This window comes from Achromobacter sp. K91 (assembly GCF_003576205.1).
GTDB lineage: Bacteria > Pseudomonadota > Gammaproteobacteria > Burkholderiales > Burkholderiaceae_B > Achromobacter > Achromobacter aegrifaciens.
In genome coordinates this window covers 225,780-340,485 of sequence record NZ_QWFB01000027.1, presented here as the reverse complement: position 1 = coordinate 340,485, position 114,706 = coordinate 225,780, and the positions used below count along the sequence as shown (strand labels likewise).

The window sequence follows — 114,706 nt, the reverse complement described above, 5'->3', positions numbered from 1 at the left end:
CTGGCCGCCACCGAAAACGATTTTGAAGCGGGCCGGGGCGTGCTGGGGCTGTACGACGCCTCGCCCGGGGGCGCATACCGCCGTATCGGCGAATTCGACAGCGGCGGCATCGGTCCGCATGAAGTCGTGCTGATGCCCGACGGCAAGACGCTGTGCGTCGCCAACGGCGGCATCCTGACGCATCCAGACTATGGCAAGCTGGAACTCAACCTGGACACGATGCGGCCCTCGCTGGCCTACATCGATGCGGCCAGCGGCGAGCTGCTGGAAAAAGTGGAGCTTGAGCCCGCCTTGCACCGCCTGTCCATCCGCCACCTGGCGCTGGCCGCCGACGGCTGCGTCTGGTTTGGCTGCCAGTACATGGGTCCGGCCTCCGACCGGCCGGCGCTGGTGGGACGGCACAGGCGCGGCGCGCAGCTGGAACTGTTCGAAGGACCCACGCAGGCACTGCGCCAGATGCGCAATTATGTCGGTTCGGTGGCGGTGGATGCCGCGGGCGCCGTGGTCGCGACGTCCAGCCCGGTGGGCGGGCAGGTGATCTACTGGGACGCGGCCAGCGGCGGTTGCCTGGGCACGACCGAACTGGCCGATGGCTGCGGCGTGGCGCCGGCCGCCGGAGACGGCTTCCTGCTGAGCAGCGGCCTGGGAGCGATGCTGCGCACCGACGCGTCCGGCAAGGAGCAGCCCGTGCTGGCGCCGTCGCGCGAGGTGTCCTGGGACAACCATTTCCGCAAAGTTCCGGCGCGGGCCTGAACCCGCGTGCTTACAAAGCTTGACACAACGGGGCCGCGATGCGGCCCTTATCGCAAGCGCCATCTGATAAAGTTTTCGGCTGCTTTTTTTCAGGCCGCCAGGCGTCCGTTGCCGGGACGCTGCGCGGCCTCAACTTTTCCGCAGGAGTATCCATGGAAGAAGCCTTGAAAGAATTTAACGCCTGGGCTCCCAAGCTGGTCGACCTGGGCCTCAATCTGGCGGTTGCGCTGCTGATCCTCATCATCGGCTGGTGGGTGTCGTCGCTGCTGGGCAGTTGGGTCCGCCGCGCCGCGACGCGCTCCAAGAAGATCGATCCGACCATCGTGCCCATGTTCTACAGCACGGTGGTCTGGACGGTGCGCATCTTCACCGTGATTGCGGTGCTGGCGCGTTTCGGGGTGCAGACGGCCAGCCTGATCGCCGTGCTGGGCGCAGCCGGCCTGGCCGTGGGCCTGGCCTTGCAAGGCACGCTGCAGAACATCGCCGCCGGCATCATGCTGTTGATCCTGCGCCCGATACGCGCGGGCGAATACGTGGCGCTCAGCACCGGCGTGGACGGCACGGTGGAAGAGGTCGGCCTCTTCCTGACGCGCCTGATCCAGGTCGACGGCATCCATCTGACCTTGCCCAACAGCACGGTGTGGAACGCCACGATCACCAACTACAGCCGCAACAAGACGCGCCGCCTGGATATCCCGGTGCCGGTGCGCTATGGCGACAACCTGGAAGTGGTGGTGGCCAAGCTGCGCGCCATCGTCGACGCACGCCCGGAAACGCTGAAGGATCCCGAGCCGCTGGTGAAGGTGGTCGACTACAAGGAGAACGGCGTGGTCGTGAACGTGCGGGTATGGACCGAGTCGGCCAAGTACTGGGACCTGCGCTGGGGCTTGTACCAGGACATCCGCAAGTCGCTGGAAGACGCGGGCTTCCAGCCGCCGATCCCCATGCGCGAGATCCAGAACGCCAAGCCGGGAGCCGCGGCCTGAAGCAGGTGGCCTTCCCTGGAATGACAATGGGCGCCCCGCTGGGCGCCCCTTTTTTTTGCCGGCGGCAAGCAGGTCTCAGGCCTGCATGGACAGGCGCGCCAGTTCGTTCTTGATCCAACCGGCGATTTCGCGCTGGCGCTGGGCCGGCATGCGGTCGATGATGGCCGTGACGCTGACCGCCAGGATAGGCGCGCCCTGCGCGTCCAGCAGCGCGCAGCCCACGCCCAGCGCGCCGCGCACCGCGTGGTTGCCCACCACGGAATAGCCGCGGGCGCGGGTGTTTTCGATCAGGCGGAACATTTCCTGCGGCGTCATGCCGCCGTATTCGTCCAGTCGGCCCGAGTTGCGCTCGACGATGCCGCGCGCAACGTCGTCGGGCAGGGCGGCCAGCAAGGCCATGCCGCCCGATCCCACCCCCAGCGGCTGGCGCTTGCCGGCGTAGGTGGCCAGGATCTGCACCGGATAGCTGCCGATCTCGCGATGCAGGCTGATGGAGTCGTCCTCTTCGCGCACTACCAGGAATACCGCGTCGCCGGTGCGATCGGCCAGGCGCCGCAGCACGGGCAGCAGCTGGCGCACGCGCGGGTCGCGCGAGCGCGTGTCCGGGTCCACCGCCAACTGGGCGCGGTACTTCTTGGTGCCGGTCACGGCCAGCACCAGCCCGGCATCCAGCAGGGCGGCCAGCAGGCGGTAGATGGTGGGACGCTGTATGCCCGTGAGGCGGGCGATATCGGTCACGCTCAGGCCGTCAGGGCCCTGGTCCCGCAGGGCGGCCAGGACGGCCAATCCGCGCCGCAATGTGCGTGGGCCCGCGGCCGCGGCGTCGCTATCTTGCATGAAAATCTCTGAAAACTCGGGTTATTACGGAATATTCAAGGGAAAACCACTGTCCGTGCTGTGGACTCTACCTTGATGCAGTGCATGTGTATAGCTCAGAATGCTGCATCGAACAATTCAAATCGTCCATTCAATGGACAGTACCTGCACGGAGACTCTATGACTACAGGTCAAAAGCCTGGACTGCGGCGCATTGCCGCCACCCTTCTGGCTACCGCCGCAAGCGCATTCGCAATGGGTTCGGCCCATGCCGCCTATCCCGACAAGCCCGTCCGCATCGTGGTCGGTTTTTCCGCCGGCGGCACCACTGACGTGATCGCCCGCATCATGGCCAAGGAGCTGACCGAAAGCCTCGGCCAGTCCTTCGTGGTCGAGAACAAGCCGGGCGCCGGCAGCAATATCGCCACCGACCAGGTAAAGCGCGCAGACCCCGACGGCTACACGCTGCTGTTCGTGGCCGTGACCAGCGCCATCAACCAGACGCTGTACAAGAACGTCAATTTCGACCTGACCAAGGATTTCACGCCGGTGGCGCTGGGCGCCAAGGTGCCGAACATCCTGGTGGTGAACCCGACAGTGCCCGTGAAATCGGTGCAGGAACTGGTGGACTACGCCAAGAAGAATCCCGGCAAGCTGGCGTTCGCCTCGTCCGGCAGCGGCACGTCCATCCACATGGCGGGCGAGCTCTTCAAGATGCAGACCGGCATCGACGTGCTGCACGTGCCCTACAAGGGCAGCGCGCCGGCCGTGACCGACCTGATCGGCGGCCAGGTGCAGTTCATGTTCGACAACATGCCGTCGGCCTGGCCCCACGTGCAGTCGGGCAAGCTGCGCGCCCTGGCCGTGACCACGACCGAACGCTCCAAGAGCGCGCCTGACGTGCCGACCATGAAGGAATCCGGTTTCGCCAACTTCGACGTGTCTTCGTGGTTCGGCCTGATCGCGCCCGCCGGCACGCCGCCGGAAGTCGTGAACAAGCTCAACGCCGCCATGGTCAAGGCCCTGGACAAGCCCGAAGTGCAGCTCAGCTTCGAGAAGCTGGGCGCCGTGGGCGTGAAGACGACGCCGGCCGAATTCGGCCAGTTCATCAAGTCGGAAGTGGAAGGCTGGGCCCCCGTGGTCAAGGCCTCGGGCGCCAAGGTGGACTGATGTTCGATTTCCGGGCGGCAAGCCGCCCGGCAAACCTTGCTGGGGGACAGGCGTAAGCCTGCGCCCCTATTTTTTTGCCCCGCCGTTGCGGCGCGCCGTGGCCAGCATGGCGGTGCAGACACCGCGCATCATGTCCACCTCGTCGCGGCTCAGCGCAAGGCGGGAGTACAGGTGCCGCATGCGCGGCATCAGCTTCTTGGGGTGGGCAGGATCCAGGAACTGCACGCCGACCAGCGCTTCTTCCCAGTGCGCCAGGAAGGCCTGCACTGCCTCGCCCGAAGCCGGCGCCGCGCCGCGCGGCGCCTCTTGCGCGGTGGAGGCCGGCAGCAGCGCCGCGCCCTGGTCCACCAGCAGCGCGTAGCGCAGCTCCCAGGCGGCCAGCTGCAGGGCCTGGGCCACGTTCAACGAGCTGTACTCAGGATTGGCAGGGATATGGCAGATGCGGTGGCACAGCGCGATCTGGGCGTTGGTGAGCCCGGCGCGTTCGGTGCCCAGCACCACGGCGGCCACGCCTTCGGCCGTTTCGCCCAGGTGGGCGCGGGCCAGTTCGGCCGCCTGGCGGATGTCGCAGGGCGGGGGGCCCAGGTCGCGTACCCGCGCGGTCAGCGCGAATGCCATGGTGACCGGCGCCAGCGCTTCTTCCAGGGACCCGTAGATGCGGGCATTTTCCAGCACGTCCAGCGCGCCGCTGGCGAGCGCCACGGCCTCCGGCTGGCTTGTTACATCTGGGAATTTAGGCTCGACCAGGACCAGTTCGGAGAAGCCCATCGTCTTGATGGCGCGGGCCGCCGAACCCACGTTTCCGGGGTGGCTGGGGTTCACCATAACGAAGCGAACACGTGAAAATGCTTGAGTCATTTAAAATGGCACGTTTGGCTTAGTGCCTTCCTGGTTTTTTGGGTCGATTTCCCCCTGTCGGGGAACGGCGGACCGGGGGGCGGCAAGCGGCCTATCATCAAGCCAACTCATCGCATTCGTACGGAATTTTATGCACCCGATGCTCAACATCGCCATCAAGGCGGCCCGGCGTGCCGGCACCATTATCAACCGTGCCAGCATGGATTTGGAACGACTCAGCGTGGCTCGCAAGGGGCCGCGGGATTATGTCACGGAAGTCGATCGCGCCGCCGAGGAGTCGATCGTCGAGACGCTGCGCGCGGCTTACCCGGACCACGCCGTGCTGGGCGAGGAATTCGGCCTGCAAGGCCCCGACCAGGCGGAATTCCAGTGGATCATCGATCCCCTGGATGGCACCACCAACTTCATCCACGGCCTGCCCAACTACGCCGTGTCGATCGCGCTGACGCAGCGCGGCCAGGTCACGCAGGCGGTCATCTATGACCCGACCCGCAATGAACTATTCACGGCCAGCCGTGGCAGCGGCACCTTCCTGAACGACCGCCGCGTGCGCGTCTCGGGCCGTACCCGCTACCACGAGGCCCTGCTGGGTGCGCACTGGCCCAACTCCGGCGATCCGGAACAAGGCTCCGCGCGTTTCCGCCAGATGGCCGAAGGCAGCACCGGCGTGCGCCGCCTGGGCTCCACCGTGCTGGACCTGGCCTACGTGGCCTGCGGCCGCCTGGACGGCTTCTGCGGCGTGGGCCTGAAGGCCTGGGACCTGGCTGCAGGCAGCCTGATGGTGCTGGAAGCCGGCGGCCTGGTGGCCGACTTCGACGGCGAGCAAGGCTGGATGGACAGCGGCAACGTGCTGGCCGCCAGCCCCAAGATCTTCACGCAGATGCTGTCCTCGCTGAATCCGCCTTCGGCGGCTTGAAGCGGAACGCTTCCGCCAGAATGAAATAAACCGGCCCATGGCCGGTTTTTTCATGCGCGGGCGCAGGCTCAGCCGGCCTGACCCTGCAATACCAACTGCCCATCCTCCGCCACAAACCACGCGCGCAGCCCCAGCTCCCGCACCACCGCCTGCGTCGTTTCCAGCGGCATGTTCGAGAAAGCCGTCGATAGGGCATCGGCCATGGTCGCGGACGGCGCCATGACGGACACGCTCAGGTATCGCGGCCGCGCGCGGCCGGTGCGGGGATCGAACAGATGCGTGTACCGGCCCCCGGGGTCGATGGCGGTGCCATAGCCCCCGGAAGTCGCCAGGGCCTGGTTCGTCATGCTGGCGCTTGCGAGCAGGCGCGCCGGGTCGCGCGGGTCGGCGATGCCGACCTTCCAGGGCTGCGGCGTAGCGCTGCCGTCCAGCCCCTGTATTTCACCCATGTCTACCAGCGCCCGTTCCAGCCCGCCGCGCCTGAGCAGATCGGTGACGCGGTCGGTGATGTAGCCCTGGGCAATGCCGTTGAGCGTGATGCCCATGCCGGGCCGCAGCAGTTCGATGCGGCTGTCGTCCAGCATCACGTCGGCATGCGACACGCGCGATAGCGCCTGCGCGATGGCCTGGGCCGGCGGACCGTCGGCGGCGGCGCCGGGCTGCGAGAAGTGTTCGGCATACAGCTGCCACAGCGGCTGCACGGTGGGATCGAACATGCCTGAGGTCAATTCGCTGTAGCGCCGGCTTTCGCTCAAGAGCCGCAGCAAGTCGGCCGGCGGATTGTCCAGGAAGCCCTGGCGGTTCAAACGCGAAAGCGCGCTGTCGTCGCGATAGAGGCTGAAGATGGCTTCCAGCCGCCGCAGTTCCTGCAAGGACTGCGCGATCAGGCGCTGGGCCGCTGCGGCGTCGGGATGGTAGAGACGCAGCTCGGCATCGGCCCCCAGCGCCGTGCCTTGCCAGGTGACGGGTGCAATCGAGGCGGCGGCGCGGCGCGCGGCGACGGGGGCCAGTGCCAGCGCGCTGGCTGCGGCGGCGATGCCGATGAAACGGCGGCGGGTAGGGTTCATGGCGATAGGCCTGTAGAGGCGCGGGCTATTGGGCGAAGACATAGCTTTCCGGCACGTCGGCAAAGGTGACGACGCGGCCGCCGTGGGTATCGGCGAAAGCCTGCGCATGGTCGCGGCGGGAGAAGGGGATGGCATCTTCGGCGCCCATGCCGCCGATGTAGCGGCCTTCGATGACGTAGTACGCCTGCCGCGCGTCGATCCAGGCCGCCGGGTCCGGCGCGCCGCCCGCGCCCGCGGTGGACATGTCGTTGACGTAGATGGCGCTGATGCCCTTGGGTTCTTCGGGCAGCAGGGTGTAGGCGAAGACCTGCTTGATCGAGGAGAACCACACGGGCGCGGCCTGCCCCTTGACGAATATCTGTCCCTTGGGACCGTTGTGTTCGCTCAGCGCCATGCCGCAGTAATGGCCGACGGACTCCGTCGTCACGGCCTGCGGCGGAGGCGCGGTTTCGGGCGCGGCGCCGCTGCCGCAGCCCGCGGCCAGCAGCACGATGGAGGTGGCCAGCATGAGTCGCAGGGATTTCATAGCGGTTTGTTCCTGAAAGCGGCGGTCGCCAGCAGGAACGGCACGGCGATCCACAGCAGCAGCGCCGCGACCAGCGCGGCGAGCGGCAGGCTGGCCTGGTCGCTCACGCCCGCCATGCCGGCATACAGCGAAATGTTCTCGAAGCCCGTCAGGTTGAGCAGGCGGTATACGTCGGACGGGTTGAGCAGCAGCAGCGCGTTGAGCAGGCCGGGGCTGACGTGGCGGCCCTGGTCGGCCGCCAGCACGCCCAGCAGCGCCATGTCGTAGATCACCACGAAGAACAGCCAGACGCCGACGGCGATGCCGGCGGCCGTGGCGCGCTCGCGCACCAGCGAACTGATCAGGTAGCCCATGGCGAGAAAGCTCGCGCCCAGCAGCACGCTGGCGCCGATCAATAGGGCGAACGGCTGCCAGGCGCTGGGGTCCAGGCCGCCGTAGGCCCATTGCAGCGCCAGCCCGGCGGAACCGTAGCCCGCGCCCGTGGCCAGCGCCAGGATGGCCAGGTGGCCGATGAATTTGCCGATCAATACCTGGCCGCGCGAAACCGGGTAGCTGAGCAGCAGCGCCATCGTGCCCCGGTCGACCTCGCCGACCACGGCGTCATAGGCCAGCAGCATGGCAATGAGCGGCACCAGGAAGATCGACAGGCTGGACAGGCTGACCACCGTGACGGTCAGCGGCTCGGCCTTGACGGTGCCCGTGGGCGAGCTGCCCAAAAGGCCCAGCGCCAGCGCCAGCGCGGCCAGCAGCAGGGCGGTCGCCAGCACCCAGCGATTGCGCAGGCCGTCGCGGATTTCCTTGCCGATGATGGTGCATACCGCGTTCATACGTCTTCCCGTTCAAGCAGATGTGCATAGATGTCGTCCAGGCCCGGGACCTGGATGTCGAGGTCGGCGATGGCCGACGACAGCGCGCCGATGCCGCGGATCGCTTCGACCTTGCCGCTCTCGGGGCAGGCCAGTTCAAAGCGCCCGGCATCGATGCGGCGCCAATCGCTGCCGGGCGGCGGCGCGCTGGCATCGGCAAAGGTCAGGCGGATGCGGATGGGCAGCCCGGTGGAGCGCCGCAGCGCCGACATCGCGCCGTCGGCGATCTTTTTTCCGGCCTTCATCACGACGATGCGGTCCGCATGGCCGGCCAGTTCGGACAGGGCGTGCGTGCTCAGCAGTATCGTGGCGCCGGCCGCGCGCAGTTCGTGGACGATGTCGTAGAACATCAGGCGCGAGGCGGGGTCCAGGCCGGTGGTGGGCTCGTCGAACAGCAGCACGCGGGGCTGGCCCAGCAGCGCCTGCGCCAGCGCCAGGCGCTGCCGCATGCCCTTGGAGTAGCCGCCCACGCGGCGGCGCGCGGCGCCGGCGATGCCGACCTTCTCCAGCAGCGCGGCGTTGCCCGACAGCGGCTGGCGCTTGAGCCTGGCGTAGAACGCCAGGGTTTCCTCGCCGGTCATCGAGGGATGCAGCGCCACGGTCTCGGGCAGGTAGCCGATCCGGCCGCGCAGGCGCGCCGCGGCGGGGCTGTGCGCGTCCTGGCCGAAGATCGCGACGCGGCCGCGGGTGGGACGTATCAGGCCCAGGATGAGCTTGATCATCGTGCTCTTGCCGGCGCCATTGTGTCCGGCGAGCGCAACGCATTCGCCTTCGCGCAGCTGCAGGTCCAGGCCGTCGATGGCCTGATGCGCGCCATAGTGCTTGCTGACGCCGGTAAGCGCCACCAGGTCGGTGCTCATGGGGATTCCTTGGTGCTTGCGGTGGGCGGAGGCTGCATCAGCGGGGCGCTGTCGATCACGCCGCCTGGCAGGATGGCGGGAAACTGCGACTGGGCCCAGCGCACGATGGAAATCGACGGGCTGTTCAGCAGGATGCGGGCCGCCGGCGCGCGCCACAGCAACTGGTCGACCACGTCGTTCGGCCGGTAGGCGGTGTCGGCGATGCCGTCGCCGTCCAGGTCGAACGCGGTGTTGTCGCTCCAGTAATTGCCGCGCCCGTCCACCGACCAGTCCAGTGTGCGCGTGCCCACGTACTTCACCTGGTTGCGGTTGTTGATGAAGGCGTTGCCCGAGATCCGGTTGCCTTCGGACCCGGCCGTGAAATGCACGCCGATGTCGCAGTTGGAGAAATGGTTGTCCAGGAAGGTGTTGCGGTTGGCGTTGTAGATGAACACGCATTTCCCGGCGCGGTCCACCGTGTTGTTGGCGATCGTGGAATGGTTGGCGTAGTTCAACATCAGGCCCTGCTCCTGGCTGTCCAGCGCGACGTTGTCGCGCACCACCAGCCGGTGCGAATACATGATGGCGTAGGCGATGTCGGTGCCAGTGGATACGTTGCCGCTGATCTCGCTATCGTTGGTGTACATGTAGTGCACCGCGTAGCGCAGGTCGTGGAAGCGGTTGCCGCTGAACGTGTTGAGCTTGCTGGTGTTGACGAAGATGCCATCGCGGCCGGCGGATATGTCGTTGTCCAGCACGCGCGTGCCTGGCGTGTTCCACAGCGTCACGCCGTTGCCTCTCTCGGCCACGCGCAGCTCCTTGTTGCCCACGATGCGGTTGCCGCGGACGGTAGCGTCGGCTGGCCCCCAGACGTGCACGCCGACCAGGTTGTCCAGGACGTCGTTGCGCTCCACCAGCGCGCGGTGCGCCTCGCGGTCCAGGAAGATGCCGGCGTCCATGTCGGACAGGCTCAGGCCGGAACGCGTGACGGTCAGGTTGCGCAGCGACACGTCCGCGGCCGTGACCCAGACGGTGCGCCCCTGGCGCGTGCCGGCGATGACGGCCGAACGGTCCTGGGGGCCTTCCAGCGTCAGGGGCTTGTCGATGACGATGCCGCCGGCGTAGGAGCCGGGCGCCAGCCGCAGCACGTCGCCGGCCGCGGCAGAGGCGATCGCCGCCGTCAGGTCGGCGCCCGCGGCGATCTCCACGGTCGCCGCGGCCGCCGCGCCCGACAGCGCCAGCCCGGCGGCCGCCAGCAGCGCGGCGCCGGCGGTCCTGCTTGCGCTCATCCCAAGGATTGCGGCGAGCTTCATTTGCGCTACGCGGTCTTCTTGGGATGGACGACCATCTGGCCGGACATCTCCATGTGCAGGGCGTGGCAAAACCACTGGCAGTAGTACCAATACACGCCCGGCCGGTCCGCCGTGAAGGTGACCGAGGATGTGGCCTGCGGCCCGATCTCCATGGCGATGCCATGGCCTTCGAGCGTGAAGCCGTGCGTCAGGTCCTCGATCACTTCCATGTTCGTGACCACCACGGTGACCTCGTCGCCCTGGTTGACCTCGAACTTCTTGATGCTGAACATGGGCGCGACCGCCATCATGTACACGCGCACCTTGTTGCCGTCGCGCACGACCTTGGCCGCATCGTCCAGCGAAACGCCGTCCTTCTTGGCCATCTGGCGGGCGTCTTCCCACATCGGGTCGTCGCGCTTCCAGACGCTTACCGGATGGACCTTGGAGCGGTGCACCAAGCACATGTCATGCGGCTCGGCGAAGCTGGGGCCGTCATGCACCAGTTTCATCTCGTCGCCGGAAATGTCGATGAGCTGGTCGTTCTCGGGCTTGAGCGGGCCGACGTTAAGGAAACGGTCCTTCGAGAACTTGTTCAGCGACACCAGCCATTTGCCGTCGGCCTCGCGGGTCTCGCCCATGGTCGAATGGTTGTGACCGGGCTGATAGTGCACGTCCAGCTTCTGGATGATCGGGTCGACCTTTTCGCCTTTGTAGGCGCGCTTTGCCTTGTCGATGTTCCACTTGACCATCTGGCTGTCGATGAACAGCGTGGTGTAGGCGTTGCCGCGGCCGTCGAACGCCGTGTGCAGCGGCCCCAGGCCCAACTGCGGCTCCGCCACCACGCAGTCGCGCGGCTTGATCTTGTCGTCGAACAGATCGTCCAGCGTGCGCACGTCCAGCACCGTGACGGTGGGCGAGAGCTTGCCGTTGAGCACCAGGTGGATGCCGTCGGGCGCGGCGTTGCAGCCGTGCGGCGAGTTCGGCACGGGGATGTAGCGGGTGTACTTGGAACCGTGGCGTCCGTCGACGACCGGCACGCCGCCCATCATCTTGAAGTCGCCATTCTTGACGGCTTCCTCGATGCGCTTGATGTTGAACACCACGACCCAGTCCTGCTCGTTGGCCGAGGCTTCTTCCACCGTGACGCCCTTCTCCGAGTTGTAGCAGGTGGAGAACGAGTACTTGCCCTGGTAGTCGGCGTCGCCGTTGTCCAGGTTGCCGTCGACCAGCACCTGCCAGGCGACCTTCATGGTGTCGCCGTCCAGGGCGGTGTAGATGGCGAAGAAGTTCTTCTTGGGATCGTCCGTCACCTTGCCGTCGTTGGGCAGCGGGATGATGTGCTCGCCGTTGGCGAAAACGTAGCCCGTGCGCGGGTAGCGCTGCGGCCGCAGGCCATGCACGCCGGAGACGTTGGGTAGCTCGGTGATCTTGTCCGTCTTCATTACATCCAGGCGGATGCGCGCGACGCGGTTGTTGGCCTTGTCGTTGATGAACAGATAGCGGCCGTCGTAGGTGCGGTCGGTGAAGGACAGGTGCGGGTGGTGCGCGTCGCCGTTGATGAAGACGCCGCCCTTGTCCTTCAGGTACTCGCGGGTTTCGGGCGTGAGGCCTTCGGTCAGGATCTTGCGGCTTTCATTGGTGCGGCCCCAGCCGGTGGCGCTGCAATGGTTGAAGACCGGGATGCGCACCAGTTCGCGCATGGAGGGCAGCCCCAGCACGCGCACCTCGCCCGACTGGCCGCTGGAATTGAAGGCATAGTATTCGTCCAGCTCGCCGGGCGCGACGTGGCCCAGCACGCCGTTCGCGCCGCCCTTTGCATCCTTGCCGTGGGCGGTGGAGATCTGCGCCCCGGCCACCAGGCCGGCGGCGCCCGTGATGGCTGCGGTGCCGAGGAAGCTGCGGCGGGTGAGGCCGGCCTTGTCGGGATTCTTGTCTGACATGGATAACTCCTTGGTAGGGACGGCGCCCCGGGCGCCGCGGTGCGGAAAGCGGGATCAGGCGCCAGGTTCGCTATTCGGATTCGGCGCGCGGTGCATGACGATGACCTGCTCGGCGGGTTCGGCGGCGGGCGCGCGGCGGCGCTCCCGCTTGGCCTTCTTCTGGATCAGGTGTGGGCACTTCTGTTCGTGGTGGTAGAGCATCTGGCAGTGCAGGCATTGGATGCACTCGTTCGGATTGATCTCGCCGGTGGGGTCGATCGCCTGTACCGGACATTCGAGATTGCAGCGTTGACAGGGATTGCCGCAGTCGCGGTAGCGGCGCAGCCAGTTGAAGATGCGCAGCCGCGCAGGGATTGCCAGCGCGGCCCCCAGCGGACAGAGATAGCGGCAGAAGAAGCGCTCCACGAACAGGCCGGCGGCCAGCAGCGCCACGGCGAATGCGACGAACGGCCAGTAGCGCATGAAGCGCAGGATGATCGCGGTCTTGAAGGGTTCGACCTCGGACAACTGTTCGGCCAGCGCCAGGTCGTACAAGGAGAAGCCGAACAGCAGCAGGAAGATCACGTACTTCAAGGTCGACAGGCGCTGGTTCACGCCGTGGCTGATCTTGGGCTGGCGCACACCCAGGCGGCGGGCGATGCGGTTGCTGAGTTCCTGCAGCGCGCCGAAGGGGCATAACCAGCCGCAGAAGGCGCCGCGGTTCCAGAAGACCATGGAGATGGCCGTGGCGCACCACAGGATGAACACCAGCGGGTCCATCAGGAAGTATTCCCAGCGGAAGTCGCTGCGCATGGCCGAAAAGAAAGTCAGCACGTTGACCACGGAAAGCTGGGCCTGGCCGTACCAGCCGATCCAGAACAAAGCGAACGCCAGGAACGCCAGCCGCAGGCGGTCGTGCAGCAGCGGACGGCTGGCGAGCTGGTCCTGGAAGAAGAAGACGCCCACCAGCACCAGCAGCGCCACCGTCAGCACGGCGACCTGGCCGGCCTTGCCGCGCCAGATCTGTTTCCATAGCGCGGGCGCGGCGTCTTCTTCCTGCGCAGTCTGGGCAGGGGCGGCTTGATCGGCAGTCGGCGGGGGCGCGGTGGATGCCTGCGCGCCCGCCACCGGCCGGGTATAGGCCGCCGGCAGTTCATAGCTCAGGTCGAAGGTGACGAAGGCCTTGTCGCTGACGCTGAGCACGCGTTGCACCATCAGCTGCAGGCGCCAGGGCGCGACCGGATCCAGCGCGGCGTCCTCGGGCACGACGAACAGGGCTACTTCGCGGAACGCGGGCGCGCCCTGCGCGGCCACGTCGGCCAGGCGCTGGTGATTGCGGTCGCGGAAGCGGAAGCTGCTTTCGTCCTGGATGATCTCGATGCGGTCGAAGATGCCGCCGCGCACGTAGCCCGAGCCCTTGAACGAGTAGGCGCCGTTGCCGGCCACCAGCACGGCCTGCTGGCCGGGCTTGAGCCTTTCCTTCAGGCGCTGCCATTCCGTGTCGCCCAGCAGGCTGCGGCCGATCGCGGGTACGCTGACCAGCGCGGCGTACAGGTCGATGAAGCCGTCCGCGTCCGTGCTGCCTTCTGTATTGGCTGCGGCGTCGTTCCTGCCCGACGCGCGGAAGGCCTGGTTCACGTCCTCGGGGTTCAGCCGCAGATTGCGCACCGCTCCGGCATCCAGCAGGTCCTGCCAGGACTGGACGGCATCGCGCGCATCGTCCACGACGCGGGCGGCAACGGGCGCGGCCGACGGCGCCACCGTGGCGGTCTTGTCGATGCCATGGGCGCGCGCCACGGCGATGGCCGAGCGCGTGATGCTGTCGCCGATCACCATCAGCGTGACGGTCGCGCCGCTGATGATGTCCACGGGCGGCGGGGCGCCATGGCGGGGAGGGGAGTCCACGAAGTTCAGCCCGACGTAGCCGCTGATGAAATGATCGACCTTGGACTGCGGAATGCCGATGAGCACGATGGGCTCGTGGTGCTCCACGAGGCGCGCGCCGACGATGCGTCCGTCATTGGCCAGGCCGACCAGCACGTCGATGGGCTTGCTGGAGTAGCCGCGGGTGTTGACGACGTCGGACGTCAGATAGACCACGCCCAATTGGCGCGTGCCCGCATACACCTTGGCAACCATGGGCTTGCCGGCGGGCGGGTCGGCGCGGTCCGCGCCGGGGAAGATCTGTCCGATGGGGATGCTGCCCAGGAAATCCGGCAGGCGTTGGGCCTGAGCGGCGCTGAAGACCTGCGAGGACAGCAGCAGCAAGAAAAGAAAGACTGCATGCACGAACCACTTGTACCGACTGAACCCGCGCCCCGCCGCTGTGCTGCCTTGCATTTTCGTACTCTGCTGATTGTGTTTGTTTGCAGGCATCCTAAGAATGCTTGGCATCGGTCGTATTGCGGTTTGTCAATCGGCGTACGCGCGCGGACCGTGCGGAGGCAATGCCCCTGCGTTTTGTAGGGGATATCCCCGTTTTGGAGAGGTTGAACGAGGCGCTATTGATGCCGGTCAATAGCGCGCTTTGCGCTGCGCCATAGACTTGTGCGTGGCGGCAGCGACGCTAGGCATGTGCCTCGCGCGTGTCGGAAGAGCCGCCAACGTTTACGGAGAATCTCCATGCTGGCAAAAGCCACCCTCGCCATCGCCCTGTCCGCAGCCAGCCTGCCCGCGTTGGCCGCTCAGTGCGAAGCAACCATAGAAAGCAACGACGCCATGCAGTACAACCTGAAGGAAATGGTTGTCGACAAAAGCTGCAAGCAATTCACCGTGCATCTCAAGCACGTCGGCAAAATGGCCAAGGTCGCCATGGGCCACAACTGGGTGCTGACCAAGGAAGCCGACAAGACGGCCGTGGCCACCGACGGCATGAACGCCGGCCTGCCGCAGGATTACGTCAAGGCGGGAGACACCCGCGTCATTGCCCACACCAAGGTCATCGGCGGCGGCGAGTCGGATTCGGTTACGTTCGACGTTTCCAAGCTCACCCCGGCCGAGGCCTATGCCTACTTCTGCTCGTTCCCGGGCCACTGGGCCATGATGAAGGGCACGCTCAAGCTCAGCGACTGATTGGCTGTCCTGGACCTGAAAGCCGGCTGCAAGCCGGTTTTTTTTGTCCGCTCCGGCAATGGCGCCAGACCCCGGATGTTCTGGTTCTACAGGCCTAAACCGCGTGCGCCTCAGGCATAAGGACGGGGTTCGTCACCGGCGTGTCACGGATTTTCCATGTACGATTACCGGTCGTGTAACTTCTGGAGCTCCTGATGGAGTGGCTGCTGGACCCTACTGCGTGGGTCGGCTTGCTTACCCTGGTCGTCCTTGAGATCGTCCTGGGGATCGATAACCTGATTTTCATCGCCATCCTGGCGGACAAGCTGCCCCCTGCGCAACGCGACCGCGCGCGCATCATGGGCCTGAGCCTGGCGCTCATCATGCGTCTAGGCCTCTTGTCGGTCATGTCATGGCTGGTCACGCTGACCACCCCCCTGTTTTCCATCGGCCCGCTGTCGTTCTCGGGCCGCGACCTGATCCTGATGATCGGCGGCCTGTTCCTGCTGTTCAAGGGCACGATGGAACTGCATGAGCGCCTGGAGGGCTCCCAGCACGGCGGCTCATCGGGGCCGCGCGTGTACGCGAGCTTCTGGGTGATCGTCACGCAGATCGTGGTGCTGGACGCGGTGTTCTCGCTGGACTCGGTCATCACCGCGGTCGGCATGGTGGACCACCTGGCCATCATGATGATTGCCGTGATCATCGCCATCGGCATCATGCTGCTGGCGTCCAAGCCGCTGACGCGCTTCGTCAACGCCCACCCCACGGTGGTGGTGCTGTGCCTGGGCTTCCTGCTCATGATCGGCTTTTCGCTGCTGGCTGAAGCCTTCGGCTTCAAGGTGCCCAAGGGCTACCTGTACGCGGCTATCGGCTTCTCGGTCGCCATCGAGGCGCTCAACCAGGTGGCGCGCCGCAACCTGCTCAAGCTGGATGCGCGCCGGCCGATGCGCGAACGTACCGCTTCCGCCGTGCTGCGCATGCTGGGCAAGCGTCCGCCTGCCGACGAACCCGACCTGCCCAGCGCGAACGGCCCGGCCATCCCGGCTTTCGGGGTCGAGGAGCGCAATATGGTCAGCGGCGTGTTGACCCTGGCCGAGCGGTCGATCCGTTCGATCATGACGCCGCGCACGGACGTGTCGTGGATCAACATCGACGACGACCCGGAAACCATCCGCCGCCAGTTGACCGAGGCGCCGCACAGCTTTTTCCCCGTTTGCCGGGGTTCCCTGGACGAGGTGCTGGGCATCGGCCGCGCCAAGGATCTGGTGGCCGACCTGATCACCGAGGGCAGGGTGCGCCGCAACCGTCTGCGCGACCCCATCATCGTGCACGAGTCCATCGGCATCCTGCGCCTGATGGACACGCTCAAGCGTTCGCGCGGCCAGCTGGTGCTGGTGGCCGACGAGTTCGGCGCCATCGAGGGCCTGGTGACGCCGATCGACGTGTTCGAGGCGATCGCCGGCGAGTTCCCCGACGAAGATGAACTTCCCGACATCGTCGCCGACGGCGAGAACACCTGGAAAATCGACGGCGCGGCTGATTTGCACCATGTCGAGCAGGTGCTGGAAACCGAGGGCCTGGTCGATGACGCCCAGGATTTTTCAACCCTGGCGGGGTATCTGCTGTCGCGCTTCGGGCACCTGCCCAAGCCGGGCGACGTCTGCGAGTACGAGATCCACCATGAGCATTTCCGCTTTGAAGTCCTGGAAATGGACGGCCGCCGCATCGCGCTGGTGCGCGTCGAGAAGCGGCCGCAGGAAATGCTTGCGGACGACGAATCCCTAGCCAACGACTAACTGGACCGACCTGCCATCGTGACCGAAAACACCCTATATCTGATCAAAGCTTTCGTCCTGGGCATCATCGAGGGCCTGACGGAATTCATTCCCGTGTCCAGCACCGGCCACCTTATCCTGGTGGGCGACTGGATCAATTTCGAATCCAGCCAGGGCAAGGTATTCGAGGTGGTGATCCAGCTGGGCTCCATCCTGGCGGTGATGTGGGTGTTCCGCGCGCGCCTGCTGACGCTGATCCGCGGCACGCTGACCGGGGTGCCCACCGAGGTCGCTTTCACCCGCAACCTGATCATCGCCTTCCTGCCGGCCGCCGTCGTCGGCGCCATCTTCATCAAGTCCATCAAGAGCATCTTCTATCACCCGGCCGTGGTGGTCGTGACCCTGGTGCTCGGCGGCCTGATCATGCTGTACGTGGAGCGCAAGACGCACCATACGCCGGGCGACATGCCGGGCGCGGCCGACGATACCGCCTCGGATGAGCGCGCCACGGCCCGCACGCTGGAGCAGATCACCTGGAAGCAGGCCCTCGGCGTGGGCGTGGCGCAATGCCTGGCCATGATCCCGGGCACCTCGCGCTCGGGCGCCACCATCATCGGTGGCATGATCGCCGGCATCCAGCGCAAGACGGCCACCGAGTTCTCGTTCTTCCTGGCCATGCCCACGATGCTGGGGGCGGCCGTGTACGACATGTACAAGAACTTCGGCGTGCTCACCCAGCACGACCTGTCGGGCATCGCGGTGGGCTTCATCGCCGCGTTCCTGAGCGCGATGGTGGTGGTGCGCGCGGTGCTGCGCTTTGTGGCCAACCATACCTACCGCGTATTCGCCTGGTACCGGATCATCTTCGGCGGCGTCGTCGCGGCCTGGATCTTCACGCGCTGATGGCGTGGCCGGCGGTTCGCCGGCAGCAGCAATGACAAGGGCCGCTTGCGCGGCCCTTGCTGTTTTCCGTCACGGTGCGCCCGAGGGCTACGCTTCCGTTTCCAGGTCGTAGAACTGCAGGCCGTCCTGGTCGATGACCAGCCAGCCGCCGCGGGCGGGCGACACGTGGTCGCAGTCCCAGTCGGGCAGGACCCAGCGCTCGCGCTTCTTGCCGTCCACTTCCAGCACGTGGCGGGCGGGGCGATGGGTATGGCCATGCACCAGCACGCGCACGCCCGTCTCGCGGAAGACGGATTCAATGGCGGCGGCGTTGACGTCCATGATCTCCATGGACTTCATCTGGTTGGCGGCCTGGCTTTCGCCGCGGGCCTGCTGCGCCATCGCCAGGCGTTCGGGGATCGTCTTGGCCAGGAATTCGGCCTGCCAGCGCGGATCGCGGACCATCTTGCGGAACTGCTGGTAGGCGGCATCGTCCGTACAGAACTCGTCGCCATGGGTCAGCAGGATTTGCCCGTAATCCGTTTCCAGCAGCGCCGGTTCGGGCAGCAGCTGGGCGCCCAGGGCCTGGGCCAGTTCTTTCCCGATGAGGAAGTCGCGGTTGCCGCGGCCCAGCCAGACCGGAATCCGGCTGGCGGTGTCGCGCAGCGCCGTCAGCGCCGTGGCGAGCCACGGCGGCGCGGCGCGGATCACGTCGTCGCCGATCCAGGCGTCGAAGATGTCGCCCGGCAGCAGCAGGGCGCCGGCTTCCTCCCGCGCGGCCTCCAGGAAGGCCAGAAAGGCCTCCGAGGTGGCCGGCGTGGCCGGTCCCAGATGCAGGTCGGATGCCAGCCAGATGGGGCCGGACAGCGCGATCTTATTCAAGAACTTCGGCCTTCTCGATGATCACGTCTTCGTTCGGGACGTTCTGGTGGAAGCCCTTGTTGCCGGTCTTCACGCCCTTGATCTTGTCGACCACGTCCGTGCCTTCGGTCACGGTGCCGAACACGGCATAGCCCCAGCCGTTGGGCGTGGGCGCGGTGAAGTTCAGGAAGTCGTTGTTGGACACGTTGATGAAGAACTGCGCCGTGGCCGAGTGCGGATCGCTGGTGCGGGCCATGGCCAGGGTGTACTTGTCGTTCTTCAGGCCGTTGTTGGCCTCGTTTTCGATGGGGGCATGGGTCTGCTTCTGCTTCATGCCGGGCTCAAAGCCGCCGCCCTGGATCATGAAGCCATCGATCACGCGATGGAACACCGTGCCGTTGTAGAAACCTTCCTTGACGTAGGTCAGGAAGTTTTCGACGGTCTTGGGCGCCTTGGCGGCATCCAGGGTGATGACCATGTCGCCTTGGTTCGTTTGGAGCTTGACGCGGGGGTTGGTGCTCATGGCTTTTGTGCCTTCAGAGGTGGAGGTGGAGGTGGAGGAATTGGCCGCGGGGGCGGCGCTGACGAGCGCTGGGGCGAATGCAGCCAGCGCGAACGAGCACGCCGTCAGGCGCAGCAGGTGTAGGGGGGAGTAGCGGGACATCATTTGCCGTGTTTATCCTTCAGCATGGTTTCGACTTCGCGGACCTTTTCCTGCATGCCGGGCACGCCATCGCGGGCGGCCTTCTTGTAGGTGTTCAAGGCCTGCAGAAGCTGCAGATCGCCCATATTGGCGCGGGCGGCGGCATAGTTGGGATCGGCGCGCAGGGCCATCGACAGGGCGTCCTGCGCGCGGTCGAGTTCGCCGCGCCCTGCATATAGAGCCCCCAGGTTGTTCCAAGGTTCCGGCAGCTCCGGAAAGCGGTTGGTCATCTCGGTGTAGACGTCGATGGCTTCGTTGGTGCGGTTCAGGGCCGCCAGCGCGCGGGCGTGCTGGAACATCAGTTGCACGTCGGTGCCGCGCTGGTCCTTGATCTGTTCCTGGCGCTTTTCGATCATGGCAAGCGCTTCTTCGTTGTCGCCGTGGTTCAGCAGGCGCTCGATGTAAGTCGTGATCTGCGAGGCCGAGGGAGTCAGGCGGGTGTCGACGCTGGGCTTGGCGGCTTCCAGCAGCTTGGCCAGACTGTCCCAGCCACCCTCGGGCGGGATGGGATCCAGGGTAGTGCGGCTGGCGTTGGGGTTGGTTCCCCCGCCGCCGGCCATCGACTGGGCCAGAGAGGCTCCAACCGGCGCGCCCGCAAGGGCCAGGGCGAGCAGGGCGACGCGAAAGCGCGGCTTGATAGTCACTTGGGCATCCGTTAAAAGTCTTGGCAGGCCGACGCTTACGCGCGCGACCGGGCCGCTTGCTATACTTGACGACCGCCATTTTAGCCCCGGTTGAGTTTTGGCTCGACATCGGGGACGAAGCCCCGGGATATCGTTGATGGAATGCGGGCTCGGAATGCGGGTTCGGGGCGGTCGGCGCCAGTGGGATTATGGCCCGAGGCCGAGATCGGGATCGAAACCGCGGGACCGAAATCGCAGTACCGAAATCGGCGGGATTGGAATCCGACCCGGCGGCACGCGCCGAAGGTATTTTCCTTCGGCAGCAACTTTCCGCAACCGCCACGGAAAACTTAGATAAAGCCTATAAGCGCCATGCTGCAAATCTACAACACGTTGTCGCGTACCAAAGAACCGTTCAAGCCGGCCCAGGCTGGTCAGGTGCGCATGTACGTGTGTGGCATGACCGTCTATGACTTCTGCCATCTGGGCCACGCCCGCATGCTGGTGTCGTTCGACGTCGTGCAGCGCTGGCTGCGCGCCAGCGGACTGGCGGTCGACTATGTGCGCAATATCACGGACATCGACGACAAGATCATCCGCCGCGCCGTCGAGACCGGCCGCCGCATCGGCGAAGTCACCGACTTCTACATCGACGCCATGCACGCCGACGAGCGTGCGCTGGGCGTCCAGACGCCGGACCGCGAACCGCGCGCGACCGAGTACGTCGGCGAGATGCTGGACATCATCGGCAAGCTCGAGCAGAACGGCCTGGCCTACCAGGCCGACGACGGCGACGTGAACTACGCCGTGCGCGGCTTTCCCGGCTACGGCAAGCTGTCCGGCAAGACGCTGGATGACCTGCGCGCCGGCGAGCGCGTGGCCGTGGGTTCGGCCAAGCGCGATCCGCTGGATTTCGTGCTGTGGAAGTCCGCCAAGGCCGACGAGCCTGCCGACACCAAGTGGGAATCGCCGTATGGCATGGGCCGTCCGGGCTGGCACATCGAGTGCTCGGCCATGAGCAAGTCGCTGCTGGGCCTGCCGCTGGACATTCACGGCGGCGGTCCGGACCTGAAATTTCCGCACCATGAAAACGAGATCGCCCAGACCGAGGGCGCTTTCGGCGGCGCGCTGGCCAACATCTGGATGCACTGCGGCCCGCTCATGGTCGATTCGGACAAGATGTCCAAGTCCCTGGGCAATTTCCGCACCATCCGCCAGACCATCGCACAGGAAGAACCGGCGGCCGATCAGGCCGTCTACCGCGTCAACCCGCGCGAAGCGGAGATGGTGCGTTTCTTCATCGTGCGCAACCATTACCGCAGCTCGCAGAACTACACGCCGGACAACCTGATCGACGCGCAGAACGCGCTCGACCGCCTGTACCAGGCGCTGCAGAATGTGCCCGCCGACACGCAGGGCATCGACTGGAACGAGCCGCAGGCCCAGGCCTTCAAGGCGGCCATGGACGACGACTTCAACAGCTCGGGCGCGGTCGCAGCCTTGTTCGAACTGGCCTCCGACGCCAACCGCAACAAGAGCGCGCGCAGCGCCGGCCAGTTGAAGGCGCTGGCGTCCCTGCTGGGCCTGCTGCAGCAGGATCCCGCGGCCTATTTCCAGTCGCCCACGCGCTATTCGGCGGCCGCCATGGAGCAGGGCGAGCGCCGTGCGCTGGACGCCGAGGCCATCCAGTCCCTGATCGACGCGCGCGCGGCCGCCAAGGCCTCCCGCAACTTCGCCGAAGCCGACCGCATCCGTGCGGAACTGCGCGAAGCCGGTATTGAACTCGACGACAAGCCGGGCGGCGTGACGCAATGGCGTCGCGCTTGAACCCGCAGGACCCGCCCGCCATGTCCACCGTCGACCTCGAGATTCCCAAGCCCGAGTACTGGGAAGCCGCCGTAGCCCACCTGATGCGGCGCGACCGCATCCTGAAAAAGATCATTCCCCAGCATCCCGAAGTCTGGCTGACTTCGCGCGGCACGCCTTTCGTGACGCTGGCGCGGGCGATCATCGGGCAGCAGGTGTCCAGCAAGGCGGCCGACACCGTCTGGACCCAGTTCATCGAGGCCGTGGGCAAGCGCCCGACGCCCGTCGCCGTGCTGCGCGTCGGCCTGGAGGGCCTGCGCGCGGCGGGGCTGTCGCAGCGCAAGGCCGAGTACGTGCTGGACCTGGCCGTGCATTTCGGCGAACGCCGGGTCCATCCCGAGAAATGGGCGGCAATGGACGACGAAGCCGTCATTTCCGAATTGACCGCCATCCGCGGCATAGGCCGCTGGACGGCGGAGATGTTTTTGATTTTCAATCTGCAGCGGCCTGATGTCCTGCCGCTGGATGATCCTGGGTTGCTCAAGGCAATCTCGCTACACTATTTCAGCGGCGAGCCTGTCTCTCGCTTCGAGGCTCGCGAAGTCTCGTTGGCGTGGCAACCCTGGCGTACCGTGGCGACCTGGTATCTGTGGCGCAGTCTGGATCCGACTCCGGTCCAATACTGACGCAAGCCAGGCAGCCCATCTACGGAACCACACTACATGCGCAATACATTTCTGGAATTCGAACAACCGCTCGCCGAGCTTGAAAACAAGATCGAGCAGCTGCGCTACGTGCAGGCCGATTCGGCCGTAGACATCTCCGACGAGATCGGACGTCTGCAGCAGAAGAGCCAGACCTTGGCCAAGGAAATCTACGCCAAGCTCACGCCCTGGCAGACGGCCCTGGTCGCCCGCCATCCCCAGCGTCCCTACACGCTGGACTACGTGCGCGAAATGTTCACCGACTTCCATGAGCTGCACGGCGACCGCATGTACGCCGACGACCAGTCCATCGTGGGCGGCCTGGCGCGCTTCAACGGCACGCCCTGCATGATCATCGGCCACCAGAAGGGACGCGACACCAAGGAACGCGCCGCGCGCAATTTCGGCATGCCGCGTCCGGAAGGCTATCGCAAGGCCCTGCGGCTGATGCGCCTGGCCGAGAAATTCGGCATCCCCGTGTTCACGTTCGTGGACACCCCGGGCGCCTATCCCGGCATCGGCGCCGAAGAGCGCGGCCAGTCCGAAGCCATCGGCCACAACCTCTATGCCATGGCCGAGCTCAAGGTCCCCGTGATCTGCACCATCATCGGCGAAGGCGGCTCGGGCGGCGCCCTGGCCATCGCCGTGGGCAATGCCGTGCTGATGCTGCAGTACGCGACCTACGCCGTGATTTCTCCGGAAGGCTGCGCCTCGATCCTGTGGCGCAGCGCCGACAAGGCGCCCGAAGCCGCCGAGGCCCTGGCCATCATCGCGCCGCGCCTGAAGGACCTGGGCCTGGTGGACCGCGTGGTCAACGAACCGGTGGGCGGCGCCCATCGCGACCCGCGCGTCATGGCCCGCCTGTTGCGCCGCGCGCTGGGCGATGCCCTGCGCCAGCTCCAGGGCATGACGCCCGAGCAGCTCGTGGAGCAGCGCGTCCAGCGCCTGCTGTCCTACGGCGCCTACCAGGAAGTGCGCGCCTGAAGCAGGCAGCGCGCCGGCATCCCCGCCGGCGCCGCGGCCTAGCGCCACGCGCCATCCCGCCATGAACGCCCGCCCAGCGTCCGATCCTCCGCATCGGGCCTCGGCGGGCGTAGTTCATTCCCTTCCCGTGTCGGCCGAGCTTGCCGCGGCCTTGCGCCGCGCCTTGCTGGCCTTGCCCGAGCGTCCGGCGCGCATCGCCGTGGCGTTGAGCGGCGGCGCCGATTCGGCCATGCTGGCCGTGCACGCGGCCCCTGTGGCGCGAGAAGTCGGCATGGATCTGGCGTTGTTCCATGTGCACCACGGCTTGCAGGACGCCGCCGACGCATGGACGCAGCATGCGCGCACGCTGGCGGACATGCTCGCGCTGCCGCTGTCGGTGGCGCGCGTGGAGGTGGCGCAGGCCGCGGGCAAGGGCATCGAGGCGGCCGCGCGCGACGCCCGCTACGCCGCACTGGCGCAATTGGCGCGAGAGCAGGGCGTGACGCATATCCTGTTGGCCCATCATCGCAACGACCAGGCCGAAACCGTCCTGCTGCGTCTGCTGCGCGGCACCGGGCTGGTCGGCATGGCAGCCATGGCGCCGCGGTCCCGGCGCGATGGGCTGGTCTACCTGCGACCCTGGCTGGAAATCGGCCGCGAGGCGATCCTGCATGCGGCGGACGAGGTGGCGCAAGCCAGCGGCTGGAGTCCGGTGCAGGACCCCACCAATACCGATCCGCACTACACCCGGGCTGCCCTGCGCGAGCTGCTGGCGCCGGCGCTCGATGCCCGCTGGCCCGGATGGCGCGCCATCGTCGCGCGCCACGCGCGCCACATGGGCGAGGCGGCGGAGATCTTGGACGAGGTGGCGCGGGAGGATTTCGCCGCGCTCGATCCTTCTGATGACGGCGCCAGCTTTTCGCTGCAGGCGTGGCGCGGGCTGTCCGAGGCGCGGCAGGCGCACGTGTTGCGCCATTGGCTGGAACGCAATGGCGCCCGCATGCCGACCGACGCCAGGATGCGCGATCTGCTGCGTCAGCTGCGCGGGTTGCACAGCCTGGGCCATGACCGCCAGTTGCGGGTGGAACAGGCCGGCCACGTCATCCGCTGCCACCGGGGCAGGGTCTGGGTCGAACCCCGGGAATAAGCGGATCAGCGCCGCCAATGTCCCCAAATAATCGCGCTGTGGACAGAATTTTGCACAAGCTGCGCAAATTTTTACCGCCGCGCTAGAATATACGGCTTTGCCCGTCAACCTTTTGCGGCGGGTTCCCAGCCAGAGTACGAGATGTCCCTGATCGTTCACAAATATGGCGGTACTTCGATGGGCTCGGTCGAGCGCATCAAGAACGTGGCGCGTCGCGTCGCGAAGTGGCACGCTGCCGGCCACCAGGTTGTCGTTGTTCCGTCGGCGATGGCGGGCGAGACCAATCGCCTGCTCGGCTTGGCGCGCGAGATTACGCCGCAGCCCGACAGCCGCGAGCTCGACATGATCGCCGCCACCGGCGAACAGGCCAGCAGCGGCCTGCTGGCCATCGCGCTGCAGGCCGAAGGCGTGCCGGCGCGCAGCTATGCCGGTTGGCAAGTGCCCGTGCGCACCGATTCGTCGTTCACCAAGGCGCGCATCTCGTCGATCGACGACGAGCGCATCCGCGCCGATCTGGACGCCGGCCGCGTGGTCATCGTCACGGGCTTCCAGGGCGTTGACCCGGAAGGCCACATCACCACGCTGGGCCGCGGCGGTTCCGACACCTCGGCCGTGGCCGTGGCGGCCGCCATCAAGGCCGACGAATGCCTGATCTACACCGACGTGGACGGCGTCTACACGACCGATCCGCGCGTGGTGCCCGAAGCGCGCCGCATGGCCGTCGTTTCCTTCGAGGAAATGCTGGAAATGGCATCGCTGGGCTCCAAGGTCCTGCAAATCCGTTCGGTTGAATTCGCCGGCAAATACCGTGTGCCGGTCCGGGTCCTGTCCTCGCTGACCGACCCGCTTATCCCGCTCGCAGAAGAAATGGTCTCGGGCACGCTGATTACTTTTGAGGAAGACGAAAAAATGGAAGCCGCCGTTGTCTCCGGCATCGCCTTCAGCCGCGACGAAGCCAAAATCACCTTGCTGGCCGTTCCGGACAAGCCCGGCATCGCCTTCTCGATCCTGGGCCCGGTCGCCGCCGCCAACATCGACGTCGACATGATCGTGCAGAACCAGTCCGTGGCTGGCACGACCGACTTCTCGTTCACGGTCAACCGCAACGAATTCGCCCGCGCCGTTGATCTGCTCAAGCGCGAAGTCATCCCCGCCGTGGGCGCGCGTGAACTGTCCACCGACGAGAAGGTCGCCAAGGTCTCCATCGTCGGCATCGGCATGCGCTCGCACGTGGGCGTGGCCAGCCTGATGTTCCAGACGCTTTCGCAAGAAGGCATCAACATCCAGATGATCAGCACCAGCGAGATCAAGACCTCGGTGATCATCGACGACAAGTACATGGAATTGGGCGTGCGCGCGCTGCACAAGGCCTTCGGCCTGGACCAGGCGCCTGCCGAAAAGGCCTGATTCAAGACTCCGGCACGATTTTTTTTGCAATGAGTGCCCGATAGCGGGCAAGAGTGAAAAAAGTCGTGCTAGAATCTCGTTCTCTTCGGAGATGTGCCCGAGAGGCTGAAGGGGCTCCCCTGCTAAGGGAGTATGTGGCTAAAAACTGCATCGTGGGTTCGAATCCCACCATCTCCGCCAAAGACACTTGCACCAGTGACACAAGGTTGCCTTAAGACCCGCATAGCTAATTGCTCTGCGGGTTTTTTGTTTGTGCGTTTGGACCGTTGTTGTCCCGTGCTAACCGACCTACATTGCGGGTATTTCTGCGGGCACCCTGAAGCAAAACGGATATCCGGCTACGTAGTACCTGCTTCTCAGGGGGGGGGGGAATGGACACACGCGCGGAGCTTTCGAGCATACGAATCCGCTAGGCTGATCGGGCAGGGTGCGCGGAAGCCGTTAGGTTGAGGGGGATCGTTGGGCTCTCCACTCGGGCTCTTTTTTTGGTGGGGGGCAGGCGCCAGATGGCGGTTGCGCGAAGGTCCGCCGGCAGTCTTACACGTTATCGATCTTCGCCGGGACTGTGCGGCGAAACTCGCCGATTCGGGTGACTAAACGGAGATCGCGTCGGGAATGGCAGTCTGACACCTTAGTTATAGCATCTGCGCACCCCGCCGTCGTTCGGGTTGCACAGGCTCGCGCGGGTTCGGGAAGGTCAGGAAAAACCTAAACTAGCGACTCATTGTGGCCGTAAGTAATAATGTTGCCTCTTTGTAAATGTGTCAGCGACGGAAATATGAGCCTTCTTTCACCGGATCTGTTAAGCAAACATGCGCGCCTTACCGAAACTATTGAACCGCTCGTGAGGGCCTTGTTGCACGACGCAGGAATCCCCTTCCTGGCTGTCACCGGGCGCACCAAAACTTTGGAAAGTGCCGAGCAAAAAATTCAGGACAAGAAGTACAGTAATCCTGAGTTGCAGCTAATGGACCTGACCGGCATTCGCATCATTCTGTACGTTGAGTCGGACGTTACCAGAGCCGTGGAGTTGATGCGCACTGCCTTCCGAGTGGATGACGAAAACTCCGTTGACAAGGACAAATCGTTATCTGTTAAGGAGGCGGGCTACCGTTCCGTACACTTGATTTGCGATATCGGTAGGGCTCGTGCGAGGCTCAAAGAATACGCGAGCTTTGGTCAGTTGAAGTTTGAGATACAAGTGCGCACTGTGTTGCAGCATGCATGGGCGGAATTGGAACATGACAAAAATTACAAATTCCAAGGTGGTCTGCCTGAAGACATGCAGCGTCAACTGTATCTGTATGCTGGGTCGTTGGAACTTGCCGATCGTGGCTTAGATCGGTTGGCACGAGAGATCGATGAGTATGTGGATAGGCTTCGGAAGAAGTCGGAGGCGGGTGACCTGAGTTCCAGCATAGACGCGGTAAGTCTCCATGAGTTCATTGATAGATGGACGCAAGATAACGGAATTCAGTTGGAAGAAGCACGCCCTTCCAATAGAGCGATGCCCCATCTGCTCAAAGAATTGGAGGCTTTAGGAATTCGGACGCTCAACGATCTAAGTGATGCGATTCCCGTAGACTATGTGAAGAAGTTCAAAGCGGATTCGGATCATCGCGAGACCAACATTTACGGTTTGGTGCGAGACTGGCTCATAATCAAGGATCCTTACACCTTGAGCAGGATTGTAGATTGGAGTATCAGTGCCTCCGACGTGGCATGGCTTTCGCAATTCATGTCCGAGGACGATGAGATATTTGTATATCGAAATTTTGATGTCCAGCCCCCCTACGACCCTCGCGATCATGAGTGAGGCTCGCGGGGTGGTTCGCTAAAATTTTTCGTGTTTTGGGGGCGGAGGAAAGCCTGGCGCTTGGTTGCCACATCGCGTCCGCGGCCACTGATTCCCAGGCAACTCCAGCTCTCTGCGGCCCTGAAGATTGCGGGTATTTCAGCGGGTGCGAAATTTTTCGTACCAACCACGGGGAGCAGGTCAGTTGCTGGCGGCCCCCCCGGAAGGCGAGCAGGGCGCTTGTGGCGCTGTGGCGCGCTGCGCTATCGCCTGCGACAAGCGCGGCACACGGCCACGGAGAACCTGGGGCGCAGCCCTGTGGCGTCTGCGGTGCTGGCTGAGCGTCGGAGCCCACCGGGAGATGGTCTTACTCCTTGGCGTGCAATGCTGCCCCTCCGCGCTTGTGCGCTAAATCTGCGAGAAATGACTTAGCCGTGCGTCACCCACTGCCGCCCGCGTTGGCGCGCCTCTGCGGGCCATTGATCTCGGTTCGGGATGACGCGGAGCGACACAGACGAACCTGCGCGGTCAGGTAGTAGGCCGATCTGGACAACGTCCTTTCAGCCACGCACATGAATTGCCAGGCCGGGGTACATTTGGGGCATTTACATCTGGATGCAGAGGGGCTGATGGCGGATCTGGCAAATAGCATATTCGGGTATGTCATAACCGGAATTTTGGGCCTTGTAGGGGGGTCGGTCCTTATGCGTTTACGCGGGCGAATTAGGACGCTTCCTTACACTGTTTGGCACAACCAAATTGGCGCATCGACAGACGGCACCTTGGGGACTATTGAAGTGAGATGGGCTGGTGTGGTGCTGGATCGGCTGTTCACGTCAAAGGTTGAGCTGATCAATGAATCTCACCACGACTTCACAAATCTAAAGGTACGGATTAGTGCCGGGCCTAATACCCGACTACATACGCAGCATTGCGAACTTAGCAATTCATCGTTGGCGGTCACTTACTCTCCCGAACTGCTGGCTCTTCTACCGCACGATCCGGACACCAGATTAACCACTGAGCAATATCAACATCTTCTCGTTTCCCGCGAGTATGTGTTGCCTATTTTTAACCGAGGCCAAAGGGCTACCTTTCTCTTTCTGTCCACGGTGGTCAATGAAGCGCCGGGTCCAATAGTTCTCTTGGAGATAGTTGAGGCCGGAGTGGCAGCGATTTTTCGGCAAGGTGGGAAGCGCATCTTTGGGGTGGCCGAAAAGCCGGCCACGATTACGGGCTTGGTCGCCGCTGTCGCCATTTATGCCGGGGTGGTCTGGATAGCGCCACCAGTTTGGGCCGCGGCACTGTGTGCGTTGCTCGCTGGCCTCGCATGTCGGCCTGTGGGAGCCATCGTCTACCGGTTGCCGTTTGAGTTCATGCGACTGATCGGCCGTTGAATTGACCATTGTGCTTTGGTATCCCAGTTTCCGTGCGGGTTTGAGGAATGGGCACTGGACGGGTGCTAGAGTCGATGAAAAAGGACGCGGAACCTCCGCATTTATGGCCGGCTTTGCTTGTCCGGTGGGGTAGGCATATCAGTAGGAGGCTGCGTTCCCCGGGGCGCTGCTGCTGTTTCTCTCATTTCGTCAAGGATGGATTTCCCTGTCCCGGTTTCAATGACGGACATGGTGGCCTTCCATGATTCCCGCCCTCGTTTCAGCCGGAGGTCGATTGGATTCAATTCGGGCGGCTGCTTGAAGTAGCGGATCAAGGCGTCCAAGGTGCTGCGACGGCGAGCTATAAGCTCCTGCGCCTTCAGCTCTTCCTGCCGCATGCGGATTTCGCTTTCGTACTCGCTCTTTGAGACAACCCGGTCGCCTATCAGGTACTTCGCGTCAGGTTCCGGGCCGAACTGGGCCAGCGCACCTTCCGCGACTTGCTTTTCAAGTCTGACCACCATCAGAATCGCGTCGCGAAGAGGCTTGTCCATTACAAACTTGTCGATCGCTCGCCATAACAATTTGTCGCGGAGAATCAGCAGCGTTGGCGAGAGAAAGTAGACGCCCAGCCAGGCGAGCGCCGCTTTGAATATCAAGCTCCAGGAAATGTCGATGTCCATACGTAGTGGCAACCATTTGTAGCTGACGATGACGGCAATCTAGCATGCATGACTGGCGCTCAGTTCGCGGCGCCGCTAGTGCCAGAAGCGGGTACTTTTGCGGGTACTTTAATTTTCGTACTTTGTAGATCGCGATTTGATGCGGATTTTCAGGAGGGGTGGCGGTGTCATCATCTCCGCCAGATTCTCTCCGATCTGGCTTCGGTCAGCACCGGAGATAAAAAACCCGCAATCGCGCAAGTGATTGCGGGTTTTTTTCATGGGCTCGCGGCGAGTTTGCGCCGCATGAGAAAATCGCTGATTCCCTTCCAGGCGCAGATCCCTTGAAACACCTGCTTGCCACGCTAGACCGGCTGAACGATTTCGATGAAGTCATCGATGTACGCACGCCGCTCGAATACGCCGATGACCATATTCCCGGCGCGATCAACGCGCCGGTGCTGAGCAATGAAGAGCGCGTGGTGGTGGGCACGCTGTACAAGCAGGTCTCGCCCTTCGAGGCCTCGCGCGTCGGCGCGGCGCTGGTGGCGCGCAATATCGCCGCGCATCTGGACACGACCTTCGCCGACCGGCGCCAGGGTTGGCGGCCGTTGATCTATTGCTGGCGCGGCGGCACGCGCTCCGGCTCCATGACGACGATGTTCAACATGATAGGGTGGCGCGCGCGGCAGCTCGACGGTGGCTACAAGACCTATCGGCAGGCCACGCTGGACGCGCTGGATAGCCTGCCGGCGAACTTGAGCTACATCGTGCTGGCCGGGCCCACGGGCAGCGGCAAGACGCGCTTGTTGAACGCGTTGGGGGAGGCCGGCGCGCAGACGCTGGACCTGGAGCGGCTGGCCGCGCATCGCGGCTCGCTGCTGGGCGCATGGGCCGGTGTCGCGCAGCCCTCGCAAAAGGGCTTCGACACGCGGCTGGCGCAGAGCCTGCGCGCGTTCGATGCGTCGCGGCCGGTGTTCGTCGAAGCGGAGAGCCGCAAGATCGGCGCGGTCGCGCTGCCTGCCGCGCTATTGAAGGCGGTGCACGCGAGTCCCTGCATTGAGGTCCGCTCCAGCCGCGAGGATCGCGCGGCCTTTCTGCAGCAGGATTACGCCCATCTGTTCGACGACCCTGCAACCTTCAAGGCGCAGCTTCAGCGCATGGTCGGCTTGCACAGCCGCGAGCGCGTGAACGGCTGGCTGGCCTTGGTCGACAGCGGCGCGCGCGCCGAGCTGGCGCAGGAGCTCATAGACCGGCACTACGATCCGGCCTATGCGCGCAGCTGCCATGCGCACTTTACGCAATTGCCGCAGGCGCTGCGCTTGGAATTCAGGCCCAATGACGGCGATGTCGTGGAGCAGGCGAGGGCGCTGCTGGCAAGAATGGAAACAACTGGCGGCGCTTGCTGATCCGCATTCGGTCATCCGCGCCGGGCGGGCGCGGTGTATCGCTTTTTCCCTCGGATTACAGGAAAATTGGCCACGCAAGCGACCAAGCCGGACTGCGTGAATCTACCTGGAGGGGCGGGGGATGCATCACACTCTACGGATCAAACTCTCGTTCGTGCTGGCAGCCGGCGCGGCCATCGCTGCTCCGGTCCATGCCTTTGATGCCGAAAGACACCCCGAGTACACATTGCGCGCGGTGGAGCTGTACCGTCAATGTGAGGGAGTATCCCTTTCGGGTGAACTGGCCGAAGCGTTTGCCGAAGGGACCAGGAATGAGGACGCCAGCATCCTCACGCTAGGTCAGCGCATAGCCAATTGGCACTTCTACAACCGGGACGGAAAACTGCGCGACAGCTGGTTCGCCAACCGCAGTCTGGATGTTATTTTCGCCAAGCGCAATGCTGAGCTTGAAACCCTGCTTGCCGCCAAGACGCGAGACAGCGAACAAATCTACGAGCGGGCGGGGCGGGTGCTGCACTACATCCAGGACATGAGCGTGCCGGCTCATGTGGTTCCCGTCTACCATGCGAAGCTGCCGCTATTGGGTGGAGGCGACCCGTTCGACGCATACCAACCAAACGCGTTGACCAAACCGTCCTGGTCGCCTGCGGGCTGCCAGGAATTGCGCCTTATGGTTGCGGTGGATCCAGGCTTCCCGAAGGCGCTGCTGGATGCCACCGCTCAATCGACGCTGCAACGCATAGGCCAGCTTGGTGGCATCGAAGGCGGGGATGGCTGGGAAAGATATTGGATCTATCCATCATCGAACCGGTCCGAGGCGGACAAGGGGTGGGGCAGCTATCCCGAAAATGGCTGCGAGTTCGTGGCGGATGAGACCGCGCCTGGATGCAAGAGCCGGGAGCGGCTGGATGCCTTGTTCGCCTTGCAGTACCGGGATGTGCTGTGGAATTCCGTGCGCATGCTGATCTATCTGGAGCGCCGCCTGGCGCAAGAAAAATAGTCCTTCCGGCGGCAAGGCCGGGATGTGTGGTGGCGTTCGGGGAGAGCGACGTGCTGCATATACAGTCCAAGGATGGCGCCGCACGGCGGCATGAACGGTTGCTGCGTTGGAGGCCAATGGCTTTGCTGGCGGCAGCCTGCGCAGCGGTGGCTATTCTGCTGGCGGCCGGTTGCAGCGGGATCGTGGGCGGCGCCGCCAACACGATCTATCCCAGCCTGGCGCAACCAGAAGAGATTGAGGCCCCTCCAACGTTCGCGACTTATCTGCCGTCTGCGGCGACCCAGGCGATCCTGGGCGGACGAGGGCAGGGGCTCAATTGCTCCATTCCCCCATTGCTGGCGCGACTGGCCTTCGAGTCCGGGCGCGATGAATCGGACGTCAGTCTGCGCTTTCGCCAAGCCTGCGTCATGCATGACATGTGCTACCGGCACGGGTATGCAACCTACCGCTACACGCAGTCTGATTGCGACACGATGCTGCAGCAGTATGCGTTCAGGTTGTGCCGGCAGATCAATCGGCCGCCGTCCATTGGCGCAGCCGGCGGGGGCTCGCAGCGCCCGAGGCAAGATGACGTTCAGAACGCGCAGGCTGTCTACGACGCCTGCGAGACGGAGGCGAAAAAGGTGCTGCTTGGCGTCACGCTTGGCGGCGGCGGATCCTATTTGGCTGCCGATCGTTCCACCTATTTCGAGTATGACCCCATGCCGGCTGGCGCGGACGACTATGTGGTCGCGCGCGCGGTCCCGGCGATGGACGTGCAGAACGATAAAGGCGATATCGGCATACGTACCTTCTACTTTCAGCGCAACACGGTGGAGATGGCGATGTTGATGAAGCCGGCGCCGGGAAAAGCGGGCCTCGCCAGGGTCCAAGCCACGCCTGTGTTGTTTCCGCAGCGCTTGATCGCGACGCCGCCCGTTCTCTGGGTGCCCGGGGCGCCGGCGGATCCATTCGTGGCGCTTGCGCGTGAATCCTTCGGCAATACTGACTTGACCGTAGTGCGCTTTCAAACCCGGGGCGTCACCGTGGCAGGCGATCTCAGCTTGGCGCTTTCACCGTGTCCTCAGCGTATTGGTAGCCTGTGCGTGAGTAACGCCGATGCGTCTATCCGCAAGCTGGCCTCGGTGGACGGCAGGCCTGTGCTGCTGTCGTTGACACATAGAGGCACGCTGGAGGCTTCCTCCTCGGCCAGCGGGGATGATGGGCGCACTGTGAAGATTGTGCAGAAAGACCTGTCCAGCTTGAACTTGAGCCCGGTCGAGCAGGAGGCGGTCGCCTCAGGCGGCGTTGAATGCAGGGCGGGTACTTCCCGGGTCAAGGGCGCCGACGGCAAGTTCAGATGCGTGATGGACGACTATTCCCTGAATGGCTCGAGGCTGATCAGGGATAAGTACCGATTTTTGCAGCATGATCTTTTGCTTGAGCAGGACGCGGCGGGAAATGCAACCCATGCCTGGGTGCTGGCTCGCGGCGCTGCGCTAGGCGTGGTGGCGGGTGAATCCGTGGTGGCCGAGAGCTCAGGCAAGGACTACAGGTCCAGGCTGGTGGTTGTGCGCCAGGCGCTAGGCGATGGGAAGCACGGCCAGACGCAACGATTCGGATTGGAGGTGCTGGAGGCGGACGAGCCGCTTTCGTTGGTGCGGATGGGCAGAGCTACGGGAACGGCGCTGATAGGGGTGTCGTGGAGCAAGGACGATCTGGAGCGTGTCGAGAGTGGTCGGCAGCCGTTTGCCGCCCCTGTCCTTAAGCTATGGAAGATGCAGGGTGCAGGGCAGGCGCCGCAGCCACAGCCGGAGGAGATCGCCTTGCCCGCGGCGTTGGGGGAGGGATTCTTAAGCGTTCCTCCCTCGATCGTGCGGCTGGCTGGAATCGATCAGCCATTGCTTGTCTTCGTGCGTGTCGATGATCCGGTGGCGCAAGATGGGCGGATCATTCCGGAGAAGGCCAAGGTTGTCCGCATTAGATTTCAGGTGGTGCCCTTGGATGATGCGAGTCTAGCGGCGGGGTCGTTGAAAGCGGGAGGGGAATACAGTTGTGTCATCGATTTGGACAGGCAGGGGCGGCTACCTGCTGCCTCGCGGCTGAGGGCGCGGGCATTTCATGCGCTGGCAATGGACGGCGAGACGACCGAGCGCTCCGCGATTTCGCTGCCTCGCGAGGTGCGGGACCGGATGTTCAGGGATTTGTCGTATCGCTGGAGGATGAGCCAGTTCATCGCATCGGAGCGGCGTGCGGATGATGGCGGCGGCCTGCTGGCGTTGACGATGGTCTTCAATGGATTCCCGGCGCTTTCTACGCAGATGTTGTTGCGCCCGTCTCCTGACGGCCTGTCGTTTGTTCAGGACGGCGGCTGTATCGGTGAGGTATGAATCCTACTGTGTCGCTTGCGCAGTCTGAGAAATAACGCTATTATTCAAGGCTTGCTTTTAAACGCAAATGCGCCCGTAGCTCAGCTGGATAGAGTACCTGGCTACGAACCAGGGGGTCGTAGGTTCGAATCCTGCCGGGCGCGCCAAGTTTGAAGTAAGTGCAGTAGAAAACGCAGTAAAAACGGCAAGATTTTCTGATATAATTTTGCCTCTTTGCCGGAGCGCCCGTAGCTCAGCTGGATAGAGTACCTGGCTACGAACCAGGGGGTCGTAGGTTCGAATCCTGCCGGGCGCGCCAAGTTCACTTGGCCAATACAGCAAAGAAAATGGAAAGGCCTTTGATCTCGTATCGAAGGCCTTTTTGTTTTGCGCCGCCATCTAGAAGCGGATCGTCAGGCCCGCCATCGGCCCTTGCAGCACGGCGTCGAACTTGAAGCCGCCGCTGCTGTAGTCCACGCCCACTGCGCGATAGCCTATCGCCGCCGAGACATTCTTGCTGAAGTTGTAGCCGAGACCCAGGCCGACATCCCAATCCGCTTCTGCGCCGCCCGCGCCGATCAGGCCCCAGCCGGTGATGTAGTACTTCGAGCTCAGCATGTAGTTTCCGCGCACGCCCACCAGGCCGTCGACCCAGGTGGCTCCGTCGCTGCGCGTTCTGCCGTTCAGGTGCGAGCCCTTGAGCGTGATGTCGGTGTCGACCGACCAGACGCGCAGGCCTGCGACGACGTCCAGCTGATGCGGTGAATTTTCCAGCAAGGAATAGCCGACGCCGAGCAGTCCCGCGAACGTGGAAGCCTTTACGTCCGCACTGGAGGCCAGGATGCCGCGCGGCGTATCTCCCTGTGTGCCGATCTTGGTGTAGATCAGGTCGCCGAATACGCTGTAGCGTCCTTTGCGCGCCTCGCCGATGAGCATCGCGCCGAAGTCGAGGTTATCGAACAGCTCGTCGAAGTCCGAGTGGATGTCGATGACGGGCGAGCGCGAATGGGATACCTTGCCGGAGAGGCCGGCAGCCCAGAAGTAGGGCGTGACCGAGAATTGCCATTCGTTCGAAGGCACGGTACCCGCTGCGGAAGCGGGCTCCGCTTCGGCGCCCAGCGCAGTCCCGGCTTGCAGCAGCCCGCAGATCAGGCAGCCCATGATTTTCTTTTTCATTGCAAACCCTCCCCAAACGGCAGGCGTGATGAATCGCATCCATCACGCCTGCGGTGAGCGCAAAACCGGCCAGGGGCCGGTGCGGCGTAACCCAGGTATCAGGTGACCCGTCTTACGGGAGGGATGGTCCAGGAGCCGTCGATGATCGACGGGTTGCTTTCGTTGGGCCAGTAAAGACGCATCATCAGGATGAATGGGCCCTTGGGCGCAGGCAGCCAGTTCGACTCCATGTCCGGTCCGGGCGATTCATGCTGTATGAACAGGTCGATCGAGCCGTCGGGCTTGGCCTTCAGGGGCTGGCGCGCGCTGATCGAGTAGCGGTTCAGCGGGTTGTCGACGAAAAAGTAGCGCGCGTCATACATCGTCAGCGACCAGAAGCCCGACACTGGCGGCGTAAGCCCCTTCTTGAAGGTCAGCACGTACTTTTCCGACCCGTTGTAGGTGCGCTTGATGGCGCCGGTGTCTGACTTCAGGGACGTGGGATAAACGGCGTCCTGGGGGCGGTTGGCGCCCAGGCCGATCGCGGTGACCAGCGCCCGTTGGAGGTAGTTGGTGCCGTATATGCCCGTCTTGGTCGTGAAGCCCCAGCCATCCACGTCCTGGATGTCGCCGCCGCTGGACTTGAAGTGCGTCATGATGCGTCCGAAGCCCACCTGCGGAACGCGCTTCGCAATGTCGGGGTCGAGCTTGCTCTTGTCGAAGTCCTGTCCTGGCACGATGCCTATCGAAGCCATCTTCGCGACGATGGGCGCGTCGGCGGCACTGGGCGGATTGCGCTTGAGCAGCTGCGCAAACAAGCTGAAGTACTCGACCGCGTCCATGTTGTTGACCTGTTCGCGCACCGAGGTCTTCATGTCTATCGCAGGGTCGACCTTGCCCGCGGGCGGAGTCCAGTCCTTGCCCCATGCGCTCAAGGGACAGAGCTTCACTTCGTCCTGCAGCTTGTGCACTTGCGCATAGTCTTCCGGCGTGCCGGTGCAGTAGATGCGGCCCAGCAGCCACACGATGCTGGTGGGAGATTTGTACTGGACCATGCCTTGCGGAATCGAGCCCTCCCATCCGGGGCCGCTGACCACGAAGGTTTGCGCACCCGTGCCCGTGGTGCGCTTGCCAGGCACATCGAACACCGTCGTCCAACCGTCCAGCATCGGAAACAGGGCATAGCGTCCATTCATGTCGGGAAGGCTGACGACCCAGGGTTCGTCGCCGACGTCAAAGAAGGAAGTGGTGTACAGCGTGTCGGCGTTCGGCGCGGTCACGTCGCGGAACTTGGCGTCGGGATACTGGCGCAGCTTGATGAGATTCCCCATCGGCGCTCGCGTGCCCTTGGGCTCCGCAACGTTGGTGATGACTCTTCTGGTCATCTCCATGGTCACCAGGGGATAGGCGTAGATGTAGACATCGGTCGCCAGTCCGAACTGCTCGTCGCCTTCGGGCAGATCCGCGATCAGGCCATCGGCGGCCCGGGCGGCGGCGCCCAGGGCGCTGGTTGCGAGCAGAGCAAGACCACCTGCATTCAATGTGCGGCGCGTTAGCTTCATAGGATCACTCCAACGGACTCATGGGTTGAAAATCACGAAGTGCCGCGGCACAGGCCAAGCTGTGCCGCGAGATGCCTTGCTCTAGCGTTGTCGTACGTACTTGCCTATTTCCCGGGCCGCGCCCGAGGTCCATTCATCGATCAGCGGCTGCAGTTTGGACAGGCGGACGCCGCCCGCGCCCTGGGTGGCGTTGGCGACCTTTTCGCCCGTGCCACCCCGCACGGACGCATACAGCAATTCATCCGACATACTGTCCGTGACCCGCGACTCGATGGCGACGCTGGCGTTGCGCGCCATGCCTCCTTCCATGGCGGCGCGGGCCTCGGTCATTACCAACGCGACGGGAATGTATTGATAGGCTCGCAGCGCCTGCTCCGAGGTTCCCACCGCGGTGATGGCGATGCGGATACGGGCGACGCCGGGCCCGGCGCGATCGACCAGCCTCACCTGTTCGCCGACCTTGCGCCGCAGCGTCTCGTTGACCGCCACGCGTATCTCCGTGAGGGTTTCCATGGAAACGTCCGCGGATGGCTGAGGCTCCGGGTAGTACTCGATCGGATCAAGCCACACCGCGGCATAGCGAGACGCGTTGAAATCAGGATTCAGGTAGACCAGGCGGGTTCCGCCGTCGGGGGCGGGCATCTGGTGCAGAAGCGAGTAATCCGACAGGAAGCCGGACTCCGTTGTTTTTGGAGCGGTGGAACAGCCTGTGGCCAGGATCGCGGCAGCGAGGCCCAGAACGAACGCGCCCGAGGAATTCTTGGTGTCCATGCAAGTTCCTTCTGACAGATGGGGGGCAGGAGAGCCCCGACTGCAGGCGTCGGCGAGAGGTCCTGTGCAAAAGCTACTTCTCCGCTCGTGGGCGCATTTTTTGTCCTATATGCACAGGAAACCAATTATTTTTCCAAGCGTGAAATTTCGCAACGCGGACGAGTGAACCGGGCTTTCTGAACTATTCCCTTTGTGCGGGTTTTGTGGAAGGAATCGCGCGGCCGAGGCGGGCCACGAATCGCGGGCGCGTGATTCGGACGCGGCGCGGACACAGGCTTCGGCCTGTCCGATTTGCGCACCCTTAATTTTTCATGGTATAAACACGCCTCTTTCGGAGCGCCCGTAGCTCAGCTGGATAGAGTACCTGGCTACGAACCAGGGGGTCGTAGGTTCGAATCCTGCCGGGCGCGCCAAGCTTCTTGCTTGGATGAAATGGAAAGAAAACGGAAAGGCCTTTGATCTTCGATCGAAGGCCTTTTTGTTTTGCGGCGCGGATTGCGCTTCAGTGCGTGGAGGCTGGTTCCGCGGCCCGGACCTGGTCTCGGGCCTTGTCGTCTTCGTCGTCGAATCCCCAGTCTCCAACCGTGTACCAATCGTCTCCCAGGGTCTCTGCGGGATGCATGGTGCGGCCGGACCCGTTGCCGCAGGCCATCGAGTCGGTGGCGCAATAGCGGTCGCAGCCCCAGCATATGCGTTCGGGGTGCTTCGGGTGCAAGGGAAACTTCTTGGCCATGCGAAATGCCTGTTGACGGAGGGCGCCGCGATGGCGGCGCCGATCTTTCCGGATATATGTCCAGCGTACTGCCGGGCGCGCCCGAAATTCCTTGATCTGGCTCAAGCGCAGAGCCTGCGGCCCGATGCGCGCAGTATTGCGCGTCGGGCCGCGGTTCTGGGGAATTGGGGTGGAGAAAGCGCCGCCCGGTGAGGCGCGGCGCCGGTCTCATGCGCCTAATGGCGTCGTCGGTCCACCGCCGTCAAGGATGTGCCGCTCTTGAGCAGCTGGTAGGTCTGTCCGCCCAGCCACGCGACTTTTTCGCCCGTGCTGGTGCGGCATACGCAATGCGTCTTCGGATCGAAGCGCGAGGTGCCCAGCGCGGAATACGCGTCGGGGTCTGAGACGAATCGTTCAATGCGGTAGAGCGTGCCGTCCGGCGCGGTGGCGAGGACGTCGGTCAATCGTCTTGCGGTGCCGAGCATATGCGATACCTCCATGCGCGGGCCATTGGATATACGGCGCCAAAGTCGTTCAGGCACTTCAGTATGCCAGGGCGGGAAGCTTGATGTTCCCGCATCAGGCGCTAATGAAGGTGCCCTCCAAACAATGAATCGTCGAGCTGGTCGGGAGTGACGCCCAGGGCTTCGGATACGCGGTCCAGGATAACCTGCCTGGGCCGCGGGCGCGGCCGTTCCAGTTCGATATAGATGGAGTGGTCCACCCCCAGTCGTGCAGCCATATCAGCGGTGCTGATTTTGAGATGCTCACGCCAGGCGCGTATCAGGCTCCAGTCGTTGCCGGTTTTTAGATTGACGACAGCTAATGGTAAATGACTCTGCCCCTGCGCGGGTGTTTTGCGCGGGGCGGATTTTCTGCGGGCGTCGCGCAGGCTGCTCTTGGCGGCAGCGCTCTTGCGGGAATCGCCGCGAGGCGTGGTGGTAGCGATTTCGGCGGTGAAAATGGCCCCGCCGTTCAATTGGCGATACTGGTTGTCGCCGATCCAATGCAGGGCTTCACCGTTGTCGAGCATGCACTCGCAGTCCAGGTGATAGTTGCTGGGCATGCTCTCGAGTTGGGCGATGGTTTCCGCGGTCGTGGCGTGGCGCACCACGCGGTGCAAGACACCGTCTGGCGAGCGCACGAATACGTCGGGAAGTCTCCAGGAAAACGGAATGATAATCTCCACGGCCAAACCTATCCCGCCACTGTATCCCGGGGTGCGGGTGGTGGGATTTGGGGTTTCCCCTCGCCTGACTTGAGCGGATGATTGTGCGCCACATCAGCCCTCAACATCTTCACAAATCTTCACGCCGCGCGAGGCTATCATCGCCGCGTTGCCTGGGGTTTTGGGCGTACTGTCCGAGTGTTGCCGATGTCTCTGGCCGCGGCTGGAATCGTGGATGCGCGACCGCGCGCGAGCAGGGCGGCGTGGTGGGCCGTGCTGGCGTCGTGCGCGCTGCATGCGATGGTGGCGGGGCTGTGGTGGCGCGACCGGATAGAGCCCGCAGCGCGCGCGCCGGAATTGCCGTTCTACGTGGATCTGTTGCCCGCCCGGTCGCCGCCCCTGCCACAGGAACAGCCGGCGAAGGACGAGCCTGCGTCCGGATCGGCGCCTGCTCAGCCTGCCCGCGTCGACACGCCGTCGCCGGCCGTGGCTGCAGGGCAACGATCCGGCGCGCGCAGGACACCCGCGCCATCCGCGCCGAGGCTGGACAGGACACCCGTGCCACCGTCGGGCGCTGCGGATCTTTCGCGCGATTTCGGTTGGCGCCCCGAAGATGCGCAAGCGGCGGGCATGCCGCGCGCACGTGGCGAGCCCGTCGTGCGACTCGGACCCAAAGCGCCGGTCGAACAATCCGAGATCGCGCGCGGCATCGCCAAGAGCGCGCGGCCGCCATGCAAGAACGCCCATGCGGACATGGGCTTGCTGGCCTTGCCGCTTCTGTTGGCGGATACCGTTACGGATCGGGGCTGCAAGTGGTGACGCCGAAGCCCTCGCTGCCTGCACGCGCGCCGCGGCGGCGCTGGAGGAATATCGAGATGCGTGCTTTTCATTTTCAATCTTGCCGCCAGTCCGATACGCTGCTCGCGCGGCCCGGGGCCTGTCAAGAATAGCCAAGCGCGATTACCTGGGTAGCGGCAGGGGCAAGCATGCGCGTCTGTCCTGAATCGTGGATACTATTTTTTCAATCTGGGATTTCCAGAATTCATGGAGAGACGCAATGCCCGAATCTCAAGGCGGCCTGGACAGGCTGCGCCGCTTCATCGCCGCGGCGACCCGGCTGGCCACGCCCACAGGCCTGGCGCAGACGCCGGAGTTGCAGGCTGCATTCGCCGACCTGGTGCGCCATGACGATTGGCTGCCCGAGGCCTGTACCGCGCCCCATCCGCAGTACTACCAGCAGTATCTGCTGCACTGCGATCCCCTGGAGCGCTTTTCGCTGGTGAGTTTCGTGTGGGGGCCGGGCCAGTTCACGCCGGTGCATGATCACGAGGTCTGGGGCTATGTGGGCATGCTGCGCGGGGCCGAGGTCAATCAACGCTATGTCCGCGGCAAGGACGGCAGCGTCGCGCCCGCGGGCGCCGCGACCACTTTGCAGCCGGGCGACATAGAACGCCTGTCGCCCGCCGAAGGCGACATCCACCGGGTCTCCAATGCCCACGCGGACCGCGTATCGATCAGCGTGCATCTCTACGGCGGCAACATCGGCGCCGTTTCGCGCCATGTGTATGACCCCGCGACCGGGCAGGCCAAGCCTTTCGTGTCGGGGTATTCGTCGGCCAGCTTGCCGAACCTGTGGGACCGCTCGGAAGCCGTGCGGGCCGCCATTGCCGGGGGCGCACGCTAGGGTCTGTTCGCGCGCGGCGTCCCATGCTATTTTCTTGTCCTAAATATTAGGAAAACAAAAAATGGACAAGACGCTGCTCAAAGGTCTGATGGTGCTGGAGGCGGTGACCGACGTGGACAATCCGCCGCGCACCATCGATGCGCTGGCCGCCCGGGTCGGACTGACTCGCAGCAACACGCACCGCACCTTGCAGACGCTGATACATGCGGGCTATGTGACCAAGGACGATGACGGCGGCGGCTATCGCGGCGCGGTCCGGCTGTTCGAGCTGGCGGCGCGTCAGCTTGCCCAACTGGACGTGCGCAAGCTGGCCGCGCCCTACATGCGCACGCTGGCCGACCAGACCGGCGAAACCGTGCACCTTTCCGTGCTCGACGGTTTCGACGTGGTCTACGTCGACAAGATCGACAGCCCCCAGCCGATACGCGCCTATTCGATGGTGGGCGGACGCGCGCCCGCCTATGCCGTCGCCACGGGCAAGGCGTTGCTGGCCTACCAGCCGGAAGGCTATGTCGAGCGCTACGCCGACAAGCTCGTGCGTCATACGCCGTCGACCATCGTGTCCATGCCGCTCTTGAAGGACGAACTGCGCAAGATCGCCCGCACCGGCTATGCGGTCAATCGCGGCGAATGGCGCGAAGGCGTGGGCGGGCTGGCCGTGACCTTGTTCAACAGCCTGGACCAGCCCGTGGCCGCCATCGGTATCTCCGGTCCGCTGGACCGCCTGAGCGCCGCTAGGATGAAGCAGCTGGCGCCGGACGTGGCTGCCTGTGCCCAGTCCATCTCGCAGGGGATGGGCTATCGCCGGGGCTATCTGGACCAGTAGCGGGCCGCGCCAGCGCCGCGCTGATGCGCTGCGCCTGATCGCGGGCCAGCCGCGCATTGACATCCATGGACGTAGTCCAGAAGTACGTGCCGCCCGCGAGGCTACCCAGCACCGAGATATCCGGCTCGATCCCGCCTGCGGCGTTCTTGAGGCATCCCGTGGCATAGTCCAGCGCCAGGCCGCCATGGGGATCGGGCTGCGCATGGCCCTCGCGCAATAGCGCGGACACCAGCGGGTCCTGCGTGCGCGGCGTGTCCACCGAGAAGCTGGTGGCATTGATCAGATAGCGGCTGGCATGAGTGCAGACGGCGCCCGTCGCGTCGCGCAAGCGCGTGTGGAACAGGCCGCTGACGCTATCGTGGCGGCTGTCCAGATAACCGCCACAGACCTGCAGCTGGCCGTTCTGGAACAAGGCTTGCAGCTTCAATGCGTTGCGCATCGGAAAGGTGGCGCGCCGCGCCATCCACAGCGAACGCCATTGCGACTGGAAGCGGCTGCGCTCGGCTTGCGGCAGGAGATGCCAGATCAGGTCGACGGCGGCATTGGTGGCGGCCGCCACCGCCTGCCACGGGCGCGGGGCCTGGCCGGACCGACGTATCTCCTCGTCCAGTGCGACGTGGGCCTCGCCCTCCATGCCGAACACGTCCGCGGTTTCCAGGCTGCCGCCCAGCGCCAGGACTTCTTCCTGGAGCGCGGTGACGATGATGTCCAGCGACAGTGCGCCTCCATGCCTGGCGGCCAGGCGCGGAACGCCCTCCGGGCTCAGTTGTTGCAGCGTGTCTGGCGCGCGGTTGTTGGGGCTGCGCACGGAAGGCAGGCGGCCATTGCGCGATACGCACAGGATGGGGCCGCGATGGGCCGTCTGTTGCAAGGCGGCGATGGCGTCCACGGCGCTCAGGCTGGTGCCGATGATGCAGACCGGCGCGTCGGCGGCGATGCCGCGGGTCAGCGCCTGGACCGGGTAGGGGCTGTTGAAGTAGCCGGGCGCATCGCGTAATTCCGGAAACGCCTGCGAAGGCAGGTTGCCGTTGCACAGCACGGCGTAACGCGCCAGGAAGGGCGAACCCGGTTCCGCTTCGACCCCCACGCCTCCGCCAGGCAGCGGCGCCACGCGGCGGACCCGGCCGCGCACGTGCGTGAGCGTGATGCCCAGCGCGCGGGCTAGCCCGCAAGCCCGTCCGTAGACTGCGCGCATGTAGGCGCCGAACAGCGGGCGCGGCAGGAAGTCCGCCGGCGCTATCGAGTCCGCGCCCTGCGCGCGCAGCCAGGCGGGATCCTGGGCGCGCAGCCAGTCCACGAAATCCATCCTGTGATCGGCCCGCGCCGACATGTTGCCGGCGGGGATGTTGAGCAGGTTGCTGGGCAGATCCTCCTGGTAGGCCTCGCCCGCGCCCGGTTCGGCCTGCGGCTCGAACAGCGCGATCGTCAGCGCTCGTCCAGCGGCAGGTTCCAGCGAGAGCAGGAATTGATAGAGGAAGCTGACGGCCACCGAGCCGCCGCCGACGATGGCCAGGTCCGCCGCTTGCGGTGTCGTGTCGGGCGCCGTCATTTGGCCGCCGACAAGCGCACCACGTCGGCCCAGCGGGCGACTTCCTGCTTGAGCACGCGGCTGGTATCGGCGGGCGTGGTGGCCACGGCGTCGGCGCCCAGCTTCTGTGCGGCCTGCTGCACGGAAGCCATGGCCGCCGCCTTCTGCATGCCGGCCGAGAGCTTCTCCACCACGGCGGGCGGCGTGCCCGCGGGAGCCAGCAGCGCGTAGGTGGTCGCGACCGAGTAGTCCTTTACGCCCTGCTCGGCGAGCGTGGGCAGGTCCGGCAGCGCCGTGGCGCGCGTGGCGGTGGTGACGCCCAGCAGGCGGATCTTGCCGGTCGCGACCTGGGGCAGCAGCGCCGGCAGCGTTTCGATCACCATGTCGATCTGCCCGCCCAGCAGGTCGGTGATGGCGGGGCCGCTGCCGCGATACGGCACGTGCATGAGCCGGGTGCCGGTGACGACCTGGAAGAGTTCGCCTGCCATGTGCTGTGACGTGCCGGGGCCGGCCGAACCAAAGGTGATGGTGCCGGGCTTGCTCTTGGCCAGGGCGATCAGCTCCTGCACGTTCTTCGCGGAAATCTTGCTGCTGTTCACCGCCACGGCCATGGGCATGCTGGTGGCCATCGACACGCCGACGAAGGCGGTGCCGAAGTCGTAGCCGGGCTTGTCGGGCATGGCGGCATGGATTGCGTGGCTGCCCACGGCGCCCATCAGCAGGGTGTAGCCGTCGGCGGGCGATTTGGCCACGTACTCGGCGCCGATCTCTCCGCCCGCGCCCGCCTTGTTTTCCACCACCACGCTCTGTCCCAGGTAGTCGCCCAGGTGCTGCGCATAGATGCGCGCGGCCGCGTCCGTCGCGCCGCCGGGCGGGAAAGGGACCACCATGCGCACGGGTTTCGTCGGCCAGCTGTCGGCCGCGGCCGCGCCGCCTGCCAAAGCCAGCACCATGCCCGTCAGGGCAATGCGCCACATTTTCTTCATGGGAGTCTCCTTGGTGTCGGTGCGGGCCGTTCTATGCAGCGTCTCGGCCCTTTTTTTAAAATCCTAAAATATAGGATTCAAGTATCAATAAATGATTTACTTAGAATTCCACACGGTGCTATGCTGGTCAACAATTAAGCACATCACCTAGGGAATGCACTAGGATTGACGCCAAAATACACAAGCATGCGCCAGAGATGGGCTGGATGATGCCAGTCTTGAAGGTCAGCTCTTATAATGTTTTCTTTGTCCCAAATATTGAATTTTCATAACGAGAGGTCAGACATGACACCCAGTTCGGCGCTGGCCGGCATCACGGTGCTGGAGATTTGCAATGTCGCGGCGGGGCCTTTTTGCGGCATGTTGTTGGCGGACATGGGCGCCGACGTGATCAAGATCGAAAACCCCGAAGGCGGCGACACGCTGCGCAGCTGGCCGCCCATTTCCGACGGCTACAGCGAAAACTTCGCGTCCCTCAATCGCAACAAGCGTTCGGTGACCTTGAACCTGAAGGATCCCGGCGACCTGGCCTTGGCGCGCGATCTGGCGCTGGCCGCCGACGTGCTGATCGAGAACAACCGGCCGGGCGTGATGGACCGCCTGGGCCTGGGCTATGCGCAGCTGCGCGAGGCCAATCCCAAACTGGTCTATTGCTCGATCTCGGCCTACGGCCAGTCGGGGCCCCGTTCGCAGGAAGGCGGCTTCGACCTGACCATCCAGGCCATGAGCGGCATCATGAGCGTGACCGGCGAAGCGGGCGGCGATCCCGTGAAGTGCGGCGTGCCCGTGGCGGACTTTTCGGCCGGCCTGTACGGCGCCTTCGCCATCGCGTCGGCCTTGCGCGCGGCCCAGGCCAGCGGGCAGGGCACGCATATCGACGTGCCCATGCTGGGTGCCACCTTGGGCATCGCGGCCTTGCAGACCTCGGAGTTCTTCGGCAGCGGCAAGGATCCGGTCAAGCTGGGGTCGGCCCATCCGCGCAACGCGCCGTATCAGGCATTCCGCTGCAAGGGCGGCTACTTCGGCATGGCGGCGGGCAACCAGGCCTTGTGGAAGGGCGTCTGCGCAACGGTAGGCCGCGAGGACCTGCTGGCCGATCCGCGCTTTACGGACACCAGCGCCCGTGCGCGCAACCAGACGGCGTTGCGCGAGATCCTCGAGGCGATCTTCGAAGCCGAGGACGCGCAGACCTGGCTGGCGCGTTTCCGTGCGGCGGGCGTGCCTTGTGCGCCCATCAACACCTATTCCGAGGTGCTGGCGGATCCGCAGGTCGAGCACATGGGTTGGGTGCAGCCCGTGGACCTGCCCAACGGCGTGCGCACGCGCACCTTCGGCCTGCCGGTGCGCTTTGACGGCCAGACCACGGCCTTGCGCCGCCGGCCGCCGGCCTTGGGCGAACACAACGATGAAGTGCTGGGCGCGCTGCGCGCCGCCAGAAAGGAGACGGCGGCATGAGCGAGGTCCTGCGCATCGACAAACAGGGCGCGGCGCATGTGTTGACGCTGGCGCGGCCCGACAAGATGAATGCGCTGTCAGCGCCGCTGGTGGAGGCGCTGATCGCCGCATTGGACGAGGCCGAGGCAGGCGGCGCCCAGCTCATCGTCTTGAAGGGCGAGGGCAGGAATTTCAGCGCGGGCTTCGACTTCGGAGGTTGGCAGGAGCAGAGCGAAGGCGACCTGCTGCTGCGCTTCGTGCGCATCGAGATGCTGCTGCAGCGGCTGGCGGCTTCGCCGTGCCTGACGCTGGGGTTGGCGCATGGCCGCAACTTCGGCGCGGGCGTGGACTTGTTCGGCGCTTGCAAGTGGCGCGTCAGCGCGCCCGACGCCACGTTCCGCATGCCTGGGCTGAAGTTCGGCCTGGTGCTGGGCACGCGCCGTTACGCGGCCCTGGTCGGCGCCGAGCGGGCGCGCGCGGTGCTGGAGCAGGCGGCCACGTTCAGCGCGGAAGAAGCCTTGCGCGACGGCTTCGCCAGCCGACTTTCCGACGCTCAGGATTGGCATGCCGTCGAACGCGAGGCGCTGGACGCGGCGTCAGCGCTGAGCTGCGCCAGCCGTGTCCAGCTGTATGCGGCGCTGTCCTCTGAAACGCCGGATACCGATCTCGCCCGCCTGGTGCGCTCAGCCGCCCTGCCGGGATTGAAGGAGCGGGTGGCGGCTTATCTGCAGGCGCGTTGACCTAAGAAGAACACGCAGGGAAGGAGACATCATGGCATCGGGTTTCAATCAGAAGAACAAGCAGTGCACGCTGGCGGAGCTGGCGGCGTTGGTGCCCAACGGCGCGTCGATCGCCTTGGGCGGCAGCTTCCTGCACCGCGGACCGTTCGCCTTCGCGCGCGAACTGATCCGGCAGGGCCGGCGCGACCTGGAACTGGTCAAGCAGTCGCCAGGCTACGACGTGGACATCCTGTGCCGCGCGGGCGCGCTGCGCCGCGTGCGCGCCGGCATCGTCGCCATGGAAGGGAACTTCGGCCTGGCGCCCTGGTACCGCAAGGCGGTGGAGCGGCGCGAAATCGAACTTGAGGAACACGCGTGCGCCAGCCTCACGGCCGGCCTGCGTGCGGCGGCCTTCGGCGTGCCGTTCCAGCCTTGCGGCGGCCTGCATGGCAGCGGCCTGCCCGAACTCAATGGCTGGAAATGCCTGGACGATCCCTACGGCAGCGGTCAGAAGACCTGGGTGGTGCCGGCGATCCGGCCGGACTTCGCCGTGATCCATGCGTCCGAGGTGGACGCGCTGGGCAATGTGCGGGTGCATGGCACGGCGCATTGGGATCGCATCATGTCGCGCGCCGCGGGCAGCGTGCTGGTGGTGGCCGAGAAGGTCGTCGACAGCGCGGTGTTCGAGGCCAATCCGGAATCCACGCTGGTGCCGTTCTTCATGGTGCAGGCCTATGCCGTGGCGCCGCAGGGCGCATGGCCGGGATCCTGCTGGCCTGACTACGCCATCGACTATCCGGCAGTGGAGGCATACATGGACAAACACAGCGATCTGCAGGCGCACATGGCTGCGGCGCCCGAAGCGCGGGAGGTGCAGCATGGCTGAGCAATGGTCGGGTTTTTCCTACATCGTCACCAATCTGGCGCGTTTCATCCGGCCGGACGAGATCACCTTCAGCGGCGTGAATTCCACCATGCCCATGCTGGCCTGCCTGCTGGCCAAGCGCGCCTACGATTGGGACTTCGTCTACATCAACGTGGCCGGCGGCGTGAACCCGCGGCCCTCGCATGTGCCGATCTCCAGTTCCGACCCGGTGCTGGCCGAGCACACCGCGTCGATCTTCTCCAACGAAGACTTCTACGACCTGTGCACGCGCGGCCGTATGGATCTGACCTTTCTGGGCGCGGCGCAGATCGACGGCGCGGGCTGCGCCAACAACTCCTGCATCGGCGACTGGCATGAGCCCAAGGTGCGCCTGCCGGGCGGCGGTGGCGGCGCGGTGATGCTGCCCACGGCCAGGCGCGCCTGCACCTGGCGCACCGAGCACTCGCGGCGCACCTTCGTGCCGAAGCTGGACTTCATGACTTCCTGGGGCGGCTTCCACGGCGTGGTCACGCCGATCGCCGTGTTCGTCAAGCGCGACGGCCGGCTGGCCTTGCAGTCCTGGCACCCGGAATCCAGCCTGTCTGAAGTGCGCGAGCGCACGGGGTTCGAATTCGATGCGACGGGCGCCGAGCCGTCCGCGCTGCCCAGCGCAGCCGAGGCGCGCGCCTTGCGCGAGCTGGATCCCGACGGGCAGTTTGAACGCGACGCGGCCGTCGCGCTGCGCTAGGAGACTGCCATGACGATCGCCGATGCCACGCTGGTGGCCGCGTTCGCGCGCCTGTGGAGCCAGCCGCAATGGGCCGGGCGGCCAGCCATCGTGACCGCGGACGGCGTCTTGACGTATGCGGGCCTGCAGCGCGAGGTCGGGCGCATCGCGGGCGGCTTGCGCGCCGCCGGCGTGGCGCGCGGCAGCCAGGTGGCGATCGCGATGGAGCGGTCGCAGGCGCAGGTGCTGGCGATCCTGGGCGTGATGGCGGCGGGCGCCTGCCCGTGTCCCCTGGAGCCGCGCCTGTCGGACGCCGAGACCGCCAGGCGCGTGGCGGCGGTGGGTCTGGGCTGGATGCTGCACGACGCGGCCAACGCGGCCACGGCCCGGGCCAGCGGCCTGGCGCCGCAACACCTGCTGGACGCCGCCGCCGTGGCGCAAGGCCCGCTGGATTGGACGGGCAGCGGCGAGGCCGAGCCCGGCGACGCGGGCCTGCTGCTTTTCACTTCCGGCAGCACCGGCAATCCCAAGGGCGTGCTGTTGAGCCACCGCGGGCTGGCGAACAACGCGCGCGGGGTGCTGGCGCACACGGGCTTGACGCCGGCAGACCGGCTCCTGCACGTGATGCCGCTGCATCACACCAACGCGCTCAACAACCAGATCTTCGCGCCGTTGCTGGCGGGCGCCAGCGTGGCGCTGGCGGGGCGCTTCCGGGCCGAAGACATGCCGGGCTTGCTGCGCGCGTTCCGGCCCACCCTCATCACCGGCGTGCCCACCATGTATGCGCGCATGCTGGAACTGGAGTTCGACCCCGCAAGCCTGGCCGCGTTGCGCTTCGCGCGCTGCGGTTCGGCGCCCATCACCGAAGCGCTGCACCGGCGCATCGAAGCCTTCCTGGGCTGCCCGCTGGTGGTGTCCTACGGCCTCTCGGAGGCCACCTGCACCTCGACCATGAACCCGCCCGCCGCGCGCCGCGTGGGGTCGGTGGGCACGGTGCTGGCCGGCCAGAGCGTGACCTTGCGCCTGCCGGATGGCAGCGAGGCCGCGCCGGGCGGCGAAGGCGAGATCTGCATCGCGGGCGACAGCCTGATGCTGGGCTATGTGGGCGTGGACAGCGCCGACGCGGGCGCGCCGCAGCTGTTGCGCACTGGAGACTTGGGGCGTTTCGACGAGCAGGGCTACCTGAGCATCACCGGCCGCATCAAGGACGTGATCATCCGCGGCGGCGAGAACATATCGCCGGCGCTGATCGAGGGGGTAGTGACGGGCCTGCCGGGCGTGGCCGCCTGCTGCGTGGTGGGCGCGCCCGACGAGGACCTGGGCGAAGTGCCCGTGATCTTCGTGCAGCGCGCGGGCGAGGCCGCGCCGGATGCGCCCGGCATACAGGCCGAGGTGCTGGCGCGCCTGGGCCGCATCTACGTGCCGCGCGAGGTGTTGTGGATCGAGCGCCTGCCCGAGAACGCGGTGGGCAAGGTCGACCGCAAGGCGCTGGCGCGGCAGCTCGCGCCCGCCAGCCTGCGTCCATGAAGCGTAGGGACGCCTCGGGCGTCCCGTTACGCTATTCGACCTTGCCGATCCGGTTGACCGCTGTCTCCAGCGAGGCCGTGTCCTGCTTCCAGTATGCGTCGAACGCGGGCGCGTCCAGGTACTGCACGGGGCTCCCAGTGCCGGCGATGCGCGCCTGGACTTCGGGATTGCTGGCGACGTCCTTGACGGCTTGGCGCAGCTTGTCGACGACGGCCGGCGGCGTGCCGGCCAGGGCGAATACGCCTGACCACTGCACGAAGCTGATGTCGTAGCCCTGCGATTTGAAGGACGGTACGTCCGGCAGGCTGTCGAGCTTGCCGTCGCCCCAATGCGCCAGCGCCTTGACGCGCCCCGCCTGGATCAGCTGCATGACGCTGGACGGCCCGGTGGCCAGGGCATCGACCTGGCCGCCTACCAGCGCCTGCACTGCGGGGCCGGCGCCGGTGAAGGGCACATGCATCATCTTGATGCCGGCCGCGTTCTGCAGCATTTCCATCGGCACGTGCATGGTGCCGTAGATGCCGGAAGAGCCGTAGCTGAACTTGCCGGACTGCTTCTTCGCCGCGTCGACGAATTCCTGCAGCGTCTTGTACGGCGCGTCCGCGCGCACCACCAGCACGGTGGGATCGGCGGTGATGCGCGCAATCGGCACGAACTGGTCCAGCTGATAGGCCGGCTTGCGTTCCAGCAGGCGGTCGGCTGCGGGCAGGATGGAAATCGACGACAGGCTCATCAGCAGCGTATAGCCGTCGGGCTTGGCGCGCCCGGCCTGGCCGATGCCGATGGCGCCGCCCGCGCCGCCCTTGTTTTCGATGACCACGGCCTGGCCCAGCTTGTCGCCCATGGCCTGGGCCAGCGGCCGCGCGATCGTGTCGGCGACGCCGCCGGGCGGGAAGGGCACCACCATGGTCACGGGGCGTTCAGGGTAGCCGGCAGCCAGCGCATTCGCGGCTCCCAGCCATAGCAAGGCGGCCGCGGCCGCCCGGTAGCAACGCAGATTCATGTCTCACTCCTTGTGCTTCCTGCTGCCGAGCCGCCCCGTGTTCATTCCGGGGCTTGTACTCAGACGAAGCGGTTTTCGATATGTCCGATGCCGTCGATTTCCACGCGCACCACGTCGCCGTGCTTGAGGAACCGAGGCGGGTTCAGGCCCTGGCCCACGCCGGCCGGCGTGCCGGTGGCGATGACGTCGCCCGGATACAGCGTGATGCCGCGCGAGCAGGTTTCGATCAGCGTGGGGATGTCGAAGATCAGGTCCTCGGTATTGCCGTCCTGGCGCAGTTCGCCGTTGACCCAGCAGCGCACGCGGGTCTTCTGGCCGTCCAGCTCATCGGCCGTCACCAGCCAGGGGCCCATGGGGCAGAAGGTGTCGAAGGACTTGCCCAGATCCCATTGCTGGTGGCGCATCTGCACGTCGCGCGCGGTGACGTCGTTGACCACCGTGTAGCCGATCACGTGGCTCATGGCCTCGGCGCGGGAAATGTTGCGACCGCCCTTGCCGATGACCACCGCCAGTTCGGCTTCGTAGTCGATCTTGTCGGACACGCCCACGGGCAGTTGCACGTCGGCCCAGGGGCCGACCACGGTCTGCGGCACCTTGGTGAACACGATGGGCCAGGATTCGGGATTGGCGTCGTTGTCCTTGAAGACCGAGTCGCGCAGTTCCTTGGCGTGGGCGTGGTAGTTGCGGCCTACGCAGAACAGGTTGCGCCGCTGCGCCGGCAGCGGCGCTTCATGTTCCACCTGGTCCCAACCGTAGGATGAGCCGATCTTGCCCGGCAGGGCGCGGCCTTCGGCCAGCCACTCCACGGCGGTCAGCGCGCCGGCCGCTGCGAGTTCGCGCGGGAAGTCCAGGGCGGTCACGCTGCCGCCGTCGTCGGAAACCACGCCGATGCGGCGTTCACCGTTGATCCGGAATACTGCAATCTTCATGCTTGCTCCCTGGGCGGTCCGGCCGCCCGTGCTTAATGCCAAAAAGTACCAATTGAGTGAATAATCAGGCCCAATTGCGGAGAAGGATATACCAAGTAAACCAATTTTCCTAACAGGATTAATAGTTTTTTAGGCGTGTATTGGTCTGTTTTGGTATCATCTGGCCGCTAGCCATTCTGGGACGGTCCATGGACAAAGCTTCCGCCTTGCGCGCGGTCATCATTGAAAATCTGCAATCCGGCGCCTGGCCCGCCGGCCATCGCCTGCCCACGGAACGCGCCCTGAGCGAACAATTCGGCATCAGCCGTTCAACGGTGCGCCGCACCCTGGCCGACTTGAAGGTCGAAGGCTTGATTTCGCAGCGCGTGGGTAGCGGCACCTATGCCAATCCGCCCTCGGTCCTGGCGCAGGCCGAAGGGCTGCTGCGCACCGAAGTGCTGTCCACCAGCCCGGCCGAACTGATGGCGGCGCGCTTGGTGCTGGAACCGGCGATTGCGGCCTTGGTGGTGCAGCACGGCAGCCCGGCCGATTTCGCCGCCATGCAGGACGCCTGCGCGCGGGCCGAGGCCGCCGACAGCTTCGAAGCGTTCGAGATCTGGGACGCCAAATTGCACGAATTGATGGCCACGGCCACGCACAATCTCTTCATCGAAAAAGTGTTCGCCCTGATGACGGCGGCGCGCTCGCAGGCGACCTGGGGCGCCTTGAAGCGCAGGAGCCTGACGCCCGAGCGGCGCCAGGCCTATCAGGTCGAGCATCGCGAGATCGTCGATGCGCTGCATGACCGGGACGCCGAACGGGCCATGGAGGCCGTGCGGCGGCATCTGCTGCACGTAAGGGACAACCTGCTGGGCTAGGGGTCGCAGCGTCCGCAGGGCGCAGGGGACTGCGGCGCGGCCGGGTCTTGGCCGCAGCAAGAGCGGCCGGCGCGGGATGCGCGCCTCAGGGCTGCGCGCGCAGCCTGGCCAGTTCGGCGGAAAGCTCGGCCACCAGGGCCTGGGCGCGCGCCAGCGGATCGTGGCCCTCGGGCGAGGGCTCCGCGGGCGTGTCGGGCGTCTGCAGCCGGGGCTGCACGCTTTCATGACCCATGCTGACGTCCACGTCGAACACCAGTTGTTCGGCGCGGTGCCAGGTGGTGAACCATTCCAGGGGGCGGCCATGCTGGTCCATGCCCTGGCCTTGCAGCATCAGCAACGGCGTGCCGGCTTGCGTGCCCAGCAGTGCGGCCAGCGTCTGGTCGGCGGCAACCGCCCGGATCTGATTGCGCCCGGCGCCTGGACGCAGGCCGAAGCGGCGCGTGAGCACGCCATGCAGGGACGCGTCGGCGAGATCTTCGGCGCGCAGGCCCGGTACCGCGTCGGCGGGCAGCCAGGTGCGCACGTAGGCCAGCGGCGCGTCGGCCACATGGCGCAGACGCTCCAGCATCAGCAATTGCGTGGTGCCGAAGAAGGCGGCTACGTCCGCGGGCGGCTCGGCGCGCGCGAACGCGAGCACGCGGGTCTGCAGGGCCACGCCGGACTGCGCGAACTGCTCGTACAGGCCGGTGGAGCGCTGTACCAGCCGGCGGTGCTCCTGGGGCGCGGCCACGCTGGCGGGACGCCCGGTTTCGCGCTGGATCAGGCCTTCGGTGGCCAGGGCCGCCAGCGCCTGGCGCACCACGCTGCGCGCCACGCCGAAGCGTTCGCACAGCGCCGCCTCGCTGGGCAGCACGGCGCCGGCCGCGAGCTTGTTCGTGCGGATGTATCCGCGCAGCAGGGTCGCCACCTGGGCGTGCAGCGGGATATCGCCGGAGCGATCAAGTACGGGCAATGCGTCGTGCGTGGCGGGCGCCATGGGAATCAACCTCCGGTTTGTGCCCGCGCAGTTTCCCACACATGCGTCCAGCCCGGGGCCAGATGCGCGGCGCGCTCGGCGGCCAGGATCAGGCTGTCCTCGCGGGCGATGCCGCGGCCGGCAATGTCGAAGGCGGTGCCGTGGTCGACGGACACGCGCACGACGGGCAGGCCCACCGTGATGTTGACGCCGTCGTCGCCGTAGACCGCCTTGAAGGGCGCGTGGCCCTGGTCGTGGTAACAGGCGATCACGAACTTCCACTTGCCGCGCACGGCTTGCGGGAACAGCGCGTCGGCCGGAATCGGGCCTGCGGCCAGGATGCCGGCGGCATTGGCTTCGGCCACCGCGGGCGCCAGGATGTCGGCGTCTTCGGTGCCGAAGATGCCGTTTTCGCCGGCATGCGGATTCAGGCCCGAGACTGCCACCGGCTGGTCGCCGCGGCCCAGCGCCTTGGCGAACGAGCCGGCCAGGCGCAGCACTGCGCGCATGCGCGCCGGGGTCAGGTCTTCGATGGCCTGGCGCAGCGACACGTGAGTGGTGGCATGGAAAATGTAGAGGTCGCCGGCTGACAGCACCAGCGAGAAGGTCTTGACGCCGAACTCGTGCGCCAGCAGTTCGGTGTGGCCGGGCCACTTGTGGCCGGCGGCGTGCATGGCGGCCTTGTTCAGCGGGGCGGTGACGATGCCGTCGACCTCGCCGGCGCGCGCCAGGGCGCAGGCCGTAGTGACAAAGCGCACCGAGCCGTCGCCCGCGTCCGCGCTGATCTCGCCCAGCTTTACATGGGCCAGCGACGGGCCGGCCTGCAGCACTTCGATCGTGCCGGGCGTGTTGGCGCAGTCGGCCGCGCGGTCCAGCTTGCGCACGATGGCGGGGTCGCCGCCCAGGCCGCGCACGGCGTTGGCCATCACGTCGACGTCGCCGACCACGAGCAGGCGGGCCTTCTGGCGCAGTTCGTCATGGCCCATCAGCATCTTGGCCGTGATTTCCGGCCCGATGCCCGCCACGTCGCCCAGGGTTACGGCCAGCAGGGGCAGTTTGCCCGGTTGGGGTTGTGTCATCGCTTGAATCTCCTGTCGCGGATCGCGCGCACCGCGCGAACCAGTACATCTTCGGTGCCAAAGCCGCCGGCCTTGGTCACCACGGGCAGGCCGGCGGCCGTGCCTCCGGTCAGCGTGCCCAAAGGCACGCCGCCCATCACTTCATCCACCAGCGCGATGCCGCGGGCGCCCAGCGCCACCAGCACGCTGCGCGCGCCGTCGCCGCCGGTGGCGACCACGCCGGCCGCGTTCGCGCTGGCGATCAATTGTGCGGCCAGGCCGCCCAGGCGTTCGGCGACGGTCTCGGAATCCAGGCCGTCCAACTGGCCTTCGGGCGCCAGCAGCAGCACCGTGCCGGCTTGCGCGGGCGACTGGGCATGCGCCTGCAGCAGCGGCTGGCTCCAGGCCTGCCATGCTGCGTCGTCGGCCAATTGGGCCAGCGAGGGCGTCCAGGTGTCGGCGCCCGAGGCTTGCAGAGCCGCGGCTTGCGCGCGTGCCGCGCTGTGCTGCGAGGTCACCACCACCACGACCGGCGCGGTCTGGTCGGCGCCGGCCCAAACGCGGGCCAGCGGTACGGCAAGGCCGCCCGCGCCCACGGGCAGGGCGTGCACGCCCAGCAAGCCGATGGCGCGCGCCAGGCGTTCCAGGTCGGCTTCGGTGGCGGCGTCAACCACCACGGTGTTGCCGGCCGCGCGGATGCGCGCCGCCAGCGTTTGCGGCGTGTCGCCTGCCTGCGCCGCCACATGGGCGCAGCCCAGAAGGGTGGGGATATGGCTTTCGGTCACGGGGGTGACCGGATCGGTGGCCGCCGAGGTCTCGGTGACCGGCTTGCCATTGACGTAGAGCACGCCTTGTTCGACGGTGCGGCCGGTGGCCGGGAAAGCCGGGCATATCACCGCAATGGTGTCCGGACCCCAGGCCTCGCGCGCCGCATCGATCTCGGCCTTGAAGGCGCCACGCAAGGTGGAATCCACCTTCTTGTACAGGCGTGTGACGCCGGCCGCGCGCAGGCGGCGCACGTTGTGCCAGACGACTTCGGCCGCGTCGGCGGTCGACAGGGGGCGGCTGTTGGTGGTGACCGCCAGCACTTCCACGCCGGCGGCGCCAGGACCGGACAGCGCCTCGTCGGCGCCGCCGATGGACAGATGGGTGTTCCAGCCGGCGCGCACGAACTGCACCGCCGTGTCGCCGGACCCGGTCAGGTCATCGGCGACGATGGCGATGGCGGGATTCAAAGCGCCTCTCCGCGCGCTTCACGCAGGGCGGGCGCGACCGTGGGGTCGGCGTCCTCGGATTTGAGTTCGCCGGCGCGCTTGAGGAAGTACGAGGCCAGCATCGGCGCCAGGATCGAACTGATCAGCACGCAGGCGGCGACCTGCGCGGTGGCGGTCGACACGTACTGCTGGAAGTTGGGGTCTGCGGCCGCCACCACGGCCGGGGTCGCGATGGCGTTGCCGGCGGTGGTGCCGGCTGCGAAGCCCAGGCCGCTCTTGCCGCCGCGGCGCAGGATGTAGCGATAGCCCAGGTAGACCAGGCCGCCGGTGATGGGGCTGATGATCAGGCCCAGGATCAGGCCGCTGACGCCGCCGGAAACCACGGCGCCCAGGTTGATGCCGGTGCCCAGCGCGAAGGCGAAGAACGGGATGACGATGTTGGGCACGGGCTTGAGCACGTCGCGCCACTTGGGGTCCAGGTTGCCGACCACCACGCCCAGCAGGAACGGCACCAGCGCCGCCACCAGGGCGATCATGGGGATGTCGGCCAGGCCCGAGGCGCCCAGGAACAGCAGGCTGAAGAAGGGGCCGTCGTTGACCGCGCTGGCCACATAGGCGCCGCGGTCGCGGGCATCTCCGTACTGGCCGGTATAGGCCAGCCACAAGCCGCCGTTGCTGTTGTCGAAGGCGGCCAGCAGCGCCAGGATGGAGACGCCCAGCACGCCGTCCAGGCCGACGTAGCTGCCCAGGATGATGATGAGGGTGGCGGGCACCAGCGTCTTCATCAGCAGGATGGTGCCGGCGGTGGCCAGGATGGGGCCGCCGGTGCGCGCATTGACCTGGGTGCCGGTGGCGAAGATCAGCAGCGCGATCAGGGGCAGGGCGCTGTTCTTGAACAGTGCCGTGGTGAACCCGCCGATCGCCAGGGCGTCGGGAGCGAAGGTGCCGATCAGGGAACCCAGGATCAGCGGCACCAGCATCAATCCACCGGGGATTTTCTGCATCGTGCCAAAAAAGGGCGAGCGGGAAGTTTCGGTCGACACTATCGGAGTCTCCAGGACGGTTTTTCTGGGTTGCAGACGTTCGAGCGCGCGTCTGTCAGACGGTTGAACAGGGATGAAAAACCGTAGTGTACACCTGTACGTACAGCATGTACGTACAGGTTCCCAGGCCCGGAGGCAGTTCCGATTTTAGAAGCGGTAGGCGCCGCTCAGCATGACGGTGCGGCGCGCGCCGTAGAAGCAGTCGCCGCGATCCAGGCAGACCACCTCATAAGTGCGGTCCGCGATGTTGTTCACGTTCAGCGCATAGCGCCAGGGACCATTGTCGTAGCTGAGCATGGCGTCGAACAGCGTGACCGCCGGGGTTTCCGGGGCACCACCGTCGCGGAACGCCGACAGGTAGCGCACGCCCGCGCCCACCGCGAAGCCGGGCTGGCCGGCCAGCGCGAAGCGGTACTTGCCCCACATGGAGGCGATGTGCTTGGGCTGGGCCTCAAGCTGCGGGTCCAGGTCGGTGTAGATATAGTTGGCGATCACGTCCAGTTCCTTGGTGACGCGGCCGCGCAGTTCCAGTTCCACGCCGCGGGTACGGGTCTTGCCGGCCTGGATCTGGTTGTTGGGATTGTCCGGGTCGTTGGTCTGGCGATTCTTCTCGCGCAGGTCATAGGCGGCCGCGGTGAATTCGATGTCGGCGTCCTTCGGCATGTACTTGATGCCAGCCTCCACCTGTTTGCCGCGCATGGGCTTCCAGCGCTGGTTGTAGAAGTCGGCGCCGGCGATGGGCGTGAACGATTCGCTGTAGCTGAGGTAGGGCGACCAGCCGTTGTCAGCGGCATACATGAGGCCGAAACGCTTGGTGGTGGCCATGTCGGTTTCCCGGTCCTGGCCTTCGGTGGTGCTGTCGGCGCGGTCGCGGCGGATGCCGGCCAGGAAAATCCAGTTCTTGTCGAATTTGATCTGGTCCTGCGCGTAGAAGCCGATCTGCTGCTGATTGATCTTGGGGTTGTCCGACAGTTCGTACTCGGGCACGTTGCCGTACACGGGGTGGTACAGGTTCAGCGGCGAGCCCGCGCCGCTGGCCGTCTGGCTGGTCTCGCGGTAGCGCGAATAATCCATGCCGAAGATCACCGTGTGCTCCGTGCGGCCCCAATTCAGCTTGCCTTCCACGTTCTGGTCCGCCAGCAACGTGCGCATGCGCGGCTTGTTGACATAGAAAATGCGGTCGACGGTGGTTTGTTCCGGATCGATGTAGGAATCGCCGCGGCGCGCGCCGTAGACGTTGGGATAGAGCGTCTTGTAGTCGACGCTGCTGACCGTATTGCGGAAGTTCTGCCGCACCTTCCAGGTGTCGTTGAACTGATGCTCGAACAGCCAGCCGACGCTGAACTGCTCCGTGTCGTAGGCGTCGAAGCCCGGTTCGCTGGCGAAGCGACGGGTCGGGATGCGGCCGTTGGGATTTTCCTGCACCGAGCCGCTCCACGGCAGGAAGGATTGCGTGGTGCCGGCGCGATCCTTCTGCCAGGTGGCCTGCAATGTCAGCGAGGTGGCTGCGCTGGGGCGCCAGGTCAGGGACGGCGCCAGCATCAGGCGGTCGTCCGGCGCGTATTGGACCTGGGTATCGCTGTCGCGTCCCACGGCGATCACGCGGTATAGCCACTGGCCGTCCTCGCTGGCCGAGCCCGTGAGGTCGGCCTGGATTTCGCGGCGGTTGTGATTGCCCAGCACCACGCCGATTTCGCGCTGCGTTTCCTCCTGCGGGCGTTTGCTGACCAAGTTGACGATGCCGCCCGTGCTGCCCTGTCCGTACAGCATGGAGGCGGGGCCGCGCAGCACTTCCACGCGCTCCATCGCATAGACCTCGGTGCGCGGGTTGTTGAAACTGAAGTACTGGCGCAGGCCGTCCAGGTACTGCACCGGCTCCACGCCCCGGACGCGCACGTAGTCGGCGCGGTTGTCCACGCCATACGCGTTGGGGCGCACGCCGGCCGCGTAGTTCATGGTGTCCTGGATGTTCTGCGCGCCCTGGTCCACGATCTGTTCACGCGGGATCACGGTGATGGCCTGCGGCGTTTCGGACAAGGGCGTGTCGGTCTTGGTCGCGGTGGCGCTGCGCGTGGCGACGTAGCCTTCTACCGGACTGGTCGCGGTTTCGCCGGTGCCGGTGACCTGCACGGCGGGCAGGATGGTGGCGGGTTCGCCGGATGCGGCGGGCTGGGCCTGCGCTGCGGCGCCCATGCAGGCGGCAAGCGCGGCGGCAGCAGGCAACAGGACCAGCGGCCGCGCGCGCCGGGCGGCGGGATCAGGGTGGCGTTTCAATGGATTTTCCCTTCGGCCTGAGTTCGGCCGATTTTGGATGCAAATGACAACGATAACTATTATTAATTTAATAGATCAAGGATGTCAGAAAATCCGCGGTCCGCAGATGTAAAAAAGCCGTGCAAAGCTTGCCGGGCGGTAAGGTGGACGACGAAAAACGCCGTCCTATCAGTAGCTTGGCGAGGTCTGGGAAAGGCGCGAGGGAGCCGCTCGCCTGTTGGCGAGGCGCGACAGAACGGCTCAGGCGTGGCGCGGCCGGCGGGTGCCGCCGTCGCGCCGGCTGGCTTTTTCCGAGACGATATTGCCCTCGGCCATGCTGCGGCCGCGCTGTTCGATGCGGCCCAGAAGGTCGCGCAGCAAGGCGACCTCGTCGGCGCTCAGGTCCTGCACCAGCAGGTCGTTCAGGTGCGAGACTTCGGGCAGCAAGGCGTCGTACAGGGTGCTGCCTTCGGCCGTGGCTTCCACACGCACCACGCGGCGGTCGGCGCTGTCGTGCAGGCGGCGCAGCCAGCCTTTTTCGCATAGCGCGCCCAGGGTGCGCGAGGTGCGCGCCAGATCCAGTTTTGCAGCGGCTGCCAGTTCAGCCGAACTCATGATGCCGCCCTCGACGGCACAGGCCAGCACCCGCCATTCGCGCCGCGTGATGCCGAAGCGTCCTTCGCACAGGCGCAGGAATACGGGATTCGATTGCGACCATGCCTGGTATAGCCGGTACATCAGCATGTCCGAAAGCTGGCGCTGCCCGGACGCGGAATCGGTCGGCATGGCGTCTCCTCCTGGTGGTGTTGCAGTTCGCGCTGCATATCGTTATGGGAAGTCCTGGATTAGATCAACAAATACGGGCGTTGCTAAAGTCAATTTTCCTATTTGAGTATCGGCCAGGCAGTGACAACCATAATCGACAGCGGGCCGCTGTCTCCAGGAGTTGACCATGCGTAAATGGATATCGGGCGCTGCCGCGGCGGCAATACTTGCGGGGGCCGCACCGTTGGCCGGCGCGCAGCAGGCCCCGCTGGACGGGACGCTGACGGTGGTGGTGGGTTATCCGCCAGGCGGCAGTTCGGACCGCATTGCGCGGCTGGTCGCGGACCGGCTCAAGGATCGGGTAGGCGTGCCCGTGGTGGTCGAGAACAAGACGGGGGCGGGCGGCCGCATCGCGGCGCAGGCGCTGCACACGGCGCCGGCCGGCCAGAACGTGCTGATGCTCGCGAACCCGGCCGTGATGGTGGTGGCGCCGCTGGTCTATGCCCAACCGGGCTACGACGCGCAGCGCGACTTCAAGCCCGTGTCGCTGGTCAGCAGCTATAAATTTGCGATGGCGGTGGCGGCGAATTCGCCGATCCAGGACCTGGCTGGCCTGCGGCAGTGGCTGAAGGCGAACCCCAAGCAGTTCGCCGTCGGCGTGCCGGCCACCGGCAGCCTGCCGCACTTCTTTGCGCTGATGCTGGGACGCGAACTGGGCCAGGAGCCGGAAGTGGTCGGATACCGCGGATCGGCGCCGCTGATTTCCGAATTGATAGGCGGCATCCTGCCGCAGGGCATAGACACGCTGGACACCTTGCTGCCGCAGCACCGCGCCGGCAAGATCCGCATCCTCGCCGTGTCCGGCGAGGCGCGCGATGCCGAACTCAAGGACGTGCCCACCTTCAAGGAAAGCGGGGTGAACCTTGCGGCAAACGGCTGGAATGCCTTCTTCGCACCGGCAGCGATGCCGCAGGCCAAGGCGGACAGGCTGGGCGCGGACATCGCGGCGGTGTTGCGTGAGCCCGCCATGCAGGAGGCCGTGCGCGCAGCCTACCTGGAGCCGGTATCGCTGGATGCGCGCGGCACAGCCGACGCCTTGACTGCGTACCGCGAGCAGTGGGAGCCCGTGGTGCGTGCATCCGGCTTCACGGCCACGCAATAGGAGGACGACGATGAGCGATGTGCAGAACGTGCTGTTCATCATGGCCGACCAACTGCGGGCCGACCACCTGAGCTGTTATGGCCATCCTTATCTGCAGACGCCCAGCCTGGATGCGCTGGCCGCGCGCGGGGTGCGCTTTGACCGCGCCTTCGTGAACTCGGGCGTGTGCGGGCCTTCGCGCATGAGCTACTACACCGGCCGCTATCCCTCGCGCCACGGTGCCACCTGGAACCGCGTGCCGTTGTCGGTCAACGAGATCACGCTGGGCGAATACCTGGCGGGGCAGGGCCGCGAACTGGCTCTGGCCGGCAAGACTCACATCATCCCCGACAAGGCCGGCATGGAGCGGCTGTCGATCGATGGTTCCTCGGAGCTGGGCGCGCTGCTTGGCCGCGGCGGTTTCACCGAACTGGACCGCTACGACGGCCACCACACGCCGGGCGACGAAAGCGGCTATCCCGCCTTTCTGCGGCGCCACGGCTACGACAGCGCGGACCCCTGGACCGATTACGTGATCGCCGCGGTCGACGCCGCGGGGCAGGTGGTCAGCGGGTGGAACATGCGCAATGCGCACCTGCCGGCGCGCGTGGCCGAGCGGCATTCCGAGACCGCCTACATGACGGACCAGGCGCTGGACTTCATGAAACGGCGCGGCAGCCAGCCCTGGGTGCTGCACCTGAGCTACGTGAAACCGCATTGGCCCTACATGGCGCCGGATCCCTACCACAAGCGCTACACCCCGGACCAATGCCTGCCAGTGCGGCGCAACCATGAAGAACTGGAGAACGCGCATCCGGTGGTCGCGGCCTACCGGCAGCAGGAAGAGAGCGTCAGCTTTTCGACCGACGAATGCGTGCGCGTGGTGCGTCCCGCCTACCAGGGCCTGATCCGGCAGCTGGACGACCATCTGGGCCGGCTGTTCGACTACATGGAAGGCGCGGGCCTGATGAAGAACACGCTCATCGTGTTCACCGCGGACCATGGCGATTTTCTCGGCGACCATTGGCTGGGCGAAAAGGAGTTGTTCTACGACACCGTGCAGCGCGTGCCCTTCATTGTCATGGACCCCTCGGCTGCGGCCGACGCCACGCGCGGCCGCGCGTTGGACGACATGGTGGAAAGCGTGGACCTGGTGCCCACGGTGCTGCGCGCGCTGGGCAAGCCCGGACCCGGCCATCGGCTGGAAGGCCGCGAATTGCAGACCTTGCTGCACGGCCGCGATGGCGCGACTCCTTGGCGCGATTGCGTGTATTCGGAGCTGGACTACAGCTTCCGCCAGGCCCGCCTGTTGTGCGGCAAGACGCCGCAGAACGCCCGCGCCTGGTCGGTGCGCACGGACCGCTGGCGCTACGTGTACTGGCTGGACGAGCGTGAACAACTTTTCGACCTGCATGCCGATCCGGACGAGTTCCAGGACCTGGGCGCGAGCAGCGCGCATGCGCAAACGCGCCTGGAGCTGCGCCAGCGGCTGCTGGAATGGATGCTGCGCGGCAAGCGCCGTACCACCATCAGCGACGAGGCCGTGGAAAAGGCGACCAACGCCCACAAGCGGGCCGGAGTGTTTTTCGGGCAGTGGTAGGCCGGGCTGGCCCCCGCCGCCGGCCCGCGTTCGGCGCGAGCCGGCGGCTGTCCAGGCCTAACCCGGCTGCCGGACTTGCGCCTGCACGGCTTCCTGCGCCGCCGGTTTCAGTTCGCGGCGCAGGATCTTGCCGACGTTGGTGCGGGGCAGGTCATCGCGGAACTCGATGTAGCGGGGCACCTTGTAGCCCGTCAGCTGCTTGCGGCAATGCGCGATCAGGGTCTCGGCGTCCAACGCCGGATCCTTGCGGATCACATACAGCTTCACGGCTTCGCCTGAGCGCTCGTCGGGCACGCCCACCGCCGCCACTTCGCGCACGCCGGGATGCAGCGCGGCCACGTCCTCGACCTCGTTGGGATAGACGTTGAAGCCGGACACCAGGATCATGTCCTTCTTGCGGTCCACCAGGAACACATAGCCCTTTTCGTCCACGTAACCCACGTCGCCGGTACGCAGGAACCCGTCGGCATACAGGACCAGCGCGGTTTCGTCGGGCCGTTGCCAGTAGCCCTGTGTGACCTGGGGTCCGCGCACGCAGATTTCGCCGGTCTCGCCCACGCCCAGTTCTTGGCCCGCATCGTCGCGGATGGAAATGTCGGTGGATGGCACGGGCAGGCCGATGGAACCGGTGAACTCCTGCACGTCCAGCGGATTGATCGTGACCGCGGGCGAGGTCTCGGTCAGGCCATAGGCCTGCGCCAGCGAGCGGCCGGTGACGGCGCGCCAGCGGTCGGCCACCGAGCGCTGCACCGCCATGCCGCCGCCCATCGTCAGGCGCAGCCGCGAGAAATCCAGGCGCGCGAAGTCCGGGTTGTTGAGCAGGGCGTTGAACAGCGTGTTCACGCCCGTGAAGGCCGAGAACGGCACCTTGCGCATTTCCTTGACCAGCCCGGGAATGTCGCGCGGGTTGATGATGAGCAAGTTGCTGGCGCCCATCTTCATGAAGGTCAGGCAGTTCGCGGTCAGCGCGAAGATGTGATACAGCGGCAAGGCGGTCACGATGCACTCCTCGCCTTCGGTCACCAGCGGCCGGACCCAGGCATAGGCCTGGCTCAGATTGGCCACCAGATTGCCGTGGGTGAGCATGGCCGCCTTGGCCACGCCGGTGGTGCCGCCGGTGTATTGCAGGCAGGCCAGGTCGCGCTGGTCCAGTTCCACTTCCGTGAAGGGCGCGGCGGCGCCGGCGCGCAGCGCATCGCCCAGCCGGATGGCGCCGGGCAGCGACCACGCGGGCACCATGCGCTTGACGCGGCGGACCACGAAGTCCACCAGGCGTCCCTTGAGCGGTCCCAGCAGCTCGCCGATGGACGTCACCACCACGCGTTCTATCGCGGTGCCGTCCAGGGCCTTCTGCACGGTAGCGGCAAAGTTGTCTGCGACCACGATGACGCGGGCGCCCGAATCGGCCAATTGGTGCTGCAGCTCATGCGGGGTATAGAGCGGGTTGCAGTTGACCACCACGCAGCCGGCGCGCAATGCGCCGAACAGGCATACGGGGTATTGCAGCAGGTTGGGCATCATGAGCGCGACACGGTCGCCGCGGCCCAGGCCGTTGGCGTGCAGCCAGGCCGCGAAGTCGCGCGTCAGCCGGTCGAGCTCGGCGTAGCTGAGGGACTTGCCCATGCTGATGTACGAGGTCTTGTCGGCGTAGCGCCGGCAACTTTCGCGCACGACCGACACCAGCGTCGTCACGCCGTCCATTTCGATGTCCGCAGGCACGCCCGCGGGGTAGCTTTTCTGCCAGATTCGTTCCATATGCCGGATTTCCGTGTGTGGCCTGTACAGCAAGAGAGCCTTTGGGCCCTAGCCGCCCAGCAGGGCTTTTTTCAGGGAGGCTTGCGCGGGCTTGTCGCCCAGCCAGACCCTCAGCAGGGCGCGCGCGAACGCGGGGCTGTCGATGCGGCCTTGCGGCTTGCCGTTATCGGAGACCGCGACGCCGCGGGCGTCGAAATCCAGGTCGACCACGTCGCCTTCGCGCACCGCGCCGATTTCCGCCATCAGGGCGGACAGGCGGGCGGCCGGCGCCTTCAGCTCGGCCAGCTCTTGCGCTGATGTATTGTCGCGCAATCCGTCCTGCAGGGCTTCGTCCAGGCTTTTGCTGTCGACGTCGCGCAGCAGCAAGAGGCGCATGCGGCGCGGCTCGTCGCTGTTGACCAGCGCAGCCGCATCGCCGCTTTTCGCGGTGGCGTACAGCGCCGCCACGTAGACCTTGACGACGAACTTGGTGCGCACGCCGGCGCCGTTCAGCACCAGCGCGCGGCCGCCTTCCGACAGGCTGTCCGGAACGCGCAGGCCGGCGACTTCGACGTCGGCGGCCTGTGCGGGGGCGCCGGCCAGGCAGGCGGCAAGCATGAGGCTCAGGGCGGCGATTCGCCCTCCGGGGATGCGACGCATGATTCTCCTCCAGTGTTCTTCTGCTTGTAGAACTTCTTGTCTGCGATATAGATCGTGCGTTCCACGACGGCGTAGACCACGCCGTCTCGGTCCTTGAGTTCCACCGTATAGGTCCGGGTGGTTTCATGGTCGCGCGCGAGGATTGCGCGGATTTCCGCGATTTCGTCGGGCGGGAGCCGGAAGTCCACATACAGCGTGGCGTACGCCGGCTTGCGGAAGCGTATGGTGGCCGCCTTGTCCCACACGATGTGGTCTGCGCCCAGCGCGGACATCAGCATCGTGGGGTGGGCGCCGTCGGTCACCGCGAACAGCGAGCCGCCGTACATCGAGCCGACGATATTGCGGGTGCGCCGCAGCAGCGGCAGCTTGATGCGGATGTGATGGAAATCCGCGGATACATGCACCACTTTGCCGCCGGTGGCGCGGAACGCGGGATGCAGGTTGAAGCCCACCCGCATCAGGCGCGCCCGCCAGGTCGGCGACAGGTTCTTGAACCAATAGGGCTTCATGTTCCGCGCCGCTCCGCCTACATCGCCTCGAACAGGCCGGCCGCGCCCATGCCGGTGCCGATGCACATGGTCACCAGGCCGTACTTGCCGCCGGTGCGGCGCAGGCCGTGGGTCAGGGTGGCCGTTCGGATCGCGCCCGTGGCGCCCAACGGGTGGCCTAGCGCGATTGCCCCGCCCAGCGGATTCACCTTGGCCGGATCCAGCTTCAGCTCGCGGATCACCGCCAGCGATTGGGCGGCGAAGGCCTCGTTCAGTTCGATCCAGTCCAGCGCGTCCTGGCCGATGCCGGCGCGTTGCAGCACCTTGGGGATCGCGGCGACCGGGCCGATGCCCATGACTTCGGGCGGTACGCCGGCCACGGCGAAGCCGGCAAAGCGCGCCAGCGGGCTCAGATTGAATTCGCGCAGGATGCGGTCGGACACCAGGATCACGGCGGCGGCGCCGTCGGACATCTGCGAGCTGTTGCCGGCGGTGACGCTGCCGCGCGCGGCGAACACCGGCTTCAAGCGGGCCAGCGCCTCGGCGCTGCTGTCCGGGCGGGGACCTTCGTCCGTCTCGACCAGGCGGCGCGCGACGCGCACCGTGCCGCTGGCGTCGCCGGGCTGGCGCGACACCGTTTCATAAGGCGTGATCTCGGCGCGGAAGTGGCCGGCGGTGATGGCCGCGCAGGCCTTCTGGTGCGAGGCCAGGGCGAAGGCGTCCTGGTCCTCGCGCGAGACCTTCCAGCGTTCGGCGACCTTCTCGCCGGTCAGGCCCATGCCGAAGGCCATGCCGATGTTTTCCTGGTGTTCGAAGATGGCGGGGTTCATCGACACCTTGTTGCCCATGATCTGCGGCATGGCGCTCATGGATTCGGTGCCTGCGCCGATCATGATGTCGGCCTCGCCGGTGCGGATGCGCGCCGCGGCATCGGCCACCGCCTGCAGGCCTGATGCGCAGAAGCGGTTCACGGTGACGCCGGCCACGCTTTGCGGCAGGCCGGCGAGCAACAGGCCGATGCGGGCCACGTTCATGCCTTGTTCGGCTTCCGGCATGGCGCAGCCGGCAATGACGTCATCGATGCGCGCGGCATCCAGGCCCGGGACCTGCGCCAGCGCGCCATTGAGCGCGGCGGCCAGCATGTCGTCGGGACGGGTGGTGATGTAGGCGCCGTTGCGCTTGCCCACCGGCAGGCGCGTGGCGGCGACGATGTAGGCGTCTTGAATCTGCTTGCTCATGTCAGTTCCTCAGGGGCTTGCCGGTGTCGAGAGTGTGGCGGATGCGGGCCTGGGTTTCAGGCGTGCGCAGCAGCGCCACGAATTCCTTGCGCTCCACGGCCAGCAGCCATTCCTCGTCCACCTTGGCGCCGGTGTCGACCTCGCCGCCGCACAGGGCCACGGCGGCGCTGCGCGCCACGCGGTAGTCGTGCGCGCTGATCATGCCGCCTTCGCGCATGTTGACCAGCACCATTTCAAAGTTGGCGATGCCATTGCGGCCCGCGACCGGAATGTCGCGCAAGCGGGGCGGCGGCGTGTAGCCGGCCTCGGCCGCGGCGCGGGCCTGGCCGATGGCGACGTACAGCAGCTCGTCCGGATGGAACACGACGATGTCATGCTCGCGGGCGAAGCCCGTGGCGATGGCTTCCAGCGCGCTCTTGGCGACCTGCGCCGTGGCGATGGTCTGGAACACCGGTTGCAGATAGGGGAAGACCTCGCCCGGCGTGGCTGTCTTGGCGGCCAGCGCCGCGGCGCGGCCGGCGAATTCCTTGCTGCCGCCGCCCGCCGGAATCAGCCCGACGCCGGCCTCGACCAGCCCGATATAGCTTTCCAGCGCCAGCACGCGGTGCGAGGCGTGCATCAGGAATTCGCAGCCGCCGCCCAACGCCATGCCCTGCACGGCCGCCACGGTGGGAATCTGCGCGTACTTGAACGACTGCGAGGCGCGCTGGAACTTTTCAACCGTGGCCTCCAGCATGTCCCATAGCCCGGCGGCGCAGGCCTCGGAGACCTGCTGCAGGTTGGCGCCCACGGCGAAGGGCGCGTCATGCCAGATGACCAGCCCGTCGTATTCGCGTTCGGCGCGCGCCACCGCCTGCAGGATGCCGTCGAGCACTTCCGCGCCCAGGGTGTGGTTCTTGGAGGTGACCGAGAGGATGGCCACGCCGGCGTCGACCTGCGGCAGGTTCCACAGGCGCACGCCTTCGTTTTCCCAGATCGTGACGCCGCGCTCGCTGGCGCCTTCGCCGTACACACGCTCGGGGAACAACTGGCGGCGGTACACCGGCAGCGTCGAACGCGGGCTCAGCTGGCCGGTACGCGCGGAGTAGGAGCCTTCGGGCGCATGCACGCCATTGCGGCCGGGTTCCAGCGCCCAGGCCGGCAGCGGCGCGTCGCTCATGGCCTGGCCGGCGGCGATGTCCTCGGCCACCGCGGCGGCGATGGCCTGCCAGCCGGCGGCCTGCCAGGTTTCGAACGGACCTTGGGCCCAGCCGAAGCCCCAGCGCATGGCCAGGTCCAGGTCGCGCGCATTGTCGGCCACGTGTTCGAGTTGCACGGCGCTGTAGTGGAAGATGTCGCGGAACAGGCTCCAGAGGAACTGGGCCTGGGGATGGCTGCTCGCGCGCAGCGCGGCGAAGCGCTTGCCCGGGTCGCGTTCCTTGAGCAGGGCGGCGACTTCGTCGGCCAGCTTGCCGGCGCTGGGCACATAGTCCTGCGCCTTCAGGTCCAGCACCTGGATTTCGCGGCCCTGCTTGCGGTAGACGCCGGCGCCGGTCTTTTGCCCCAGTGCGCCCTTGGCGATCAGCGCGGAGAGCCACTCGGGCAGCTTGAAATAGCGGTGCCAGGGGTCGTCCGGCAGATTCTTTTCCATGGTGCCGACCACGTGGGCCAGCGTGTCCAGGCCGACCACGTCGGCCGTGCGGTAGGTGGCGCTCTTGGGGCGGCCGATCTTCGGGCCGGTCAGGGCGTCGACCTCATCGAACGCCAGGCCCAGGCGGGCCGTGTGGTGCATGGCTGCCAGGATCGAGAACACGCCGATGCGGTTGGCAACGAAGTTGGGTGTGTCCAGCGCGCGGATCACGCCCTTGCCCAGGGTCGAGGTCAGCCAGGTTTCGAGCTGATCCAGCACGGCGGGCTGGGTGTGCGAAGTGGCGATGATTTCCACCAGCCGCATGTAGCGGGGCGGATTGAAGAAGTGGATGCCGCAGAAGCGGTCGCGCAGGCCCGCGGGCAGGGCGTTGGCCAGCGCGTCGATCGACAGGCCCGATGTATTGGAGGCGATGATGGCGCCCGGGGCCACGTGCGGCGCGATGCGCTCGTACAGCGCGGTCTTCCAGTCCATGCGCTCGGCGATGGCCTCGATGACCAGGTCGCAGCCGCGCAGGCGTTCGAGGTCGTCGTCGTAGTTGGCGGGCGTGATGTACGCCAGGCGCGCCGCGCCGGCCAGGGGCGCGGGCTCCAGCTTCTTCAAGCCGGCGATCGCTTTCTTGACCGTGCCGTTGCGGTCGCCTTCGGGGGCGGCCAGGTCGAACAGCGTGACGGGCACGCCGGCATTGGCCAGATGGGCGGCGATCTGCGCACCCATGACGCCGGCCCCCAGGACGGCGACGTGTTTGACGACGAACTTGCTCAAGGCAGTCTCCTGAAAAAAACGAATGGCGGGCCGGACCGGGCCGGACCGCCATCCGGGGCGGGTTAGAAGCGGGACGACAGCTGTATGCCCAGGATGTGGGCATTGCTGTCATAGGTGCCCGCCACGCGGCCCTTGGTCAGCTGGTTGCCGGACGTGGTGTCGATGTCCGTCTTGCGCAGGTAGAGATAGGTATAGCCCACGTCCAGCGTGGTGTCCTTGGTGGCCTGCCACTGAATACCGGTCGAAAGCCAGTAGCGGTCGTTGTCCGGCAGCGAGGTCGGACGGTCGGCTTCCTTGTACACGGGCGATTGGTCGAAGGCGACGCCGACCTTCCACTTCCAGTTGGGCGCGAACTTGTAGTTGGCGCCCAGCGCGACGCGCCAGCTGTCGCGGAAGTTCAGCGGCAGGTCGTCGTCGCGCGCACCCGGCCCCGAGTTGCGGATCTTCAGATTCGGAATGCTGCTCCAGCCGGTCCACGAGACGTCGCCCAGCAGTTCCCAGCGTTCGTTCAGCTGGTGCGCCGCGCTCAGGATCAGGGTGTCGGGCAGGGACACGGTGGCCTTGGCGTCGAACGACACCGAGTTGCCGCGCGGATAGATGCTGGTAATGTCGGTGTCGCCCTTCGCGGTGTGCTTGATCTTCGAGCGGTAGGACAGGCCGATGCGGGTGTCTTCGGTGGGTTGCAGCATGAAGCCCACGTTCCAGCCCCAGGCATCGCCCTTGAGATTCAGGTCGGCGTCGCCGGTCGTGCCCAGCGGCATGCCGGGAACCGGCAGCACGGTCTTCTTCTTGTAATTGGCGTCGATGTGCTGCCAGTTCACGCCAAAGCCCATGGAGAACTTTTCGTTGACCTTGTAGGCGATCGAGGGGTTGACGTTGATCGTCTTGATCTCGAACTTGTTGGAGTGGTACTGGCCCACCCAGCCGTCGTCGTACTCGGTCATGAGCCCGAACGGGGCGCCCACGCCCAGGCCGATGAACCATTGCTCGTTCAACTGCCAGGAGGCGTACATATTGGGCACCACGCCGAGGTTGCCCGCGTCGCCGCCGTTGCCGCCGGTCGGGCGCGATCCGCCCAGGCCGGTGCCCGGCAGGCCGGGAATGCTGGGGTTGCGGCTGTCGCCGTTGTCTGAAAACTTGAATGACGGCTTGATCAGGTTGACGCCGCCGGACACATTGAAGCCGGGCAGGTAGGTCATGCCGGCCGGGTTGTAATAGATGATGCTGGCGTTCTCCGGATTCGCCGCAGAGCCTGCATAGGCGTTGCCCAGGCCGCTGGCGTTCTGCTCCAGGAGCTGAAAGCCGGCCGAGTGCGTTGCCGTGGATGCGCCCAGGCCGACCACGAGGGCCGACAAGGTGCTCAGGGACAATGAACGTCTGCTCATGGTACTGCCTCCTCGTGATGGATGATGTCTCTATGGCACTGCCGGTCTTGTCGTTCCGGTTTAGGTTGTACAGGTCCTAATCGGCCTCAGCCGGTCTTATACTCCGCACCGCGTTGCTGCTTTGGTAATGCAAGGGACCGCCCGTGAATGGCGCGAACCCCGTTCCGAAAATCACGCCCGCGTCGGCCAGGTCGGCGTCGGCGACGATGCCCGCATCCACGCGCTGGCGCGTGGCGTCGATCAGCGGTTGTATCAGGCGCTGCGCCAATCCGGCGGGCGCGCCGGACTGGCTGGCGCCCTTGACCGGTTTGCCGTCGCGCCAGGCGTAGAAGCCGCGGCCGCTTTTCTTGCCCAGGTCGCCGCGCGCCAGGCGCTCGGCCAGGCAGCGCGGCGGCTCGGCGCCGCCAGCAAGTTCCGCGCCCGCCGCACGGGCAATATCCAACCCCACGGTATCGGCCAGCTCCAGCGGCCCCATCGGCATGCCGAATGCGACCATGGCCGCGTCCACGGCTTCGGGCGCCAGGCCCTCGTCCACGCTGCGCATGGCCTGCAGCATGTAGGGCGCCAGCACGGCGTTGACCAGGAAGCCCGGCGCGCTCTTGACCGGCAGCGCCAGCTTGTCGATCTGACCGACGAAGGCGCAGGCGCGGGCTTGCGCCTCGTCCGAGTCGCCGTCGGCGTGCACGACCTCTACCAGCGGCATCTTGGCCACGGGATTGAAGAAGTGGATGCCAACCAGCCGTTGGGGCTGCGCCAGATCCGCGCGCAAGGTCTCCAGCGACAGGCTGGAGGTGTTGGTGGCGAGCAGCGCATCGGCCTTCATGCGCGGCTCCAGGGCGCGGTAGAGCGCGCGCTTGGCTTCGGGCTGTTCGCTGATGGCTTCGATGACGATGTCGGCCAGCGGCACGCCGCCGCCTGCGGGATCCGGCACCAGGCGGTCGAACGCCGCGCGCGCGAGTCGCGGATCCTTCAGTCGGCGCGAGAACAGCTGGGCGGCGCGCTTGATGGCGGGCGCGATGCGCGCCATGTCCTGGTCCTGCAAGGTGACCGTCATGCCCTTGAGCGCGCACCAGGCCGCGATGTCGCCGCCCATCACGCCGGCGCCGACCACGTGCACGTGGCGCGCGGGCGCAATGCCGGCCTGCTTGCCGTTGGCCTTCAGCCGTTCCTGCAGGCGGAACACCCGCAGCAGGTTGCGGGCGGTGTCGGAGGAAATGATGCGCTCGATCAGCGCAGGCGCCTGCAAGGCGTTGCCGCCATGCTTTTCCCAGATCTCGACGATGGCGGGCGCGGCCGGATAGTGGCCCAGGGGATCCTTGGCCGCGATCTGCTTGCGGGCGCGGTTGGCGACGATGGCCTTGAGCGGCCAGCGGTTGGCCCAGGCGCCGAGGCCGCGCGCGCGGCGTGGCGCCTTGCGCGACAGCACGGTCTGGCGCGCGGCGGCCAGCAGCAGGCGGGGCGGCACGCGCGCGTCCGCCAGGCCCAGCGCCGCAGCGCGGCGCGCGTCGGCGCCTCGGCCGGTCAGCATCATGTCCAGCGCGGCCGGTGCGCCGATCAGCCGCGGCAGGCGCAGCATGCCGCCCCAGCCGGGAAAGATGCCGAGCATGACTTCGGGCAAGGCGAGCGACGTGCCCGGCTGGTCCGCCACCAGGCGGTAGCGGCAGGCCAGCGCGAGTTCGAGCCCGCCGCCCAGGCAGTGGCCCTGGATCAGGGCCAGCGTGGGATAGCGCACCGCGGCCAGTCGGTTGAACAGGTCCCATCCGCGCGCCACCAGCGCGCGTGCCTGCTCGGGCGTGTCCAGGCTGGCGAATTCATTGACGTCAGCGCCCACGACAAAGCCCGTGGATTTGCCAGACCGGATCACCAGGCCCGCGGGCGGGGCCGCGTCCAGCGCGTCCAGCACCACCGCAAGTTCGCTCATGGTGTCGGCGGACAAGGCATTGACCGCGCTGCCGGCGCGGTCGAAGGTCAGCCACGCCAGGCCGTCGGCATCGCGCTCCAGGCGCCAGTGCGCAAGCGTGTCGATAGTCGTCATGAGCGGTCCTCGTCCAGGGTTTCGACCAGCATCGCGCCGCCTTGGCCGCCGCCGATGCAGATGGCCGCCATGCCGCGCCTGGCGCCGCGGCGCTTGAGGGCCGCCAGCAGGTGCAGCACGATGCGGGCGCCGGAAGCGCCCACGGGATGCCCGATGGCGATCGCGCCGCCATCGACGTTGAGCCGGGCCGGGTCGAGGTCGCCCCAGGCCGGCGTGCCGAAGTGTTCCTGGCAATAGGCATCGTCGCGCCAGGCCGCCAGGCAGCCTAACACCTGGGCGGCGAAGGCCTCGTTGATTTCCCACAAGTCCAGGTCATTGAGGCCCAGCCCGTGGCGCTGCAGGATGGGCGTGGCCGCATGCACCGGCCCCAGGCCCATCTGCGCGGGATCGAGGCCGGCCCATTGGCTGTCGAGGATGCGGCCCAGCGGCCGCAGGTTCCATTTGCGCACCGCTTCCTCTGAAGCGAGGACCAGCATGGCGGCGCCGTCGGTGACTTGCGAGCTGTTGCCCGCGGTGATGTTGCCCCAGGGCTTGTCGAAGACGGGTTTGAGCTTGGCGAGCTTCTCGGGAGTGGAGTCGTCGCGCACGCCGTCGTCATCGGGATACAGCTTGCCCTGCGTGTCGATCAGCGGCGAGATCTCGCCAAGGGCGCCGGCCGCGCGGGCCGCCCGCGCGCGAGCATGGCTCTGCGCCGCGTAGGCGTCCATCGCGGCGCGGTCGATGCCGAAGCGGGTCGCGACGTTCTCGGCAGTCTGCCCCATGGACAGGCCGACCACCGGGTCGGTCAGACCCTTGAGCAGACCGATGACGGGCGCAAGATTGCGCAGACGGAAACGGCCCAGCGCCGCGAGCTTGGCGCCCGCGCCGCGCGCGGCATACCAGCTGGCCAGCCAACGTACCATCTCGTCCGAATACAGCACCGGCGCGCGCGACAGCGCATCCGTGCCGCCGGCCAGCACCAGCTCCGAACGGCCGGACTGGATGTTGGCCACCGCCGAATCCAGCGCTTGCATGCCCGAGGCGCAATTACGCATGACGGTCCAGCCTGGCACCTTGTTGCCGCAGCCCAGGCGCAGCGCGATCACGCGGCCGATGTTCACTTCGTCGGGCGAAGGCGCGGCGCAACCCACGATGACCTCGTCCAGGTCGGTGGGCGCATAGGGCTGGCGCAGCAGCAGGGCGCGTCCCGCCTGCACGGCGAGATCGCCGGCGGAGAAGGGGCCCGGGCCGGTGCGCGCCTTCAGGAAAGGCGTGCGGGCGCCGTCGACGACGTAAACCGGTTTGAATGCCATCCGATTCCTCCTGTTCAGGCGGCCCTGCGTTCGGCGGCGGGGCTGCCCTGGTCCGCGGCGCGCAAATCAAAGGGGAAATCATCCACTTTCACCACCGTGTCGCGCAAGCGGTTGCGGCGTTTCACCACTGCATATTCTTCGGCGGTGATGCCGCCGATGGCGAAGGCGGCATCGGCGATATCGCGCACGTTGGCCTGTGGATTGCCGTCAAGCGCGCCGCGCTTTTCGAGTTCGCGGATCTTGGCTTCGATGGGCTCGGCATCCAGTGTGGCGGCCAGCGCCAGCTCGATCGCGCCCACCGGCTCGGCCTCGGTCGCGGGCAGGTGGCAGCCGGCGGTCAGGCGGTCGCGCGTCGCGCTGGGATTGATCAGCAATCGCGCCACGTCCTGGCCCAACTGGTCCGAGGGCAGGGCTTGCGTGCGGCCCCAGGGGAAGACCAGGCGGCGCAGGCTCCAGGCCACGAAACGGTTGGGGTAGTTGTCCAGCACGCCTTCGACGGCTTCCTGCAGCTTGTACAGCGCGTCCTGGATGGACCAGTGCGCCAGCGGCGCGTCGGCCGCCTGGCGGCCTTCGTCTTCGAAGCGCTTGAGCGTGGCGCTGATCAGGTACATCTGCGACAGCACATCGCCCAGGCGCGCCGACAGGCGCTCGCGGCGCTTGAGGCTGCCGCCCAGCACCAGCATCGAGGTGTCCGCCAGCAGCGCGAAGGCGGCACTGTAGCGGCTGAGCAGCTGGTAGTAGCGCTTCATCTCGGGAGCGACATCGGCGTTGACGCCGACCCAGCGCGCGCCCGTGAGCGCCGTGCCCAGCGCGCGCAGCTTGTTCTTCGCGACGAAGCCCACGTGGCCCCAGAAGGCGCGGTCGAAATCGTCCAGGCCCTGCTTGCGGTCGGACGATTGCGCGGCCTGCATTTCAGCCAGCACGTAGGGATGGCAGCGGATCGCGCCCTGGCCGAAGATGATCAGGCTGCGCGTGAGGATGTTGGCCCCTTCCACCGTGATGCCGATCGGAATCTGCTGGTAGGCGCGGCCCAGGAAGTTGGACGGGCCCAGGCAGATGCCCTTGCCGCCGATGACGTCCATGCCGTCGTTGACGACCTGGCGCGCGCGTTCGGTCACGTGGTACTTGACGATGGCGGACACCACCGATGGCTTTTCGCCCAGGTCCACCGCGCCTGCCGTCATGCTGCGCGCGGCGTCCATCATGTAGGTGTTGCCGCCGATGCGCGCCAGCGCTTCCTCCACGCCTTCGAACTTGCCGACGGGCGTGCGGAACTGGCTGCGCACGCGCGCATAGCCGCCCACCGCCCGGGTCGTCAGCTTGGACATGCCGGTGTTGGAGGAGGGCAGCGAGATCGAGCGTCCCGCCGCCAGGCATTCCATCAGCATGCGCCAGCCCTGGCCGGCCATGGCAGGACCACCGATGATGAAATCCAGCGGCATGAAGACGTCCGCGCCGCGCGTGGGGCCGTTCATGAACATGGCGTTCAGCGGGAAATGGCGGCGGCCGGTGTCCACGCCCGGATGGTCGTGCGGCACCAGCGCGCAAGTGATGCCGAGGTCTTTCGCGCCGCCCAGCAGGCCGTCGGGATCGTACAGGCGGAACGCCAGGCCCAACAGGGTGCACACAGGCGCCAGCGTGATGTAGCGCTTGTCCCAGGTGACCCTCATGCCTATCACTTCGCGGCCCTGCCATTCGCCCTTGCAGACGATGCCGCTGTCGGGGATGGCGGCGGCGTCGGAGCCGGCCCAGGGGCTGGTCAACGCGAAGGCGGGCACTTCCTCGCCGCGCGCCAGGCGCGGCAGGTAGTGGTTCTTCTGGTCGTCGGTGCCGTAGTGCAGCAGCAGTTCGGCGGGGCCGAGCGAGTTGGGCACCATGACTGAAACCGCCAGCGCCGACGAGCGCGTGGACAGCTTGGTCACGATTTCGGAATGGGCATAGGCCGAGAACCCCAGGCCGCTGTATTCCTTGGGAATGATCATGCCCAGGAAGCCCTGGGTCTTCAGGTAGCTCCAGACCTCGGCCGGCAGGTCGTGGCTTTCCTGCGTGACATGCCAGTCGTTGACCATGCGGCAGGCCTCTTCGGCCTGGACGTCGAGGAAACGCTGCTCGTCATGGTTCAGGCGCGGGCGGGGATAGGCCAGCAGGCGGCTCCAGTCGGGCCGGCCGCGGAATAGTTCGCCTTCCCACCACACCGTACCGGCCTCCAGCGCATCGCGCTCGGTGTCCGACATCTGCGGCAGCACCTTGCGGTACAGGTTGAAGATCGGCGCCGACAAAAGGGCGCGGCGGATCGGACGTACGCCCAGCAAGACCGCCGCCAGGAGCGCGACGATGACCAGAGCGTAGATGACTGCGTTCATTTTCTTGTCTCCGTGGAGGTTCTGTTCCGTCTGCGGGCGTTTGGCGTTCAGGGCACGTGCGGCAGGGGCGAGCGCAGGCCGCCGAGCAGAAAGCTCATCAGGCGCGGCAGCAGCAGGTTGGGGTTATCCGGTTGTTCGGCGTCGTCGATGGTCCAGCCCGTGACCGAGCGCAACAGGTCGGTGCCGATGATGGCGTACGAGGTGGCGCCCAGCATGAACTGGAAGCGCCACATGATTTCCGCGCGGGGCACGTCGGGCAGGGCTGCGAACAGCGCGTTGCGGTAGCGCTCCAGCACATCCGCGTACTCCTCCGCGAACAGCGCGCGGATGAAGTCGGAGGGATCCGTCATGGTGCGTTCGAGCAGCGGCAGGAAGGTGCTGCCGGCCTGCGCGGGATCGGCCGCCAGGCGCAGCAGCGTGCCGAAAAAGGCGTCCACGATCTGCGACGGCTTCAGGGGCCTGCCTTCGGCTTGCGCCTCCAGCTCATCCAAAAGTCGCAAGCGCTCGCGGTTCAGCACTTCAAGGCGACGTTTGAGCACCGCCTGCACGAGTGACTCCTTGGAGCCGAAGTGATAGTTCACCGACGCCAGATTGACGCCGGCGGCCGCGGTGATCTGGCGCATCGAGGTGCCATCGTGTCCTTGTTGGGCAAACAAGGCCTCGGCGGTGTCCAGGATGGATTCACGGGTGAGGGACGGTCTGATTTCTTGCATAAGGTTGAATTCAAACGTTCGTTTAAAAACAATTATGCGTGAGAGATGGCTGAGACGCGAGCCTCGGCTATCCCCAATAGGGTTTACCACTAGCGGGCCGCAAGTCCCGCGTTCAGGACCGGCCGGATTCTCGCCAATCTCCACCAGAGGGATGACGAAACTCATGCGGAGGGAGTAACGATTTCCTAGTGTTTGCGCATGACCTTGAGCCTTTCGTCCTCGGACTGCCGACCTAGGATGAATGTGGTCTGGAAGGGAGGCGCAAAACCCCGCAGTATCAGCGCGAGGAGTTGAATCTGTCGCGCCCCTGAATACGCAATGACAGGCCCTAGTCCGTTCGCCGTAACGGACGGAAGGCCGACAAGCCCTGGCACAGGAGCAGGAGAAATGAAAACCTACAGAGTGGGACTGCTGGTCGACGGGTACGAGCAACCCGGCTGGATGCATGAGATGGTGGATTGGCTCACGCATAGCCAGGATTTTGAAGTCGCTGCTTTGCTGGTGATGAGTGAGGAGGGCGGCGAGAAAGCGCCCCGGTTGGGTGCGCGCGCGTTGTTTGGCGCCTTGTCGCGCCTGGAAGCGCGGCTGCTGCCGGCAAAGCAGCGGCAGGCGCTTGCGTGCCGCGACATGCGGGAAAGCGTGTCATCGGATACGGCTGCCGTCCTGTCGTTGACGCCTGGCATGCCCGCGGCCGAGGTGCAAAGCCAGGTTGCGGCGCTGGGCCTGGACCTGGTCATCACGCTGGGCGCATCGCCGGCCACCCGAGAACAAATGGCGGGCTGGGCGCGGCTGGGCGTATGGCAGCTGAGTTATTCGGATATTGCGGTGGCGACCAGCCGCTATGCCGGCTTCTGGGAGGTCTATCAGCGTGAAGATCACACCACGGTGAAGCTCTGGCGCGTGGGGCCGCGGGAGGACCAGGACGAATTGCTGGACCAGCGCAGTTTCAACACCGAAGTGTTCTGGTTGAAGAATCAGGCGCGCGCGTTCAGCCTGGGCAATTTCATGGTGTACGACGCGCTGCAGGCGCTGGCCCGCGTCAAGCAAGGCGTTGCGCCGCCGGGCATGCAGATCATGAGCGGCTTGCGGCGCGAGGATCCGGTGGAGTGGGATAGCGCCGCATATATTGCGCGTCAGGCCTGGTTAATGTCGGATTTGATTGTGCGGCGCGTCATGAAACGCAATGTGCGCTGGCGGATAGGCATGTTTCCTTCTGCCCGGCAGCAGGCGGTGGTATCCGAGGCCATGGTATTGCAGCCGCCCAAGGGCAGATTCTTCGCGGATCCGTTTGTATATACCCAGGATAAAAAGCCGTATATATTTTTCGAGGATTACGATTTTACCTCGCGCAAGGGCACGATCTCGGTTGCGACCTACTCCGACGGGGCTTTCCGCCTGCTGGGCACGGCCCTGAACCTGCCCTACCATCTGTCATTCCCATATATATTCGAGCACGAAGGCGTCACCTACATGGTGCCGGAGACCTGCGGCAATCGCAGTATAGAGCTCTGGAAATGCACCGATTTTCCGCTCAAATGGGAGCTTGATGTAAATTTGATGACTAATATATCCGCCGTCGATACCATTATTTTCAAACACGGCGAATATTGGTGGTTATTAACCAATATCGATCGGACCGACGGCCAAAGCCATTGCGACGAATTATTCGCTTTCTTTTCGGATTCGCCGCGCTCGACCGAGTGGACGCCGCATGCCTGCAACCCCATCGTGCGCAACCCGATGCGGGCCCGCAACGCCGGAATCGTTGTGTCGCCTGGCGGAGAGGTGATCCGCTGCGCCCAGTACCAGGGCTTCTGCCACTACGGCAAGGGCGTGTCGTTGAACCGGATAGAGGAACTAACGCCGTCCACCTATGTGGAAACGGACGGCGAAATCCACTACGCGAGCTTCCTGAGAAAACGTCATGCTTCGATGCACCATTGGCACCATCAGGGCGGGCATACGGTATTTGACTTCGCCTATATGGAGTAAATCGTGCCGGAAACGCAAAAATAAAAATGTTACCTATATTTCGATTACGAGAAAGACGCACGGGCTTGATGTGTCCGCGGAAACATATAGACAGTTATTGTCCTGATTCCGGAACTTCCAGGCCGCGCCCGGCGGATGCCGCGGCGCGGCTTTTTTACGCCTGTAACAGCGGCCTGCCTTAGCCTGCGACCCGCGCCGGACCTGCATCTTCCATAGGGAAAGCGCAAGCTCCTCATGGGGAATTCCTGGTGAAAACCCTAGCGCCGGAATGGATGAGATGCGCGTCTCGTCCAGATTTACGATGATGATTAAGGCTAACGAATGATTTCTGTTTTTGTCGGATTATATCGAGCCGAAACGTCTTGATTTTGACAATTTCGAACCATAAGATGGGTCCATGCCATCCGTTATGTTGGCTACCAAAGTCTCCCAGCCCAAATGCTCCGGTTCAGCTTCATTAGATATTCCGGAATATTGCGGACTCGCATCGCAGGGTTGGAAAAAAAATAGTCTTCAGCACAGCGAAGATCCCTTCTAGGCCCGTCGAAAAACCGGGAGGACACCATGGCCAAGATGGTCCTGATTGAAGCCCATCCGCTCCTGCGGTTGGGGTTGTGGCAGATTCTGAGCAAGTTGGATGATGTGTGGGAAATCGAGGGGATGGGTTTGGCTGACATCTCCAAGGCGGACGGCGTGCACGCGGGCGCCGACCTGTTGATCTATGGATTGCCGGTGGATACCGACGAAGCGTGGAGCGCGCTGCATGAAATCCAGCGCGTGCTCACGCCCAAGCGGATCCTGCTGCTGACGGACGTCATGCCCCTGCCCATGCCGGTACAAGGGTTGCCCGGGGCAAGCGTCTACGGTTGCCTCATGAAGACGGCATCGGTGGAAATCCTTGAAGCGGCCATCCGCCTGGTCATGGCGGGAGGGCAGTGCTTCCCCAGCGAACAGGCATTGCAGGCTCCCGCGCAAACGGTCTGCGCCTTGCCGGCCAGGGATGCCGACGATGCCGCTGCCAGCAAGGGTTCCATGCCCGTCAGCGCCGGCGCGCAGCTGCTGCAGATCACGCCGCGGCAATACGAAGTCCTGGTGTTGCTGGCGCGCGGCTATCCGATCAAGACGGTCAGCAGGATGTTGAACATTTCGGTGGCCACGGCCAAAACGCATGCGTGCACGCTTTACCAGCGCTTGCATGTGAAGAACAAGGGCGAAGCCGTATACGCGGCGCTGCAGCGTGGCGCGACCTTGGAATGGCATGAACCGAACGGCAGGGATGTGGATGCCGGGCAGCTTTATGGGCGCAAGCTCGGGTAGCCGGGATTGGTTTGCGCGGCCTGCCCGGCAGCCTGGAACGAAGGCGTTCCGTTGCTGCCGGGAGCGCGCATAGCCATCATGGCTAATTCATACACAGCAGTATCCGCGGTCGCAGTGCTGCTGCATTCCTCCACCAATCATCCTCCTGAACGAGATTCAGCGAACGTAGCCGCTGATAGCATGGGTTGTGTCCGCAAGACTGGATCGAGAAGGCGTACAACTCCGCCTCGCCATCGCGATTCCGTGCCGCGGACGAGATTCCCGTGAGGTCGGTGACGCCAGCAGCCTGCCGTTGCAGCAATGATGCGCCAGCGTCATGGGAACCGTGTATGGGCCATGCGTCACAAGGTTCCCCCCGGGATGACAACCGTACTGATCGAAGACTACGCTCTGCTCCGTGTCGCGATCCAGCATGTGCTGGAGCGTGCGCGGAACACCGACGACATTCTGGCCATCTCGCCAGCCCAATTGCTCACCATGTCCAGTTCGATCAACCGCCCGGTGGAGTTGCTGGTGATGGGTTGCAGCGGCCTGGCCGAGCAGGACGTCGGACTCCTGTCCCAATCGATGGCGTTCTTCATGCCGCGGCTGGTGCTGGTGCTTTATTCGGTGCTGGACCCGGGCGTCATGGCGGCGTGTGCGCGGGCAGGCGTCGCGGGCTACATGCCCAAGGCCTCCAGCCCCGATGCGCTGGCGGCGGCGGTCAGCCTCGTCATGGCGGGCGGCGAATGCTATCCGCAGCCCGCGGCCCGACCTCAGGGCGCCTCGCATCCGCCAACCCAGGAGCTGAGGGAGCTGACCCAACGGCAGGAAGAGATCCTGCAATTGCTGGTGCAGGGCAAGACCATGCGGGAGATCGGCCAGCAGGTCGGCATCTCGGTGGCCACCGTGAAGAGCCACGCGCGCACGCTGTACTGGAAGCTGAACGCGCGTAACCAGGCCGAGGCAGCCTACATCGCGGTGCAGATGGGACTGGTCAGAAGCGGCAACGGCGCAGCGCCGGCCAAGCACGACCCAGACGCGTAGGATGGGTCAAGCGCGAGAGACTTGATGCAAGCGCATCGGTCTCGAGTGCGCGTAACCCGTCGCCAACCGCCAAGAGAAAATTGAACTCATCGCAACGTTGACGGCCTGCGCGCAGCAGATTCGGCAGGCTTGTGCGGCCGTGCGGACGTTCAAACGCCCGCGCCGCGGGCCGCATGCTTGCCCTTGGCCGCTATCAGCGCTTCGAATTCCTGTTCCGCGGCAGCCAGCACGCTGTCCACGTGCAGATGCGTCTGCGCATACTGGCGCGCCGCGGCGCCCAGGGTTTCGCGGATCTGCGCGTTGTAGCTGAGCTTGCGCACCGCCTCGGCCATGGCCGCTCCGTCTTCCGGCGGCGTCAGCAGGCCGCAGCGCGCGACCACGCCGGCCAGCTCGGTGCCGGGCGAGGCGCCGCACACCACGGGCCGGCCGCTGGCCAGCATGCCAGTGAGCTTGGACGGCATCACCAGGTCGGCGGCGCCGGCGCGTTGGGGCAGCAGATGGATGTCGGCGGTATTGAGCAATTCGCCCAGGCGTTCGGCAGGCTGCAGGTCCAGGAAGACGACACGGGCCAGGCCCTCGCATTGCTGCTGCAGCGGCGCGCGTTCAGGACCTTGGCCGCAGAAGACGAACCACAGGCGCGTCTCGCGGCTGAGCCTGCGGGCCACGTCGGCTAGGGTCTGCAGGCCCTGCTTGCCGCCCATGTTGCCTGAATAAAGCGCAACGATCGCGTCGTGCGGAATGCCCAGTTCGGCGCGGTAGTTGCCGCCGCCGGCGCGCGGCGCAATCGCATCGACATCGATCCAGTTGGGCAGCAGCACCGCGCGGCCCGGGTCCACGCCCTTGGCCCGCGCCAGGTCCAGCATGCGGCTGGATATGGTCGACACGCGGTCGAAGCGGCGCATCAGCCAGCGTTCGGCCCTGAGCACCATGGCGCGCAGGCCGGCGCCCTTGAGCAGCCCCAGCTCGAACGCGGCGTCCACTTCATAGTCCTGGATGTGCAGCCAGGCGCGGGCGCCGCAAAGCCGCGCCGCCAGCCAGGCGGCGGGCGCGCAGAAGAGCGCGGGCTCCACCACCAGGATGATGTCCGGCCGCCCGGCGGCCGCGCGCAACAGCGAGGGCAGGCTGGACAGGGCGAAGCTGGCCAGGTGGATCAGGCGCTTGAGGCCGCCCGGCCGTCCGGGAACCCAGAGCGGCGCGCGGCGTACGGTGACGCCGCGCAGGGTTTCCTTGCGGTAACGGCTGGCGCGATAGCCTTCGTGCACCTGCCACTGCGGATAGTAGGGCGGGGCCGTCACCACGCTGACTTCGTGGCCGCGCGCGGCCAGCCATTCGGCCAGTTCGGCGCTGTATTTGCCGATGCCGGTGAGTTCGGGCGCGTAGTTGATGCCGTAGATGAGGATCTTCATGCCGGGCCAGCCTGGCGCGGGCGGATCGGACGGCATGGGTTGCCGTGGCACACCATGGCGGGCGGCATGTTGCGGAACACCGAGCTGCGTGCGCCGATCACGGCTTCACGCCCGACGGTCACGCCGGGGCCGATGAACACGTCGGTCGCCACCCACGCGCCGTCCTCGATGCGCACGGCGCGTTCGCGCAAGGGAAAGTCGGGTTGCGCCGCATCGTGGTCTGCAGCGCAGAGGTAGCTGCGCTGCGACACCACGGCGTGGGCGCCGATGTGGATGGGACCCAGGCTGTAGATGACCGCGTCGTCCCCAATCCAGGCGTAGTCGCCGATTTCGACCTTCCATGGATAGGTCAAGGTGGCGGTGGGCCGGATCAGCACCTTGCGGCCGACCCGTGCGCCAAAGCACCGCAGCAGCCAGCGGCGAAAGCCATAGGCAACTTGCGGCGACCAGCGGAACAGCGTCGCCTGCACCGTCCACCAGAGCTGCACCGTCAGGGCGGAGCGGCCGCGCTGGCCGGGCGCCAGCGCAAAACGGTCGAGCTGTTGCAGGGCGCTCATTTGGCGGCTCCCGCCACGGCGTCGTCACGCGCCGCGGCGGCGCTGGCCTGCCGCGCCTTCTGGATCTCTTCGGTCTTGATGCGGATCTGCCAGTAGTACATGGCGCGCGCCACCGCGTAGTCGTAGCCCGCCTTGCCGTCCAGGAAGCCCAGGCGGAACACGTAGGAATGCAGGAACGAGATGGGCGCCTTGAACGGCATGGCCTGGAAGATGCGCTTGAGCAGGGCGCGCGCGCCCACGTTGGCCTCGCGCGGATCGTTCATCAGGCCCTTGGTGCGCAGGTTCGCTTCCCAATCGGAATAGCGGTTGTGCTTGTCGAAGTAGTGGAACAGCGAATCATGGTCGTTGTGCACCATGCGCTGGCGCAGGGCGAAGGTTTCGCCTTCGACCTGCGGCTGGTAATGGCCTTCGACCTCCCACATATGCGCCACGTCGAGATCGTCGTAGTCCAGGAAGCGCGAGCGGTCGCGCGCCAACAGGGCCAGCTTGTACACGCGGTGGCCGTGTTCCAGCTTCTTGCCGCAGAAGACGTAATCGAACGGCACGAAGGCGCCGCCCGCGCCCGCCGCGAAGCGCGGCAGGGCTTCGCGTATTTCCGCGGCCAGGCCGGGCGTCATCTCTTCGTCCGCGTCCACGTACAGCACCACGGGGTGCGAAAACGGCAGCTGTTCCAGGCACCACTGCTTCTTCTTGGGATACTTGCCGTTCCACTGGAAGTTCGAGACCTTGGCGCCCAGCGCCGTCGCCATCGCGCAGGTCGCGTCGGTGCTGTTGGAGTCCACCACGAATACTTCGTCGAATTCGACCAGCGCCTTCAGGCACTTGTTGATGTTGCGTTCCTCGTTCTTCGTCATGACGACGACCGATACCGGTATCTTCTGCATGATGCTGTCCTGTTCAGGGCGTGCCGCGCTGCATCAGCGGGCGGAAGAGGGCGATGACGTTGCGGCAGTGCCGTTCCAGGGAAAAGGCGTCGGCGCGTTCCGGGCCTTGCTCGGCAAACCGTTCACGCATCTCCGCGTCATAGGCCAGGCGGCGCACCGCCTCGGCCAGGGCCGCGGCGTCGCCCACCGGAACCAGCAGGCCGTAGCGGCCGGAATCCAGGATTTCAGCCGGGCCATGGGGACAGTCGGTGGAAATGACCGGCACGCCCAGGCACAGCGCTTCCACCAGCACATTGCCGAAGCTCTCGCGCAGGGAGGTCAGGGCGAATGCGCCGGCGCCCGCAATCACCGGGAACGGGTTGTCGATATGGCCCGCCAGGGTGACCGGGCTGCGCGAGCCGCGCTCATCGATGCGTTTTTGCAGGGCGGCATGCTCGGATCCTTCGCCCAGGATGGTGAAGCGGATGCCGGGGTCATCCAGCAATGCGGCCGCGTCGATCAGCGTCGCGTAATCCTTCACTGCTTCGAGCCGGCCCACGGCCACCACATGGTAGGGGGCGGGCTGCGCGGGGTCGTCGCCGCCGCGGCCGCCCTGCGCGCGCACATTTTCCAGCGGCACGCCGTTGTAGATGGTGTGGACCTTGCCGCGCAGCGGCGGAAACATGCTGACCAGGTCTTCCTTGACGCCGCGCGACACGCCCACCACCGCATCGTGGCGCCGGTAGGTCTGGCTGACCAGCCAGCATTTCAGGCGCCGCATGCGCGAGGCTCCGTAGTGGATGGCCGGGCTGCTGTGTTCGAAGGCGACGGTGGCGAACTTGCCGCGCAGCAGCTTCTTGGCCGCCACGACCAGCATGTTGCACAAGAGGCCGTGCGAGCAGACGATGGCGGGCTTGTCGCGCCGGATCTGCATGAGCAGCTTGAAAAAGGCCACGGGCAGCATCAGCCGCAGCGCGGTCGGGGATTCGTTGACAGGGAGCGCCCGGGTCACCTTCGGATTGGATACGGGATACTCGCGGATGCGCGAACGCAGCAGGAACAAGGCGGAATCCACCCCTTGTTCCGGCAAGGCATCCACGATGAAGGCGACACATCTTCCTACGCCGCCGTGCAGGTCTGGCGCGACAAACAAGACATCAGGCATGTGGGATCACTCTAGTTGGCGTCCGGCGCGCAACGTCCGGGCGGTGGCTGGGGGCGGATGTCGTTCTTTGTTCTGGCACGGGCATGATCTGGGCATTGCGCATGAGCGACAGGCAATAGCACAGCAGGAACCCGGTGAAGGCGGTCTTGGGCGCATAGGCCAGGCCGCCGGAAAGCGAGTCGATGAAGATATAGATAGGCGCGGTGGCAAGCAGGTATCGCCGGTGCAGCTCCAGGCCCGGATGCGCATATCGTCGCAACAGCGTGAGCAGCAGAATGAGCACGGGCGGAAGCATGATCATGATGGTGCCGACCACCCCGAATTTCATCAGGTAGAAGGCCCAGGAGTTGTGGGCGAAGGTGCTCAGCTCGAAGCCGTTCTCGCCCATGACCCAGCTGCGAAAGCCCGCGCCCTTGCCGAACACCGGACTCTCCGCGAAGAAGTCCATTTGCCCCTGCATTTCCTGGACGCGCGCGCCGTAGCTGGAGTCCTCGTCCAGGCGCTCGACGCTGAAGATGCGATTGGTGAGCACGTCCAGGTAGCCGATCGCGGCGAAGACCAGCACCCCGGCGACTGCCGCCGGCGCAAAGACCAGCACGGCGCGGCGCCGGATCTCGGGACCCGCGCCCAACAGCACGGCGATGAAGACCGAGATCGCCAGCTGCAGGTATTGGCTGCGGTTCAGCGAGAACACCAGGGCCAGCAGCATATAGACCGTCAGCGCGTAAGCCTTGGGTCCGGAAACGTTGAGCGTGCGCCGGAAGTACAGCAGAGACACCACGCCGAACGGAATGGCCCATACGCCCAGCCGCACGTTGCGCAGCGGATTCGCCACGCTGAAGCCTTGCAGCTGTTCGGCCAACATCAGCGTGGCCACGGCCAGGCAGGCCGCCACGATGTACTTCTGCAGCACCGCGTAGGCGGCCGGGCTGTCGATGTCCTTGTAGCAAAGAAAGGGCGTGCACAGAAAATAGAACACGATGCGCAGGTCCCGCGCGACATCGCCGGTCTCGATGCCGGGATGATGCAGCGACACCAGAAGCAGATAGATCACCGACACGCACTGGATTCCCAGCAGCATGCCCAGCATGCCGCGGGGCAGCGCATAGGCCGCGGGATCCGCGAGCCGCAGCATCTTGACCACCAGCATGGCGACGAACAGGAAATCGAAGGGCGACAGCTTGAAGCTGCCGACGCCCAGGACGAAGTGATCGTCGTTCAGGGCCAGCGCCGTGAAGGCGAACATGCCCAGCAGATGCAGGGTCGATAAGCGGCGGTGCGTGGTCATTGTGGCTCTTCCCGGTATGGACAGGCGCTAGTGCGAAGCCCAGTCGTCTCGTCCGAAAATCCTGGTGGTCAGCTTTTCGAACAGATAGGACAGATCGCCCTGCCGTGCGTGGGCGGCCACCTTGGACGCCCGGCACGACAGTTCGAACAGCTTTCCCAGGCCCGGCTCCGTGCGGCGGATGCGCGAGACGATCTGCTCGCGCTCTTCGAGCAGCACGTCCTGCATCAGCGCCGTCTTGGTTTCGTCATGGGCGGTGTACACGCCCATTGCGTCCGGGACGATCAGGTTCTTGCCTTCGCGCAGCAGCCGGCTCCACAGCTCCAGGTCCATGCAGTAGCGCATGCTCTCCTGCAGGAGCCCGTACTTCTGCAGCAGGTCGCGGCGGAAGATCGCGGACTGGTTCGGGATGGACGCCTTCACCACCGTCAGCGTGCCGCGGTTGACCGGCGTGTAATGGATCTTGCGGAAGATCTTGTTGTCGGCGTCCGCCACGAACAGGTTGCCGCTGACGATGGGCGCGCGTCCCTTGGAGGCGGCCGCGCCCAGCTTGCGCAAGGCGCCGGGGAAGTACAGGTCGTCGGAGTTTTGCCAGCCCACATAGTCGCCGGTGGCGCGTTCGAAGCCCTTGTTGATGGCATGCGACTGGCCGCGGTCGGGCGTGCTCTCCCAGTACGTCAGGTAGCGCTCATACTTGCGGATGATGTCCACGCTGCCGTCGGTGGAGCCGCCGTCGATGATGATGTACTCCAGCCGCGGATAGCCCTGGTTCAGCACGGACAGGATGGTGCGCTCCAGGAAGCGGGCCTGGTTGAACGAGGGGGTAACGATGGTCACTTTCGGCAACAGGCTGCCGGCAATCGGCGCCGGCGGCCGCAACTCGCGGACGAAGTCGATGAGCTGACGTGAATACTCGTTATGACGCTTGCGCATGTAGGACCTCAGCATATGAGTTAACGGGTGGCCGCAGGCAAGGCGCCCGGAAATTCTGGGCGGGATTGACGGATGGCGAGGGCCACGCCGGCCAGCGTGATCGCCGCGTAGGCCATGCGGCCCCATGCCGCGGCGTGTTCCCCCGCCGCGTGTACCAGTCCCGCCATGACGCACAGCATCGCCAGGCCGCCCAGGCCGTTCAGGATGGCGACGGCGCGTGAATTGCCCAGGCCCAGCAGGGAAAAGTGCGCAGCGGCGTTCAAGGACAGCAGCCCGGAGGCCACGATCAGCAACTGGAAGGTGCCCAGATGGCCGCTGGCGACGTTGTCCCCCAGCAGCAGGTTCAGAAGCGGATGACTGACCGCCAGCACCGCCAGCGTGGCGCTGGCCGACAGAGCCAGGTTCCACAGCATCATGCGGCGGATCTCGCGTTCGACGGCGCCCGGATAGGGCGGCGAAACCGACAGGCGGGTGACGCGCGGCATGGCCTTCTGGAAGATCGCGACCGACGCGGTATGGATGATCTGGCCGACCTGCACGCCGACCGTGTAGATGGCCAGCGCCGCCGGGCCCATGAGACTGCCGACCAGCACCCTGTCCACCGAACCGAAGGCCAGGGCGCTCAGGCTGTTCAGCCAGGACCAGCGGGAGAAACGGAAGGCGTCCATCATGGCGGCGCGGTCGCGCACCGGGCGCACCAGGACGCGTCCATAGGTGCGCGCGAATACGCGCATCTTCACGCTGCCCGCGATCAGGAGTCCCAGCGCCTGCGCCAGGCCGGTCCAGGTGGGGGAGGCCGTCAGCCAGGCCGTGGCGCAAGCCAGCCCCATCGTGCCGGTGCGGCTGAAGACCTCGCACAGCGCCGTGGCGCGGAAGTCTTCACGCCCTTTCAGGCATCCGGAAAACAGTTGGTCATATTGCTGCGTCAGGTAGATGGCCAGGGCGGGCATGGCAAGCATCGTCACCGCCACGCCGCCGAAGGTGGCCGCCGGCCAGCCCAGGCCCACCACTCCCCACAGCAGCACTGCGGCCAGGGTCACGACCCCCAGCGCGCAGCCGATCAGCGACATGCTTACGCCGGCTGCGCGATAGGCGCCGCCCGGTTCGTGCATGCGCTCGGAAACCAGCTTGGTCGCCGTCACCGCCGCGCCCAGGTTGGCGGCATTGCCGAAGCCGGCCAGGGCGATGATCATCGAGTACTGGCCGAAGCCCACCGTTCCCAGCTGCCGGAACAGGATGGGCAAGGCCACCAGCGCCGCGACGGGGCCGATGCCATACTCCACCAGCCCCCAGAAGGAGGCATTGCCGGCGATGTGTTTCCTCAGGAATCCGAACATGGCTGGGGCCTGTGGGCATAGGGGTTCTGGCGAGGCCGTCAGGCCACGGGCAGCGCATGCTGGGTGCGTTCACGCAGGAAGTGCCCGTAGGCCAGCGTGATGCCATGCGTCAGTGAGATCTCCGGTTTCCAGCCCAGCGCCTGCATGCGGGCCGAGTCCATCAGCTTGCGCGGCGTGCCGTCGGGCTTGCTGCTGTCGTAGACGATGTTGCCCTCGTAGCCGACCACGCGGGCCACCAGCCTGGCCAGGTCGGCGATCGAGATGTCCTGCCCGGCGCCGATGTTGTAGATGCCTTCCGCCTGCGGATGCTCCATCAGCATGACGCAGGCCTGGGCCAGGTCGTCCACGTACAGGAACTCCCGCAGCGGCGCGCCGGTGCCCCAGATGCTCACGCTTTCCTGGCCAGATTCCCGCCCTTCGTGGAATTTGCGGATCAGCGCGGGCAGCACGTGGCTGCTTTGCAGGTCGTAGTTGTCATGCTGGCCATACAGATTGGTCGGCATGGCGCAGATGAAGCGCGCGCCGAATTCGCGCTGATAGGCCTCGCACAGCTTCAGGCCCGCGATCTTGGCGATGGCGTAGGGCTCGTTGGTCGCCTCCAGCGGCCCCGTCAGCAAGGCGTCCTCGCGGATCGGCTGAGGAGCTTCGCGCGGATAGATGCATGACGAACCCAGAAACAGCAGCTTGCGCACGCCGGCCGCATACGCGGCGCGGATCACGTTGCACTGGATCATCAGGTTCTTGTACAGGAACTCCACCGGATGCGTCTGGTTGGCGAGGATCCCGCCCACCTTGGCCGCGGCCAGGTACACCACGTCGACCGGCGTGGTCGAGAAGAAGCGGTTGACCTGATTCTGGTTTTCCAGATCCAGCTCTTCCCGGCCGCGGGTCAGCACGTTGCGGTACCCGCGGCGTTGCAGCTCGCGGGTGATCGCGGCGCCCACCATGCCGCGGTGGCCGGCGACGAAGACGCGTTGCTCCAGGTTCGTCATGTCGTGCTACTCCTTGTAGGCGTAGATTTCGTAGCCGTTCTGCTCGACCAGCGCATCGCGCCGGGCGTCGCGCAGATCGCTCTCGACCATTTCCTTGACCAGTTGCGCGAAGGAGGTGCGGGGCGACCATCCCAGCTTTTCGCGCGCCTTGGTCGGATCGCCCAGCAGGGTCTCCACTTCCGTCGGGCGGAAGTAGCGCGGATCCACCCGGACGATGACCTGGCCGGGCTTGACGTCATGGACCGGCGAGAACAGCACGGTGGCGGTCTCTTCCAGTCCTTCGCCTTCCCAGGCCAGCAGGATGCCCAGCTCGCGCGCGGCGGTATTGATGAATTCGCGCACGCTGTATTGCATGCCGGTCGCGATGACGTAGTCCTCGGGCGTGTCCTGCTGCAGCATCAGCCATTGCATTTCGACGTAGTCGCGGGCGTGGCCCCAGTCGCGCAGGGCGGACAGGTTGCCCAGGTACAGGCATTCCTGCAGGCCGAGCACGATGCGGGCCAGGCCGCGGGTGATCTTGCGCGTGACGAAGGTCTCGCCGCGCTTGGGCGATTCGTGGTTGAACAGGATGCCGTTGCAGGCATACATGCCATAGGCTTCGCGGTAATTCACGCTGATCCAGTAGGCGTACAGCTTGGCCGCCGCATACGGGCTGCGCGGATAGAACGGCGTGGTTTCCTTTTGCGGCGTCTCTTGCACCAGGCCATACAGTTCGGAGGTGGAGGCCTGGTAGAAGCGGGCCTTGTTCTCCAGCTTCAGGATGCGGATGGCTTCCAGGAGACGCAGGGTGCCCAGGCCGTCGGCGTTGGCCGTGTATTCGGGTTCCTCGAACGAGACGCCGACATGGCTTTGAGCGGCCAGGTTGTAGATCTCGTCGGGCTGCACCGACTGCACGATGCGGATCAGGCTGCAAGAGTCGGTCATATCGCCGTGATGCAGCACGAAATTGCGGGGCTGGTCGTGCGGATCCTGGTACAGATGGTCGATCCGGGCGGTATTGAACAGCGAAGCACGCCGCTTGATGCCGTGGACCTCATAGCCCTTGGCCAGCAGAAACTCCGCCAGATAGGCCCCGTCTTGGCCAGTAACGCCGGTAATCAGTGCCCGTTTTGGCATGGTTGTATCCTTAAGACTTAGTGACTGCACGAAAGGAGCCGAAGGCTGCGGTACCAATGTGCAATGAGATTACTGTTGCACCAGCCGCTGAGATATCGGCCAAAAGGTCTAATAATTCAGCCTGTCGATAGGGAAAAAGGGACTGGATTGCTTCATCCAGCGCACCCAGCATGGCAATCGCCACCAAGGCCGTCAGCGCCGGGCGCCGGTTGACCGAGAAATAGATCAACGTGGTCAGGAAGGCGTAAGCCGCAAGATGCAGACGCTTGTCCCCAAAGGCGTCCGACATCTCGGCGGCCAGGCCCGGCAGGTTGCCTATCGTTACCAGTACGGCGAAGAACAGCCCGGCAAGCGGCAGGCAGATCCGGGCCATGCCCGGTCTGAAGAAGGGCGGGGGCACCTCTTTTTCAGACCCGGCCATACATGTCCTGGAATCTGACGATGTCGTCTTCACCCAGATAGGCGCCCGATTGCACCTCGATGATTTCCAGCGGGATCTTTCCCGGGTTCTCCAGGCTGTGGATCTCGCCCAGCGGGATGTAGGTCGACTGGTTCTCGGTCAGCAGGTATTGCTTGTCGCCGTTGTAGATGCGCGCCGTGCCCGAAACCACGATCCAATGCTCGGCCCGGTGATGGTGCATCTGTGAGGACAGGCGCGCGCCGGGCTTCACCGTGATGCGCTTGACCTGGTAGCGCGGCCCCTGGCCGACCGAGTCGTAGGATCCCCAGGGCCGCTGCACTTCGCGGTGATGGTTCAGTTCCGAGCGGTGCTGCGTCTTGAAGATCTCGACCAGCCGCTTGACGTCCTGCGAGCGCGATTTGTGCGCCACCAGCACGGCGTCGGCGGTTTCGATCACGACGATGTCGTCCAGGCCCACCGAGGCCACCAGCCGGCTGGTGGAGTGGATCAGGCAGTTGCGCGAATCCTCCACCATGACGTCGCCGGTGGTGGAGTTGCCTTCCACCGTCTTCTGGGCGATACCCCAGACCGCGTCCCAGGCGCCCACATCGCTCCACGAGGCGGCCAGCGGGATGACCACGGCGCTGTCGGTGCGCTCCATGATGGCGTAGTCCATGGAATCGCTGGGGCAGGCCTCGAAGGACGGGCCGTCCAGGTGGAAAAGCGAATTCTCGCCATGTCCGATGGCCACCGCCGCCTGCACCTGTTCCAGCATCTTGGGCGCCAGGCGCGCCATTTCCGACAGGAATACCGAGGCCTGGAAGGCGAACATGCCGCTGTTCCAGTAATAGCCGCCATCGTCGATGAAGCGCTGCGCCACCTCGGGCGAGGGCTTTTCAACGAACCGGCGCACGCGGCGGGCGGGGGCCATGACGCCGGGCTCGTCCGCCTGGATGTAGCCGTAGCCGCTGAGCGGCGCGGTGGGCGTGATGCCGAAGGTCACCAGGGCGCCTTGCAAGGCGGCCTTGTAGGCTTCGGCGAAGGCGGCGCGCAGTACCTCGCCGTCTTCCAGCACGTGGTCCGACGGCATGATCAGCATGACCGGGTCCTCGCCGTCGCGCATGGCGCGCAGGGTGGCCGCGGCGATTGCCGGCGCCGTGTTGCGCGCGAAAGGCTCCAGGATCACTTCCACGTCCTTGATGCCCAGCTCCAGCGCCTGCTCCGCCGCGATATAGCGGTGCGCGTCGTTGCAGACCAGGGTGGGCCGGGCCTGCGCATCCGCCGAACCCAGCCGCAGCAGGGTGTTCTGCAGCAGGCTGCGGTCATCGGTCAAACGGATGAACTGCTTGGGCAGCAGCTCGCGCGACAGCGGCCACAGGCGCGAGCCTGAACCGCCGCAGAGTATGACTGCCCGGTACGGGGGAGGGGGATTGGTCATGGCGCTCACTCCTTGAAGTAGGCCTGGGTGTAGGGGTGCACGCCGGGATCGGCGGCGAGGGCCTTCGCGGGCAGCCAGCGGTAGCTGCGGTGCTGGGCCTGGGGCAGGCTGGAAATGTCCAACGAAAGCTCGGCCTCATAGGCGAGGACGACGTAGTGGGTGGAGCGTCCGGCTTCACCCGCAAAATTGGTGCCATAGAAGTGTTCGTACACGCCGCGCGGGGTCCAGGCCAGCTCGCTGACCGGGATGCCCAGTTCGTCGCGGGCGATGCGCCGCAGCGCGGCGTGCAGGGTCTCGTTCTTGCGGATCCGTCCGCCCGGCACGAACCAGGCGCCCTGGGCCGGGGGATTGGCCCGCAGGCCGGTCAGGTAGCGGCCCGCGGCATCGCGCAGCAGCAGGTCGATGGAAACCAGTGGCAACATCTCTACCGCCTGGCGGAACTCCGCCTGCGCCAGCAAGCCGTCGCGGGCCGCGGCCTTTCGTTGCTCGGGCCATCCCAAGGGTTTAGTAGACATTGCGGCCCGTCCATCCCGACAACGCCGTGCGGGCGATGATCTGCAGGTCCATCCTGAACGTCCAGTGCTGGATGTAGTAGATGTCGTACTCGACCCGGTCGCTCATCTTGCGCAGCGTGTCCGTCTGCCCGCGCAGGCCGTTGACCTGCGCCCAGCCCGTGATGCCCGGCTTGACGCGGTGGCGCATCATGTAGCGCTGCACCAGGTCCTTGTACATTTCGTTGTGTTCCAGCGCGTGCGGACGCGGACCCACCACCGACATGTCGCCCATCAGCACATTCAGGAACTGCGGCAGTTCGTCCAGGCTGGTGCGCCTGAGGAAGCCGCCGATGCGCGTGACGCGGGCGTCGTTGCGCGTGGCCTGGGTGACCACGCCATGCTCCTGATGCACTGTCATGGTGCGGAACTTGTAGACATGGAAGACCTTGCCGTCCACGCCCAGCCGAGGCTGGGTGAAGAACACCGGGCCGCGCGAAGTCGCCTTCACCAGGATCGCCACCGTCAGCATCACGGGCGACAGCCCGATCAGCGCGCAGAAGGCGAAGCCGCGGTCGAAGACCTCCTTGGCCCAGCCTCGCACGCCGGCGGCCGGCAGGCTGTTGAGCTGTATGGCCGGCAGACCCAGGAATTCGCCGATGCGGTGTCCCAGCAGCTGGATCGACATGACATCGGGAATCCAGCGGATATCCACCAGGTCGTTGCGCAGGTGATAGAGGACTTCGCGCAGTTCCTGGCCCGCTTCCATCGGCAGCACGATCCAGATCTCGCGGACGTTGTGCTCATGCACGAAGCCATGCAGCTCGTCCAGGTCATGCAGGCGGCGGACTTGCGGCGGCAGGTTCTCATGGGGCTCGGCATAGATGCCCGCCACTTCGTAGCCCGCGCCGCGGTATTGCTCGACGCGGCGCCACAGGTCATGGCCCAGCGCGCCAAAGCCCACCAGCAGTACGCGCTTGCGGTCCAGCCCGCGGTCGCGCGCCGCGCCCAGGATCGCGTAGACCGCAATGCGTAAGCCGGCCAGCGTCAGCGCCGACATGCCGAACCACGTAGCCGCCCATATGCGCGATATCGCCGCGGTCTGGTGCATGAGAAAACTGATGCAGATGCCCAGCGCGAACACCAGCGCCCAGGCCGCCAGGCTGCGCACGACCAGGTCGGTCAGCAGGCGGCCGCGCCAGGATACATAGAGGCGGAAGGCCGGGAATATGGCGACCACGCCCAGGCCGCACAGATACACAAGGAACAGATGGATCTGCGGAGGATCCGCCAAGGCATCGTCCGAGAATTTCAAGCCGGTGGCAGTCAGGCCGCAGGCGATCACGATCGCGGCATCGAGCAAGCGATAGAGATAGCTTGCTCCGCTGAATCTAGACGACGTGTCCGTTTGGGACGGGTCCATCGCGCACTCCTGTTCGTGGGGAGCCGCCGTGCGAAAGGCAAAGACAGTGCACCGCCGCAAAGCTTGTGGCTACCGACAAAATCTTATTGAGTGCGCAAGGCACCCGAAACCTCCAAACGATGTAGGAGAAGGCTTAGGACATCCGTCGAATGTGCGGGGCTAGGAAAAGAGAGTGGAATGTCGCAACCCGTTACGCATCGGGCTCACTCCAAGCAACGAAGTCATTCACAAGTGGATTTGCCATGACGACATTTTTCGGAACGTTGAGCCGAGGCATAGCAGCTATCGCGCTCGTGTCCTCGCTGGGCGCTTGCGCCTTGTCTCCCGGTATGACCTTTGACGCCAATCAACTTGCGGATCCGCTGGATCCGAACTCCAAGGCTTTAATCAAGGAAATCACGCCGTCGCTGGTGCTTGAAGACCAGCGCGCGCGCCAGGCATTGCTCGACAACGAAGGCGTCGACAAGCTCTACGGCAAGTCCGGCCCCTACCTGATCGGGCCCGGAGACATCCTCTCGATCGTAGTGTGGGATCACCCAGAACTCGTCCTTCCGACGCAAACCTACGCCATCGGGACTGGGGTAACGGAACTAGCCATTGGAGACACCGCCTCGGGCATTCCGGGCTATACGGTTTCATCCACTGGATATATCCAATTTCCCTATGCGGGATTGCTGAAAGTGGCCGGGTTGACGGAACTTCAGGCGCGCAATCTCATAGTGAATAGTTCGAGCAAGTACATCCAGGATCCGCAGATCACCGTACGCGTTCTGGGATATCGCAGCAAGCGTGTTTACGTCGATGGCGAAGTGAAGACGCCGGGCGCAATCGCGATCAACGATATCCCGATGACCCTGTTGGAAGCGATCAACAGGGCCGGAGGCATTCTGCCCACGGGCGATCGCAGCGCAGTCTACGTGATCCGTGACGGACGCCGTACTCGCGTGAACGTGCCTGCGCTGATCGAGCGTGGCCAAGACCTGAACCAGGTGCTGCTGAAGTCCGGCGACATCGTCAGGGTCACGCCGCGCGATGACAGCAAGGTGTTCGTGATGGGCGAGGTGACCTTGCCCACCGCGGCAGTGATGCGTGACGGACGCATGTCGTTGACCGAGGCGCTGGGCTTGGCCGGAGGACCGAACCAGCTGACCTCGAATCCGTCTCAAATATTCGTTGTGCGCAGCACTGAGCAAGCGACGCCGCTGGTGTTCCACCTGAACGCCGGATCGCCGCAGACTCTTGCGGTGGCGGAGAAGTTCGAGTTGCAACCCAAAGACGTGGTGTTCGTGGATACGGCGGCCCTGGTGCGGTGGAACCGCTTCATCAGCAATCTGTTCCCGAGCGCCCAGACCGTACAGACCGTGAAGTCCATAGATTAGTCCGCCTTAAACCACGCCTGGGGACGCCGCGACCGCGGCGGCGTCTTCTCTTGGAGAGCTGCATGTCGTTGCCCATCGAATCGTTCGAGCCGTCCGTGCCGGCTCGCCAGCAGGAAACTCCGTTGTCGTCCCATGTGGACGCCATCTTCTCCAACCGGTGGATGATCATCGCGATCACTCTGCTTGCATTACTGGGGGCGCTTACCTATGTGATGATCACGCCCAAGGTGTACTCGGCCGACATCATCGTGCAGGTGGAAGAGGAAATGCCGCAGGGGCAGAGCCGCAGCCTGCTCGGCGATGTGTCCTCCATGTTCGATACCAAGGCGGAGACCTCGGGCGAAATGGAAGTGCTGCGTTCGCGCATGGTGGTTGGACCCGCAGTCGACAAGTTCCTGCTGTACATCCAGGCCAAGCCGCGCTATTTCCCCGTGATCGGCGAATGGCTGGCGCAGCGCTACGAAAGCCTGCCGTATCCGTCGAGCCTGCCGCGCGGCGGTTATGCATGGGGCGGCGAAGCCATCGCGATCTCGCAGCTGGACGTGCCCAACGAATGGCTGGGCAAGCCCTTTCGCGTGACCACGCTGGGCGAAGGGCGCTACACGCTGAGCGACAAGTTCACGGGCGCGACCTTCAACGGCACCGTGGGCAAGCCCGAGCATTTCCGGCTGCCTGGCGGCGGCGCGATGGACGTGCATATCGACGCGCTGACGGGACGCCCCGGAACCGAGTTCACGGTGTCGCGCAGCTCGCGCCTGGCAGCCATCGAGGATGTGCAGGCGCGCCTGGGGATCTTCGAGCGCGGCCGCACGTCGGGGGTGATCGGCGTCACGCTGGAAGGCAATGATCCCGCGCTGACGACTGCCGTGCTCAACCAGATCGGCCAGGAGTACGTGCAGCAGAACGTGAACCGCAAGTCGGCGCAGGCCGAGAAGTCGCTGGTATTCCTTGAACAGCAGCTGCCGGTGCTCAAGGGCGAGCTGGACGCGGCCGAGACCAAGTACAACTCCCTGCGCAACAAGCGCGGCACCATCGACCTGAGCGAAGAAGCCAAGCTGATCCTTGCGCAATCGGTGGATGCGCAGACCAAGGTGATGGAACTGCGCTCCAAGCGCCAGGAGATGATCACCCGCTTCGCTCCAACCCACCCCAGCATCGTGGCGCTGGACCGCCAGATCGCCGGGCTGACCGGGGACGTCAACCGCATCGGCAACAACATCCGCCAGCTGCCTGACCTGGAGCAGGACGTGGTGCGCCTGGTGCGCGACGTGCGCGTCAACACCGAGCTCTACACGGCATTGCTCAACAACGCCCAGCAGCTGCGCCTGATCCGCGCCGGCAAGGTGGGCAACGTGCGCATCCTGGACTCGGCGGTGCAGCCGGACAAGCCGGTGCGTCCCAAGGCCGCCATCATCATCGGCGTGGCGACCGCCTTCGGCCTGATCTTCGGCATGCTGTGCGCGTTCGTGCGCAATGCGCTGTTCGGCGGACTGTCGGAACCCGACGACGTCGAACGCCATACCGGCCTGCCGGTGTTGGCCGCCATTCCCTATAGCGACATGCAGGACAAGCTGTGGCGGCGCAGCCGGCGCAAGAACGCCAGCGTGCCTGCGCTGCTGGCGCAGAGCCAGGGCAACGCGCCGCCCATCGAAAGCCTGAGGTCGTTCCGCAACGTGCTGCAGGCGTCGCTGCGCCAGTCGGCCAACAACATGGTCATGTTCACCGGGCCCGTGGCAGGCGTGGGGAAGTCCTTCCTGTCGGCCAACTTCGCCTTCATCCAGGGCGGCGTGGGCAAGCGCGTGCTGCTGATCGACGCTGACTTCCGCAAGGGCCAGCTCAACCGCTACTTTGGCGTGCCCAAGGAAGACGGCCTGTTCGAAGTGCTGTCGGGCACGATACCGCTGACCCAGGTCCGCAAGCACAGCGTGTCCGAGGGCGTGGACTTCATCGCCACCGGCGCGGTCACCTTCGACCCGTCCGAGTTGCTGGCCTCGCCGGTGTTCGGCGAAACCCTGCGCGAACTGGCCTCGCAGTACGACATGGTGATCCTGGACACGGCGCCCGTGCTGTCGTCTCCGGACGCGGCCGTGGTCGGCACGCATGCGGCGGCGGTGATGGTGGTGGTGCGTTCGGGCATGAACACCGTGGGCGAGATCCGCGAGACGGCCAAGCGCCTGATCCAGGCGGGCGCGCCGGTGGACGGCGTGCTCTTCAACGGCCTCAAGCTCCTGCCGGAACGCTTCGGCTTCCGGTCCAAGTACGGCAGTTACCGCTACTCCCGTGCGGCGTATTACGGCGATTTCAAACAGAACGGCCCTAAATAACGCCACCCGGAGAAACTGGCATGCACGGAACTTTTGGCTGGGACACGCCGCAAATTCTGGATGCGGTTTTCAAGGCTTATGACATACGCGGCACGGTGCCGGAAGAAATCGATGCGAGGTTCGCGCACAGCCTGGGGATGGCGGCGGGAACCCAGGCCCGCGAACAGGGAGCGCGGTCCATCGTGGTGGGGAGGGACGGCAGGCTGAGCAGCGTCGAGCTGGCGGCCGCCTTGCAGGCGGGCCTGCGCTCGGCGGGCATGCACGTCATCGACATCGGCATGGCGACCACGCCGATGGTGTACTTCGCGACGCGCCTGATGGACACGGGCGCGGGCATCGCGGTCACGGGCAGCCACAACCCGCCCGCGCACAACGGCTTCAAGATCGTGCTGGACGGCGCCTCGCTATATGGCGAAGGCATCACCGCGCTGCGCGATGCGATGCGCCTGCCCATCGAATCGGCCAGCGCCTCGGGCGGACGCACGCAGATGCAGATCATGCCGTGCTACACGGCGCGCCTGATGGGCGATATCCGCATGGCGCGTCCGATGAAGATCGCCATCGATTGCGGCAACGGCGTGGCGGGCGCCGCGGCGCCGGCGCTGTTCCGCGCCCTGGGCTGCGAAGTGGTCGAGCTGTTCTGCGAGGTCGACGGCTCGTTCCCGGGCCATCACCCGGATCCGGCCGATCCGCAGAACCTGCAGGACCTGATCTATTGCCTGCGCTATTCCGACTGCGAGGTCGGCCTGGCGTTCGACGGCGACGGCGACCGGCTCGGCGTGGTGACCAAGACGGGGCAGATCATCTGGCCCGATCGCCAGCTGATCCTGTTCGCGCGCGACGTGCTGTCGCGCAATCCGGGCGCCGAGATCCTCTATGACGTCAAGTGCAGCCGCCACGTGGCGCGCGCCATCACCGAGGCGGGCGGCAAGGCCACCATGTGGAAGACGGGGCACTCGCTGATCAAGGCCAAGATGCGCGAGACCGGCGCGCTGCTGGCCGGCGAGATGAGCGGCCACATCTTTTTCAAGGAGCGCTGGTACGGCTTTGACGACGGCATCTACGCCGCCGCCCGGCTGCTGGAGATCCTGTCCGGCGCGCCGGATCCCTCGGCCCTGCTGGAAAGCCTGCCGCAGTCCTGCGCTACGCCCGAAATCAAGCTGGAAACCGCCGAAGGCGAGCAGTTCGACCTGGTGGAAGCGCTGCGTGCGCAGGGACAGTTTCCCGGCGCGCAGTCCATCAACGACCTGGACGGCATCAGGGTGGATTACGCCGACGGCTTCGGCCTGGCGCGTCCGTCCAACACCACGCCGACGGTGGTATTGCGTTTTGAAGGGGACACCGTGGCCGCATTGGCCCGTATCGAGGAGGATTTCCGCAACGCGTTCCGACGCATTGCCCCTCATGTTCGTTTACCGTTTTAAGGAGCATCACGCGATGGGAAAGGCCAAGTATGCGATTGAGGCGCTAAGGGCGAATTCGGGCCTGGCGGACAGCCCGGAGTGGCAGGCGTTCGCGCAGGCCGCGCACGGCGCGGAATTGGACGGCGCGGCGCTGAAGGTCATCGAGGCGGCGGGTCTTTGCGTGGACCTGAGCATGCAACGGCAGTCGCCGGCGCTGGAAGCGGCGGCCATGTCGCTGCTGCAGGCGCGCGGCGTGGCGGATGCGCGCCAGGCATTGTTCGCGGGCGAGCCGGTCAACTGGACCGAAGGCAAACCGGCATGGCATACGGCGCTGCGCGCCGGGCGCACGCGGGAACAGCCTGACGGCCAGGACGCTGACTCCGTCTGCGAGCATTCGCGCATGACGGACTTCGTGCGGCGGGTGGACCAGACGGCCGATTTCAACACGGTGCTGCATATCGGCATCGGCGGCAGCGATTGGGGACCGCGCCTGGCGGTCCAGGCGTTTGGCGGGGCGCAGCAGCGCCGTCAGATCCGCTTCGTGTCCAACATCGACGGACACGCGTTCCATGATGCGGTGGCCGGGCTGGACCCGCGCCGCTGCCTGGTGGTGGTGTCTTCCAAGTCCTTCACCACCGCCGAGACGCTGCACAACGCGCGCGCGGCCATCGCCTGGCTCAAGCAGGGCGGCGTGGCCGACGTGTCGGAACATCTGGCCGCGGTCACCGCCAACGTGTCGGCGGCGCGCGCGCTGGGCGTGCCGTCCAGCCAGATCTTCAAGATGTGCGACTGGGTGGGCGGGCGCTATTCGGTCTGGTCGGTCGCCGGCCTGTCGATCGCGCTGACGGTCGGCGCCGACGTGCTGATCGGCATGCGGGCGGGCGCCGAGGCCATGGACCAGCATTTCCAGCAAGCGCCGTTCGCCTCGAATGCGCCGATCCAGCTGGCGCTGGCGGGCCTGGTCAACTGCAGCGTGCTGGGCCACAACTCGCTGAACATCGCGGCCTACAGCGCGCGGCTGCTGCACCTGGTCACCTATTTGCAGCAGCTGGAAATGGAATCGCTGGGCAAACGGGTCGCGGGCGACGGCGCGGCGGTCGGCGTGCCGACGGCTCCCATTATCTGGGGCATGCCGGGCACCGATGGCCAGCACACCTTCTTCCAGTGGCTGCATCAAAGCGAAGAGGGCGCGCCGGTGGACTTCATCGCCAGTCTGCAAGGCCATGCGGATAGTCCCGATGCGCACCGCATGCTGCTGGCCAACTGCCTGGCGCAGCGCCAGGCGTTGCTGCGCGGCAAATGCCTGGAGCAGGCGCTGATGGACGTGGCGCACATCGACGACCAGGAGCGTGCGCTGAGCCTGGCGCAGCACATGGTCCATCCGGGCGGGCGCCCTTCGACCCTGATCGTGTTGCGCCAGCTGGATCCTCGCGGCCTGGGCGCGCTGCTGGCGTTGTACGAGCACAAGGTGTTCGTGCAGAGCGTGGTCTGGGGCATCAATCCCTTCGACCAGTGGGGCGTGGAACTGGGCAAGCGCCTGGCCACCGGCATCGAGCGCGAGCTGGCGGTGCCGGTGTCGGCCGGCGTGGTGGACTGGGGCCACGACGCGTCCACCTCGTACTGGATCGACCGCTACCGCAGCCATGCGCAGGCGCCGCGGCCGCGCCATGCCTGGGTGCCGGGCGTGGCGGCGCATCTGTGAGGGAGACCATGCCGGATCTGCATGTGTTGGTGACGGGCGGCGCCGGCTATATCGGCACGCACACGCTGGTCGCGATGTTGGCGGCGGGCCAGCGGCCGCTGGTGCTGGATAACTTCAGCAACGGCAGCCGCGAGGCCGTGCGCCGCGTCGAGCGCCTCTGCGGCGTGGAGATTCCTCTGGTGGAAGGGGACATCCGCAGCCCTGGACTGGTCGAATCGGTGCTGGCCGAGACGGCAGCGCGCGGCGCGCCGGTGCAGGCGGTGCTGCATCTGGCCGGCAGCAAAGCGGTGGGCGAGTCGGTTGCCGATCCGCTCAAGTACTACGACAACAACGTCGGCGGCTCGGTGACGCTACTGCGCGCCATGCGCGAGGCGGGCGTGACGCGCATGGTGTTCAGTTCTTCGGCCACAGTCTACGGCGAGCCCCGCTACCTGCCGCTGACCGAGGCGCATCCGCTGGCGCCAACCAACCCCTACGGCCGCACCAAGCTGATGGTGGAGGAAGCGCTGCGCGATGTCTGCACGGCCGATCCCGCGTTCAGCGCGGTGACCTTGCGCTACTTCAATCCCATCGGCGCGCATCCGAGCGGCCAGATCGGGGAAAGTCCGCGCGACATTCCGAACAACCTGTTCCCGTACATCACCCAGGTGGCGGTAGGTCGCCAGCCTTTCCTGCGGGTGTTCGGCGACGACTACGAGACGGCCGACGGCACCGGCGTGCGCGACTATCTGCACGTAATGGACCTGGCGCAGGGGCATGTGCAGGCGCTGGCCTATTCGGAGCGCCACCCCGGATTCGTGGCGGTCAACCTGGGTACCGGGCAGGGCACCAGCGTGCTGGAGCTGGTGCATGCGTTCGAACGGGTCAACGGCTGCCGCATTCCCGTGCAGGCGCAGGCCAGGCGTCCCGGCGACGTCGAAAAGATGTGGACCGATCCCACGCTGGCGGCTTCCTTGTTCGGCTGGCATAGCACGCATGACGTGGATGCGATGTGCGCGGACGGCTGGCGCTGGCAGCAGGGCAACCCTCAGGGCTACGACCTCGGCACAGGGACATAACCCCTGCGCCGTATCGGATGGATTCCTCGAAACCGGCGCGAGCGGTTACAGTTGACGGAAATATTGCGAAGCAGCATTGCCCGGCGGCCTGGCCGCCGCGGCCGTGCACCGTCAACGAGGCGCACCCATGTTTGAATTCAATCCCTCTACCGGCCTCCTGCAGGAGCTGCAGTCATGAGCGGGCCGACCTACAGCGCGCCGGCCCACTGGAACCTGGACAGCATCGTGTCCGGCCTGCGCGAAGCGCGCGTGGCCTGGCGCGGTCCCCGCGGCCGCCTGCGCGAAGACGCCGGCCTGCGCGAATTCCCGTCGCAGGAAAGCCTGCGCCAGATCGTCAAGGATCTCTGTGGCGCGCTGTTCCCGATGCGCCTGGGTCCCATCGACCTGCGCGAAGAGGTCGAGGACTTCTACGTCGGCCATACCATCGGCGCGGCGCTGGACGCGCTGCTGCACCAGGTCTGTCTTGAATTGCAGTACGTGGGCCGGCCCGAACAGACCGAGCCCGCGGATGCGCGCCAGCGCGCCATCGAGATCGTGCGCCAGTTCGGCGCGGAGCTGCCGCGCGTGCGCGCCGCGCTGGACCTGGACGTGACCGCCGCCTATCAGGGCGACCCGGCCGCGCACAATGTGGACGAGGTCCTGCTGTGCTATCCGGGCGTGGCGGCGATGATCCACCACCGTCTGGCCAATGTGCTGTACCGCCTGGGCGCGCCGATGCTGGCGCGCATCGTGGCGGAAATCGCGCATGCGGATACGGGCATAGACATCCACCCGGGCGCGACCATTGGCCGCAGCTTCTTCATCGACCACGGCACCGGCGTCGTGATCGGCGAGACCGCCATCATCGGCGACCGCGTGCGCCTCTATCAGATGGTCACGCTGGGCGCCAAGCGCTTCCCGCCGGGTGAAAACGGCGAACTCAAGAAGGGCCTGGCGCGTCACCCCTTGATCGAGGACGACGTGGTGATCTACGCTGGCGCGACGATTCTCGGCCGCGTCACCATCGGCAAGGGTTCGACCATCGGCGGCAACGTCTGGCTGACCCGCAGCGTGCCGCCGGGCAGCAACGTGACCCAGGCCAGCCTGGTCAGCGACATGCCCGACTGCGGCCTGGGCGGCTGAGCAGCTTGAGGCCGCAGCCTTTCGCGCAGCGGCCGCCTTTTCGCGCGGGCGCCGATGCGCGCCCGCGTAACGGCCGGCCCTGAGGAGCCTGGATGGACACACGAGTCTCTGATCTGGCCGCGCTGCGCGGCTTTGTCGACCGCCACCCGCGGCTGTTTGTGCTGACGGGGGCGGGCGTCAGCACCGATTCCGGCATCCCCGACTACCGCGACACCGAAGGCGAATGGAAGCGCAAGCCGCCCATGACGCTGCAGACCTTCATGGGCGGCGAACTGGCGCGGGCGCGCTATTGGGCGCGCAGCATGGTGGGCTGGCGCCGTTTCGGCCATGTGCAGCCCAATGCCTCGCACCGGGCGCTGGCGCGGCTGGAATCGCGCGGCCGCGTCTCGGTGCTGGTGACGCAGAACGTCGACGGCCTGCACGAGGCCGCCGGCAGCCGCGACGTCGTCGACTTGCACGGCCGGCTGGACGAGGTGCGTTGCATGGCCTGCGACTGGCGCGGCGGCCGCCAGGCCTGGCAAGAGGCGTTGCAGGACGGCAACCCGGAATGGACGCTGCTGGATGCCACGGATGCGCCTGACGGCGACGCCGACCTGGAAGGCGAGGACTTTGCGCAATTTCAGGTGCCGCCCTGTCCGCGCTGCCGCGGCATCGTCAAGCCGGACGTGGTCTTTTTTGGTGAAACCGTGCCGCGCGAACGCGTGGACCGCGCCAACGCCGGCCTCATGAACGCCGACGCGGTGCTGGTGGTGGGGTCATCGTTGATGGTGTATTCCGGCTACCGCTTCGTCAGCGCCGCGTCGCGCAACGGCATGCCGGTAGCTGCCATCAACCTGGGGCGCACCCGCGCCGACAGCATGCTGACGCTGAAAGTGGAACTGCCTTGCGCCGTGGCGCTGGACGCGCTGTAACACACCCCGGGGCCGGCCGGTTTTTGACCGGTCTAAGCAAGTACTTGCCCTGCAAAGGTTTTTTTCGGCTGTTACAGACCTTTCCATAGGGTTGTCCACAGGAACTGGGGATAACTCCTAGGGATAACCCCGAGTTTTCGACCTTTTTCGCGCTGCGTTTGTCAAGTCTCGGCGGCGTCCGCCATGTCCCCCATTAGCGCCTTGCGGGCCGCGTGCCAGCTGCCGGCGTCCGGCGCATATAGCAGGCCGCCGGTGCGATGCGTGGGCTTGTAGGGCGAACCGTCGAAGTGGGCCGCGTAGCCGCCGGCTTCGCGGTGCAGCAGCCAGCCGGCTGCGTGGTCCCAGGCCGTCAATTGGTTGTAGAACGCGATGTGGCAGTGCCCGGCGGCCAGCATGCGGTACTCATGCGCGGCGCAACGCAGCGAGGCGGTGCTGCCCAGGCGCGACAGGTTGCTGTTGACGGTGGTACGCATCGGCTCGGGCAGGGCGCCGGTCGAGATCAGGCCGTCCATGTCTTCGGGCGGCGCGGGGCTGGCCACCGCGAGCTGGGCCTGCTTGCCGTTTTCATATTCCATCCAGGCGCCTTCGCCGCGCACGGCGAGCGCGCTGTCGCGGCTGACCGGGTCGTAGATGACGCCCGCGATCACGTCGCCGCGATGGCAGGCGGCGATCATCATGCCGAAGAGAGGCAGGCCCGCGACGTAGTTGCGGGTGCCGTCGATGGGGTCGATCAGGAAGGCCAGGTCGGCGTCGACCAGCATGTTCAGCAGCGCGGGATTGCGGGCCGAGGCCTCTTCGCCGATCAGCACGGCGCCCGGATGCAGCTTGGCCAGGCGCGCGGCGATCAGGCGTTCGGCGGCTTCGTCCGCGTCGGTCACGAGGTCGCGGGCGGAGCTTTTGCCGCGCACAGCGCCTTCCGGCAGATTGCGAAAGCGCGGCATGACTTCCGTCTGCGCGGTTTCGGCCAGGATGGCGGCAAGCCGGCGAGTGTCCTCGCGGGTGAAGGTTCTGCTCATACGGACTCGTTCGGTCAGGGAACGCGCAAATCTACCATGCCGGACGCGGGGCGGGATGCCACATATCGGACTCCCGGAAACCCGCGCGCCAAATGCGCGCGGCCCCCGCCGGCAGAAGCCGGCGGGGGCCGCGGCGCGCAAGGGGCCGTCAGGCGCCCAGGTCCACGCAGAGGTACTTGATCTCCAGGTACTCTTCGATGCCGTACTTCGAGCCTTCGCGGCCCAGGCCGGATTGCTTGACGCCGCCGAACGGGCCGACTTCATTGGAGATGATGCCGGTGTTGATGCCGACGATGCCGTACTCCAGCGCTTCGGACACGCGCCAGATGCGGGCGTAGTCGCGGGTGAAGAAGTAGGCGGCCAGGCCGAAGATGGTGTCGTTGGCCATGCCGATGACTTCCGCTTCGGTTTCGAAGCGGAACAGCGGGGCCACCGGGCCGAAGGTTTCTTCGGTCGCGAAGCGCATTGACTGGGTCACGTCGCGCACCACGGTCGGTTCGAAGAAGGTGCCGCCCAGCGCGTGGGGCTTGCCGCCGGCGATGACCTTGGCGCCGTGCGCGATCGCGTCGGCGATGTGCTCCTGCACCTTTTCCACGGCGCTGCTGTCGATCAGCGGACCCTGGGTCACGCCGTCGGCGAAGCCGTCGCCGACCTTCATGGCTTCGACCTTGGCGACCAGGCGCTTGGCGATTTCTTCGTACACGCCGGCCTGCACGTAGATGCGGTTGGCGCAGACGCAGGTCTGGCCGGCATTGCGGTACTTGGAAGCCAGGATGCCGTCGACCGCGCGGTCCAGGTCGGCGTCGTCGAACACGATGAAGGGCGCGTTGCCGCCCAGCTCCAGCGACAGCTTCTTGATGGTGGGCGCGCATTGCTCCATCAGCGTGCGGCCGACTTCGGTGGAGCCGGTGAAGCTCAGCTTGCGCACCACGTCGCTTTCGCACAGGGCCGCGCCGATTTCGCGCGAGCTGCCGGTGATGACATGGAACACGCCAGCGGGCACGCCGGCTTCTTCAGCCAGCACGGCCAGTGCCAGCGCGGTCAGCGGGGTCTGTTGCGCGGGCTTGACCACCATGGTGCAGCCGGCGGCCAGGGCCGGGCCGACCTTGCGGGTGATCATGGCGGCCGGGAAGTTCCACGGCGTGATGGCGGCGGTGACGCCGATGGGCTGCTTGAGCGCCATCAGGCGCTGGCCGGCCTTGGGGCTTTGCAGGATGTCGCCGTCGATGCGCTTGGCTTCTTCGCCGAACCACTCCAGGAACGAGGCGGCATAGGCGATTTCGCCGGCGGCTTCGGTCACGGGCTTGCCCTGTTCGGACGTCATGATGGCGGCCAGGTCCTGCTGGTTCTGCATCATGAGCTGGGCCCACTTCAGCAGGATCGCGGCGCGTTCCTTGCCGGTCTTGGCGCTCCAGGCGGGCAGGGCGGCCTCGGCGCTGGCGATGGCTTGTTCGGCTTCCTTGCGGCCCAGCTTGGGCACGGACACGATGGTCTTGCCGGTGGAGGGATTGTCCACGGGGATGGACGGGCCGTTGCCGGCGGCTACCCACTTGCCGTCGATGTAGCAGGCGTCGCGCAGCAGATCGGGGCGCGCCAGGGGATGGGTCAGTGCGGTCATTGTTGGAGTCTCCTTGAAGGGAAGCGGTGGGCCAGGAAACGCTTGCGGGCGTGGCGGCAGATCCGCTACGCCCGCAAAACTTGTGCCTGCCCGCCGGAATACCGGTAGTTCAGGTCCTGTGCGTCAGGCGGCGAGCGCCTCGGACAGGATGGCCAGCGCGCGATCGAACTGGGCGTCGGGGATGGTCAAGGGGTACAGGAAGCGCAGGACGTTGCCGTACACACCGCAGCTTAGCAAAATCAGGCCCTTTTCGATGGCGCGGGCTTGCACACGCTTGACCGCTTCCGCGTCCGGCTTGCCGGTGGCGGGATCGTTCAGTTCCAGGGCGACCATGGAGCCCAGGCCGCGCACGTCGGCGATGCCCGGCACCTTGGCGCGCAGGCCTTCCAGGTGCGCGCGCAGCTTGTCGCCCAGGGTGACGGCGCGTTCGCACAGCTTTTCCTCGGCGATCACGTCCAGCACGGCATGCGCCGCGGCAACCGCCAGCGGGTTGCCGGCGTAGGTGCCGCCCAGGCCGCCGGCGGCAGGCGCGTCCATGACGTCGGCGCGGCCGACCACGCCCGAGATCGGGAAGCCGCCGCCCAGGCTCTTGGCCATGGTGATCAGGTCGGCCTGGATCGAGTGGTGCTCCATGGCGAACAGCTTGCCGGTGCGGCCGAAGCCGGTCTGGACTTCGTCGGCGATCAGCAGGATGCCGTGTTCGTCGCAGATCTTGCGCAGCGCCGTCATCAGTTCCGGCGGGGTGATGTTGAAGCCGCCTTCGCCCTGGACAGGTTCCAGAATGATGGCCGCGACGCGCTTGGGATCGATGTCGCACTTGAACAGCAGGTCCAGCCCCTTGAGCGAGTCCGCCACGGTGATGGACTGGGTGGCGTTGGGGAAGGGCACGTGATAGATGTCGCCCGGCATCGGACCGAAAGACAGCTTGTACGGGGCGACCTTGCCGGTCAGCGCCATGCCCAGCATGGTGCGGCCGTGGAACGAACCCGAGAAGGCGATGACGCCCGAGCGGCCGGTGGCCGAGCGCGCGATCTTGATGGCGTTTTCGACGGCTTCGACGCCGGTGGTGAAGAAGGCGCTCTTCTTCAGGCCGTCGATGGGGGCGAGGCGGTTGATGCGCTCGGCCAGCGAGACATAGCCTTCGTACGGCACGATCTGGTAGGCCGTGTGCGTGAAGTTGTCCAGCTGCGCGGAGACCGCGGCCTTGATCTTCGGGTGCAGGTGGCCCGTGTTCAGGACGGCGATGCCGCCTGCGAAATCGATATATTCCTTGCCATTGGCGTCCCACAGGGTGGCGTTTTCGGCGCGCACCGCGTAGAAGTCGCACATGACGCCGACGCCGCGGGGCGTGGCCAGGGAACGGCGGGTATTCAGGTCCTGATTCTTCATCTCAGCCTCTGCGAGCATGATGGGGCGGGAAAACCTTATTTAATGCTACGATGGCCCCATTTGTGGGAACCACTTTTATAAATCGGGTAGAACCAATTGCGGTCCATAGTCGGTGACTTGCTGCAGCTGCGGCTGGCGGACGGCTCCAGCGAGCCCATGAACAAGCGGCTGTACCGCGGCATCCGCGAAGCCATCCTGGATGGAGCCATTGCCGCGGACTCGCGCCTGCCCGCCTCGCGCGACCTGGCGGCAGAGCTCGGCATCGCCCGCAACACCGTGGTCCACGTCTATAGCCAACTGCTGGCTGAAGGCTACACCCGCAGTCGCCAGGGCAACGGCACCTTCGTCAACGCCTCGGTGCCGGATTCCTACCTGGCCAGCGGCCGGCGCAAGCGCCAGCCGCCGCCCGCGCAGCCGCGCCCGGCGCTGTCGCCGCGCGGCGCCGCCATCGTCGACGGCGTCTCGGCCTCGCCCTACCAGTGGGGCGCCTTCATGCCCGGCGTGCCAGACCTGACCGAATTCCCGCACAAGAAGTTCGGCCGCATTTTCAGCGCCCTGTGGCGCAATCCCTCGCCCGACCTGCTGACCTACGCCTACGGCGGCGGGCTGCCGGCCCTGCGCGAGGCGCTGGCGCAGCATCTGGCGCTGACGCGCTCGATCGATTGCGATCCCGAGCAGATCATCATCACCGAAGGTTCGCACCAGGCCATCGACCTGACCACCCGCATCCTTGGCGAAGCCGGCGAGACCGCCTGGGTCGAGGATCCTGGCTACTGGGGCGCGCGCACCGTGCTGCAGGCCAACGGCCTGCACACCGTGCACCTGCCGGTGGACGAGGAGGGCATGCGCCTGCCGGAGACCGTGGGCACGCCGCCGCGCTTCATCTTCGTCACGCCCTCGCACCAGTATCCGCTGGGGCCGGTCATGTCGCTGACGCGCCGGCGCCAGTTGCTGGCGGTGGCGCGGCAAAGCGGCAGCTGGATCATCGAAGACGACTACGACAGCGAATTCCGCTTCTCCGGCCGGCCCATCGCTTCGCTGTTGGGCTTGGAACCCGACGCGCCCGTGATCTACATGGGAACCTTCAGCAAGACCTTGTATCCGGGCCTGCGCGTGGGCTACCTGGTGCTGCCCAAGACCCTGACCGCCGCGTTCCAGGCAGCGCACGCCGAGCTCTACCGCGAGGGCCACCTGATGACGCACGCGGCCCTGGCCACGTTCATCTCGGAAGGCCACTACGCCGCCCACATCCGCCGCATGCGCATGCTGTACGGACGCCGCCGCGCCATGCTGGTCAATCTGATTGAACGCAGGCTGGGGCCGGATTGGCTGCATCGCGACGCCAGCATGGCGGGGCTGCATCTGGTGCTGACGCTGCCCGAGGACATGGACGATCTGCGCGTGGTGGATGTGGCGCGCAGCAAGGGCGTGCTTACGCGCGCGCTGTCGCGCTACTACGTCAACGACGAGGGCCGCCGGCCGGGCCTGCTGCTGGGCTATGCCTGCGTGCCGGAGCACGACATTGCGCGCAAATTCGAGGTGCTGCTGGACAGCCTGAACGAAGTGGCGCGCGCGTCCGTCGCGCTGGCGGCGTCAGGCGGGCGCTAGCGCCGCCGCGAAGGCCGCGGCGTTGCGCATGCCCTGGTCTTCGAAGTTGGTGTTGAACACCGCGTGCGCCTGGGCGCTTTGCGCCGCCAGCCGCGCGAAGCGCTCGGCCAGTTCGGCCAGCTCCTGTTCCGAGTATTCGTATTGGAAGCGGCCCGAGGACGCGGCGCCGGACACGTTCCAGGCGGCCGTATTGCGTCCGTGCAGGCGCAGCAGCGTCAGCTCCGGATGGGTGCACTCCCAGACCGCGGGCACGGTGTTGTCGAAGCCTTGGGGGCTATCGACCACCGTATGGACCACGCCGAGATCGCGTTCGAAGGCCAGGGTGTCCGTGGTGGCGGAGGGCGACTCGAACCAGCTGCGGTGGCGGAATTCCACCGACACCAGGTGTTCTTCCATGCGACGCGCGCAGTCGGCCACCCGCGCCCGGCCGCGCGCGTCGCGCCGGATCCAGGGCGGAAACTGGAAATGCACCGCGCCCAGCTTGCCCGTCATGCGCAAGGGTTCCAGCGCAAGCTGGTAGCGGCGCCAGAGTTCATCGCGCAGGTCGGCGGGCATGCGGTCGTGGTAAATGACGGGTTCCGGCCAATCGGGCAGTTCGCGCCGGATGTCCGCGGGCAGCGCGGATAGCGGCGTCTGATGGCCGGTGAACAGCCGGAAGGCCTTGATGTTGAAGACGAAATCGTCCGGCGTGCGCTGCGCCCACAAGTAGGCGTTTTCGGCCGTGGGCATGGCGTAATAGCTGGAATCGACCTCGGCCATGGGAAAGCGCGAGGCATAGAAGCGCAGCCGCGCTTCGGCGCTGCGGACCTCGGGCGGGTAGAAGCGGCCGCAGGCCAGCAGGGTGGGATCGGTCCAGGAGGCGGTGCCGGTCAAGAGGCGCATGGCCACAGGCGAATCAGACTTTATTGAAAAAATTCTGTATAAATATACAGTGTTCATCCGAAGCCCGGCAATGTCCGGGCTCGCCGTTTTCAGCGGCTGCCTTGCTGCGGCCCCGCCCCATGTCCGACCAAACCGATACGTCCAACCCGTCCGCCGAACGCCCCGATCCCCTGGCCGATCTCAACCCCGCCCAACGCGAGGCCGCCGAATTCGGCGTGGCCGGCGCGCCGGGAGACGACGGCCCCCTGCTGGTGATCGCCGGGGCAGGCTCGGGCAAGACCAATACGCTGGCCCACCGGGTCGCGCACCTGATCCTGACCGGCGCCGATCCCCAGCGCATGCTGCTGTTGACCTTCTCGCGCCGCGCGGCGCTGGAAATGGAGCGGCGCGTGGGCTCGGTGCTGCAGCGGGTGATGAGGCTGCGCGCCACGCAGCAGGCGCCGTCGCTGCCCTGGGCCGGCACCTTCCACGCCATCGGCGCGCGCCTGCTGCGCGATTGCGCGCAACGCATCGGCCTGTCCGAGGCCTTCACCATCCACGACCGCGGCGACGCCGAGGACCTGATGGGCATGGTGCGCCACGAACTGGGCCTGTCGTCCACCAAGTCGCGCTTTCCGCTCAAGGGCACCTGCCTCGCCATCTATTCGCGCGTGGTCAACAGCCAGACCCCGGTGGCCGACGTGCTGAAGACCTCCTTCCCCTGGTGCGCCCAATGGGAAGACGAACTCAAGAACCTGTTCCGCGCCTACGTCGCGGCCAAGCAGGACCAGCAGGTGCTGGACTACGACGACCTGCTGCTGTACTGGGCCGAGATGATGGGCGACCCCGGCATCGCGGCCGACGTGGGCGCGCGCTTCGACCACGTACTGGTGGACGAATACCAGGACACCAACCGCTTGCAATCCGCCATCCTGCTGGCGATGAAGCCCGACGGCCGCGGCCTGACGGTGGTGGGCGACGATGCCCAATCCATCTATTCGTTCCGCGCGGCCACGGTGCGCAACATCCTGGACTTTCCGAACCAGTTTCCCAACCCGGCCAGGGTCATCACGCTGGACCGCAACTACCGTTCCACCCAGCCCATCCTGAACGCGTCCAATGCCGTGATCGGCCTGGCCACGGAACGTTACGCCAAGGACCTGTGGACCGATCGCCAGTCGTCCCAGCTGCCCGAACTGGTGACGGTCAGCGACGAAGCCGGCCAGGCGCGCTGGGTGGCCGACCAGGTGCTGGCGCAGCGCGAAGGCGGGGCCACGCTCAAGTCGCAGGCGGCGCTGTTCCGCACCGCCAGCCACAGCGCCGCGCTGGAACTTGAACTGACCCGCCGCAACATTCCCTTCGTGAAGTTCGGCGGGCTGCGCTTCCTGGAGGCCGCGCACGTGAAGGACCTGTTGTCGCTATTGCGCTGGGCGGAGAATCCGCGCGGCCGCATGGCGGGCTTTCGCGTGGCGCAGTTGCTGCCCGGCATCGGCCCGGCCACGGCGGGCAAGCTGATGGACGCCATGTCCGCCTCCGCCGAACCGCTGCGCGCGCTGCGCGAATTCAAGCCGGGCGCGGCGGCGCAGGAAGAGTGGGGCGCTTTCGCCGATACGTATGCGGCCTTGTGCGACCCCGCGCTGAAATGGCCCGCCGACGTGGACCTGGCCCTGCGCTGGTATGGCGCGCAGCTGGAACGCTTGTATGACGATGCGCGCGTGCGCCGCGCCGACCTGGACCAGTTGGTGCGCATCGCCGCGGGCTACGGCTCGCGCGAACGCTTCCTGACCGAACTGACGCTGGATCCGCCGGACGCCACCAGCGACGAGTCCGGGGCGCCGCATCGCGACGAGGACTACATGATCCTGTCCACCATCCATTCCGCCAAGGGACAGGAATGGAAGGCGGTCTATGTCCTGAACGTGGTGGACGGCTGCATCCCGTCGGACATGAGCACCGGCACGGCCGAGGAAATCGAGGAAGAGCGCCGCCTGTTGTATGTGGCGATGACACGCGCCAAGGAACGCCTGCAGCTCATCGTGCCGCAGCGCTTCTACGTGCACCAGCAGACCGGCATGGGCGACCGGCACGTCTATGGATCGCGCACGCGCTACATCACCAATGCGATGCTGCCGCTGTTCGATCACTTGCCCAAGCTGCCGGACCTGCCCGCCGGGCGCGCCGCGCCGAAGGAGCCTCAAGCGCCCAGCGTGGACGTGGCCAAGCGGGTGCGGAACCTGTTCTCGTAGGCTGGGCTATCATCGGCCGATACGCATAAGCTGTCCGGCAGGGATCGCATTGCAAAAGGGTGTTTATGTCTACTGAAGAACATACCGCCGACGACTCGAAACGAGAGGTCGTCGCATCGATCGCCTATGTGAACGGACGGCGGGAACGCGAGGTTCCCATCGACGAAGTCGCCCAGTACGTCAGCCAGGACCACGGCATGCTGTGGATCGGCCTGCGCAATCCGCGCCCGGAAGTGCTGGCGAAGGTCGCCAGCGAACTCGGCGCCTGCGACAAGAACCAGGAAGAAATGCTGGAATCCCACCGGCGGCCGAAGATCATCGACTACGGCAACATGATCCTCATCGTCGCCATCACGGTCGAGGTCGAGGCCGAGCGCCCCATCTTCGGCGAGACCCAGTTCCTGATCGGCGATGGCTTTTTGGTCACGGTGCGGCGCGGCGCCACCGCCGGCCATAGCCCCTTGCGCGAACGGCTGGAAGCCTCGCCCGACCTGCTCAAGCGCGGCAGCGATTATGTGGCTTCCGAACTGCTGGACTGGCTGGTGGATCGCTATGTAGCCGCCGCCGGCAAGATCGAATCCGTGGTCGAAGGCGCCGAACAGAAGCTGCTGATCCGAGGCGCCAAGGACTCGGACATCCGCAGGCTGTACCGGCAGCGCCGCGACCTGCTGCGCATCCATACCGTGGTGTCGCCGCTGGCCGAAATCTGCCGACGCCTGGCGCGGGTCGAGATGTCCGCGGTGGACGAGCATGCCCGTCCGTATTTCGGCGAGGTCGCCGACCGCGTGCTGCGCGTGGATGAACTTTTCAACTCGCTGCGCGAATCCCTGGCCTTCGCCTTTGAAGCCAGCCTGATGATAGGCCAGGCCGCGCAGAACGACACCACCCGCAAGCTGGCGTCCTGGGCCGCCATCCTGGCGGTGCCCACGGCCATTGCCGGCATCTACGGCATGAACTTTGAATTCATGCCCGAACTGAAATCGCCCTGGGGCTATCCGATCACGCTGGGTGTCATCGTGT

Annotated in this window: 98 protein-coding genes and 4 tRNA genes (2 of these 102 only partly in view); 46 read left to right on the top strand and 56 right to left on the bottom strand. The window is 65.9% G+C overall.

What is annotated here, in order from left to right; translation table 11 throughout:
* A protein-coding gene (locus DXK93_RS11040) for a DUF1513 domain-containing protein (protein ID WP_119450065.1) crosses the window boundary here: on the top strand, positions 1-753 show its 3' portion. Its footprint begins 363 nt before the window's first position; only the last 753 of its 1,116 coding nucleotides appear in the window; its start codon lies off the left edge, out of view; the stop codon is at positions 751-753.
* A gap of 152 nt (positions 754-905) precedes the next feature.
* Positions 906-1,739 carry a mechanosensitive ion channel family protein gene (locus DXK93_RS11035; protein WP_054453202.1) on the top strand — a complete coding sequence of 278 codons (834 nt, stop codon included), beginning with the start codon at positions 906-908 and terminating at the stop codon, positions 1,737-1,739.
* Positions 1,740-1,814: 75 nt separating this feature from the next.
* Here the strand turns inward: DXK93_RS11035 and DXK93_RS11030 are convergent, their stop codons facing one another.
* Entirely contained in the window at positions 1,815-2,576 is a 762-nt protein-coding gene (locus tag DXK93_RS11030) for an IclR family transcriptional regulator (RefSeq protein WP_054453200.1), read from the bottom strand.
* A gap of 159 nt (positions 2,577-2,735) precedes the next feature.
* On the opposite strand from DXK93_RS11030, the gene DXK93_RS11025 reads away from it, so the two are divergent.
* On the top strand, positions 2,736-3,725 hold the full coding sequence (locus DXK93_RS11025; RefSeq protein WP_054453198.1) for a tripartite tricarboxylate transporter substrate binding protein: 990 nt from the start codon (positions 2,736-2,738) through the stop codon (positions 3,723-3,725).
* A gap of 66 nt (positions 3,726-3,791) precedes the next feature.
* Here DXK93_RS11025 and DXK93_RS11020 read toward each other — a convergent pair whose 3' ends face one another.
* Positions 3,792-4,583, bottom strand: a complete 792-nt coding sequence (locus DXK93_RS11020; RefSeq protein ID WP_119450064.1) for an RNA methyltransferase — start codon at positions 4,581-4,583, stop codon at positions 3,792-3,794.
* A 130-nt stretch (positions 4,584-4,713) separates the two neighbouring features.
* On the opposite strand from DXK93_RS11020, the gene DXK93_RS11015 reads away from it, so the two are divergent.
* A complete protein-coding gene (locus DXK93_RS11015) occupies positions 4,714-5,499 on the top strand; it encodes an inositol monophosphatase family protein (RefSeq protein WP_054453195.1) in 786 nt (261 codons plus the stop codon).
* Between the two features lie 68 nt (positions 5,500-5,567).
* Here DXK93_RS11015 and DXK93_RS11010 read toward each other — a convergent pair whose 3' ends face one another.
* From DXK93_RS11010 to DXK93_RS10980, 7 genes are read right to left on the bottom strand one after another with little or no spacing between them, the layout of a single operon-like run.
* Positions 5,568-6,566: an FAD:protein FMN transferase gene (locus DXK93_RS11010; protein ID WP_119450063.1), complete on the bottom strand. Its 999-nt coding sequence runs from the start codon at positions 6,564-6,566 to the stop codon at positions 5,568-5,570.
* 25 nt (positions 6,567-6,591) lie between these two features.
* Entirely contained in the window at positions 6,592-7,092 is a 501-nt protein-coding gene (locus tag DXK93_RS11005; RefSeq protein WP_119450062.1) for a nitrous oxide reductase accessory protein NosL, read from the bottom strand.
* A complete protein-coding gene (locus tag DXK93_RS11000; RefSeq protein WP_054453191.1) occupies positions 7,089-7,919 on the bottom strand; it encodes an ABC transporter permease in 831 nt (276 codons plus the stop codon). The genes DXK93_RS11005 and DXK93_RS11000 overlap by 4 nt, the downstream gene beginning before the upstream one ends.
* Positions 7,916-8,818, bottom strand: coding sequence for an ABC transporter ATP-binding protein (locus tag DXK93_RS10995; RefSeq protein WP_119450061.1), 903 nt, complete (start codon positions 8,816-8,818; stop codon positions 7,916-7,918). The genes DXK93_RS11000 and DXK93_RS10995 overlap by 4 nt, the downstream gene beginning before the upstream one ends.
* Positions 8,815-10,086 (bottom strand): nitrous oxide reductase family maturation protein NosD, encoded by a 1,272-nt coding sequence (locus tag DXK93_RS10990; protein WP_225589090.1) that lies wholly within the window; start codon positions 10,084-10,086, stop codon positions 8,815-8,817. The genes DXK93_RS10995 and DXK93_RS10990 overlap by 4 nt, the downstream gene beginning before the upstream one ends.
* 29 nt (positions 10,087-10,115) lie before the next feature.
* A complete protein-coding gene (gene nosZ / locus DXK93_RS10985) occupies positions 10,116-12,032 on the bottom strand; it encodes a TAT-dependent nitrous-oxide reductase (protein WP_054453182.1) in 1,917 nt (638 codons plus the stop codon).
* Between the two features lie 54 nt (positions 12,033-12,086).
* Entirely contained in the window at positions 12,087-14,351 is a 2,265-nt protein-coding gene (locus tag DXK93_RS10980; protein ID WP_233564535.1) for a NosR/NirI family protein, read from the bottom strand.
* A gap of 282 nt (positions 14,352-14,633) precedes the next feature.
* Here DXK93_RS10980 and azu point away from each other — a divergent pair, with 282 nt between their 5' ends.
* The 3 genes from azu (at position 14,634) to DXK93_RS10965 (ending at position 17,743) form a co-directional block, all read left to right on the top strand.
* Positions 14,634-15,083, top strand: coding sequence for an azurin (gene azu, locus DXK93_RS10975; RefSeq protein ID WP_119450060.1), 450 nt, complete (start codon positions 14,634-14,636; stop codon positions 15,081-15,083).
* 194 nt (positions 15,084-15,277) lie between these two features.
* Positions 15,278-16,861 (top strand): TerC family protein, encoded by a 1,584-nt coding sequence (locus tag DXK93_RS10970; protein WP_054453178.1) that lies wholly within the window; start codon positions 15,278-15,280, stop codon positions 16,859-16,861.
* Positions 16,862-16,879: 18 nt separating this feature from the next.
* The gene (locus tag DXK93_RS10965; RefSeq protein ID WP_119450059.1) at positions 16,880-17,743 is read left to right on the top strand and encodes an undecaprenyl-diphosphate phosphatase; all 864 of its coding nucleotides are present in this window, start codon (positions 16,880-16,882) and stop codon (positions 17,741-17,743) included.
* 87 nt (positions 17,744-17,830) lie between these two features.
* Here DXK93_RS10965 and DXK93_RS10960 read toward each other — a convergent pair whose 3' ends face one another.
* The 3 genes from DXK93_RS10960 to DXK93_RS10950 all read right to left on the bottom strand — a co-directional run bounded on the left by DXK93_RS10960 (position 17,831) and on the right by DXK93_RS10950 (position 19,930).
* Entirely contained in the window at positions 17,831-18,604 is a 774-nt protein-coding gene (locus tag DXK93_RS10960; protein WP_119450058.1) for a UDP-2,3-diacylglucosamine diphosphatase, read from the bottom strand.
* Positions 18,597-19,106: a peptidylprolyl isomerase gene (locus DXK93_RS10955; protein ID WP_042794482.1), complete on the bottom strand. Its 510-nt coding sequence runs from the start codon at positions 19,104-19,106 to the stop codon at positions 18,597-18,599. Before DXK93_RS10955 ends, DXK93_RS10960 begins: the two co-directional genes overlap by 8 nt.
* Positions 19,107-19,246: 140 nt before the next feature.
* Entirely contained in the window at positions 19,247-19,930 is a 684-nt protein-coding gene (locus DXK93_RS10950) for a tetratricopeptide repeat protein (protein WP_054453172.1), read from the bottom strand.
* Between the two features lie 351 nt (positions 19,931-20,281).
* Here DXK93_RS10950 and cysS point away from each other — a divergent pair, with 351 nt between their 5' ends.
* The 8 genes from cysS to DXK93_RS31825 all read left to right on the top strand — a co-directional run bounded on the left by cysS (position 20,282) and on the right by DXK93_RS31825 (position 29,128).
* Positions 20,282-21,736, top strand: a complete 1,455-nt coding sequence (gene cysS, locus DXK93_RS10945) for a cysteine--tRNA ligase (RefSeq protein ID WP_119450057.1) — start codon at positions 20,282-20,284, stop codon at positions 21,734-21,736.
* A gap of 20 nt (positions 21,737-21,756) precedes the next feature.
* Positions 21,757-22,401, top strand: a complete 645-nt coding sequence (locus tag DXK93_RS10940) for a DNA-3-methyladenine glycosylase (protein ID WP_054453697.1) — start codon at positions 21,757-21,759, stop codon at positions 22,399-22,401.
* 36 nt (positions 22,402-22,437) lie between these two features.
* Positions 22,438-23,403, top strand: a complete 966-nt coding sequence (locus tag DXK93_RS10935) for an acetyl-CoA carboxylase carboxyltransferase subunit alpha (RefSeq protein WP_119450056.1) — start codon at positions 22,438-22,440, stop codon at positions 23,401-23,403.
* Between the two features lie 151 nt (positions 23,404-23,554).
* Positions 23,555-24,529 carry a tRNA lysidine(34) synthetase TilS gene (gene tilS / locus DXK93_RS10930; RefSeq protein ID WP_370126549.1) on the top strand — a complete coding sequence of 325 codons (975 nt, stop codon included), beginning with the start codon at positions 23,555-23,557 and terminating at the stop codon, positions 24,527-24,529.
* A gap of 141 nt (positions 24,530-24,670) precedes the next feature.
* The gene (locus DXK93_RS10925) at positions 24,671-25,936 is read left to right on the top strand and encodes an aspartate kinase (protein ID WP_054453165.1); all 1,266 of its coding nucleotides are present in this window, start codon (positions 24,671-24,673) and stop codon (positions 25,934-25,936) included.
* Positions 25,937-26,023: 87 nt separating this feature from the next.
* Positions 26,024-26,116, top strand: a tRNA-Ser gene (locus DXK93_RS10920).
* A 598-nt stretch (positions 26,117-26,714) separates the two neighbouring features.
* The gene (locus DXK93_RS10915; RefSeq protein ID WP_158598551.1) at positions 26,715-27,752 is read left to right on the top strand and encodes a GTP pyrophosphokinase family protein; all 1,038 of its coding nucleotides are present in this window, start codon (positions 26,715-26,717) and stop codon (positions 27,750-27,752) included.
* Between the two features lie 608 nt (positions 27,753-28,360).
* Positions 28,361-29,128 (top strand): hypothetical protein, encoded by a 768-nt coding sequence (locus DXK93_RS31825; protein ID WP_147400233.1) that lies wholly within the window; start codon positions 28,361-28,363, stop codon positions 29,126-29,128.
* Positions 29,129-29,229: 101 nt separating this feature from the next.
* On the opposite strand, the gene DXK93_RS10905 is transcribed toward DXK93_RS31825, so the two are convergent.
* On the bottom strand, positions 29,230-29,790 hold the full coding sequence (locus DXK93_RS10905; protein ID WP_119450052.1) for a hypothetical protein: 561 nt from the start codon (positions 29,788-29,790) through the stop codon (positions 29,230-29,232).
* A 48-nt stretch (positions 29,791-29,838) separates the two neighbouring features.
* On the opposite strand from DXK93_RS10905, the gene DXK93_RS31820 reads away from it, so the two are divergent.
* From DXK93_RS31820 to DXK93_RS10880, 6 genes are all read left to right on the top strand, one after another.
* Entirely contained in the window at positions 29,839-30,117 is a 279-nt protein-coding gene (locus DXK93_RS31820; protein WP_147400232.1) for a hypothetical protein, read from the top strand.
* Entirely contained in the window at positions 30,114-31,178 is a 1,065-nt protein-coding gene (gene mnmH, locus DXK93_RS10900; RefSeq protein ID WP_119450051.1) for a tRNA 2-selenouridine(34) synthase MnmH, read from the top strand. The genes DXK93_RS31820 and mnmH overlap by 4 nt, the downstream gene beginning before the upstream one ends.
* 121 nt (positions 31,179-31,299) lie before the next feature.
* The gene (locus DXK93_RS10895; RefSeq protein WP_199728286.1) at positions 31,300-32,178 is read left to right on the top strand and encodes a hypothetical protein; all 879 of its coding nucleotides are present in this window, start codon (positions 31,300-31,302) and stop codon (positions 32,176-32,178) included.
* A gap of 116 nt (positions 32,179-32,294) precedes the next feature.
* A complete protein-coding gene (locus tag DXK93_RS10890; protein ID WP_119450050.1) occupies positions 32,295-34,547 on the top strand; it encodes a hypothetical protein in 2,253 nt (750 codons plus the stop codon).
* A gap of 69 nt (positions 34,548-34,616) precedes the next feature.
* Positions 34,617-34,693: transfer RNA gene (locus DXK93_RS10885), tRNA-Arg, on the top strand.
* Positions 34,694-34,768: 75 nt separating this feature from the next.
* Positions 34,769-34,845, top strand: a tRNA-Arg gene (locus DXK93_RS10880).
* Positions 34,846-34,925: 80 nt separating this feature from the next.
* On the opposite strand, the gene DXK93_RS10875 is transcribed toward DXK93_RS10880, so the two are convergent.
* The 3 genes from DXK93_RS10875 to DXK93_RS10865 all read right to left on the bottom strand — a co-directional run bounded on the left by DXK93_RS10875 (position 34,926) and on the right by DXK93_RS10865 (position 38,014).
* Positions 34,926-35,702, bottom strand: a complete 777-nt coding sequence (locus DXK93_RS10875; protein ID WP_054453162.1) for a hypothetical protein — start codon at positions 35,700-35,702, stop codon at positions 34,926-34,928.
* 98 nt (positions 35,703-35,800) lie between these two features.
* Positions 35,801-37,243 carry a DUF1254 domain-containing protein gene (locus DXK93_RS10870; RefSeq protein ID WP_054453160.1) on the bottom strand — a complete coding sequence of 481 codons (1,443 nt, stop codon included), beginning with the start codon at positions 37,241-37,243 and terminating at the stop codon, positions 35,801-35,803.
* Positions 37,244-37,324: 81 nt separating this feature from the next.
* Positions 37,325-38,014 (bottom strand): DUF3313 domain-containing protein, encoded by a 690-nt coding sequence (locus tag DXK93_RS10865; protein WP_119450049.1) that lies wholly within the window; start codon positions 38,012-38,014, stop codon positions 37,325-37,327.
* A 336-nt stretch (positions 38,015-38,350) separates the two neighbouring features.
* Between DXK93_RS10865 and DXK93_RS10860 the strand changes: the two genes are divergently transcribed.
* Positions 38,351-38,427, top strand: a tRNA-Arg gene (locus DXK93_RS10860).
* 89 nt (positions 38,428-38,516) lie between these two features.
* Here the strand turns inward: DXK93_RS10860 and DXK93_RS10855 are convergent.
* From DXK93_RS10855 to DXK93_RS10845, 3 genes are all read right to left on the bottom strand, one after another.
* Complete coding sequence (locus tag DXK93_RS10855) at positions 38,517-38,747, bottom strand: DUF3079 domain-containing protein (RefSeq protein WP_054453156.1); 231 nt, start codon at positions 38,745-38,747, stop codon at positions 38,517-38,519.
* 215 nt (positions 38,748-38,962) lie between these two features.
* Entirely contained in the window at positions 38,963-39,190 is a 228-nt protein-coding gene (locus DXK93_RS10850; protein WP_054453154.1) for a hypothetical protein, read from the bottom strand.
* Positions 39,191-39,312: 122 nt separating this feature from the next.
* Entirely contained in the window at positions 39,313-39,915 is a 603-nt protein-coding gene (locus DXK93_RS10845; RefSeq protein WP_054453692.1) for a helix-turn-helix domain-containing protein, read from the bottom strand.
* 186 nt (positions 39,916-40,101) lie between these two features.
* On the opposite strand from DXK93_RS10845, the gene DXK93_RS31815 reads away from it, so the two are divergent.
* From DXK93_RS31815 to DXK93_RS10830, 3 genes are all read left to right on the top strand, one after another.
* Positions 40,102-40,713 (top strand): hypothetical protein, encoded by a 612-nt coding sequence (locus tag DXK93_RS31815; RefSeq protein WP_147400231.1) that lies wholly within the window; start codon positions 40,102-40,104, stop codon positions 40,711-40,713.
* A 238-nt stretch (positions 40,714-40,951) separates the two neighbouring features.
* Positions 40,952-41,578, top strand: coding sequence for a cysteine dioxygenase (locus DXK93_RS10835; RefSeq protein ID WP_119450048.1), 627 nt, complete (start codon positions 40,952-40,954; stop codon positions 41,576-41,578).
* 61 nt (positions 41,579-41,639) lie between these two features.
* Entirely contained in the window at positions 41,640-42,404 is a 765-nt protein-coding gene (locus DXK93_RS10830; RefSeq protein WP_082400883.1) for an IclR family transcriptional regulator, read from the top strand.
* On the opposite strand, the gene DXK93_RS10825 is transcribed toward DXK93_RS10830, so the two are convergent.
* Entirely contained in the window at positions 42,313-43,953 is a 1,641-nt protein-coding gene (locus DXK93_RS10825; RefSeq protein ID WP_119450047.1) for an FAD/NAD(P)-binding protein, read from the bottom strand. The two genes, DXK93_RS10830 and DXK93_RS10825, sit on opposite strands and share 92 nt — an antisense overlap.
* Entirely contained in the window at positions 43,950-44,918 is a 969-nt protein-coding gene (locus DXK93_RS10820) for a tripartite tricarboxylate transporter substrate binding protein (protein WP_119450046.1), read from the bottom strand. The genes DXK93_RS10825 and DXK93_RS10820 overlap by 4 nt, the downstream gene beginning before the upstream one ends.
* 285 nt (positions 44,919-45,203) lie before the next feature.
* Between DXK93_RS10820 and DXK93_RS10815 the strand changes: the two genes are divergently transcribed.
* The 5 genes from DXK93_RS10815 to DXK93_RS10795 are packed head-to-tail and all read left to right on the top strand — an operon-like array spanning position 45,204 to position 50,190.
* Entirely contained in the window at positions 45,204-46,373 is a 1,170-nt protein-coding gene (locus DXK93_RS10815) for a CaiB/BaiF CoA-transferase family protein (RefSeq protein ID WP_119450045.1), read from the top strand.
* A complete protein-coding gene (locus DXK93_RS10810) occupies positions 46,370-47,092 on the top strand; it encodes an enoyl-CoA hydratase/isomerase family protein (protein ID WP_054453143.1) in 723 nt (240 codons plus the stop codon). The genes DXK93_RS10815 and DXK93_RS10810 overlap by 4 nt, the downstream gene beginning before the upstream one ends.
* 31 nt (positions 47,093-47,123) lie before the next feature.
* Positions 47,124-47,957 (top strand): CoA transferase subunit A, encoded by an 834-nt coding sequence (locus DXK93_RS10805; RefSeq protein WP_119450044.1) that lies wholly within the window; start codon positions 47,124-47,126, stop codon positions 47,955-47,957.
* Positions 47,950-48,684 (top strand): CoA-transferase subunit beta, encoded by a 735-nt coding sequence (locus tag DXK93_RS10800; protein ID WP_054453138.1) that lies wholly within the window; start codon positions 47,950-47,952, stop codon positions 48,682-48,684. Before DXK93_RS10805 ends, DXK93_RS10800 begins: the two co-directional genes overlap by 8 nt.
* Positions 48,685-48,693: 9 nt before the next feature.
* Positions 48,694-50,190 (top strand): class I adenylate-forming enzyme family protein, encoded by a 1,497-nt coding sequence (locus tag DXK93_RS10795; RefSeq protein WP_119450043.1) that lies wholly within the window; start codon positions 48,694-48,696, stop codon positions 50,188-50,190.
* Between the two features lie 31 nt (positions 50,191-50,221).
* Here DXK93_RS10795 and DXK93_RS10790 read toward each other — a convergent pair whose 3' ends face one another.
* Both DXK93_RS10790 and DXK93_RS10785 read right to left on the bottom strand, forming a co-directional pair.
* Positions 50,222-51,193, bottom strand: coding sequence for a tripartite tricarboxylate transporter substrate binding protein (locus DXK93_RS10790; protein WP_054453135.1), 972 nt, complete (start codon positions 51,191-51,193; stop codon positions 50,222-50,224).
* Between the two features lie 59 nt (positions 51,194-51,252).
* Entirely contained in the window at positions 51,253-52,122 is an 870-nt protein-coding gene (locus DXK93_RS10785) for a fumarylacetoacetate hydrolase family protein (RefSeq protein WP_054453133.1), read from the bottom strand.
* Between the two features lie 188 nt (positions 52,123-52,310).
* Here DXK93_RS10785 and DXK93_RS10780 point away from each other — a divergent pair, with 188 nt between their 5' ends.
* Positions 52,311-52,979 (top strand): FadR/GntR family transcriptional regulator, encoded by a 669-nt coding sequence (locus DXK93_RS10780; protein WP_054453132.1) that lies wholly within the window; start codon positions 52,311-52,313, stop codon positions 52,977-52,979.
* Between the two features lie 85 nt (positions 52,980-53,064).
* Here the strand turns inward: DXK93_RS10780 and DXK93_RS10775 are convergent, their stop codons facing one another.
* From DXK93_RS10775 to DXK93_RS10750, 6 genes are all read right to left on the bottom strand, one after another.
* Positions 53,065-53,955: a GntR family transcriptional regulator gene (locus tag DXK93_RS10775; RefSeq protein WP_119450042.1), complete on the bottom strand. Its 891-nt coding sequence runs from the start codon at positions 53,953-53,955 to the stop codon at positions 53,065-53,067.
* Positions 53,956-53,960: 5 nt separating this feature from the next.
* The gene (gene pdxA / locus DXK93_RS10770) at positions 53,961-55,013 is read right to left on the bottom strand and encodes a 4-hydroxythreonine-4-phosphate dehydrogenase PdxA (protein WP_054453127.1); all 1,053 of its coding nucleotides are present in this window, start codon (positions 55,011-55,013) and stop codon (positions 53,961-53,963) included.
* Positions 55,010-56,227: a D-threonate kinase gene (dtnK, locus tag DXK93_RS10765; RefSeq protein ID WP_119450041.1), complete on the bottom strand. Its 1,218-nt coding sequence runs from the start codon at positions 56,225-56,227 to the stop codon at positions 55,010-55,012. The genes pdxA and dtnK overlap by 4 nt, the downstream gene beginning before the upstream one ends.
* Positions 56,224-57,249 (bottom strand): 2-keto-3-deoxygluconate permease, encoded by a 1,026-nt coding sequence (locus DXK93_RS10760; protein WP_082400881.1) that lies wholly within the window; start codon positions 57,247-57,249, stop codon positions 56,224-56,226. Before DXK93_RS10760 ends, dtnK begins: the two co-directional genes overlap by 4 nt.
* 147 nt (positions 57,250-57,396) lie before the next feature.
* Complete coding sequence (locus tag DXK93_RS10755) at positions 57,397-59,442, bottom strand: TonB-dependent siderophore receptor (RefSeq protein WP_225590530.1); 2,046 nt, start codon at positions 59,440-59,442, stop codon at positions 57,397-57,399.
* A 321-nt stretch (positions 59,443-59,763) separates the two neighbouring features.
* Positions 59,764-60,288, bottom strand: a complete 525-nt coding sequence (locus DXK93_RS10750; protein WP_119450039.1) for a MarR family winged helix-turn-helix transcriptional regulator — start codon at positions 60,286-60,288, stop codon at positions 59,764-59,766.
* 166 nt (positions 60,289-60,454) lie between these two features.
* Between DXK93_RS10750 and DXK93_RS10745 the strand changes: the two genes are divergently transcribed.
* Both DXK93_RS10745 and DXK93_RS10740 read left to right on the top strand, forming a co-directional pair.
* Complete coding sequence (locus DXK93_RS10745; protein ID WP_054453116.1) at positions 60,455-61,429, top strand: Bug family tripartite tricarboxylate transporter substrate binding protein; 975 nt, start codon at positions 60,455-60,457, stop codon at positions 61,427-61,429.
* Between the two features lie 10 nt (positions 61,430-61,439).
* Entirely contained in the window at positions 61,440-63,008 is a 1,569-nt protein-coding gene (locus tag DXK93_RS10740; RefSeq protein WP_119450038.1) for a sulfatase-like hydrolase/transferase, read from the top strand.
* A gap of 57 nt (positions 63,009-63,065) precedes the next feature.
* Here the strand turns inward: DXK93_RS10740 and DXK93_RS10735 are convergent, their stop codons facing one another.
* The 10 genes from DXK93_RS10735 to DXK93_RS10690 form a co-directional block, all read right to left on the bottom strand.
* Complete coding sequence (locus tag DXK93_RS10735) at positions 63,066-64,763, bottom strand: AMP-binding protein (RefSeq protein ID WP_119450037.1); 1,698 nt, start codon at positions 64,761-64,763, stop codon at positions 63,066-63,068.
* A 48-nt stretch (positions 64,764-64,811) separates the two neighbouring features.
* The gene (locus DXK93_RS10730; protein WP_119450036.1) at positions 64,812-65,402 is read right to left on the bottom strand and encodes a chalcone isomerase family protein; all 591 of its coding nucleotides are present in this window, start codon (positions 65,400-65,402) and stop codon (positions 64,812-64,814) included.
* On the bottom strand, positions 65,366-65,911 hold the full coding sequence (locus tag DXK93_RS10725; protein ID WP_054453108.1) for a PaaI family thioesterase: 546 nt from the start codon (positions 65,909-65,911) through the stop codon (positions 65,366-65,368). Before DXK93_RS10725 ends, DXK93_RS10730 begins: the two co-directional genes overlap by 37 nt.
* A gap of 17 nt (positions 65,912-65,928) precedes the next feature.
* Entirely contained in the window at positions 65,929-67,128 is a 1,200-nt protein-coding gene (locus DXK93_RS10720) for an acetyl-CoA C-acyltransferase (RefSeq protein WP_119450035.1), read from the bottom strand.
* Between the two features lies 1 nt (position 67,129).
* Positions 67,130-69,520: a 3-hydroxyacyl-CoA dehydrogenase/enoyl-CoA hydratase family protein gene (locus DXK93_RS10715; protein ID WP_119450034.1), complete on the bottom strand. Its 2,391-nt coding sequence runs from the start codon at positions 69,518-69,520 to the stop codon at positions 67,130-67,132.
* A gap of 62 nt (positions 69,521-69,582) precedes the next feature.
* Positions 69,583-70,905 carry an OmpP1/FadL family transporter gene (locus tag DXK93_RS10710; RefSeq protein WP_054453102.1) on the bottom strand — a complete coding sequence of 441 codons (1,323 nt, stop codon included), beginning with the start codon at positions 70,903-70,905 and terminating at the stop codon, positions 69,583-69,585.
* 76 nt (positions 70,906-70,981) lie between these two features.
* Positions 70,982-72,940 (bottom strand): 3-hydroxyacyl-CoA dehydrogenase NAD-binding domain-containing protein, encoded by a 1,959-nt coding sequence (locus tag DXK93_RS10705; RefSeq protein WP_054453101.1) that lies wholly within the window; start codon positions 72,938-72,940, stop codon positions 70,982-70,984.
* Positions 72,937-74,232, bottom strand: coding sequence for an acetyl-CoA C-acetyltransferase (locus tag DXK93_RS10700; RefSeq protein ID WP_119450033.1), 1,296 nt, complete (start codon positions 74,230-74,232; stop codon positions 72,937-72,939). The genes DXK93_RS10705 and DXK93_RS10700 overlap by 4 nt, the downstream gene beginning before the upstream one ends.
* A gap of 14 nt (positions 74,233-74,246) precedes the next feature.
* Positions 74,247-76,595 (bottom strand): acyl-CoA dehydrogenase, encoded by a 2,349-nt coding sequence (locus DXK93_RS10695; protein ID WP_119450032.1) that lies wholly within the window; start codon positions 76,593-76,595, stop codon positions 74,247-74,249.
* Positions 76,596-76,642: 47 nt separating this feature from the next.
* Complete coding sequence (locus DXK93_RS10690; protein WP_119450031.1) at positions 76,643-77,308, bottom strand: TetR/AcrR family transcriptional regulator; 666 nt, start codon at positions 77,306-77,308, stop codon at positions 76,643-76,645.
* A gap of 387 nt (positions 77,309-77,695) precedes the next feature.
* Here DXK93_RS10690 and DXK93_RS10685 point away from each other — a divergent pair, with 387 nt between their 5' ends.
* The 3 genes from DXK93_RS10685 to DXK93_RS10675 all read left to right on the top strand — a co-directional run bounded on the left by DXK93_RS10685 (position 77,696) and on the right by DXK93_RS10675 (position 81,643).
* Positions 77,696-79,300, top strand: a complete 1,605-nt coding sequence (locus DXK93_RS10685; RefSeq protein WP_054453093.1) for a hypothetical protein — start codon at positions 77,696-77,698, stop codon at positions 79,298-79,300.
* A 564-nt stretch (positions 79,301-79,864) separates the two neighbouring features.
* Entirely contained in the window at positions 79,865-80,617 is a 753-nt protein-coding gene (locus DXK93_RS10680; RefSeq protein ID WP_054453091.1) for a response regulator transcription factor, read from the top strand.
* A gap of 360 nt (positions 80,618-80,977) precedes the next feature.
* The gene (locus DXK93_RS10675) at positions 80,978-81,643 is read left to right on the top strand and encodes a response regulator transcription factor (protein ID WP_054453089.1); all 666 of its coding nucleotides are present in this window, start codon (positions 80,978-80,980) and stop codon (positions 81,641-81,643) included.
* Positions 81,644-81,792: 149 nt separating this feature from the next.
* Here DXK93_RS10675 and DXK93_RS10670 read toward each other — a convergent pair whose 3' ends face one another.
* Genes DXK93_RS10670 through DXK93_RS10610 form a run of 13 tightly spaced genes read right to left on the bottom strand, consistent with a single transcriptional unit; the run spans position 81,793 to position 95,049 of the window.
* Complete coding sequence (locus tag DXK93_RS10670) at positions 81,793-83,049, bottom strand: glycosyltransferase WbuB (RefSeq protein ID WP_054453686.1); 1,257 nt, start codon at positions 83,047-83,049, stop codon at positions 81,793-81,795.
* Positions 83,046-83,606 (bottom strand): putative colanic acid biosynthesis acetyltransferase, encoded by a 561-nt coding sequence (locus tag DXK93_RS10665; RefSeq protein WP_119450030.1) that lies wholly within the window; start codon positions 83,604-83,606, stop codon positions 83,046-83,048. The genes DXK93_RS10670 and DXK93_RS10665 overlap by 4 nt, the downstream gene beginning before the upstream one ends.
* Positions 83,603-84,490 carry a glycosyltransferase family 2 protein gene (locus DXK93_RS10660; protein ID WP_054453084.1) on the bottom strand — a complete coding sequence of 296 codons (888 nt, stop codon included), beginning with the start codon at positions 84,488-84,490 and terminating at the stop codon, positions 83,603-83,605. Before DXK93_RS10660 ends, DXK93_RS10665 begins: the two co-directional genes overlap by 4 nt.
* A 13-nt stretch (positions 84,491-84,503) precedes the next feature.
* The gene (locus DXK93_RS10655; RefSeq protein ID WP_054453081.1) at positions 84,504-85,634 is read right to left on the bottom strand and encodes a glycosyltransferase; all 1,131 of its coding nucleotides are present in this window, start codon (positions 85,632-85,634) and stop codon (positions 84,504-84,506) included.
* The gene (locus DXK93_RS10650; protein WP_054453079.1) at positions 85,627-86,922 is read right to left on the bottom strand and encodes an O-antigen ligase family protein; all 1,296 of its coding nucleotides are present in this window, start codon (positions 86,920-86,922) and stop codon (positions 85,627-85,629) included. Before DXK93_RS10650 ends, DXK93_RS10655 begins: the two co-directional genes overlap by 8 nt.
* Before the next feature lie 27 nt (positions 86,923-86,949).
* Entirely contained in the window at positions 86,950-87,852 is a 903-nt protein-coding gene (locus tag DXK93_RS10645; protein ID WP_054453076.1) for a glycosyltransferase family 2 protein, read from the bottom strand.
* Positions 87,853-87,872: 20 nt separating this feature from the next.
* Positions 87,873-89,189 (bottom strand): oligosaccharide flippase family protein, encoded by a 1,317-nt coding sequence (locus DXK93_RS10640; RefSeq protein ID WP_119450029.1) that lies wholly within the window; start codon positions 89,187-89,189, stop codon positions 87,873-87,875.
* 38 nt (positions 89,190-89,227) lie between these two features.
* A complete protein-coding gene (locus DXK93_RS10635; protein WP_054453071.1) occupies positions 89,228-90,181 on the bottom strand; it encodes a GDP-L-fucose synthase in 954 nt (317 codons plus the stop codon).
* Positions 90,182-90,187: 6 nt separating this feature from the next.
* Entirely contained in the window at positions 90,188-91,297 is a 1,110-nt protein-coding gene (gene gmd / locus DXK93_RS10630; RefSeq protein WP_054453069.1) for a GDP-mannose 4,6-dehydratase, read from the bottom strand.
* 10 nt (positions 91,298-91,307) lie between these two features.
* A complete protein-coding gene (locus DXK93_RS10625) occupies positions 91,308-91,670 on the bottom strand; it encodes a VanZ family protein (RefSeq protein ID WP_054453684.1) in 363 nt (120 codons plus the stop codon).
* Between the two features lie 34 nt (positions 91,671-91,704).
* Complete coding sequence (locus tag DXK93_RS10620; RefSeq protein ID WP_054453067.1) at positions 91,705-93,135, bottom strand: mannose-1-phosphate guanylyltransferase/mannose-6-phosphate isomerase; 1,431 nt, start codon at positions 93,133-93,135, stop codon at positions 91,705-91,707.
* A gap of 5 nt (positions 93,136-93,140) precedes the next feature.
* Positions 93,141-93,593, bottom strand: coding sequence for a GDP-mannose mannosyl hydrolase (locus DXK93_RS10615; protein WP_054453683.1), 453 nt, complete (start codon positions 93,591-93,593; stop codon positions 93,141-93,143).
* Between the two features lie 46 nt (positions 93,594-93,639).
* Positions 93,640-95,049 (bottom strand): undecaprenyl-phosphate glucose phosphotransferase, encoded by a 1,410-nt coding sequence (locus tag DXK93_RS10610; protein WP_119450028.1) that lies wholly within the window; start codon positions 95,047-95,049, stop codon positions 93,640-93,642.
* Positions 95,050-95,291: 242 nt separating this feature from the next.
* On the opposite strand from DXK93_RS10610, the gene DXK93_RS10605 reads away from it, so the two are divergent.
* The 7 genes from DXK93_RS10605 (at position 95,292) to DXK93_RS10575 (ending at position 104,948) form a co-directional block, all read left to right on the top strand.
* Positions 95,292-96,428 carry a polysaccharide biosynthesis/export family protein gene (locus DXK93_RS10605; protein WP_119450027.1) on the top strand — a complete coding sequence of 379 codons (1,137 nt, stop codon included), beginning with the start codon at positions 95,292-95,294 and terminating at the stop codon, positions 96,426-96,428.
* A 62-nt stretch (positions 96,429-96,490) separates the two neighbouring features.
* Positions 96,491-98,752, top strand: a complete 2,262-nt coding sequence (locus DXK93_RS10600) for a GNVR domain-containing protein (RefSeq protein WP_054453060.1) — start codon at positions 96,491-96,493, stop codon at positions 98,750-98,752.
* 20 nt (positions 98,753-98,772) lie between these two features.
* A complete protein-coding gene (locus DXK93_RS10595; protein ID WP_054453058.1) occupies positions 98,773-100,176 on the top strand; it encodes a phosphomannomutase/phosphoglucomutase in 1,404 nt (467 codons plus the stop codon).
* A 13-nt stretch (positions 100,177-100,189) separates the two neighbouring features.
* The gene (gene pgi, locus DXK93_RS10590) at positions 100,190-101,857 is read left to right on the top strand and encodes a glucose-6-phosphate isomerase (protein WP_054453056.1); all 1,668 of its coding nucleotides are present in this window, start codon (positions 100,190-100,192) and stop codon (positions 101,855-101,857) included.
* Between the two features lie 8 nt (positions 101,858-101,865).
* Complete coding sequence (gene galE / locus DXK93_RS10585) at positions 101,866-102,915, top strand: UDP-glucose 4-epimerase GalE (protein WP_119450026.1); 1,050 nt, start codon at positions 101,866-101,868, stop codon at positions 102,913-102,915.
* A 174-nt stretch (positions 102,916-103,089) separates the two neighbouring features.
* Positions 103,090-104,037, top strand: a complete 948-nt coding sequence (gene epsC, locus DXK93_RS10580; protein ID WP_054453050.1) for a serine O-acetyltransferase EpsC — start codon at positions 103,090-103,092, stop codon at positions 104,035-104,037.
* Between the two features lie 92 nt (positions 104,038-104,129).
* Positions 104,130-104,948, top strand: coding sequence for an NAD-dependent protein deacetylase (locus DXK93_RS10575; protein WP_119450025.1), 819 nt, complete (start codon positions 104,130-104,132; stop codon positions 104,946-104,948).
* Positions 104,949-105,109: 161 nt separating this feature from the next.
* Here DXK93_RS10575 and DXK93_RS10570 read toward each other — a convergent pair whose 3' ends face one another.
* From DXK93_RS10570 to DXK93_RS10560, 3 genes are all read right to left on the bottom strand, one after another.
* The gene (locus DXK93_RS10570; protein WP_059372208.1) at positions 105,110-105,964 is read right to left on the bottom strand and encodes an inositol monophosphatase family protein; all 855 of its coding nucleotides are present in this window, start codon (positions 105,962-105,964) and stop codon (positions 105,110-105,112) included.
* A gap of 148 nt (positions 105,965-106,112) precedes the next feature.
* A complete protein-coding gene (locus tag DXK93_RS10565; RefSeq protein WP_119450024.1) occupies positions 106,113-107,582 on the bottom strand; it encodes an NAD-dependent succinate-semialdehyde dehydrogenase in 1,470 nt (489 codons plus the stop codon).
* A 123-nt stretch (positions 107,583-107,705) separates the two neighbouring features.
* Positions 107,706-108,971 carry a 4-aminobutyrate--2-oxoglutarate transaminase gene (locus DXK93_RS10560; RefSeq protein ID WP_119450023.1) on the bottom strand — a complete coding sequence of 422 codons (1,266 nt, stop codon included), beginning with the start codon at positions 108,969-108,971 and terminating at the stop codon, positions 107,706-107,708.
* Between the two features lie 96 nt (positions 108,972-109,067).
* Between DXK93_RS10560 and DXK93_RS10555 the strand changes: the two genes are divergently transcribed.
* Positions 109,068-110,579 carry a PLP-dependent aminotransferase family protein gene (locus DXK93_RS10555; RefSeq protein WP_367648240.1) on the top strand — a complete coding sequence of 504 codons (1,512 nt, stop codon included), beginning with the start codon at positions 109,068-109,070 and terminating at the stop codon, positions 110,577-110,579.
* On the opposite strand, the gene DXK93_RS10550 is transcribed toward DXK93_RS10555, so the two are convergent.
* Entirely contained in the window at positions 110,565-111,461 is an 897-nt protein-coding gene (locus tag DXK93_RS10550; protein ID WP_054453679.1) for a DUF72 domain-containing protein, read from the bottom strand. The genes DXK93_RS10555 and DXK93_RS10550 overlap by 15 nt on opposite strands.
* Positions 111,462-111,580: 119 nt before the next feature.
* Here DXK93_RS10550 and DXK93_RS10545 point away from each other — a divergent pair, with 119 nt between their 5' ends.
* Positions 111,581-113,686, top strand: a complete 2,106-nt coding sequence (locus DXK93_RS10545) for an ATP-dependent helicase (protein ID WP_054453041.1) — start codon at positions 111,581-111,583, stop codon at positions 113,684-113,686.
* A 65-nt stretch (positions 113,687-113,751) separates the two neighbouring features.
* Positions 113,752-114,706, top strand: the 5' portion of a protein-coding gene (locus DXK93_RS10540; RefSeq protein ID WP_054453040.1) for a magnesium and cobalt transport protein CorA. The gene runs 50 nt beyond the window's last position; the window shows 955 of its 1,005 coding nt (coding positions 1-955); its start codon is at positions 113,752-113,754; its stop codon lies off the right edge, out of view.

Excerpts from the sequence above, each read along its gene's own strand:
- DXK93_RS11035 (WP_054453202.1), top strand. The coding sequence starts at position 906 with ATGGAAGAAGCCTTGAAAGAATTTAACGCCTGGGCTCCCAAGCTGGTC.
- DXK93_RS11030 (WP_054453200.1), bottom strand. The coding sequence starts at position 2,576 with ATGCAAGATAGCGACGCCGCGGCCGCGGGCCCACGCACATTGCGGCGC.
- DXK93_RS11025 (WP_054453198.1), top strand. The coding sequence starts at position 2,736 with ATGACTACAGGTCAAAAGCCTGGACTGCGGCGCATTGCCGCCACCCTT.
- DXK93_RS11020 (WP_119450064.1), bottom strand. The coding sequence starts at position 4,583 with ATGACTCAAGCATTTTCACGTGTTCGCTTCGTTATGGTGAACCCCAGC.
- DXK93_RS11015 (WP_054453195.1), top strand. The coding sequence starts at position 4,714 with ATGCACCCGATGCTCAACATCGCCATCAAGGCGGCCCGGCGTGCCGGC.
- DXK93_RS11010 (WP_119450063.1), bottom strand. The coding sequence starts at position 6,566 with ATGAACCCTACCCGCCGCCGTTTCATCGGCATCGCCGCCGCAGCCAGC.
- DXK93_RS11005 (WP_119450062.1), bottom strand. The coding sequence starts at position 7,092 with ATGAAATCCCTGCGACTCATGCTGGCCACCTCCATCGTGCTGCTGGCC.
- DXK93_RS11000 (WP_054453191.1), bottom strand. The coding sequence starts at position 7,919 with ATGAACGCGGTATGCACCATCATCGGCAAGGAAATCCGCGACGGCCTG.
- DXK93_RS10995 (WP_119450061.1), bottom strand. The coding sequence starts at position 8,818 with ATGAGCACCGACCTGGTGGCGCTTACCGGCGTCAGCAAGCACTATGGC.
- DXK93_RS10990 (WP_225589090.1), bottom strand. The coding sequence starts at position 10,086 with ATGAGCGCAAGCAGGACCGCCGGCGCCGCGCTGCTGGCGGCCGCCGGG.
- nosZ (WP_054453182.1), bottom strand. The coding sequence starts at position 12,032 with ATGTCAGACAAGAATCCCGACAAGGCCGGCCTCACCCGCCGCAGCTTC.
- DXK93_RS10980 (WP_233564535.1), bottom strand. The coding sequence starts at position 14,351 with ATGCAAGGCAGCACAGCGGCGGGGCGCGGGTTCAGTCGGTACAAGTGG.
- azu (WP_119450060.1), top strand. The coding sequence starts at position 14,634 with ATGCTGGCAAAAGCCACCCTCGCCATCGCCCTGTCCGCAGCCAGCCTG.
- DXK93_RS10970 (WP_054453178.1), top strand. The coding sequence starts at position 15,278 with ATGGAGTGGCTGCTGGACCCTACTGCGTGGGTCGGCTTGCTTACCCTG.
- DXK93_RS10955 (WP_042794482.1), bottom strand. The coding sequence starts at position 19,106 with ATGAGCACCAACCCCCGCGTCAAGCTCCAAACGAACCAAGGCGACATG.
- cysS (WP_119450057.1), top strand. The coding sequence starts at position 20,282 with ATGCTGCAAATCTACAACACGTTGTCGCGTACCAAAGAACCGTTCAAG.
- DXK93_RS10940 (WP_054453697.1), top strand. The coding sequence starts at position 21,757 with ATGTCCACCGTCGACCTCGAGATTCCCAAGCCCGAGTACTGGGAAGCC.
- DXK93_RS10935 (WP_119450056.1), top strand. The coding sequence starts at position 22,438 with ATGCGCAATACATTTCTGGAATTCGAACAACCGCTCGCCGAGCTTGAA.
- DXK93_RS10925 (WP_054453165.1), top strand. The coding sequence starts at position 24,671 with ATGTCCCTGATCGTTCACAAATATGGCGGTACTTCGATGGGCTCGGTC.
- DXK93_RS10915 (WP_158598551.1), top strand. The coding sequence starts at position 26,715 with ATGAGCCTTCTTTCACCGGATCTGTTAAGCAAACATGCGCGCCTTACC.
- DXK93_RS31825 (WP_147400233.1), top strand. The coding sequence starts at position 28,361 with ATGGCGGATCTGGCAAATAGCATATTCGGGTATGTCATAACCGGAATT.
- DXK93_RS10905 (WP_119450052.1), bottom strand. The coding sequence starts at position 29,790 with ATGGACATCGACATTTCCTGGAGCTTGATATTCAAAGCGGCGCTCGCC.
- DXK93_RS31820 (WP_147400232.1), top strand. The coding sequence starts at position 29,839 with ATGACTGGCGCTCAGTTCGCGGCGCCGCTAGTGCCAGAAGCGGGTACT.
- DXK93_RS10895 (WP_199728286.1), top strand. The coding sequence starts at position 31,300 with ATGCATCACACTCTACGGATCAAACTCTCGTTCGTGCTGGCAGCCGGC.
- DXK93_RS10890 (WP_119450050.1), top strand. The coding sequence starts at position 32,295 with ATGGCTTTGCTGGCGGCAGCCTGCGCAGCGGTGGCTATTCTGCTGGCG.
- DXK93_RS10875 (WP_054453162.1), bottom strand. The coding sequence starts at position 35,702 with ATGAAAAAGAAAATCATGGGCTGCCTGATCTGCGGGCTGCTGCAAGCC.
- DXK93_RS10870 (WP_054453160.1), bottom strand. The coding sequence starts at position 37,243 with ATGAAGCTAACGCGCCGCACATTGAATGCAGGTGGTCTTGCTCTGCTC.
- DXK93_RS10865 (WP_119450049.1), bottom strand. The coding sequence starts at position 38,014 with ATGGACACCAAGAATTCCTCGGGCGCGTTCGTTCTGGGCCTCGCTGCC.
- DXK93_RS10855 (WP_054453156.1), bottom strand. The coding sequence starts at position 38,747 with ATGGCCAAGAAGTTTCCCTTGCACCCGAAGCACCCCGAACGCATATGC.
- DXK93_RS31815 (WP_147400231.1), top strand. The coding sequence starts at position 40,102 with ATGTCTCTGGCCGCGGCTGGAATCGTGGATGCGCGACCGCGCGCGAGC.
- DXK93_RS10835 (WP_119450048.1), top strand. The coding sequence starts at position 40,952 with ATGCCCGAATCTCAAGGCGGCCTGGACAGGCTGCGCCGCTTCATCGCC.
- DXK93_RS10830 (WP_082400883.1), top strand. The coding sequence starts at position 41,640 with ATGGACAAGACGCTGCTCAAAGGTCTGATGGTGCTGGAGGCGGTGACC.
- DXK93_RS10825 (WP_119450047.1), bottom strand. The coding sequence starts at position 43,953 with ATGACGGCGCCCGACACGACACCGCAAGCGGCGGACCTGGCCATCGTC.
- DXK93_RS10820 (WP_119450046.1), bottom strand. The coding sequence starts at position 44,918 with ATGAAGAAAATGTGGCGCATTGCCCTGACGGGCATGGTGCTGGCTTTG.
- DXK93_RS10815 (WP_119450045.1), top strand. The coding sequence starts at position 45,204 with ATGACACCCAGTTCGGCGCTGGCCGGCATCACGGTGCTGGAGATTTGC.
- DXK93_RS10810 (WP_054453143.1), top strand. The coding sequence starts at position 46,370 with ATGAGCGAGGTCCTGCGCATCGACAAACAGGGCGCGGCGCATGTGTTG.
- DXK93_RS10805 (WP_119450044.1), top strand. The coding sequence starts at position 47,124 with ATGGCATCGGGTTTCAATCAGAAGAACAAGCAGTGCACGCTGGCGGAG.
- DXK93_RS10800 (WP_054453138.1), top strand. The coding sequence starts at position 47,950 with ATGGCTGAGCAATGGTCGGGTTTTTCCTACATCGTCACCAATCTGGCG.
- DXK93_RS10795 (WP_119450043.1), top strand. The coding sequence starts at position 48,694 with ATGACGATCGCCGATGCCACGCTGGTGGCCGCGTTCGCGCGCCTGTGG.
- DXK93_RS10790 (WP_054453135.1), bottom strand. The coding sequence starts at position 51,193 with ATGAATCTGCGTTGCTACCGGGCGGCCGCGGCCGCCTTGCTATGGCTG.
- DXK93_RS10785 (WP_054453133.1), bottom strand. The coding sequence starts at position 52,122 with ATGAAGATTGCAGTATTCCGGATCAACGGTGAACGCCGCATCGGCGTG.
- DXK93_RS10780 (WP_054453132.1), top strand. The coding sequence starts at position 52,311 with ATGGACAAAGCTTCCGCCTTGCGCGCGGTCATCATTGAAAATCTGCAA.
- DXK93_RS10775 (WP_119450042.1), bottom strand. The coding sequence starts at position 53,955 with ATGGCGCCCGCCACGCACGACGCATTGCCCGTACTTGATCGCTCCGGC.
- pdxA (WP_054453127.1), bottom strand. The coding sequence starts at position 55,013 with ATGACACAACCCCAACCGGGCAAACTGCCCCTGCTGGCCGTAACCCTG.
- DXK93_RS10755 (WP_225590530.1), bottom strand. The coding sequence starts at position 59,442 with ATGGGCGCCGCAGCGCAGGCCCAGCCCGCCGCATCCGGCGAACCCGCC.
- DXK93_RS10750 (WP_119450039.1), bottom strand. The coding sequence starts at position 60,288 with ATGCCGACCGATTCCGCGTCCGGGCAGCGCCAGCTTTCGGACATGCTG.
- DXK93_RS10745 (WP_054453116.1), top strand. The coding sequence starts at position 60,455 with ATGCGTAAATGGATATCGGGCGCTGCCGCGGCGGCAATACTTGCGGGG.
- DXK93_RS10740 (WP_119450038.1), top strand. The coding sequence starts at position 61,440 with ATGAGCGATGTGCAGAACGTGCTGTTCATCATGGCCGACCAACTGCGG.
- DXK93_RS10735 (WP_119450037.1), bottom strand. The coding sequence starts at position 64,763 with ATGGAACGAATCTGGCAGAAAAGCTACCCCGCGGGCGTGCCTGCGGAC.
- DXK93_RS10730 (WP_119450036.1), bottom strand. The coding sequence starts at position 65,402 with ATGCGTCGCATCCCCGGAGGGCGAATCGCCGCCCTGAGCCTCATGCTT.
- DXK93_RS10725 (WP_054453108.1), bottom strand. The coding sequence starts at position 65,911 with ATGAAGCCCTATTGGTTCAAGAACCTGTCGCCGACCTGGCGGGCGCGC.
- DXK93_RS10720 (WP_119450035.1), bottom strand. The coding sequence starts at position 67,128 with ATGAGCAAGCAGATTCAAGACGCCTACATCGTCGCCGCCACGCGCCTG.
- DXK93_RS10710 (WP_054453102.1), bottom strand. The coding sequence starts at position 70,905 with ATGAGCAGACGTTCATTGTCCCTGAGCACCTTGTCGGCCCTCGTGGTC.
- DXK93_RS10705 (WP_054453101.1), bottom strand. The coding sequence starts at position 72,940 with ATGACGACTATCGACACGCTTGCGCACTGGCGCCTGGAGCGCGATGCC.
- DXK93_RS10700 (WP_119450033.1), bottom strand. The coding sequence starts at position 74,232 with ATGGCATTCAAACCGGTTTACGTCGTCGACGGCGCCCGCACGCCTTTC.
- DXK93_RS10695 (WP_119450032.1), bottom strand. The coding sequence starts at position 76,595 with ATGAACGCAGTCATCTACGCTCTGGTCATCGTCGCGCTCCTGGCGGCG.
- DXK93_RS10690 (WP_119450031.1), bottom strand. The coding sequence starts at position 77,308 with ATGCAAGAAATCAGACCGTCCCTCACCCGTGAATCCATCCTGGACACC.
- DXK93_RS10685 (WP_054453093.1), top strand. The coding sequence starts at position 77,696 with ATGAAAACCTACAGAGTGGGACTGCTGGTCGACGGGTACGAGCAACCC.
- DXK93_RS10680 (WP_054453091.1), top strand. The coding sequence starts at position 79,865 with ATGGCCAAGATGGTCCTGATTGAAGCCCATCCGCTCCTGCGGTTGGGG.
- DXK93_RS10675 (WP_054453089.1), top strand. The coding sequence starts at position 80,978 with ATGACAACCGTACTGATCGAAGACTACGCTCTGCTCCGTGTCGCGATC.
- DXK93_RS10670 (WP_054453686.1), bottom strand. The coding sequence starts at position 83,049 with ATGAAGATCCTCATCTACGGCATCAACTACGCGCCCGAACTCACCGGC.
- DXK93_RS10665 (WP_119450030.1), bottom strand. The coding sequence starts at position 83,606 with ATGAGCGCCCTGCAACAGCTCGACCGTTTTGCGCTGGCGCCCGGCCAG.
- DXK93_RS10660 (WP_054453084.1), bottom strand. The coding sequence starts at position 84,490 with ATGCAGAAGATACCGGTATCGGTCGTCGTCATGACGAAGAACGAGGAA.
- DXK93_RS10655 (WP_054453081.1), bottom strand. The coding sequence starts at position 85,634 with ATGCCTGATGTCTTGTTTGTCGCGCCAGACCTGCACGGCGGCGTAGGA.
- DXK93_RS10650 (WP_054453079.1), bottom strand. The coding sequence starts at position 86,922 with ATGACCACGCACCGCCGCTTATCGACCCTGCATCTGCTGGGCATGTTC.
- DXK93_RS10645 (WP_054453076.1), bottom strand. The coding sequence starts at position 87,852 with ATGCGCAAGCGTCATAACGAGTATTCACGTCAGCTCATCGACTTCGTC.
- DXK93_RS10640 (WP_119450029.1), bottom strand. The coding sequence starts at position 89,189 with ATGTTCGGATTCCTGAGGAAACACATCGCCGGCAATGCCTCCTTCTGG.
- DXK93_RS10635 (WP_054453071.1), bottom strand. The coding sequence starts at position 90,181 with ATGACGAACCTGGAGCAACGCGTCTTCGTCGCCGGCCACCGCGGCATG.
- gmd (WP_054453069.1), bottom strand. The coding sequence starts at position 91,297 with ATGCCAAAACGGGCACTGATTACCGGCGTTACTGGCCAAGACGGGGCC.
- DXK93_RS10625 (WP_054453684.1), bottom strand. The coding sequence starts at position 91,670 with ATGGCCCGGATCTGCCTGCCGCTTGCCGGGCTGTTCTTCGCCGTACTG.
- DXK93_RS10620 (WP_054453067.1), bottom strand. The coding sequence starts at position 93,135 with ATGACCAATCCCCCTCCCCCGTACCGGGCAGTCATACTCTGCGGCGGT.
- DXK93_RS10610 (WP_119450028.1), bottom strand. The coding sequence starts at position 95,049 with ATGGACCCGTCCCAAACGGACACGTCGTCTAGATTCAGCGGAGCAAGC.
- DXK93_RS10605 (WP_119450027.1), top strand. The coding sequence starts at position 95,292 with ATGACGACATTTTTCGGAACGTTGAGCCGAGGCATAGCAGCTATCGCG.
- DXK93_RS10600 (WP_054453060.1), top strand. The coding sequence starts at position 96,491 with ATGTCGTTGCCCATCGAATCGTTCGAGCCGTCCGTGCCGGCTCGCCAG.
- DXK93_RS10595 (WP_054453058.1), top strand. The coding sequence starts at position 98,773 with ATGCACGGAACTTTTGGCTGGGACACGCCGCAAATTCTGGATGCGGTT.
- pgi (WP_054453056.1), top strand. The coding sequence starts at position 100,190 with ATGGGAAAGGCCAAGTATGCGATTGAGGCGCTAAGGGCGAATTCGGGC.
- galE (WP_119450026.1), top strand. The coding sequence starts at position 101,866 with ATGCCGGATCTGCATGTGTTGGTGACGGGCGGCGCCGGCTATATCGGC.
- epsC (WP_054453050.1), top strand. The coding sequence starts at position 103,090 with ATGAGCGGGCCGACCTACAGCGCGCCGGCCCACTGGAACCTGGACAGC.
- DXK93_RS10575 (WP_119450025.1), top strand. The coding sequence starts at position 104,130 with ATGGACACACGAGTCTCTGATCTGGCCGCGCTGCGCGGCTTTGTCGAC.
- DXK93_RS10570 (WP_059372208.1), bottom strand. The coding sequence starts at position 105,964 with ATGAGCAGAACCTTCACCCGCGAGGACACTCGCCGGCTTGCCGCCATC.
- DXK93_RS10565 (WP_119450024.1), bottom strand. The coding sequence starts at position 107,582 with ATGACCGCACTGACCCATCCCCTGGCGCGCCCCGATCTGCTGCGCGAC.
- DXK93_RS10560 (WP_119450023.1), bottom strand. The coding sequence starts at position 108,971 with ATGAAGAATCAGGACCTGAATACCCGCCGTTCCCTGGCCACGCCCCGC.
- DXK93_RS10550 (WP_054453679.1), bottom strand. The coding sequence starts at position 111,461 with ATGCGCCTCTTGACCGGCACCGCCTCCTGGACCGATCCCACCCTGCTG.
- DXK93_RS10545 (WP_054453041.1), top strand. The coding sequence starts at position 111,581 with ATGTCCGACCAAACCGATACGTCCAACCCGTCCGCCGAACGCCCCGAT.